General features: G+C 49.2%; 96 protein-coding genes, 4 pseudogenes and 3 riboswitches. Of the genes and pseudogenes, 11 read left to right on the top strand and 89 right to left on the bottom strand.

The window, feature by feature from the left end:
- Window positions 1-76 precede the first annotated feature (76 nt).
- Window positions 77-1,423 (top strand): MATE family efflux transporter, encoded by a 1,347-nt coding sequence (locus tag DXB18_RS00500; protein ID WP_118705363.1) that lies wholly within the window; start codon window positions 77-79, stop codon window positions 1,421-1,423.
- On the opposite strand, the gene DXB18_RS00495 is transcribed toward DXB18_RS00500, so the two are convergent.
- The 4 genes from DXB18_RS00495 to DXB18_RS00475 form a co-directional block, all read right to left on the bottom strand.
- A complete protein-coding gene (locus DXB18_RS00495) occupies window positions 1,410-2,342 on the bottom strand; it encodes a DMT family transporter (RefSeq protein WP_118705361.1) in 933 nt (310 codons plus the stop codon). The genes DXB18_RS00500 and DXB18_RS00495 overlap by 14 nt on opposite strands.
- A gap of 111 nt (window positions 2,343-2,453) precedes the next feature.
- Entirely contained in the window at window positions 2,454-3,500 is a 1,047-nt protein-coding gene (locus tag DXB18_RS00490; RefSeq protein ID WP_118544090.1) for an FAD:protein FMN transferase, read from the bottom strand.
- Window positions 3,501-3,873: 373 nt separating this feature from the next.
- Window positions 3,874-5,382, bottom strand: a complete 1,509-nt coding sequence (gene galT, locus DXB18_RS00480) for a UDP-glucose--hexose-1-phosphate uridylyltransferase (RefSeq protein ID WP_118705357.1) — start codon at window positions 5,380-5,382, stop codon at window positions 3,874-3,876.
- Between the two features lie 261 nt (window positions 5,383-5,643).
- The gene (locus tag DXB18_RS00475; protein WP_118705355.1) at window positions 5,644-6,189 is read right to left on the bottom strand and encodes a Gx transporter family protein; all 546 of its coding nucleotides are present in this window, start codon (window positions 6,187-6,189) and stop codon (window positions 5,644-5,646) included.
- Window positions 6,190-6,268: 79 nt separating this feature from the next.
- On the opposite strand from DXB18_RS00475, the gene DXB18_RS00470 reads away from it, so the two are divergent.
- Window positions 6,269-6,616, top strand: a complete 348-nt coding sequence (locus DXB18_RS00470) for a NusG domain II-containing protein (protein WP_118705353.1) — start codon at window positions 6,269-6,271, stop codon at window positions 6,614-6,616.
- 104 nt (window positions 6,617-6,720) lie between these two features.
- Here DXB18_RS00470 and metK read toward each other — a convergent pair whose 3' ends face one another.
- From metK to DXB18_RS00450, 4 genes are all read right to left on the bottom strand, one after another.
- Entirely contained in the window at window positions 6,721-7,908 is a 1,188-nt protein-coding gene (gene metK / locus DXB18_RS00465; protein ID WP_118544095.1) for a methionine adenosyltransferase, read from the bottom strand.
- Between the two features lie 87 nt (window positions 7,909-7,995).
- Window positions 7,996-8,115, bottom strand: a riboswitch (SAM riboswitch).
- Between the two features lie 216 nt (window positions 8,116-8,331).
- Complete coding sequence (locus DXB18_RS00460) at window positions 8,332-9,360, bottom strand: hypothetical protein (RefSeq protein WP_118544096.1); 1,029 nt, start codon at window positions 9,358-9,360, stop codon at window positions 8,332-8,334.
- A gap of 213 nt (window positions 9,361-9,573) precedes the next feature.
- Window positions 9,574-10,866: a UDP-N-acetylglucosamine 1-carboxyvinyltransferase gene (locus DXB18_RS00455; RefSeq protein WP_118705351.1), complete on the bottom strand. Its 1,293-nt coding sequence runs from the start codon at window positions 10,864-10,866 to the stop codon at window positions 9,574-9,576.
- Window positions 10,867-11,020: 154 nt separating this feature from the next.
- Entirely contained in the window at window positions 11,021-13,495 is a 2,475-nt protein-coding gene (locus DXB18_RS00450; protein WP_118705349.1) for a hypothetical protein, read from the bottom strand.
- 293 nt (window positions 13,496-13,788) lie between these two features.
- Here DXB18_RS00450 and DXB18_RS00445 point away from each other — a divergent pair, with 293 nt between their 5' ends.
- The gene (locus DXB18_RS00445) at window positions 13,789-14,748 is read left to right on the top strand and encodes a DUF5688 family protein (RefSeq protein ID WP_118705347.1); all 960 of its coding nucleotides are present in this window, start codon (window positions 13,789-13,791) and stop codon (window positions 14,746-14,748) included.
- Between the two features lie 68 nt (window positions 14,749-14,816).
- On the opposite strand, the gene feoB is transcribed toward DXB18_RS00445, so the two are convergent.
- The 4 genes from feoB to DXB18_RS16655 form a co-directional block, all read right to left on the bottom strand.
- Window positions 14,817-16,892, bottom strand: a complete 2,076-nt coding sequence (gene feoB / locus DXB18_RS00440; RefSeq protein ID WP_118544100.1) for a ferrous iron transport protein B — start codon at window positions 16,890-16,892, stop codon at window positions 14,817-14,819.
- The gene (locus tag DXB18_RS00435; RefSeq protein ID WP_118544101.1) at window positions 16,885-17,124 is read right to left on the bottom strand and encodes a FeoA domain-containing protein; all 240 of its coding nucleotides are present in this window, start codon (window positions 17,122-17,124) and stop codon (window positions 16,885-16,887) included. Before DXB18_RS00435 ends, feoB begins: the two co-directional genes overlap by 8 nt.
- Window positions 17,125-17,211: 87 nt before the next feature.
- Window positions 17,212-19,200, bottom strand: coding sequence for an excinuclease ABC subunit UvrB (gene uvrB / locus DXB18_RS00430; protein ID WP_118705345.1), 1,989 nt, complete (start codon window positions 19,198-19,200; stop codon window positions 17,212-17,214).
- Between the two features lie 24 nt (window positions 19,201-19,224).
- A complete protein-coding gene (locus DXB18_RS16655; RefSeq protein WP_118544103.1) occupies window positions 19,225-19,599 on the bottom strand; it encodes an AzlD domain-containing protein in 375 nt (124 codons plus the stop codon).
- A 211-nt stretch (window positions 19,600-19,810) separates the two neighbouring features.
- Here DXB18_RS16655 and DXB18_RS00420 point away from each other — a divergent pair, with 211 nt between their 5' ends.
- Entirely contained in the window at window positions 19,811-20,134 is a 324-nt protein-coding gene (locus DXB18_RS00420; protein WP_243035380.1) for a hypothetical protein, read from the top strand.
- 63 nt (window positions 20,135-20,197) lie between these two features.
- Here DXB18_RS00420 and DXB18_RS16395 read toward each other — a convergent pair.
- The 13 genes and pseudogenes from DXB18_RS16395 to DXB18_RS00355 form a co-directional block, all read right to left on the bottom strand.
- Window positions 20,198-20,317: pseudogene (locus tag DXB18_RS16395) on the bottom strand (5-methyltetrahydropteroyltriglutamate--homocysteine methyltransferase); the annotation flags it as partial.
- A gap of 153 nt (window positions 20,318-20,470) precedes the next feature.
- Window positions 20,471-21,373 (bottom strand): LysR family transcriptional regulator, encoded by a 903-nt coding sequence (locus DXB18_RS00410; RefSeq protein ID WP_118544338.1) that lies wholly within the window; start codon window positions 21,371-21,373, stop codon window positions 20,471-20,473.
- Window positions 21,374-21,412: 39 nt separating this feature from the next.
- A complete protein-coding gene (locus tag DXB18_RS00405) occupies window positions 21,413-23,107 on the bottom strand; it encodes an AAA family ATPase (RefSeq protein ID WP_118544337.1) in 1,695 nt (564 codons plus the stop codon).
- A gap of 42 nt (window positions 23,108-23,149) precedes the next feature.
- Complete coding sequence (locus DXB18_RS00400; RefSeq protein WP_118544336.1) at window positions 23,150-23,617, bottom strand: hypothetical protein; 468 nt, start codon at window positions 23,615-23,617, stop codon at window positions 23,150-23,152.
- Window positions 23,617-25,131 (bottom strand): DNA methylase, encoded by a 1,515-nt coding sequence (locus tag DXB18_RS00395; RefSeq protein WP_118705633.1) that lies wholly within the window; start codon window positions 25,129-25,131, stop codon window positions 23,617-23,619. The genes DXB18_RS00400 and DXB18_RS00395 overlap by 1 nt, the downstream gene beginning before the upstream one ends.
- A gap of 52 nt (window positions 25,132-25,183) precedes the next feature.
- Window positions 25,184-25,408, bottom strand: a complete 225-nt coding sequence (locus DXB18_RS00390) for a 4Fe-4S binding protein (protein ID WP_118705343.1) — start codon at window positions 25,406-25,408, stop codon at window positions 25,184-25,186.
- Window positions 25,409-25,617: 209 nt separating this feature from the next.
- Window positions 25,618-26,223: a Fic family protein gene (locus DXB18_RS00385; RefSeq protein ID WP_118705341.1), complete on the bottom strand. Its 606-nt coding sequence runs from the start codon at window positions 26,221-26,223 to the stop codon at window positions 25,618-25,620.
- A gap of 81 nt (window positions 26,224-26,304) precedes the next feature.
- Window positions 26,305-26,736: a GNAT family N-acetyltransferase gene (locus DXB18_RS00380; RefSeq protein ID WP_207665744.1), complete on the bottom strand. Its 432-nt coding sequence runs from the start codon at window positions 26,734-26,736 to the stop codon at window positions 26,305-26,307.
- Window positions 26,733-26,972 (bottom strand): hypothetical protein, encoded by a 240-nt coding sequence (locus DXB18_RS00375; RefSeq protein WP_147355201.1) that lies wholly within the window; start codon window positions 26,970-26,972, stop codon window positions 26,733-26,735. The genes DXB18_RS00380 and DXB18_RS00375 overlap by 4 nt, the downstream gene beginning before the upstream one ends.
- A 26-nt stretch (window positions 26,973-26,998) precedes the next feature.
- Window positions 26,999-27,892 (bottom strand): MATE family efflux transporter, encoded by an 894-nt coding sequence (locus DXB18_RS00370; RefSeq protein WP_118705337.1) that lies wholly within the window; start codon window positions 27,890-27,892, stop codon window positions 26,999-27,001.
- 114 nt (window positions 27,893-28,006) lie between these two features.
- Window positions 28,007-28,933 carry a Sir2 silent information regulator family NAD-dependent deacetylase gene (locus DXB18_RS00365; protein ID WP_118705335.1) on the bottom strand — a complete coding sequence of 309 codons (927 nt, stop codon included), beginning with the start codon at window positions 28,931-28,933 and terminating at the stop codon, window positions 28,007-28,009.
- Window positions 28,869-29,708 (bottom strand): protein-ADP-ribose hydrolase, encoded by an 840-nt coding sequence (locus DXB18_RS00360; protein ID WP_347560090.1) that lies wholly within the window; start codon window positions 29,706-29,708, stop codon window positions 28,869-28,871. The genes DXB18_RS00365 and DXB18_RS00360 overlap by 65 nt, the downstream gene beginning before the upstream one ends.
- 125 nt (window positions 29,709-29,833) lie before the next feature.
- Window positions 29,834-30,229: a pyridoxamine 5'-phosphate oxidase family protein gene (locus DXB18_RS00355; RefSeq protein ID WP_118543526.1), complete on the bottom strand. Its 396-nt coding sequence runs from the start codon at window positions 30,227-30,229 to the stop codon at window positions 29,834-29,836.
- A 324-nt stretch (window positions 30,230-30,553) separates the two neighbouring features.
- Between DXB18_RS00355 and DXB18_RS00350 the strand changes: the two genes are divergently transcribed.
- Window positions 30,554-30,829, top strand: coding sequence for a helix-turn-helix domain-containing protein (locus DXB18_RS00350; RefSeq protein ID WP_118543554.1), 276 nt, complete (start codon window positions 30,554-30,556; stop codon window positions 30,827-30,829).
- A gap of 105 nt (window positions 30,830-30,934) precedes the next feature.
- Here the strand turns inward: DXB18_RS00350 and DXB18_RS00345 are convergent, their stop codons facing one another.
- The 15 genes and pseudogenes from DXB18_RS00345 to DXB18_RS00280 form a co-directional block, all read right to left on the bottom strand.
- Window positions 30,935-31,159, bottom strand: coding sequence for a 4Fe-4S binding protein (locus tag DXB18_RS00345; protein ID WP_182430417.1), 225 nt, complete (start codon window positions 31,157-31,159; stop codon window positions 30,935-30,937).
- Window positions 31,156-32,382, bottom strand: a complete 1,227-nt coding sequence (locus DXB18_RS00340) for an AI-2E family transporter (RefSeq protein WP_182430416.1) — start codon at window positions 32,380-32,382, stop codon at window positions 31,156-31,158. Before DXB18_RS00340 ends, DXB18_RS00345 begins: the two co-directional genes overlap by 4 nt.
- Window positions 32,382-35,003, bottom strand: coding sequence for a cation-translocating P-type ATPase (locus DXB18_RS00335; RefSeq protein WP_118705331.1), 2,622 nt, complete (start codon window positions 35,001-35,003; stop codon window positions 32,382-32,384). The genes DXB18_RS00340 and DXB18_RS00335 overlap by 1 nt, the downstream gene beginning before the upstream one ends.
- Before the next feature lie 227 nt (window positions 35,004-35,230).
- Complete coding sequence (locus tag DXB18_RS00330; RefSeq protein ID WP_118705329.1) at window positions 35,231-36,136, bottom strand: prepilin-type N-terminal cleavage/methylation domain-containing protein; 906 nt, start codon at window positions 36,134-36,136, stop codon at window positions 35,231-35,233.
- A gap of 15 nt (window positions 36,137-36,151) precedes the next feature.
- On the bottom strand, window positions 36,152-36,298 hold the full coding sequence (locus DXB18_RS16795; RefSeq protein WP_347560828.1) for an agmatine deiminase family protein: 147 nt from the start codon (window positions 36,296-36,298) through the stop codon (window positions 36,152-36,154).
- A complete protein-coding gene (locus DXB18_RS00325) occupies window positions 36,247-36,396 on the bottom strand; it encodes a hypothetical protein (protein ID WP_347560092.1) in 150 nt (49 codons plus the stop codon). Before DXB18_RS00325 ends, DXB18_RS16795 begins: the two co-directional genes overlap by 52 nt.
- A gap of 72 nt (window positions 36,397-36,468) precedes the next feature.
- A pseudogene (locus tag DXB18_RS00320) lies at window positions 36,469-36,591 on the bottom strand (carboxynorspermidine decarboxylase); the annotation flags it as partial.
- A gap of 214 nt (window positions 36,592-36,805) precedes the next feature.
- Window positions 36,806-38,509: an AAA family ATPase gene (locus DXB18_RS00315; protein WP_118705327.1), complete on the bottom strand. Its 1,704-nt coding sequence runs from the start codon at window positions 38,507-38,509 to the stop codon at window positions 36,806-36,808.
- Window positions 38,510-38,663: 154 nt separating this feature from the next.
- A complete protein-coding gene (locus DXB18_RS00310) occupies window positions 38,664-41,009 on the bottom strand; it encodes an ATP-binding protein (protein ID WP_118705325.1) in 2,346 nt (781 codons plus the stop codon).
- Between the two features lie 28 nt (window positions 41,010-41,037).
- A complete protein-coding gene (locus tag DXB18_RS00305) occupies window positions 41,038-41,727 on the bottom strand; it encodes a response regulator transcription factor (RefSeq protein ID WP_118705323.1) in 690 nt (229 codons plus the stop codon).
- 129 nt (window positions 41,728-41,856) lie between these two features.
- Window positions 41,857-43,158 carry a citrate:proton symporter gene (locus tag DXB18_RS00300; protein WP_118705321.1) on the bottom strand — a complete coding sequence of 434 codons (1,302 nt, stop codon included), beginning with the start codon at window positions 43,156-43,158 and terminating at the stop codon, window positions 41,857-41,859.
- Window positions 43,159-43,285: 127 nt separating this feature from the next.
- Entirely contained in the window at window positions 43,286-47,395 is a 4,110-nt protein-coding gene (locus DXB18_RS00295) for an acyl-CoA dehydratase activase (RefSeq protein WP_118705319.1), read from the bottom strand.
- 95 nt (window positions 47,396-47,490) lie between these two features.
- The gene (locus DXB18_RS00290; protein WP_118705317.1) at window positions 47,491-48,177 is read right to left on the bottom strand and encodes an ATP-binding cassette domain-containing protein; all 687 of its coding nucleotides are present in this window, start codon (window positions 48,175-48,177) and stop codon (window positions 47,491-47,493) included.
- Window positions 48,178-48,199: 22 nt separating this feature from the next.
- On the bottom strand, window positions 48,200-49,021 hold the full coding sequence (locus tag DXB18_RS00285; RefSeq protein ID WP_118705315.1) for an ABC transporter permease subunit: 822 nt from the start codon (window positions 49,019-49,021) through the stop codon (window positions 48,200-48,202).
- Window positions 48,996-50,138, bottom strand: a complete 1,143-nt coding sequence (locus tag DXB18_RS00280) for an ABC transporter substrate-binding protein (protein WP_243103042.1) — start codon at window positions 50,136-50,138, stop codon at window positions 48,996-48,998. Before DXB18_RS00280 ends, DXB18_RS00285 begins: the two co-directional genes overlap by 26 nt.
- A gap of 120 nt (window positions 50,139-50,258) precedes the next feature.
- Between DXB18_RS00280 and DXB18_RS00275 the strand changes: the two genes are divergently transcribed.
- On the top strand, window positions 50,259-50,957 hold the full coding sequence (locus DXB18_RS00275; protein ID WP_118705313.1) for a Crp/Fnr family transcriptional regulator: 699 nt from the start codon (window positions 50,259-50,261) through the stop codon (window positions 50,955-50,957).
- 49 nt (window positions 50,958-51,006) lie between these two features.
- Here DXB18_RS00275 and DXB18_RS00270 read toward each other — a convergent pair whose 3' ends face one another.
- A complete protein-coding gene (locus DXB18_RS00270; RefSeq protein ID WP_118543513.1) occupies window positions 51,007-51,906 on the bottom strand; it encodes a LysR family transcriptional regulator in 900 nt (299 codons plus the stop codon).
- Between the two features lie 149 nt (window positions 51,907-52,055).
- On the opposite strand from DXB18_RS00270, the gene DXB18_RS00265 reads away from it, so the two are divergent.
- Window positions 52,056-52,700: a cytidylate kinase-like family protein gene (locus DXB18_RS00265; RefSeq protein WP_118705311.1), complete on the top strand. Its 645-nt coding sequence runs from the start codon at window positions 52,056-52,058 to the stop codon at window positions 52,698-52,700.
- Between the two features lie 162 nt (window positions 52,701-52,862).
- Window positions 52,863-54,188 (top strand): MATE family efflux transporter, encoded by a 1,326-nt coding sequence (locus tag DXB18_RS00260; RefSeq protein WP_118705309.1) that lies wholly within the window; start codon window positions 52,863-52,865, stop codon window positions 54,186-54,188.
- An 83-nt stretch (window positions 54,189-54,271) separates the two neighbouring features.
- On the opposite strand, the gene xdhC is transcribed toward DXB18_RS00260, so the two are convergent.
- The 7 genes from xdhC to DXB18_RS00225 all read right to left on the bottom strand — a co-directional run bounded on the left by xdhC (window position 54,272) and on the right by DXB18_RS00225 (window position 62,716).
- Window positions 54,272-54,778, bottom strand: a complete 507-nt coding sequence (gene xdhC, locus DXB18_RS00255) for a xanthine dehydrogenase subunit XdhC (protein WP_118543510.1) — start codon at window positions 54,776-54,778, stop codon at window positions 54,272-54,274.
- The gene (gene xdhB / locus DXB18_RS00250) at window positions 54,771-55,658 is read right to left on the bottom strand and encodes a xanthine dehydrogenase subunit XdhB (protein WP_118705307.1); all 888 of its coding nucleotides are present in this window, start codon (window positions 55,656-55,658) and stop codon (window positions 54,771-54,773) included. Before xdhB ends, xdhC begins: the two co-directional genes overlap by 8 nt.
- Window positions 55,659-55,673: 15 nt before the next feature.
- Window positions 55,674-57,959: a xanthine dehydrogenase subunit XdhA gene (xdhA, locus tag DXB18_RS00245; protein ID WP_118705305.1), complete on the bottom strand. Its 2,286-nt coding sequence runs from the start codon at window positions 57,957-57,959 to the stop codon at window positions 55,674-55,676.
- Window positions 57,960-58,017: 58 nt separating this feature from the next.
- Complete coding sequence (locus DXB18_RS00240; protein ID WP_118705303.1) at window positions 58,018-59,301, bottom strand: amidohydrolase family protein; 1,284 nt, start codon at window positions 59,299-59,301, stop codon at window positions 58,018-58,020.
- Window positions 59,302-59,440: 139 nt separating this feature from the next.
- Window positions 59,441-59,537: riboswitch (purine riboswitch) on the bottom strand.
- Between the two features lie 109 nt (window positions 59,538-59,646).
- Window positions 59,647-60,327, bottom strand: coding sequence for a TrkA family potassium uptake protein (locus DXB18_RS00235; RefSeq protein ID WP_118543506.1), 681 nt, complete (start codon window positions 60,325-60,327; stop codon window positions 59,647-59,649).
- Between the two features lie 130 nt (window positions 60,328-60,457).
- The gene (locus DXB18_RS00230) at window positions 60,458-61,753 is read right to left on the bottom strand and encodes a potassium transporter TrkG (protein WP_118543505.1); all 1,296 of its coding nucleotides are present in this window, start codon (window positions 61,751-61,753) and stop codon (window positions 60,458-60,460) included.
- Between the two features lie 75 nt (window positions 61,754-61,828).
- The gene (locus DXB18_RS00225) at window positions 61,829-62,716 is read right to left on the bottom strand and encodes a LysR family transcriptional regulator (protein WP_118543504.1); all 888 of its coding nucleotides are present in this window, start codon (window positions 62,714-62,716) and stop codon (window positions 61,829-61,831) included.
- 311 nt (window positions 62,717-63,027) lie between these two features.
- Here DXB18_RS00225 and DXB18_RS00220 point away from each other — a divergent pair.
- From DXB18_RS00220 to sdaAA, 3 genes and pseudogenes are all read left to right on the top strand, one after another.
- Window positions 63,028-64,038, top strand: a pseudogene (locus tag DXB18_RS00220) (cation:dicarboxylase symporter family transporter).
- A 1-nt stretch (window position 64,039) separates the two neighbouring features.
- Window positions 64,040-64,708 carry an L-serine ammonia-lyase, iron-sulfur-dependent subunit beta gene (gene sdaAB / locus DXB18_RS00215; protein WP_118705301.1) on the top strand — a complete coding sequence of 223 codons (669 nt, stop codon included), beginning with the start codon at window positions 64,040-64,042 and terminating at the stop codon, window positions 64,706-64,708.
- Window positions 64,709-64,729: 21 nt separating this feature from the next.
- Window positions 64,730-65,599: an L-serine ammonia-lyase, iron-sulfur-dependent, subunit alpha gene (sdaAA, locus tag DXB18_RS00210; RefSeq protein ID WP_118705299.1), complete on the top strand. Its 870-nt coding sequence runs from the start codon at window positions 64,730-64,732 to the stop codon at window positions 65,597-65,599.
- Window positions 65,600-65,683: 84 nt separating this feature from the next.
- On the opposite strand, the gene DXB18_RS00205 is transcribed toward sdaAA, so the two are convergent.
- From DXB18_RS00205 to holA, 41 genes and pseudogenes are all read right to left on the bottom strand, one after another.
- Entirely contained in the window at window positions 65,684-66,451 is a 768-nt protein-coding gene (locus DXB18_RS00205; RefSeq protein ID WP_118705297.1) for an acyl-CoA dehydratase activase, read from the bottom strand.
- A 48-nt stretch (window positions 66,452-66,499) separates the two neighbouring features.
- Window positions 66,500-67,717 (bottom strand): ABC transporter substrate-binding protein, encoded by a 1,218-nt coding sequence (locus DXB18_RS00200; protein WP_118543500.1) that lies wholly within the window; start codon window positions 67,715-67,717, stop codon window positions 66,500-66,502.
- A gap of 29 nt (window positions 67,718-67,746) precedes the next feature.
- Window positions 67,747-68,520: an ABC transporter ATP-binding protein gene (locus DXB18_RS00195; protein ID WP_118705295.1), complete on the bottom strand. Its 774-nt coding sequence runs from the start codon at window positions 68,518-68,520 to the stop codon at window positions 67,747-67,749.
- Entirely contained in the window at window positions 68,513-69,622 is a 1,110-nt protein-coding gene (locus DXB18_RS00190; protein WP_347560826.1) for an ABC transporter permease, read from the bottom strand. Before DXB18_RS00190 ends, DXB18_RS00195 begins: the two co-directional genes overlap by 8 nt.
- Before the next feature lie 62 nt (window positions 69,623-69,684).
- Window positions 69,685-70,517 (bottom strand): annotated as a pseudogene (locus tag DXB18_RS00185) (2-hydroxyacyl-CoA dehydratase family protein).
- Between the two features lie 199 nt (window positions 70,518-70,716).
- Complete coding sequence (locus DXB18_RS00180; protein WP_118705293.1) at window positions 70,717-71,292, bottom strand: folate family ECF transporter S component; 576 nt, start codon at window positions 71,290-71,292, stop codon at window positions 70,717-70,719.
- 136 nt (window positions 71,293-71,428) lie between these two features.
- Window positions 71,429-71,539, bottom strand: a riboswitch (THF riboswitch).
- Between the two features lie 157 nt (window positions 71,540-71,696).
- Window positions 71,697-73,037, bottom strand: a complete 1,341-nt coding sequence (locus DXB18_RS00175) for an MATE family efflux transporter (protein ID WP_118543497.1) — start codon at window positions 73,035-73,037, stop codon at window positions 71,697-71,699.
- Window positions 73,038-73,062: 25 nt separating this feature from the next.
- Window positions 73,063-74,574, bottom strand: a complete 1,512-nt coding sequence (gene yfcC / locus DXB18_RS00170; RefSeq protein WP_118543496.1) for a putative basic amino acid antiporter YfcC — start codon at window positions 74,572-74,574, stop codon at window positions 73,063-73,065.
- 79 nt (window positions 74,575-74,653) lie between these two features.
- A complete protein-coding gene (locus tag DXB18_RS00165; protein ID WP_118543495.1) occupies window positions 74,654-76,627 on the bottom strand; it encodes a diguanylate cyclase in 1,974 nt (657 codons plus the stop codon).
- Window positions 76,628-76,634: 7 nt separating this feature from the next.
- Entirely contained in the window at window positions 76,635-76,991 is a 357-nt protein-coding gene (locus tag DXB18_RS00160; protein WP_118543494.1) for an Hpt domain-containing protein, read from the bottom strand.
- 209 nt (window positions 76,992-77,200) lie between these two features.
- Window positions 77,201-79,828: a pyruvate, phosphate dikinase gene (gene ppdK, locus DXB18_RS00155; protein WP_118543493.1), complete on the bottom strand. Its 2,628-nt coding sequence runs from the start codon at window positions 79,826-79,828 to the stop codon at window positions 77,201-77,203.
- Window positions 79,829-80,182: 354 nt separating this feature from the next.
- Window positions 80,183-81,391 carry a gephyrin-like molybdotransferase Glp gene (gene glp / locus DXB18_RS00150; RefSeq protein ID WP_118705291.1) on the bottom strand — a complete coding sequence of 403 codons (1,209 nt, stop codon included), beginning with the start codon at window positions 81,389-81,391 and terminating at the stop codon, window positions 80,183-80,185.
- Window positions 81,392-81,407: 16 nt separating this feature from the next.
- Window positions 81,408-82,460, bottom strand: a complete 1,053-nt coding sequence (mobB, locus tag DXB18_RS00145; protein WP_118705289.1) for a molybdopterin-guanine dinucleotide biosynthesis protein B — start codon at window positions 82,458-82,460, stop codon at window positions 81,408-81,410.
- Window position 82,461: 1 nt separating this feature from the next.
- The gene (locus tag DXB18_RS00140; RefSeq protein WP_118543490.1) at window positions 82,462-83,850 is read right to left on the bottom strand and encodes a glycine--tRNA ligase; all 1,389 of its coding nucleotides are present in this window, start codon (window positions 83,848-83,850) and stop codon (window positions 82,462-82,464) included.
- A gap of 20 nt (window positions 83,851-83,870) precedes the next feature.
- Window positions 83,871-84,527, bottom strand: a complete 657-nt coding sequence (locus DXB18_RS00135) for a hypothetical protein (protein ID WP_118543489.1) — start codon at window positions 84,525-84,527, stop codon at window positions 83,871-83,873.
- Between the two features lie 73 nt (window positions 84,528-84,600).
- The gene (gene recO / locus DXB18_RS00130; RefSeq protein WP_118705287.1) at window positions 84,601-85,260 is read right to left on the bottom strand and encodes a DNA repair protein RecO; all 660 of its coding nucleotides are present in this window, start codon (window positions 85,258-85,260) and stop codon (window positions 84,601-84,603) included.
- 69 nt (window positions 85,261-85,329) lie between these two features.
- Window positions 85,330-86,322, bottom strand: coding sequence for a GTPase Era (era, locus tag DXB18_RS00125; protein ID WP_118543487.1), 993 nt, complete (start codon window positions 86,320-86,322; stop codon window positions 85,330-85,332).
- A gap of 111 nt (window positions 86,323-86,433) precedes the next feature.
- Window positions 86,434-89,367 carry an insulinase family protein gene (locus tag DXB18_RS00120; protein WP_182430413.1) on the bottom strand — a complete coding sequence of 978 codons (2,934 nt, stop codon included), beginning with the start codon at window positions 89,365-89,367 and terminating at the stop codon, window positions 86,434-86,436.
- Between the two features lie 54 nt (window positions 89,368-89,421).
- Window positions 89,422-90,285 carry a YdcF family protein gene (locus DXB18_RS00115; protein WP_118705285.1) on the bottom strand — a complete coding sequence of 288 codons (864 nt, stop codon included), beginning with the start codon at window positions 90,283-90,285 and terminating at the stop codon, window positions 89,422-89,424.
- Between the two features lie 26 nt (window positions 90,286-90,311).
- Window positions 90,312-90,836, bottom strand: a complete 525-nt coding sequence (locus DXB18_RS00110; protein ID WP_118543485.1) for an adenine phosphoribosyltransferase — start codon at window positions 90,834-90,836, stop codon at window positions 90,312-90,314.
- Window positions 90,837-90,873: 37 nt separating this feature from the next.
- Window positions 90,874-92,145: a family 10 glycosylhydrolase gene (locus tag DXB18_RS00105; RefSeq protein WP_182430412.1), complete on the bottom strand. Its 1,272-nt coding sequence runs from the start codon at window positions 92,143-92,145 to the stop codon at window positions 90,874-90,876.
- Window positions 92,146-92,367: 222 nt separating this feature from the next.
- Window positions 92,368-93,612 (bottom strand): radical SAM family heme chaperone HemW, encoded by a 1,245-nt coding sequence (hemW, locus tag DXB18_RS00100; protein ID WP_118705281.1) that lies wholly within the window; start codon window positions 93,610-93,612, stop codon window positions 92,368-92,370.
- On the bottom strand, window positions 93,605-95,419 hold the full coding sequence (gene lepA / locus DXB18_RS00095) for a translation elongation factor 4 (protein WP_118543482.1): 1,815 nt from the start codon (window positions 95,417-95,419) through the stop codon (window positions 93,605-93,607). The genes hemW and lepA overlap by 8 nt, the downstream gene beginning before the upstream one ends.
- A gap of 168 nt (window positions 95,420-95,587) precedes the next feature.
- Window positions 95,588-96,691 carry a stage II sporulation protein P gene (locus tag DXB18_RS00090; RefSeq protein ID WP_243035338.1) on the bottom strand — a complete coding sequence of 368 codons (1,104 nt, stop codon included), beginning with the start codon at window positions 96,689-96,691 and terminating at the stop codon, window positions 95,588-95,590.
- On the bottom strand, window positions 96,684-97,424 hold the full coding sequence (gene sigE, locus DXB18_RS00085) for an RNA polymerase sporulation sigma factor SigE (protein WP_118543481.1): 741 nt from the start codon (window positions 97,422-97,424) through the stop codon (window positions 96,684-96,686). Before sigE ends, DXB18_RS00090 begins: the two co-directional genes overlap by 8 nt.
- A 24-nt stretch (window positions 97,425-97,448) precedes the next feature.
- On the bottom strand, window positions 97,449-98,279 hold the full coding sequence (locus tag DXB18_RS00080; RefSeq protein ID WP_182430411.1) for a sigma-E processing peptidase SpoIIGA: 831 nt from the start codon (window positions 98,277-98,279) through the stop codon (window positions 97,449-97,451).
- A 241-nt stretch (window positions 98,280-98,520) separates the two neighbouring features.
- Window positions 98,521-99,768: a cell division protein FtsZ gene (gene ftsZ / locus DXB18_RS00075; protein ID WP_118543479.1), complete on the bottom strand. Its 1,248-nt coding sequence runs from the start codon at window positions 99,766-99,768 to the stop codon at window positions 98,521-98,523.
- Window positions 99,769-99,885: 117 nt separating this feature from the next.
- Window positions 99,886-100,611, bottom strand: coding sequence for a cell division protein FtsQ/DivIB (locus DXB18_RS00070; RefSeq protein ID WP_118705277.1), 726 nt, complete (start codon window positions 100,609-100,611; stop codon window positions 99,886-99,888).
- Between the two features lie 104 nt (window positions 100,612-100,715).
- Entirely contained in the window at window positions 100,716-101,990 is a 1,275-nt protein-coding gene (gene murA, locus DXB18_RS00065; protein WP_243103041.1) for a UDP-N-acetylglucosamine 1-carboxyvinyltransferase, read from the bottom strand.
- Between the two features lie 174 nt (window positions 101,991-102,164).
- A complete protein-coding gene (locus tag DXB18_RS00060) occupies window positions 102,165-103,298 on the bottom strand; it encodes an FtsW/RodA/SpoVE family cell cycle protein (RefSeq protein WP_118543476.1) in 1,134 nt (377 codons plus the stop codon).
- Between the two features lie 49 nt (window positions 103,299-103,347).
- Entirely contained in the window at window positions 103,348-104,703 is a 1,356-nt protein-coding gene (gene murD / locus DXB18_RS00055) for a UDP-N-acetylmuramoyl-L-alanine--D-glutamate ligase (protein WP_118705273.1), read from the bottom strand.
- 29 nt (window positions 104,704-104,732) lie between these two features.
- The gene (gene mraY, locus DXB18_RS00050; protein ID WP_118543474.1) at window positions 104,733-105,701 is read right to left on the bottom strand and encodes a phospho-N-acetylmuramoyl-pentapeptide-transferase; all 969 of its coding nucleotides are present in this window, start codon (window positions 105,699-105,701) and stop codon (window positions 104,733-104,735) included.
- A gap of 55 nt (window positions 105,702-105,756) precedes the next feature.
- Window positions 105,757-107,433 (bottom strand): penicillin-binding transpeptidase domain-containing protein, encoded by a 1,677-nt coding sequence (locus DXB18_RS00045; protein ID WP_118705623.1) that lies wholly within the window; start codon window positions 107,431-107,433, stop codon window positions 105,757-105,759.
- 255 nt (window positions 107,434-107,688) lie between these two features.
- Window positions 107,689-110,031 carry a penicillin-binding transpeptidase domain-containing protein gene (locus DXB18_RS00040; RefSeq protein ID WP_243103039.1) on the bottom strand — a complete coding sequence of 781 codons (2,343 nt, stop codon included), beginning with the start codon at window positions 110,029-110,031 and terminating at the stop codon, window positions 107,689-107,691.
- Window positions 110,032-110,092: 61 nt separating this feature from the next.
- Complete coding sequence (locus DXB18_RS00035) at window positions 110,093-110,566, bottom strand: septum formation initiator family protein (RefSeq protein ID WP_243035334.1); 474 nt, start codon at window positions 110,564-110,566, stop codon at window positions 110,093-110,095.
- A gap of 99 nt (window positions 110,567-110,665) precedes the next feature.
- Window positions 110,666-111,601, bottom strand: coding sequence for a 16S rRNA (cytosine(1402)-N(4))-methyltransferase RsmH (gene rsmH / locus DXB18_RS00030; protein ID WP_118705269.1), 936 nt, complete (start codon window positions 111,599-111,601; stop codon window positions 110,666-110,668).
- Window positions 111,602-112,027, bottom strand: a complete 426-nt coding sequence (mraZ, locus tag DXB18_RS00025) for a division/cell wall cluster transcriptional repressor MraZ (RefSeq protein ID WP_118543470.1) — start codon at window positions 112,025-112,027, stop codon at window positions 111,602-111,604.
- Window positions 112,028-112,370: 343 nt separating this feature from the next.
- Window positions 112,371-112,526: a Spo0E family sporulation regulatory protein-aspartic acid phosphatase gene (locus tag DXB18_RS00020; RefSeq protein WP_118543469.1), complete on the bottom strand. Its 156-nt coding sequence runs from the start codon at window positions 112,524-112,526 to the stop codon at window positions 112,371-112,373.
- Between the two features lie 165 nt (window positions 112,527-112,691).
- On the bottom strand, window positions 112,692-113,567 hold the full coding sequence (gene lgt, locus DXB18_RS00015; RefSeq protein WP_118543468.1) for a prolipoprotein diacylglyceryl transferase: 876 nt from the start codon (window positions 113,565-113,567) through the stop codon (window positions 112,692-112,694).
- 360 nt (window positions 113,568-113,927) lie between these two features.
- A complete protein-coding gene (locus DXB18_RS16275; protein ID WP_207665743.1) occupies window positions 113,928-114,095 on the bottom strand; it encodes a hypothetical protein in 168 nt (55 codons plus the stop codon).
- Between the two features lie 10 nt (window positions 114,096-114,105).
- The gene (gene holA, locus DXB18_RS00005) at window positions 114,106-115,080 is read right to left on the bottom strand and encodes a DNA polymerase III subunit delta (RefSeq protein WP_118705267.1); all 975 of its coding nucleotides are present in this window, start codon (window positions 115,078-115,080) and stop codon (window positions 114,106-114,108) included.
- Window positions 115,081-115,343: the final 263 nt, after the last annotated feature.

The raw sequence follows: 115,343 nt of genomic DNA, 5'->3' as shown, positions 1-115,343 counted from the left end.
ATAGAACCCGAAAAAAGCCGCTAAAGCGGCTTTTTTCGGGTTCTGCAACCATAAATATAAAAAGGAAGATTCTACTATGTCCAGTTCTATGACAAAAGGCAACCCCTTACGGGTGATGCTGCAGTTTGCCTTTCCGCTTCTGGTCGGCAACCTCCTGCAGCAGACCTACAACATCATCGATGCCGCCATTGTCGGTCAAAGCCTTGGCGCACAGGCACTCGCCAGCGTCGGGGCCAGCACCAGCATCCAGTTTATGGTCCTTGGTTTCTGTATGGGAAGCTGTACCGGTTTTGGAATTCCCGTAGCAAAATATTTTGGTGCGGGTGATCTTGCGCACATGAAAAAAATCATTTTCAATGGTGCCATTGTGACTGCAGCCATTGCATGTATCATCACCGCACTCTGCGCCCTGCTTTGTCCGCGGATTCTTCAGGTACTTTCTGTTAAAAGCGACATTTACGACAACGCTTACTCCTACCTGATGATCATTTTCCTTGGCCTGCCCTTTACGCTGCTTTACAACTACCTTTCCAGCATCCTGCGTGCAGTCGGAGACAGCCGGACACCGTTTTTGTTCCTCGCTTTTTCCGCCGTGCTGAACATTTTCCTGGACCTGTTTTTTATTCTTGTTGCAGGCTGGGGCTGCGCAGGTGCAGCCTTTGCCACAATCGCATCGCAGGCCGTCAGCGGAATTCTCTGCCTGATCGTGATCATCCGGAAAATGGAAGTCTTATGGCTTACCAAAGACACGCGTGTGGTAAGCAAAGATGCGATCACGGAACTGCTTTCCATGGGACTGCCTACCGGGTTCCAATTCTCCATCACGGCCATCGGCAGCATGGTCATGCAGTCTGCCAACAACAGTCTTGGAGGCGATTACGTTGCCGCATTCACTGCTGCCGTAAAACTGAAGCAATTCACCATGTGCCCCTTTGACGCCATTGCCACCTCGGTCTCCGTCTTCTGCAGTCAGAACTACGGTGCCGGAAACATTGACCGGATCCGCAAGGGACTTTGGGAAGGCATTTCGGTTGGTGTCGGATACGGAATCTTTGCCGGTATCATCCTGATCTTCGCCGGTCGCCCGCTCTCCATGCTCTTTGTAAGCCAGGATGCAACCGGTGTTCTGGATGCATCCGCAAAATATCTGCGCTGCATGGGCTACTTCTACTGGAGTCTCGGTATCCTGAATGTCACGCGCATGGTCACGCAGGGACTGGGACACTCCGGAAGAGCTTTCTTCTCCGGCGTCACCGAGATGATCGCCCGCACCATCGTGTGCCTTACCTTTGTCAAAACGTTTGGCTTCACCGCCATCTGCTTCACCGACCAGACCGCATGGATTGCGGCATGCTGTTATATTGCGCCGACATGCTTTTACTGCCTGAAGAAAATATCGAACAATATTGTTACTTCACTTTAAACAGCTTCTCGGTCGGTATCTGCACCAGCAATACCGCTGCAAACACCAGCACACATCCGAAAAGCTCTCTTCCGGAAAGCTTCTGGCCCAGAATGATCCATCCGGCCAGCACGGAGAATACGGACTCCAGACTTAAGAGCAGGGATGCGACCGTCGGGTCTACGCCATTCTGGGCTACGACCTGAAGCGTGTAACCTACACCACAGGACATAACGCCTGCATAAAGGATTGGGGCTGCTGCTGCCACGATCGCACTCCAGGACGGATGGTCGAACAGGAGCATCGGCACACTTGCAATCACACCTGCCGTGAAGAACTGGACACAGGAAATCACGACCCCGTCTGCTTTCGGGGAAAAATAATCGATTACCAGGATATGCACGGAAAAAACGACGGAACAAAGTAACACCAGCCGGTCTCCTGCTCCAATGGAGAAGGATTCGGTGATGCACAAAAAATACATGCCGACTGCCGCGATCACTGCACTTACCCAGATATTCAGCCCGATTTTTCGCTTTAAGAAAAGGCCCATAAACGGCACAATGACGATATACAGTGTTGTGATAAATCCGGCTTTTCCCACCGTTGTCTGGCCAATGCCAAACTGCTGAAGGCAGCTTGCCAGGCACAGGATCGTGCCGCAGCAGATGCCGCCGATGATTCCCATGCGGGTCTGCTTCTTTTTTTCTTCTGCTGTCAGTGTCTGCCACATGCTGTCTTTTCTTCCGTGCAAAAAGAAGATGCACGGGATCAGGACTGCCCCGCCAAGCAAAAATCTGCAGGTATTGAAGGTAAAGGTTTTTACATAATTGAGTCCTTCACTCTGCGCCACAAATGCCACACCCCAGACAAGAGCAGCAAGAAGCAACATAAAGCTGTTTCTCGCGGTTTTTCCCGATTTATGTGTTGATGGTTCCATATCTTTTTGTATCCTCCGATTTCCCTTTTTCTCATTTCCAGCGGCTTGCTTTCCCAAAACCATCTCCCACACAGTTCCTACACGGATCGTATGCATTTTCTTATGTCACAATTACTGGTCCACATATGCCGCAAATCCGCTGCTCTGCGTTTCTTTGCCATCGGGATATACCCACAAAGCTTCGACTCCGTCCAAAGATTCCACAAATTTCATACCCTCTTCCGGCTTCATATTGAAGACCGCTGTAGAAAGCGCATCTGCCTTTGCGCTATCGCTGCATAAGATGGTAACAGAGTCATAGGTATTTTCCGGCATCAGGCTATCCGGATCAATGATATGATGATACCGAACGCCATCTACCTCATAGTAACGCTGGTAGGTTCCGCTAGTAACGAGGCAGGTGTCTGCAAGCTTTAACACATGCAGATACGATTTTGCCGCGCTGGTATCCGGGTTCTGGACGCCGACCCGCCACGGCTTGCCATCTGCCTTCAGACCGATGGTTTCCACGTTGCCGCCAAGGCTCAGAAGTGCGGAAGTGACACCGGCTTCTTTCAATGTTTCTGCCAGACGTTTGGTTGCATAGCCCTTGGCAATGGCTCCCACGTCCAGACTCATTTCTTCGTCTGGAAGATACACAGTCGATGCTCCCCGGTCAATCTGGATCTGTTCGAAATCCGTATGCTGTGCTGCTTTTTCCAACTCCACAAGATCTGGCACCCGTGCACTGTCCGGATCTGCCATGCCTTCCTCCCGGTATTCGTGCCAGATAGAAAGCACGCTTCCCATCGCCACATTCACCTTTCCGCCGGTCTCCTCGTATTCCTGCCGGGAAAACTCCAGCAGATCCAGAATCTCCGGATCTACCGTTACCGGGTCGATTCCCGCATTATCATTGATGGTCTTGATGTTATTCACGCCATCGTAATTGTCATAAATATCAAACAGTTCATGATATTTTTCCAGCGTTTCCTCTGCCAGACTCTTATATTCCTGAAATTGTTCTTCACTCGCCGCGCAGATCGTGATGCTTGTGATCGTATCAAAATAATCCAGATACTGCGCATCGTAAGCCGTCAGCTTCTGCCTGTTTCCGGAGCAGCCCGCCAGTAACAGAGCGGAGGCTGCCGCCAGAAGAACGCAACTTGTTCTCTTCATGTTTCACCCGATTCTTTGCTACAGTCACATAAAATATGATACGACTGCAACATTTCTTTTTTTTATTCTTTTCTTGTTTCGTATCCGTCTGCTATCCAGACCTGCACAGACTGCATTTTCGCGTTTTTCTGCATTTCATGGCATCGCAATTTCTGCATTGCTTTACCCGCATTTGCACAGAAATTCATTTCCAGACCAGCGCACAGACCAATTCATCATAGCACAAAAAAAGAATGTTGGAAAGCCAGCATTCTTTTTTCGTCCATTTATTTATCTGTTTCTTTTCTCACACAGGATGATCTAAATTCCTGTGTTCCTTTTTTCTGAGCACAATGAATTGGGTTCATTTCAAGAATCATTGCAATTTTATTTTTTACTTTTTTTCAAATCCCACCGATGCCAGGAACCGTCCGAAAGCCTCTCTGCCTTCCGGCGTACACTTGTACACTCCTGCATCCTCCAGAACGCGTGCAAATACCTTTCCGACCTCTTCCCGCAGGATTCCATCTACATTTTCGCGGGTGATCGAAGCGTAATGCGGACGGAATTCGTCTACCCAGTCCGCATGCTTTTCAAGCACTTCATCGGAGTGGATGTCTTTGCCTTCCACGATCGCGTCAGCCAGCTTTGCCAGTTCATCCTTTAAGCGGGACGGCAGGACTGCAAGACCCATCACCTCGATCAGGCCGATATTCTCTTTTTTGATATGATGCAGTTCCTGATGTGGATGATAAACGCCCAGCGGAAACTCCTCGGTTGTGATGTTGTTGCGCAGCACCAGATCCAGTTCGTAGTATGCCCCATTTTTGCGCGCGATCGGCGTAATGGTGTTATGAGGCTCTCCATCCGTTTCTGCGTAAATAAACGCAGCTTCATCGGTGTAACCACGCCATGCCGTTAAGACCTTCTCACCCAGATCAATCAGGCGGTCCGGATTTTCTCCGCGCAGGCGCAGTACCGACATCGGCCAGTGCACAATGCCAGCCTGGACATCCTCAAAACCAGGCATCGTAAATTCCTGCTCCATACCGGCTTTTGCCATGGCAAAGGTATAATGACCACCCTGGAAATGATCATGGCTTAAGATGGAACCGCCTACGATCGGCAAATCCGCATTGGATCCCAGAAAATAATGCGGGAACTGCTTTACAAAATCAAACAGCTTCACAAATGCAGAGCGGTCGATCTTCATCGGCGTATGTTTTCCATTGAAGACGATGCAGTGCTCATTGTAATACACATACGGGGAATACTGGAAGCCCCAGCGGTTCTCGTTCACCGTAATGCGGATGATGCGGTGGTTGTTTCTCGCCGGATGGTTTAAGCGTCCGGCATAGCCCTCATTTTCCATGCAGAGCAGGCACTTCGGGTAACCGCTCTGTTTTGCCAGCTTTGCCGCTGCAATAGCCTTTGGATCCTTCTCCGGCTTGGACAGGTTGATGGTAATGTCCAGATCGCCGTATGGTGTGCTGGTCACCCACTTCTGGTCCTTGCATACGCGGTAACGGCGGATATAATCCGAATCCTGGCTCAGCTTATAGAAATAATTGGTTGCTGCCTCCGGACCTCCCTCCTGGTAACGGGTCCAGAACACCCGCTCCACTTCTGACGGGCGCGGCATCAGGCAGTTCATCAGCTTTGCATCAAACAGGTCACGATAAGCAATGCTGTTTTCGATGATGCCCTGCTCACAGGCATAGTCCAGAAGTTCTTTTAATGTTTCCTCCAGATTGATCTCACCAAAGGTTTCTTCCGGCTCCTCATATTCCTCAAGCTTCAATGCTTCTAACAGCTGGTTTGTTGCATAAATACGGTCTGTTTCTGTGATCAGCCCGGTATCCAGGCCATACTGTACCAGTTTTTTGATTGCGGTGTAAACCATACGATTGCCTCCCCATTTTTCACGCATGACAGCCCTTTGTTGCCCCTCAGCGCTGCCACACACTTACTATAAACATCTTGTTTTCTGCCTTGCAATGTTCCTTTTGTTCCAGTTGCACCAGGCAACTTATAGATTCAGTATAATCATTTTTTCTGCGGAATTCTATAGAATAATCTTTAGCATGTCTACGAATTTCTCTGCTGTATGATTTTTTCGTCCACGCTGCCTTACGGCACACAATACAACAGGAGTTACCATTTTTTACCGCTTCATTCCAGAGACCACCGGTGCAATCCGCTCCGTCACCAGACCTCCCAAAAGACCAATGACTGCTCCAGTGATCACGCCAGCCACTAAAAGAACCGGCAGATACGAAAACACACCAGCCGTCCCGGTAATCCATGCCGCCATGGAAAGCTGACCGATATTGTGACACACACCGCCCAGAATGCTGACTCCTGTTTTATCGAACCAATCCATCTTCTTTGCCAGCGCCATAGCTGCCAGGCTTAAGATTCCTCCAGACAGCGCATACAGCATACTTCCGGGATTACTAAACGTAAATCCGACCATAACGATGCGGATTAGACCTACTGCGATCGTTCCTGCTGCTCCCACCGTATAAAGCCCTACGACATTGACCAGATTGGCCAGTCCCAGCTTCATGCCCGGAACCGGCACCGGAAGCGGGATCAGGGCTTCCACGTAACTGAATATAAAAGCCAGAGCGATCAGGATGCCGTATAAAGCCACCTTCTCTGCAGGATTGTGCCCCTTGGCACGCCTTTCCTTCTTACTGTTTTCCAAATTGACTTCTCCTTATATCTGTGCTATAGTTGCGACACCATTATATCATTATCTGTACTTTTCAGAAAGAGGTGTTTCCATGACAAAAAAGAAACGGGAACTGATTCTGGTTCTTTTCATTCTTCTGGTTGCCGCTGCAGGATTTTTCATCAACCATACCCTGCATCAAAAACCAGCCGCACAGCTGCAGATCACGGTAGACGGAAATGTCACGCAGACGTTTGATCTGACCAAAAATACCGACACCATAATAGAAGGAGTAAATGGCGGCACAAATCATCTGATCATCGAAAACGGAACCGCTTACTTCAGCGAAGCCTCCTGCCCGGATAAGGTCTGTGTCCACCAGGGGCGCGTATCACAGAATGGAGAATTGATCGTATGCCTGCCGAACCGCGTGATCGCAAAGGTTGTGGCACCGGAGTAACAATATCGCGCGGTAACAAACGAGGGGCGAAAGTTTCCACAGCCGCCATGCATGGCGGCTGCGGGAACTTTCGCCCCTTTGACTTACTGTACTAAATTGTTTTTTTACAGATATGCCTTCAGCACCTCAACCTTGTCGAGTTTCTCCCACGGAAGATCGATATCGGTGCGGCCAAAGTGACCGTATGCTGCGGTCTGCTTGTAGATCGGACGACGCAGATCCAGCATCTTGATGATACCAGCCGGTCTTAAGTCGAAGTTCTCACGGATCATCTCAACCAGCTTCTCGTTGGAGAGCTTGCCGGTTCCGAAGGTATCTACCATGATGGAGGTCGGATGTGCTACACCGATCGCGTAGGAAAGCTGGATCTCGCACTTGTCAGCCAGTCCTGCTGCTACGATGTTCTTTGCAACATAACGTGCTGCGTATGCTGCGGAACGGTCTACCTTGGTGCAGTCCTTACCAGAGAATGCGCCGCCGCCGTGACGTGCGTATCCGCCGTAGGTGTCTACGATGATCTTACGTCCGGTCAGTCCGCTGTCTCCGTGCGGTCCGCCGATTACGAAACGTCCGGTCGGGTTGATGAAGAATTTGGTTTCTGCATCTACCATATCTGCCGGAAGGATCTCATCAAATACATACTTTTTGATATCTGCGTGGATCTGCTCCTGGGTTACTTCCTCGTCGTGCTGGGTAGAAAGAACCACTGCATCCAGGCGCTTCGGCTTGCCGTTTTCGTCGTACTCTACGGTAACCTGGGTCTTTCCATCCGGACGAAGGTAACGAAGAGTTCCGTCCTTACGAACCTTGGTCAGCTGACGAGCCAGCTTGTGAGCCAGTGCGATCGGGTACGGCATGTACTCCTCAGTCTCGTTGGTTGCGAAACCAAACATCATACCCTGGTCACCTGCACCAATGGCATCCAGTGCATCATCATCCATGGTGTTTTCTTTTTTCTCCAGTGCGGTATCTACGCCAAGTGCGATATCCTTGGACTGCTCGTCCAGTGCCACGATCACACCACAGGTATCGCAGTCGAAACCATATTTTGCACGGTCATAACCAATCTCGCGAACGGTCTCACGCACAATCTTCTGAATGTCCACATAAGCATTGGTGGTGATCTCACCCATAACCATAACCAGACCGGTGGTGGTGCAGGTCTCGCATGCTACACGGCTCATCGGGTCTTTTTCCATCAGCGCATCCAGGATCGCGTCAGAGATTGCATCGCACATTTTGTCCGGATGTCCCTCAGTAACGGACTCGGAAGTAAACAGTAACTTTTCCATGAAAATCCTCCTTAGAATAATAGTAAATGAAAACAAAAGAAAAGTCCGTAGCAACGCTGCGGACTTGATTTCTGATTCGATCAAATCCTCTTATTGCTCGATTTCTCGCTCAGGTTGGCACCTTCCGCACGCTCCTGCCAGTGGCATTTCGTGAGGGGTTGCCGTGACTTCACAGATCCTTTGTATCTCCATCACTCTGAATAAGGGATTACGCACTTTTCAGTTGTCAGTTAGGCGCAATTATCATCATAACTGCGTGTCATATCTTAACAGATACCTATAGGCTTGTCAAGGGGTTTCTCAGGATATTTGCATAAATGAGAAAAAATAGGGAAACTGCGCTTTCTGCAGACGCTGCATTCCCGGCAGCCAAAAAAGGACCGCGTCCATGACGCGATCCCAAAATGATTTTAAAATTTTCGCTTAGCGGGTTCTGCCCTGTACCCATGCACCAGATGCATCTACATAGTAGTTATCCGGAGTCCAGGTGTTGGTCAGCATATTACCGTTGGTCAGGTCACAGTAGTAATACTTGCCGTCGCCTGCCCGAATCCAGCCAGTGCGCATATAGCCTACGCTGTCAAAGCAATACCACTGTCCGTTGATCTGAAGCCAGCCATTGGTCGGGTAGGAACCATTTGCGTAACGGTACCACCAGCCTACGTTGTCTTTGATCCAGGAAGCCTGCTGCTGTGTGTTTCCAGGAGCATTCGCGGTGCTTCCGGAATTATTGGTTACGTTGTTAAACTCACCAGCTTTGATGCGCGCAAGCATATCTTCGTCTACATAAATGTAATCGGATTCGTACCAGTCGCCTTTTTTGTTGTTGCTGTTGACTGCACGTACCTTGAAGTAATACTCACCTTCTCTGGTGATGCTGGAAACAAAGTTATAATACTCGCTGCTGGTACTTACTGCACTTCCCACAGAGCTGCTGCCGCGGTATAAGCGCACCTGATAGCTTACTGCGCCTGAAGTGGTTTCCCAGGTTGCAACGGTGGAATTATCATTCTGCCAGGACACGTCATCAATCTCCATGGTACCTTCCAGATCGGCAAGCTTTACGGTAACGATCAATGTGGAGCTGGAATCTTCTCTTCTGGATGAAACATAGGTTGCCTTGTCGCCTTTTAATGTAACCTTTGCTTTGCTCATGGAAGCGAAATAGTAATCGCTGTCTGCCTCCATGGTAATCTCGACTCTCGGTACATCTCCGTCTACCCACTCACCGTCATCATTTACAATGTCGACATCGGTAACGTCATAATTGCTTCCGTTTGCGGTAGCGGTAACGCTTCCGCCGCTGTCACCTACTGCAATATCAGAATCGATCGTAAGGCTGACACTTGTAATTTTCGTACGGCTCTCTGCCGCAAACGCGGTTCCTGCTGCCAGTGCAGTAAGTAATGCCACACCTGCGAAAGCAGCCAGTTCTTTTTTCCATAACTTCATATTGATTCCTCCTTTTACACATTTTTCTAAATCTTCACTCTGTATTGCTACGGCTCTTCTGCAACTGTTTTTATTCTTTTCAGTCACGTCATCTGTTTGATTACTTATAGGATACAGGAAAAACGTGTACAGATTGTGTCCAGAACATGACAAATTCCATACAGGATTTAACGATTTGTTTACAATTCTTACCAAATTGCGTAAATTCTTTCATCAGCCTGTCTTTAAACGGAACTTCTGTGCTTCTTTCTCGGAATCTACCATTTCAATATCGGCTCCAAGGGCCTGGAGTTTTTCTTCGAATTTCTCGTAACCACGCTGGATATAACCGATCTCATCGACTATGGTAAAGCCGCTCGCAGACAGACCTGCAAGCACCAGGGCTGCGCCGGCACGCAGGTCCGGTGACTCCACACGGGCACCGGTGAATCCTTTTACCCCATCGATGACAGCCACATTGCCCTCCACTTTGATGTTTCCACCCATACGAGCCAGTTCGTCCACATATTTGAAGCGGTTCTCGAAAATGCTCTCTGTGATCATACTGGTGCCTTCCGCCAATGCCAGGGTAACTGCCATCTGCGGCTGCATATCGGTCGGGAAGCCCGGATACGGCAGTGTTTTGATATTGGTAGAACACTGCTTCGGTCTTCCTACCACACGCACCTCGTCATCGCCCTCGATGACTTCGCAGCCGATTTCAAGCAGCTTTGCAGAAATGGCTTCCAGGTGTTTCGGGATTACGTTCTTTACCGTTATGTCACCGCGGGTTACTGCTGCCGCACACATAAATGTTCCGGCCTCGATCTGGTCCGGAATGATGGAATAATCGGTTCCATGCAGCGTTCTGACACCGCGGATACGGATGACATCCGTTCCGGCTCCCTTGATATTTGCACCCATGCTGTTTAAGAAGTTTGCAACATCTACAACATGCGGTTCCTTTGCTGCATTTTCAATGATCGTCATGCCTTCTGCCATGGCAGCCGCCATCATGATATTGATAGTCGCACCAACAGAAACCATGTCCAGATAAATATGTGCACCTACCAGATCGATCGCATGTGCATGAACGGCTCCGCATGCAATTTCGATCTTGGCACCTAATGCACGGAAGCCTTTTAAATGCTGGTCGATCGGTCTGCTTCCGATATCGCAGCCGCCCGGAAGCGGAACCTGCGCACTCTTATACTTGCCAAGCAGCGCACCAATGAAATAATAGGACGCACGAATGCGGCGGATATACTCGTCATCCACCGAAACTTCACGAATCGTAGAACCGTTGATCTTGACCGTATGGCGGTCCATCCGGTCCACACGGGCACCAATCTCCTGGATCGCCTCCAGAAGCACGTTGATATCCCGCACATCCGGAAGATTTTCAATGATCACGTCTTCATCTGTCATAATGGAAGCTGCCAGAATGCCAAGCGCGGCATTCTTTGCTCCGCTGATCACAACATCTCCAACCAGTGGACTGCCGCCTTTCATAATATACTGATTCATTACACACCTCTATATTAAAAGTAAACCTTTACAATTCTATTAAATCTTTATGATTATACCACAGATTCCGATTTTGTAAAGTAAAACCAGGACAGGCCTGTGCTGCTGTTTTGCATGGCGCAGGCAGGAATGGATTTTGCCGGTGCCACGCAGTCTAAGGCAGATTTACTGCACAGATAAAATCATTGCCGCGGACCCGGAAAAATTCAGTACTGTCATTGAGACCTGCTTTATATAATTCTCCGGTCTGTGGATTGTACACGGTGACGTTGTACTGGTCAAACCCGCAAAGGATCAGATACTGTCCCTCTCCGGTATAAGCCGCCAACGGGATTCCCTGGTCAATGAAATACAGCATCTGCATAAGACTGCTTCCGCGGGCATCCAGAACTGCCAGCTTTTCTGTTTCATAAACCGTACTTTCCGTAAAGCTATCCAGATGACGTGCCAGCGGTGCAAACGCAGACTGTACATCCCGGATATTCCGGATATTTCCACGTTTTACGCGGTTCCACAGGATATTGCGGTTTTCATCGGTCACAAAGCCCATCTGATCATAGGCAAGCTGCAGTGCCTCGGAAAAATCCGTGGTCACTTTTAAAAGATGTCCGTTTCCATACGCATAAAATTCCATATCCGGCAGCTGATAGTTAGACTTTAAATCCAGCCGGTCAGACTGTTCATAGCTTACCCGCTTCGGGGCCTGCATCCGGATGCTTCGTCCATTCTTTATTTCATCATCCAGCTGAACAAAATAAACCCGTTCTTTTTCCGGCGATGCGAACCAGCCAATGCCATCCAGTTTGCTGTTCTCGAGTTCTGCATTGCAGACGATGGTATCTTCCGGACTCTCCGCATAACTGTGCGCTCCGGTTTTTACAACCCGTTTCAGGTGGATGCGGCTCTCGTCTACCGTAACCTCAGAAATATAGGATCCGTTCTTCTCGTAGCTGGTTTCTTCCTGCATCTGGTCGTTGATGATGCGGACATTATACATAGGGAGATTCTCTGTACGTCCATTCACCTGCCAGGTATCCTCTGCCCGGGCTGTCCCATATACCAGATCTCTTCCCACAAATCCAAGTGTCCGGACATATTCTCCGTCACCAGCCCGGATATCGCGGGTCTCACCAGTCTCCAAATCCATCAGGTAAAGCGTCTGAGATTCGTAAAGGCTGTCTTCCTGCCAGGCGATCCTCTTTTTGTCACTGCTCACTGCAAAGGTTCCTTCCACCAGAGAATCTGCCAATACCATATTTTCGCGGCTGTTCATGTCAATGCCGTAGATCGCGTGGTCTACGTAGAGGTAGAGCATTCCACTTTCCGTCTGGCTCGCCAGCTGATCAAGATCGGATTCCAGCTGTTCATAGGACCCGGAATATGGAATAAAATAGCGCTCCTCCAGGGCATTTCCTGCCGAGGTGTAATGATATCCCACAATTCCATTTTCCCCTTCATGATTTCCACGGTTCATGTAGCCATATACCAGAAAATCCACATCGCCATTGTCATTTACCGACAATATTTTTATATCATGATGGTCATAGTTACTCCGTACGTCTGTACTGTCATCATCCCGGAAAGAAAATACCTTCACCGCGCGCCGGTCTGCAGACGCGTAGCTCCACAGGTCCCGGTTCACACGATATGCCGTAACGTTTCCGCCTGCGCTCTTTACCGCTTCCACCCGGTCGTCCCCGGTGATGCCAAGCAGAATCCGTTTCCCGGAATACTCGCTCCGGTCCCCGGCAAAAATCTGATTCACAGTGCGGTCATACTGCATCAGATAAATACGCAGTTCGTTCCACTTCATGGTGAAATTTTCTTCCACCTCGTACGTTTCCTCGCCCCCTTCTCCCTGGCGTTTGGCCTGATAGGACAGCTGGACGCTGCACATCACTCCATCTAATTCCTTTAGCCGGATTTCCACATTTCCCTGTGGCTGCATGCCAAGCTTTCCCCATGTCAGCTGGGAAAAACTGGAATGGATGGAGGTATGGCCAAATGTCGTATTATCCTCCGACGGGCTGGTTTCCAGATAAGTGGTCAGACTCCTTGCCTGCTCATAGTCAAACGTTTTCGTGGAAAAATCTGCTGCCAGATTGATCATGTCGCTGGCATGTTCTGCTGCATCGGTCCAGAGAATCCGGGTATAATAATACACCGGTCCGAAATTTTCGGTATCCAGCTGGATTTTCAGCTGATATTCCCGTTCCTTTGTAAGCAGATTCTGGATGGGCAGCGCTGCAAGAATTCCGTTCTCCGTCTGCTGCCAGTCTGTCAGATCCGTCTTTTCTACCAGACGTTCCCGGTCCATGCTGCGGATTTCATAATGGATGCCGGTAACACCGCCTCCGCTAATCTGTATATTCAGTGCCCGGTCCTCCGGCAGAATGGTCAGTGTCTCTCCTGCTGCTGCCGTATTCATCTCCTGACGGTATCCGTAAAGCCGGTTCATGCTGCGTCCCGCCATCTGCATGGTAATGCCCGGGAGCGTTGCAGATTCCATATCCATATATACGGCCTGGTCCTGACCGCTGTTCCACCGGTTATTTGCGAAAAAAAAGACGCCGAGCGCCGCCGCAAATACTCCAGACAAAATTGCAATTCGTTTTATGATGTGATTCATAGATCCGTAATTTCCTTAATTTATTTCGTATATTTTTATTTCATACAGTTTTATTCTACCCTGTTTTGTGCTTCCTCACAAGAAAATGTTTTCTTAATTTTCTCTTGCTATCTGCGCGTACATCCATTATAATGAAACCATACATTCCGTCAATTCATAATAAAATCTTTATTTCAAAAATATCTTCTTGTGTCTGTTTTATGGAATTCCCATTTTTATTGTGAACCTATATTTTTACATATTTTTTTGCGTATTTTTACTTCATTTTATTTGTATTCATTTGGAGGTATTTTATGGTATATGAAACATTTCTGGAAACTGTAACCAATAAACTTCAGGAAGCCCTGGGTGATTCCTATCAGTTTACCCTTCGCCCGCTCCCCAAAAACAACGGTGTCACCCTCGACGGTCTGACGATCCAGAGTCCAGGCTGCTGCGTTGCACCAACCATCTATCTCAATCCTTATTACGAACAATTCTGCCGCGGAACCGACATTCACGAAATCGTACACGATATCCTGAGGCTTTACCGTGCAACCCCGTCCCCGGCTTTTCTGCAGTCCGATTCCCTGGAACACTTTTCCAATCTCCGTTCCCGGATCATGTTCCGTCTCATCCACACGGCATCGAACCAGATTCTCTTAAACGATCTTCCCCATCTTCCTTATCTTGATCTTTCCATTGTATTTTTTGTCTCCCTGGAACGCAACGAGGCCGGCCAGATGACCGCCCTCATCCACAATGAACATATGAACCGCTGGGATGTAACCGTACAGGATCTCTGGGAAGCGGCAAGCCGCAATACTCCGCTGGAATATCCGGCACAGATTCAGAGTATGACCGATCTGCTCCAGGAGATCGCAAAGAAAAATATGGGAGAACATTATGATCCGGAACTGATCCAGGAACTGCTGGAATCCGACGATACTGCACCGCTTTATGTGCTCAGCAACAGCAACGGACTCTATGGTGCCAGCTGTATGGTCTACCAGAACGTACTGAAGGACTTCGCAGAACACCTTCAGGCAGATCTGATTCTTCTGCCATCCAGTGTACACGAAGTCCTTCTCACTCCAAATCTGGAACACTCTTCTTTTGAGGATCTTAGTTCTATGGTTACCTCCATCAACCGCCAGGAGGTTTCTCCGGAGGAACAGCTTTCCAATCAGGTTTACCTGTTCAGCCGGAAAGATGGAAGCCTAAAGGTCGTTTCCAACGCACCAAAACTGGTTGGGACATCCGCGCTGTCCTGATTCATTTCGATTCATTTCGCCTTTCCGGATGTCTCTGTCTGACGCATCTGCTCCGTCATTGAGATATTTTAGAAGATCCGGCTTCCGACCTGGTAAATGATCACGGCAAAGCACCACGCCAGAACGATCTGGAACAATACCATCCGGATTGTAAATTTTAAGGATCTTGTCTCACGCCGGATGGTTCCCACTGCAGCCACGCACGGGGAATACAAAAGACAAAATACCAAAAGTGCATAGGCATTCGCCATACCAAACCCGGCAATTCCAAGCACCTTAGACAGCTCTGCCATTCCGGCGGCAGAGTTGATATTGCTGATTCCATACAATACGGAAAAGCTGGATACCACCACCTCTTTTGCGGAAAGTCCGGAGATCAGCGCTACCGCGATCTGCCAGGTGCCAAGTCCCGCCGGTTTTAAGATTGGAACCAACAGCCGTCCGATTGCTGCCGCAAAGCTCTGCGTTACATCGGTCTCGTAACCGTGAATGCCAAAATTCAATACAAACCAGAGCACGATGGATGCCACAAAGATCGTAGTTCCGGCTTTTGTCAGATAATCCTTTACCTTATCCCATACATAGATTGCCACAGTTCTGGCATTCGGGGTCTTGTACTCCGGAAGCTCGATCAGAAGCGTATCCTCATCCTTATTCTTCTCATGCTTATGAAGGATAAAAGCAATCGTGATCGCCACAATGAGACCGATCACATACAGGGAATACGCCGCTAACATCGCATGCTCCTTAAAAAACATCTCTGCAAACAGCACATAGATCGGAAGCCTTGCGGAGCAGGACATAAACGGGGTGATCAGGATCGTGCGGCGGCGGTCACGCTCTGTCGCCAGCGCCCTGGTCGCCATGACTGCCGGAACGGTACAGCCAAAACCAAGAAGCATCGGAAGAAATGCCTTGCCGGACAGTCCGACACGACCCATGATCTCATTCATGACATAGGCAACGCGTGCCATATATCCGCTGTCTTCCAGAAATGCCAGTGCCAGAAACAGGATGAAAATGTTCGGCAGGAAGGTCAGGATACCGCCCACACCGGCTACAATACCATCGACTACCAGAGAGATCAGCCAGTCTGAAGCATCTACATGCTGCATAGCCGCCAGAAGTGCCCCGGAAAACCATTCCAGTCCAATCTCAAAATAGCCCTTTAAGAAATCTCCCACAGTAAAGGTTAAGAAGAACACCAGCGCCATGATTCCGAGAAAGATTGGAACACCAAACACCGGATGTGTCAGCCACGAATCGATGCGGTCTGTCGATGCCGATTTTTCGTCCCGGCCCACCATACATTCTTCCATGACCTCTTCGATATAGTTATACTTCTCGTTGATGATATCTTTTTCGTAGTTTTTCCCTGCGATATGGCTGATATCCACCGGATGGTCTTTCATGACCTCCGGGTCCTGCTCCAGAAGCTTTACGGCATGCCAGCGCATGTTTTCCATATCGCCGTATTTTGCCCGCAGGATGGTTTCGATCTGCGTGATCTTTTCTTCGATTTCCTGATCGTAATGCACTACGATGCCCTGCGGTCCCTCTTCATAATGATGGACCACTGCGTGCATCAGGACATCCAGTCCGGTACGTTTTCTTGCAGAAACCGGGACAACCGGGATTCCGCCCAGCATCTCTGGAAGACGGTGCAGGTCGATCTCCATGCCGCGCTCTTCCACGATATCCATCATGTTCAGCGCCAGAATAACCGGCTTTTTCAGTTCCAGAAGCTGTAAGGTTAAGTAGAGATTTCGCTCCAGGGAAGATGCGTCCACCACGTTGATGATGACGTCGACCTCGCCTTCCTCAATACAGCGTCTGGTTACGATCTCCTCGATCGTGTAGGAGGTTAGGCTGTAAATACCCGGAAGGTCAATGACCTTGATCGGTCTTCCCTTATAATTGGTGCGGCCCTCCACACGCTCTACGGTAACACCGGGCCAGTTTGCCACTTTCAGGTTCGCACCGGTAAACGCATTAAAAAGCGTCGTTTTTCCGCAATTTGGGTTTCCTACGAAGCCAACGCGGATTTCGCGGTTGTCTGTTTTTTTGCCAGACTGGTTCGCGCTTTTCTCCTTTGTATTTTCCGGCTGTTCTGCCTTATTTTTGTTCTGCTGCATCTCAGTCATGGCTGCGCTCCTCCATTTCTGAAATCTCGATCCCGTCACTGATGCGCTTACCCACAGCCAGTCTTGTGCCGCGCACCTTAAAGATCACGGAACCACTTCCTTTCTTATTTAAAAGAGTTACCGGTGTCATGCTGTTGACTCCGAGTGCCTCCAGACGTCTGGTAATCGTCTCATTTACAGCCACACTGTTTACACGGTAGGTGTGACCGATCATTCCTTCACTCAATTTCATAGAAAACAACTCCTTATAGTTAGCTATTAGTAACCAGTACATAAAAATATACCCTTATTGATAAATTTTGTCAATAAGGGTATATTTTTAAGACTCCAGTTCCAACAGCGCTTTCTTCACTTCCAGCATCCGATCACGCAGCACAGCCGCCTCCTCGAAGTTTAATTCCGCAGCGGCCTGATGCATCTTCTTCTGGATTTCTTTTACCAGCTTGTTCAGTTCCTTGGCGCTCATGGACTCCAGATCCTTTTCATCTGCCGAAGGATCCTTTTCCGCAGCCTTGGAGATTGCGATCAGGTCCCGCACTGCTTTCTTGATGGTGGTCGGAGTTATGCCATGTTCCTCGTTGTACGCCTGCTGGATCTGGCGGCGGCGGTTCGTCTCCTCGATTGCCACCCGCATGGAATCGGTGATCGTATCCGCATACATAATGACATGTCCTTCGGCGTTTCGCGCCGCACGGCCAATCGTCTGAATGAGCGAAGTTTCCGATCGTAGGAAGCCTTCCTTATCCGCGTCGAGGATCGCCACCAGGGTGATCTCCGGAATATCCAGACCCTCTCGCAGCAGGTTGATACCGACCAGCACATCAAACACATCCAGACGCATATCGCGGATGATCTCCGCGCGCTCCAGCGTGTCGATATCGGAATGCAGGTACTTGACCCGGATTCCGATTTCTTTCATGTAATCCGTCAAGTCCTCTGCCATACGCTTGGTCAGCGTCGTGATCAGCACCTTGTGGTGTGCTGCCACCTCTTTGTTGACCTCGCCCACCAGGTCATCGATCTGCCCTTCTACCGGTCGGACAGAGATTTCCGGATCCAAAAGTCCGGTCGGACGGATGATCTGCTCTGCCCTGAGGAGCTCATGCTCTGCCTCGTAAGGACCGGGTGTTGCAGAGACAAACATCATCTGGTCGATCTTGCTCTCAAACTCTGTAAAATTCAACGGACGGTTGTCGAGCGCCGATGGCAGGCGGAACCCATAATCCACCAGCGTGGTCTTTCGCGAGCGATCCCCTGCATACATACCGCGCACCTGCGGCAGCGTGATGTGAGACTCATCCACAATGATGAGAAAATCATCCGGGAAATAATCGATCAGCGTCCACGGTGGCTCTCCCGGTTTTCCAAACGTCAGGTGCCGGGAATAGTTCTCGATGCCGGAACAAAAACCCGTTTCCCGCATCATCTCCACGTCGAAGTTCGTCCGCTCCGAAATGCGCTGTGCTTCCAGCAGCTTATCTTCGCTTTTAAAGAAAGCCACACGCTCTTTCAGTTCCTCCAGAATATTTTCCGTGGCAAGCTGCATCTTCTCTTTCGGCACAACATAATGGGATGCCGGGAAGATGGCAATGTGGTTTAACTGCAGCTTTGCCTCTCCGGTCAGCGTGTCGATCTCCACGATGCGGTCGATCTCATCTCCAAAAAACTCGACCCGGTATGCCGCACTGTCAGAATAGGCCGGAAAGATTTCCAGTACATCGCCCCGCACGCGGAACGTACCGCGGTGAAAATCCATGTCGTTTCTGGTATACTGAATATCGACCAGCTTGCGGATGACCTCATCCCGATCTTTTTCCATGCCCGGACGCAGGGAGATCACCATCTCCTGGTAATCAATCGGGGAACCAAGACCGTAGATACAGGAAACCGATGCCACAATGATGACATCCTTCCGCTCGGAAAGTGCCGCAGTCGCGGAATGCCGCAGCTTATCGATCTCGTCGTTGATGGCGGAATCCTTTTCAATGTAAGTGTCCGTGGACGGAACATAAGCCTCCGGCTGATAATAATCGTAATAAGATACAAAATATTCTACGGCATTCTCCGGGAAAAATTCCTTCATTTCCCCGTAAAGCTGCGCCGCCAGCGTCTTATTGTGGGCAATGATGAGCGTTGGCTTGTTCAATGCCTGAATGACATTCGCCATCGTAAAGGTCTTTCCAGAACCCGTCACACCCAGCAGTGTCTCGAATTGATTTCCCTCTTTGAAGCCTTCTACAAGCTCGGCAATGGCCTGCGGCTGGTCGCCGGTAGGCTGATACTCGGAGTGTAACTGAAAATGATCCATAAGTGTTTTCCCCTCTTTCAAATTTTAGAATACCATCTGCACCAGCACCATATAGCACGCCGTCCCGGCTGCAATGGATACGAGCATATTTCTCCATTTCAAATGAAGCAGTACCGTAAGTACAATCGAAATGATTTCCGGCAAGCCATAACTGTCTCCGGTAAATTTCACATTTCTTAAACAATACACCACCAGCATGCTGAAGACGGCACCCGGCAGCATATTTACCGCAAGGAATTCCAGACTCCCGCCGAAGATCGTCATGCTCATGATGAGCGGATACCAGAATCCAAACCCAGACACATGCATGTAAATGCCATATGCCATACCCAGAAACCAGAACCCGGCAAAAATCGGGATCGTGTGGGGAAAAGCTGCCAGAAATGCTTTTCGTTTCATAAGCAAAAACCTTTCCTTGTGTAGAAATATATTTTAATCAGCATAGCATAACTGGTAAATTATTGCAATCGCACAGGAAATACAATATATTTTCCACTTTTCTTAATAATTTGATAAGAACTTTTATATTTTTTTATTTTTCAAACACAATTTAGACACATTTCCCCGCTATAGTATGTTCTTGTCCTAAAGGACAGAGGAGGAAAAAATTATGATGAAAAAAGTATTTAACAAATCCATGATTGCTGTTGTAGCTGCTGCTATGGTAGCTATGGGAATCACCGCTTGCGGCGGCACCAAAGAGGAGACTACTGCTGCAGAGACTACCGTAGCAGAGACCACCGTAGAGGAGACTACTGTAGAGGAGTCCACCGAGGAAGAGGAGTCTTCCGAGGAAGAGGCTTCTGAGGAGTCTGTTGAGGCTGAAGACGCTTCCAAAGAGGATGCTTCTGTAGAGGAATCTGACGAGGCTGAGGAGTCTTCCGAGGAGGAGGCTTCTGAGGAAGCAGCTGAGGAGACCACTGCTGCGAACTAACGATATCATACAGGAAAACAAAGGGGCGAAAGTTTCCACAGCCGCCATGCATGGCGGCTGCTTTGCTTTGTCCTCCAACTTCGGGAACTTGGTCGTAATAAGTCCGAGAACCACCTTCTTGTCATCGGATACGTGGGACAAGCACTCAAAACCGCCGGAACGTGCATCGTCAAATTCCAGATACCTCCATCCGTGATCACATGGTATCCGGCTTTTTTCTGTTTCTCCACCAGATCCGTGATCGCGGTATCTTCTACCTTCTTTGATTCCTCTGCGGTTATCATACCCGTATTTTCCGTTTCTGTAAAATATCGAAAAAAGCGATTTGTCATAGTTTTAATCTATAGCAAACCGCTTTAATGCTTCAATATAATGTGCTGCAAACTTCCCGGGCACAACCTGTTTGTGGGTAATATACCCAATTTCCATATAGTCCTCCGCCTCTAGAGGAACTGCAACAATATCCTTTCCATTCAGTGTTTCATTGATCACACCGCTGCAGATGGTATAACCATTCAGCCCGATCAGCAGGTTAAATAGTGTCGCACGGTCGCACACCCGGATATCTTTTTTGCTCTCCAGCGTGCTCAAGATTTCCTCCGAAAAATAGAACGCATTGTGGTCTCCCTGCTCATACGACAACCGCGGATAATTCTCCAGATCCTGCAGTGTCACTGATTTTTGTTCCGCCAGCGGATTTTTCGCCCCGACAAAGACATGGGGCTTTGCGAGAAAGAGTCGTTCAAACTTAAGGTTATGTTCCTTAAAGGTCTTTCGCAAAACCGTTTCATTGAACTGGTTCAGATAAAGAACCCCGACCTCGCTTTTCAGCTTCGCGACATCTTCGATGATCTCGTAGGTCTGCGTTTCCCGGATACGAAAGTCGTAGCTTTCCCCGCCATACGTTTTTAACAGTTCCACAAACGCCTCCACCGCAAAGGAATAATGCTGGGTGGATACACAGAACTGGTGTCGTACCGGCGCTGCGCCCGCATAGCGCTCCTCCATGAGCCTGGTCTGGGTGATCACCTGCCTTGCATAGCCAAGAAATTCCTCCCCCTCTGTGGTCAGAAGAATGCCCTTGTTAGTCCGCTGGAAAATGGTAATGCCAAATTCGTGCTCCAGTTCCCGGATTGCCGCAGTCAGGCTCGGCTGGGAAATGTAGAGCCGCTCCGCAGCTTTGCTGATGGTCCCCGCCTCAGCGGTCTCCACGATGTATTTCAATTGTGTCAGTGTCATAGGTTTGTCCTTTTTCTGATTGCGCTTTCTTTCATCATATCAATCTGTTCCGATCAGCACCCGCTTACCCTCAAACGCGAATCCATAACAGCGAATCCGGTCTTCCGATACACCATGGGCAATCAGTTCCCGGTCATACTGCTTCTCCTGAATCTGCTTCAATGCCGCCTGAACCGTATCCCCAAGAGAAGTTTCCTCTTCCGCCTCACGAACCTTAAACTCCAGAATGATGCCATCAAATTCCGGTTTTTGTGGAATCAGCATCACATCATAACGCCCCAGTCCGCTCTCCCGGTTGGACCGGATCAGATAAGCATCCCGCAGCTCCACCAGAAGCCCAAGCACAAAGCCATGATAAAAGCGCTCCGGCTGTGTCCGCTCAGACGAATGATTTCCTGTGTCAAAGCTGCTGAAAGTAGTTAGAGCCACATCATTCATATAGGCGTTCATTTCTTTTATATTTCCCTTTAAAAGAGCCTCGATGAACGCATTATAATTGGTTCCGGAATTTTCAAACCATCCGGAAAACATATCAGAAAACATCCCCAGCGTTTCCAGATTTGTGATCATCAGATGATACCACGGTTTTCTCCAGGCTCCGCGATATTCGACCTGCTCCACCCGTAAATACCCGCTGGCCACAAGCAGACTCCAGATTGCGTTCTGCACATGATCCAGCTGGTCAAATACGATCTGCTCATCAAAGGTTACCACAATTTTTCCTCCCTGAAGCAGATCCTCCATGCCTTCCTTTATTTCCGCAGATGACGTCCGGATCAGCTTGTTGATCAGCGTATTTCCACTGGTTGCCGCCCAGTAGGCCATGAATGTTTTCTCCCGCAGGAAATTCGTGATGGACCACGGATTATAGATATCCCGCTTTGATCCAAACGTGAAGCCATCATACCAGCGCTTCACTTCTTCTTTTTGCTCTATTAGACCAAACTGTTCCAGAGATGCAAATACCTCTGCTTCCGTAAAGCCAAAACAGTCTGCATACCGCTTCGAGGTGGTTGTGATCACACTGAGGTTATTCAGATCCGAAAAGACAGATTCCTTCGAAACACGGGTAATTCCCGTCATCATTCCGCGTTCCAGATACGGGTTTGTTTTGAATGTCGCATTGAACAGACTCCGGATAAAGGAAGTAAATTCGTTCCAGTACCCATGCACATATGCCTCCTGCATGGGGGTGTCGTATTCATCCAATAATATGAGCACACGCTTTTCCCAGAAATGGTGCAGGTAATAAGACAGATTTTTCAGGGCATCCTGAGCTGTCACATCATCCATTTCACAGTTCATTACTTTTATAAACTGCTGTTTTTCTGTGTCCGCAAAGCACGCTGTATCCAGAAGATAACGGTGCTGACGATAAGTATCGCCAATAATATGCCGGATTTTCTGAACTGTGTCCGTATAACAATTCTGCTTTACATCCGCAAAACTTAAAAATATAACCGGGTAAGTTCCCTGAAGCTTCTGATATTTCTCCTCATTCCATATCTCAAGACCGCTAAAAAGATCAAAGCGGTCTGCATACCGTTTTGAAAAGAAACAATCCAGCATACTCATATTCAGCGTTTTTCCAAACCGCCTAGGGCGGGTAATCAGCGTAACCGAATCTCCTGACTCCCACCACTGCGAAATCAGTTTTGTTTTATCAATATAGAAATAATTGCCTTCCCGCAGGGACGCGAAATCCTGCTTTCCGATTCCGATCGTACATGGCATCTGCTCCACCCCGTTTCTGTTTCAAATTTATTTATTATCTTATCATATCCGGGAATCGAAATCCATATGAATATCCAGTTTCAGGATATCATCCAACAGCACACATTCTCCTTCCTGTGTCCCATTCTGCAAAATGATTCCCCGCCTGTCATGATCGATTTTTTTAACTGCGGCAGTAAACGTGCGGTAAGCACCTCCTGCTTTGTATTCATCTGGAATAAAGCAGGTGACAGTGACCCTTGGAGCTGCCTGATTTTTCCCGTTTTCTAAGTCCTGCAGCTGCGCTTCCAACCCCCGCAGCTGCTCATCCAGCGCTGCTTTCTCGTACTCGTCCAACTCCCGCCTTTGCTCGGTCTGACGTGCAGTCTCCTTCACTGCATCACCGTAGCCGGTCAACGCCGCAAACGGAGAGAACTGGGCGGCACGGTCCTTAAGATCCATCGGCGGGTGATTGCGCGACACCGGACGTTTGAGATATAGCATATCTTCATATTTTGAAAAATCTGTCATTATGCCTTGTGCCCTCCGATCTGGTCATTGCGCTCTTTTGCCGTCGCACCTTCGCATAGATTCATGCCCTTTAAGATCGCATTCTTCCCGAATTTTTTCTTAATATCCAGCATCGCATGCTGCAGGCGTTTTTCGCGCTCCAGTTCCTGCTGCTCTTTTTTGCGTTTCTGCTCCAGGGCAGCATAATCGGTAAAAAGATCAAGCTGTTCTGCCACCGGTTCCCGCTTCACTTCAGTCTCCGGCATGACATGATTTGCAGTCAGATACACCCGCCGGATCAAAAGCTTTTCATCGATAATGCGGTCATACAATGCCAAAACTGCATCCAGGATCTGCCGGGTTGAGGAAGTAAAACACCCCAGATTTTCCGTTCCGTGAGCATGCTTTGGAATGCTTCTGCCATACCGGTCCTTCATAACTTCACCACGATAGGAACCGCTGCGTTTTGGATCCGTCAGATTCTCAATATCATAACCTACTGTTAAGACCATCTGGTCTGTCACAAGTCCCTGGTCCACCAGCTGTAATGAAAGCTGGTCTGCCATTTCTTTGACCACGAGCCGCGTCATCTGTGCCGTATACGGACAATGCAGCACCTGCCCGGAACCAACACTATTGTTTTCCGGCTTATAAGCCTTGATATGCTCCATGCGGCATGGCTCATAGCCCCAGGCATGATCGATCAGAAGCTCTGCATTGATGCCAAACAAACGGTACAGCAGTTCTTCATTGTGATAATCTCCTGGCTTTCCAATGGAGCAGCGCGCGACATCGCCCATCGTCAGCATACCATGTTCCTTCAGCTTTGCCGCATAACCGCGGCCAACCCTCCAGAAATCGGTGATGGGCTGATGCGTCCAAAGTTTTTTACGGTAGCTGATCTCGTCAAGCTCTGCAATGCGGGTTCCATCTTCATCCGGCTGAATGTGCTTTGCTTCAATGTCCATGGCAATCTTTGCCAGATACAGATTGGTGCCGATCCCAGCCGTCGCGGTAATCTTTGTTTTTGCAAAAATCTCCTGCATGATCCGTTTGGCATATTCCCGCGCCGTACAGCCTGCCGCTGGCAGATACTTTGTCAGATCGATAAACACCTCATCAATCGAATAGACATGAATATCTTCCGGCGCAGCATACTTTAAGTAGATATCGTAAATTTGGGTACTCACTTTCATATAGTGGGTCATACGCGGCGGTGCGATCAGATAATCGATCTGATATTCCGGATGCTTTGCCAGTTCATCCGCCTGTGCAGAAGATCCGGTAAATCTGCCGCCTGGAGCAAGGCTTCTCCGCTTCGCATTGGCACGACGCACCTGTTCGATCACCTCAAACAGCCTGGCACGCCCTCCAATCCCGTATGTCTTCAAGGATGGGGAAACCGCCAGGCAGATGGTCTTCTCCGTGCGGGACGGATCCGCTACTACCAGGTTGGTCGTCAGCGGATTTAAACCGCGGTCCACGCACTCCACGGATGCGTAGAACGATTTCAGATCCATACACAGATACTTCATATCCACGATTGGCTTTTCCTCCTGTTCTTACTGCCATGTGAACGTTATTCCTTTACGTTTCCTGCTTACAGGCACTTTCCCGCGCCACTGCCCCAATCGGGCAGATATCATAACAGATCCCGCATCCATCGCAGAAACGCAGATCGATCCGATAATGCCCCTGGCGAGGCACCAGCGCGTGAAGCGGACACTTCTGGGCGCAGCGTCCACAGCGGGTACAGTTGTCTAAAATGTAGTATACCGTTTTTTCTTCCTGAACATTCATTTCATTTGCCATGATCTCTGATTCCTCTCTTAATTGCTGCAGTATTCCTGTTCATTGCTCCACAGTCACTTTGACTTCCATACTGATATCAGTATACCATACCCCGTTCATTCTGTCTACAAACAGGTCGAACATTTGTTCTTTCATTCTTTTCTATCAAACACAAGAGGGACGAAAGCTCCACATTTCTGCATTGCTTTCGTCCCTTCTGTTATAACATTCTATAAATTTTCTGTTTTAAATGTCGTATATCCCTCATAATAGTAACTGTGGTCGATTCCTTTCATAAAGACTTCTCCACTGTCCACCTCATCGGTCAGCGCCGCTTTCAGCAGCACTTTAATCTCTACATCCTTGATCGGACTCCGCTCCATAGCAAGAAGATAATCTTCCTTATCTACCTTACTCCAGTCGACGACCTGTCCGAGTGCCTGTTTCAGCATCTGGTCAAGCCAGATTCGCATACTGCGCCCGTTTTCTTCCCGAAACGGATGTGCGATATTCATTTCCACGTATTTTTCGATGATTTCATCATAGGTTGACCATGGCATTTTATCAATGTTCGCAAGTGCTGCTTCCAGATACATAAGCGGAGCAAAACGGAAATTTCCTTTTGCCAGATTCACGGTTCGCAGTTTCCCCGCAAACTCATAAATATCTTCAAAAAGGTATTTGTGTATCTCCTTCAATGATGCAAACGTCCCTGCGGGAAGCGTGTCCAGCTTCCCGCTTTCAAACAGCCATACAGCCTTTTTCTTGCTGATTCGTTCCTCTTCACGGGCAAGTTCTGCGGAATCGGTAATACCTAATTTATTTTCCAGAGCCATGAGTTCCTCCAAAATCTGTTTTTTTCATTATATGGGATTTCTTTTGGAAAAGCAAGGTCATGACCTGTTCGCCATTACAACCTATATATACCTGGAAACAATTTCGTTTCCACTCGTTAGAATATCTGCCCCGGCAGTTTCTTCCATACAGATCGCGCCATACCCAAGTCCGGCTGCTTTTTCCAACGAAGCATCCAACAAAATTTTTCCATAACCTTTGCGTTTCAGTTCTGGTGTAATGCAGATCGGTCCCATGGTCATGATCGGGATGCTGCGCCCGTCATCTGCTGCAATCTCTGCTTTCATAAACATGTTCTGACCGATGATTTCCCCGTCCTTTTCCATAACCAGATCCAGCTCTGGAACAAAGGCCGGATCCTTTCTTAACTGATTCAGCACGTAATGCTCCAGGCAGCCCGGGCGGTATACATTCCAGAAACTTTCCCGGACCAGATTCTCTACCTCACGATGTTCTTCCTGTTTTTCCAGACGGATTTTCATAGAATCTTTCATTCTGCTCTCTCCTTTTTCAATTCCCTGCAACACTGTTCCAGGCAGGCATCGGCAAGCGCAGTCACCTCCGCTTTCTCTGACTCTTTCGCACCGTCATACACCGCATACAAAAGAAACATCGGCGCGTAAAAAGATGCAGCTTTCTTCTGCGGATTGGCAAAGCCCATACCGGCAAATAAATCTGCCACATACCCCATGGGACCCGATGCCAGATATTGCTGGTAGAGTTCTCCCATCCGCTGACTTCGAAACTGCTCCAGAGTCAGCAGTTTCCGGGCTGAATGGCATTGCCTGGAATCACCTCCAACGATGCCAGCGTCTGCGTCACTGCATTTGCGGTGATCGCACTGGTTCCAAAGGTAGCGACAAAACCAAGAAGAACAATCTTTCCAAGCTGGAAAATTCCGTTTTCCACTCCGTTTGGAATGCCGAGTCGCAAAATATTTTTTGTAAGATTCCAGTTAAAACGGTGACGCAGGGAACGTTTCAGGCTCAATTCCCGGTTAGGATTTAAAAGCAGCCACACCACGATCCCGACTGCAAGCCAGCGGGAAACCAGCGTAGACAGCGCCGCTCCCTGCGTTCCCATTTTGCAGACGTAGATCAGAAGCGCGTTGCCTACCGCATTGACTGCATTCATGAGCAGGGAAATCTTCATGGTTGTCGCAGAATCGTTCATGGTACGGAAAATGGCAGTACCCGCTTCAAAGATACCAATCGCCGGAATCGAAAAGATTGCCACAAACAGATACCGCTTTGCATGGTAATACACATCCGCATCGATGCTTCCAAATACGTGCGTCAAGATCCATTCGGAAATTGCAAACATCAAAAGCATGATCACCAGGGAGATTACCACGTTCATCCACATCAGCTCATCGGCAGACCGCTTTGCTTCGTCCCGTTTTCCGGCTCCCAGGCGCTGTCCCGCCACAATGGCACCGCCTGCAGCAAGCGCCGCAAAAATATAAATCAGCAGCTGGAACACACTGTCGATCAGGGAAACGCCGGATACCGCTGCTTCTCCAACGCTGGACACCATAATGGAGTCCAGGAGTCCTACGACCAGTTTCAGCGCCAGTTCAATGACAAGCGGGATCACCAGATGGATCAGATCGCGGTTAGAAAAAATCGGGTTTGTTGGTTTTTGTTTCATTACTTCCTTCTCCTCAGTCGTAATCAGAATACGCAAAAAAATGCAGATATTCTTTCGAATACCTACATTTTATTGCGGTCTTATGGAAATGTCTAATAGTTCTTTCTATTCCTTTCAAATCTGTTCCAGAATTTCACCAATATCCCCGTTGATACAGATCGCCCTTTTCCGGATTTCTTCCGGTGCATACGCCTGCCCGTAATTCAGACACACATACACTGCGTTTGGATTGCGGTCGGTCATCTGCCAGAACGGATACTTTATGATACCAGGGGTGTTGTAACCGCAGCCTAATTCTAAAAATACAACCTTCATTCCTTCATGACGACGCAGGAATTCACTGTACCATTCCGCTGCCTTATGCCAGCCCTCATCCTCCACAAAAGAATCGTCGCAGCGCAGGTTCATGGTCATAGGTCTGCTGCAATGCGGACAATATGGAACCAGCTCCTCTGGAATTTTCATTTTGGGTTTCATGCCTTCCGGCAATGTCAGACTATGATCTGCTCCGATAATAAAGCCCTGTGCACTCAGCATCTGGCGAAGCAGGGATTCATTGTCACTGTTTTCCTGACAGCATGGTTTGGAGCACTGAAACAGCCCGTAATCTCCCTGCGTGTAGAACAGACGCTTTTTCTCAAACCCGGCTTTCTGGAAGCAATGGTCTACGTTGGTGGTCAGGACAAAGTAATCTTTGTCCTTTACCATCTGGAATAGTTCCTCATAAACCGGCTTTGGTGCATTCTGGTAACGGTTGATCCAGATATAGCGGCTCCAGTAAGCCCAGTGCTCCTCCAATGTCTGATATGGATAAAATCCGCCGGAGTACATATCCGTGAACCCGTATTCTTTCGCAAAATCAGAAAAATACTGCTCAAACCGTTTTCCACTGTATACAAAACCTGCCGAGGTAGAAAGGCCGGCTCCTGCGCCGATCACGATCGCATCTGCCTCTTCTAATACGTCTTTCAAACGCTCAATCTGCCCGGTCTGCGCCGAGCAGTTTTCTGTAGATTTCTTTGTCCATATCTTTGAAAACATTGAATACCACCTTCTTTATCCTGGTTTCTGTTGCTAAAAAGTTTTTAACCGTCTGCACGGCAATTTTCGCAGCCTTTTCATTTGGAAAATGAAACTCTCCGGTCGAAATGCAGCAAAATGCAATGCTCTCCACCCCGGACTCCGCCGCCAGGGTCAGGCAGGACCGGTAACAGCTTTCCAAAAGTTCACAATCCCGCTCTGTCACTGCACCGCGGATGATCGGTCCAACCGTGTGAAGCACATATTTGCATGGCAGATTAAAAGCCGGTGTGATTTTCGCCTGACCAGTTGCCTCCTCATGTCCCTGTTTGTGCATCATATCTGCGCAGTACAAGCGCAGCTGGATTCCGCTGCGGCTGTGGATGATGTTGTCGATGCAGCCATGAAGCGGATAAAAGCAGCCGCACATGCCGCTGTTCGCTGCATTGACGATCGCATCCACCTTCAGAGTAGTGATATCGCCCTGCCAAAGCACCATACGCGGATCTAAAGAAACCGGAGTGAGCCCGGACACATCGATCAGCACCCGCTTACTCTGCTCCTCCTGCAGATACGCATCCTGAATTTTCAAAAATTCCTCTGAGATTTTTTCCGGTTCACGGACATTCATCAGGGCACGGAGCAGATCATCCTGCTCCTTCTTTCCGGAAGGAATCTCCATTCTGCGATACTGCGCCCGCTCATCGCAAAGCGACCGGATCAGATATTGCCGACGCTCACTCTGGTTCATACAATACACCTCATTTCCTGCTGTTGCTTTTTCTAACAATTTCATCCTATCACAATTTCCAGTTTTCATAAAGTGTGCCTGGAACTTTGAAAGCCCCAGGCACTCCATGCATTTTCTATCTCTCTTCCTCTGGTATTCGATTCCGATTCACGCTCACTCTGGAAACGATATTAGAACTCGTAAGGCGGGTTTCCGGAGAAATCTGCGATCAGGCCGTGTGCATTTTCCAGATAGAATACCTCGAAGATCGGGTTTTCCGCAGTCTGGTACTGGCTCTTTACGATCGGATTTGCAATGCACATTTCCTTCACTGCCATGTTGTTCTCAAACACAGCCTTGCCGTGCAGACGGATCCATGCGTACTCCGGGCTGGAAACAGAGATCTCAATCTCCGGATTCTCCTGCATATCTTTGTACACTTCCTTGGTGTTGTTGGTGCAGAACCAGAGTTTTCCATCCATTTCACCGGAAAACATAAACGGGCGACATTTTGCCTTGCCATCACGTCCTACGGTTGCCAGATACTGTACCGGGTTTGCCTGTAAAAATTCTACTACTTTGTTCATGTTCTTATCCTCCATGATAAATTTGATGATTGAGTTGAGTATTTGGTTTTGAAAGGTTTTTCCTTTCGATGACTCTACTATAATGGAAGATTGGAAAATGTGAAAGTACGCACAATATTGTGGTGTAGTTACCGGAAGGAAACTACTTGAAACCCCAAAGCTGCTATATTATAATTAGTTATTATATTAAAATCTGAATTTTTGGAGGAAATCATGCCAGATTTACAGACTACTACAGAGAAAAAAAGCAGCACATGCCTCACGGAGACATCTGCTGCTTCTGCGATCAAAGAACTTCCGACCTGCCCGGTGGAGACTACCCTCATGCTCATCAGCGATAAATGGAAGGTACTCATCCTGCGGGATCTGCTTCCGGGAACCAAACGGTTTGGAGAACTGAAAAAATCAATCGGTCATGTCAGTCAGAAAGTACTGACCGCCCAGCTTCGCCAGATGGAAGAAAGCGGTCTCCTGACCCGCAAGGTCTATGCGGAAGTACCGCCAAGAGTGGAATACACGCTCACACACCTTGGCTATAGCTTAAAGCCGATCATGGATGCCATGTGGACCTGGGGCGAGAATTACCAGCGTTCCCACTAATGTTTACGGAACCCAGTACCGGATGATCTGTACGATCTGCTCCTGCCGTACAGTGATTACGGTACTGTTGCATCCAAATGACAACTCACTATTTGCACCATCTTATCATATCTGCGGATCAAAATCCATATGGATGGCCACCGCACCGATCGGGCAGATCTCATAGCAGATTCCGCAGCCATCGCAAAAACGTAAATCGATCCGGTAATGTCCCTGACGCGGCACCAGTGCATGAAGCGGGCATTTCTGAGCGCATCGCCCGCAGCGGGTACAGGTATCCAAAATATAGTATACTGCTTTTTCCTTATAGGATTCCATTTCGTTTGTCATTTCGCTGCTCCTTCCTGCAATTTCTTTTCCGCATCCATCCATTCCTGCGCGGTATATTCTTCCACCGCTGTCGTTGTCACCCGTTTTATATGTTTTTCCTTCAGTCGCAGATACACAACTTCCCTGAAAACAGTATAACAAACAGATGCAAGCGGAATAAAGATGAGCATCCCCGCAATTCCCATAAGATTTCCGCCGATGGTAACTGCAGCAAGGACCCATATGGACGGAAGTCCGACGGAACCTCCGACCACATGCGGATAGATCAGATTCCCTTCGATCTGCTGAAGCAGCAAAAATACAAGAATAAACAGCATTGCCTGTTTCGGACTTACCATAAAAATCAGGAAACAGCCCACTGCGCATCCGATAAACGCGCCAAAGATTGGGATCAATGCAGTAAAGGCGATCAGGGTTCCGATCAGCAGTGCATAGGGCATTTTCAAAATGCTTAACGTGACGGCAAACATGCTTCCGAGGATCACAGCCTCCAAGCACTGTCCTGTAAGGAAATTGGCAAATGTCCGATAAATCAGGGAACAGATTTTAAGGAGTGCATTTGCTTTCTGTTTAGAAAGAAACGCAAAACATACCTTTCTTATCTGTATGTGCAATTGTTCTTTCTGAAAAAGAATATAGCAGGCAAAGGAAAATGCAATGAAAAAGGTGGCAAGTCCGCTGACGATCGAGCTCACTGCTGACATGGTCGTGCTCATCATATTTCCTGCTCCGCTGCCAAGAATGCTGATTCCCCACTGAATGGCCTGATCTGGCTGAAACTGGATCTGATTTACATAATTCATAATACTCTGGTTATTATGTGAAAAATCCCGAATCCAGCTTTGCATCTGCGGAATAAAATCGGCAATGCTCATCATCAGTGTTCCCATAGTCCGGGTGAGCTGCGGGATCACGCCAAACATCACCAGTACCACGACACCGACAGCCAGTATCATGGTCAGAAGAAGGCTTACCGGTCTGGCAAGCTTTTTGCTTTTTTTCTTTCCGGCTTTGATCTTCCCAAAGATCATCTTTTCCAGAAAGCTCATCGGCACGTTGATGACAAAAGCAATTGCGCCTCCCAGTGCAAAGGGGAATAGGATCCCCCATATTGTTTTCAGCACATCGATCACAACTTCTGATTTCCACAGCGCAGCTGCCAGCAGTGCTGTGAAAATGATCAGTTCCCGAATTTTTTTCACAGATAGTTTACTGAAATCCATTATCTTTCTCCTCTTCTTCCTAATTTCGTACGAATCCACTTCAGCAACTGAATGATCGGAAGACTGGCAAAGGCATACAGATATACGCAGCCGAGCTGTCCCGGATTGAGAGTCTCCACCTGAAATATACGATGAAGGCCGGGAACGGTCAATACTGCGGTGATCAGTACTGCGCCGAGCACAAAGGCTCCCTGCAGCCATGGATTGTTAAAGAACCGATTTGTAAAGATAACCGGATGATCCGACTTGCAGTTAAATCCATGGAACAGGCGTGCCAGACAAAGTGTTCCGAACGCATACGTACTGCCAAGCAGCGCGCCGTCCTGGTGATATCCTGTCAGAAATGCGATCATTGTCATCGCACCGATCACAAAGCCCTCCAGACCGATTTTGCCGAGGAAATCCTTTGTCAGTATCGATTCATCCGCAGATCTTGGTTTCTCATTCATCACATCACTGTCAGAAGGCTCCACGCCAAGTGCGATGGCAGGAAGGCTATCCGTCAGAAGATTAATAAATAACAGGTGTACCGGTGCAAACGGAACCGGAAGTCCTGCAACCGATGCATACAGAACTGCTAAAATTGCTCCAAAATTTCCTGACAAAAGAAACTGGATCGCATACTGAATGTTTCGATATAAATTTCGTCCATTTTCTACTGCTTTTACAATGGTTGCAAAATTGTCATCGGTAAGCACCATGGCGGCAGCATCTTTTGCCACCTCGGTCCCGGTGATTCCCATTGCAACACCGATGTCCGCCTGCTTCAACGCCGGAGCATCATTCACACCGTCTCCGGTCATTGCAACGATCATTCCCTTTTCCTGCCATGCGCGGACGATACGGATTTTATGCTCCGGGGAAACCCTTGCATACACAGATATGTCCGGGACAAAATCCTTCAGCTCCTCATCACTCATTTTTTCGATATCCGCACCCTCGCAGGCTTCCGATAAATCATGCAGGATTCCAATTCTTTTTGCTATGGCGGCTGCCGTAATTTTATGATCTCCTGTAATCATGACCGGCCGGATTCCTGCTTTGATGCATTCTGCGACGGCGGCCTTTGATTCTTCTCTTGGCGGATCCATCATGGCAATGAGGCCGAGAAATACGAGATGAGCCTCATCCTTTGCTGTTAATACATACTCCTTTGGAATTTCGCGATAGGTAAATGCCAGTACACGCAGGCCTTCCATTGAAAAATCCCGGTTCTGCTGCTGTATGGTTTCTTTATCTGCTTCTGTAATTTCGCGGATTCCGTCTTTTGTCCAAATCCATTCCGTCAGCTCCAGCAGTCGGTCAACCGCTCCTTTTACGATCATCCGATTTTCACCGTTTATCCTGTGAAGTGTTGACATCATCTTACGGTCACTGTCAAATGGAAGCTCTCCTTCTCTCGGATAGCGGTTTCGTACGCTTGCGGCCTCGATTCCGTACCGGCTTCCCAAATTGATCAATGCAGTTTCTGTCGGATCCCCGATTTCCACTCCGTTTTCATTCGTCGAATCATTACATAAAATACTGCACTCCAGAAGATAGTTCTGTGCCGGATCTGCTATATCAATTTCTGCTGCCGGGATCCGTTTTCCTTCTACATAGTAATCCTCAACCGTCATTTTATTCTGTGTCAGTGTTCCTGTTTTATCCGAGCAGATGACGGAAACACTTCCAAGGCCTTCCACTGCCTGCAGTTTTCGGATGATCGCATGCTCCTTTGCCATCTTCTGTGTTCCGAAGGAAAGGACAATGGTCACGATCGAGCTTAACGCTTCCGGAATTGCCGCAACCGCCAGTGCTACGGCAAACATGAATGCACTGCTGATCTTTTCACCTCGAAATACGTTGATTGCAAATAACATCCCGCAGAATACCAGAATCAAAACAGATAATTTCTTTCCAAACTCTTCCAGACTCATCTGTAACGGAGTCTGCTTTTCAGAAGTTGACTTCAAAAGTCCTGCAATCTTTCCAACCTCCGTCTGCATTCCTATGTCCGTTACCACTGCCTTTCCGCGTCCATATGTCACAAAGCTGCCGGAAAAGAGCATATTGGTCCGATCTCCCAGCGGAGCCTCTGCCAAAATAGCCTCCAGGCCCTTTTCGACTGCAAGACTCTCTCCGGTAAGAGCACTCTCATCAACCTTAAGACTTGCATTTTCAATCAGCCTTGCGTCCGCCGGGATCATGTCGCCTGCTTCCACCAGGATCACGTCTCCAACCACCAGCTCTCTCGCCGGAAGCTGGATCGTGGAACCATCGCGCAGTACCTTGGTCTGCGGTCCTGCAAGCTTCTTTAAGCTCTGCAGAGACTGTTCCGCTTTTACGGTCTGCACAGTGCCCAGGATCGCATTGATCGTGATCACGATCAAGATCACAGCCGCGCTTTCCTCATCGCCAAGCATGCCGGATATGATGGCCGATGTAATTAAGATCAGTACCAGAAAATCCTTATACTGTTCCAGAAAAATCTGGGGGATACTTTTCTTTTTCCCCTCTGCAAGTTCATTCCAGCCACACCTTTCCCGGAATTTTCCGGCCTGCTCACTGGTGAGTCCTGTCTCTCTGCTTTCCACACGGTCCAGAACCTCTTTCACCGTTTGCTGATAAAATTCCTTCATCACTTCTGTCTCCTCTGTTTAAGCATTTTTCCACTGTATTTCTTATGCAATGAAGGTTTTTCAATAAAAAAGAGACCTTTATTGCACAATAATAATGCAATAAAAGTCTCACCGTTTCTTTGTGACACCGGATGCTTCCATCGTACTGACGACATCACAAACGCAGATTACCAGCGTAGGTTACTCCCCTTTATTGAGTTCATCATATACCAAAAACTGTACGAATGTCAAGATGCTTTTTCATAGGTTCCATCCGCCAGCAGCTTCTGATATGCATTGTAGGCATCTTCCAGACTGTCATATTTTTTGCCGGATGTATAAGGAGAAAAGTCTGCAATATGATCCGCAATTGCAACGTACGTCTTTCCGTCCTTCTTTCTTGCAGCTGTTGTCGTTTCAGAAATATAAAAACCATCATCTGCTTTGCTGACTATGACCGGAATTTTTTTTCCTGCCCCAACCTGATTGGTATCCATAGATGTCCAGAACAAATACCGTCCGGATGCATTTTTCGGACTTCCCATATAGGCCCATGTTCCGGTTCCCAGCAGACTGCTGCTGCCTTCCTTCCGGATTTCCTCATTCACTCTTGTCAGCATATCAGACTTTGGACACTTAGAATCTATTTCAAAATAAGTCTTATTCTGTTTTTTCAGCTCATTCAGTATATCGGTTCTGTCAAGTGCTCCATGCAGATCAGCGTTATACGGAAAAGAAATCGGTGTGTCATTGCCGCCTGCTCCGCTCCATATTACCTTCATTCCGAAATCCGGAATATATGACAGCGTACATTCTCCATGTTCAACAGGGATCCCGATCCAGTGCTCCGTGTTACCCTCGGCTCTGGAATGCGTGATCCCGGCAACCGTAACGGGATCATAGGCATTCCAGTTGTCCCGTTTCTGTTTTAATTTCACTGTCCTGGAATAATTTGCTGTATCCTCAGTCATCACAGCCGTCATCACTTCCGAGTAAGCAGAGCGCACATTGGCAAGATCAACCGTCTCACGGCTTTTCTCCAGATGTCCTGCAAAAACAGGCATGGATATCGCAACAAGAACTCCGAGGATCGCAACGACGATCAAAAGCTCCGCAATCGTAAAGCCGTTGTTCCCAGTCTTTTGTTTTTTCATGATTTTACGCTCTCCTTATGCCATTCTTTCGTACCGTTTTATTGTACTGCATTCTTTTTCGTTTGGCAATGATTGAGAATTTCTTCCCGCGCTTAAGAGACATGCTTCTGTTACCAGAAGCGTTCCCTCTCCGTCACTGTGGACGGAACCGCCCTCCAGCACAAACACCTTCCCGCATCATATACCGGATAACCAAGAGCATCACAGACAGCCTCTGCCACGGCATTATCTTTTTCCCAGTCTGCATAAAGGCCGTCCACGTCACCTCCCTGGGCATATGAAATCCATCTGATGCCGGAAGTGTTTTCAAGCGTTCCGGCAGAATGGTTTTATATGTCCATCACCTCGGTCACGAGATATCCGGCATTTAAGGCAATGGCTTCGCCCGGTTCCAGGTACACCTCCACTCCGTACGTGTCCCTGATATGTCGAACACAGCGGATCAGCAGTTCCAGTTCTTCTACGTTGTCCGCGTCCACCCCGGCGGTTGTGATCACGGTATCCGTGGATGATACTTCTTTGACGCAAAGCCGAACAGCCAGTAGCCGGACGGGCAGGTCGGAATATGTGCCTGATAACAGCTGCCGTAAAACTCCTTGGTAAAAAGCCCTTCCGTATCCTAAAAGACTCTCTTTACAGGATACAGAGAGAGTTGCATTTCTATGCGTTTCATTTCTGTGCACCGGATGAACCGATCAGTACCTTCTTTCCTTCAAACGCAAAGCCATAGCTGCGGATCTTATCTTCAGAAAATCCTGCTGCCTTTAATTTGGCATCATAGCGTTTCTCGCGAATCTGACGAAGCGCCGCCTGCACGGTATCGGCAAGCGTCTGTTCCTCCTCCGGATCATGAACCTTAAACTCGATCAGAATCGCGTCTTCCGCTTTTTGCAGTGGCGTCATCATAATATCGTAACGCCCATATCCGCTTTCTCCATTCGATTCAATCCGATACCGCCCGCGCAGTTCCACCAAAAGTCCAAGCACGAAGCCATGATAAAACCGCTCCGGCTGCATTTTTTCAGACGGATGCTTTCCAGTATCGAAAAAGCTGAATGTCATAAGCGCAATGTCGTTCATATAGGCATTCATCTCTTTGGTATTCCCAGACAAAAGTGCCTGGATAAAGCCATTATAGCTGGATAAGGACCGGCCAAACCACCCCTTGAACATGGCCGCAAACATTCCATAAGTTTCCTGATTGGTGACTTTCAAGGAATACCAGGGCTCCAGAAAATCCCCCCGGTATTCGATGCTGTCTGCCTTCAGATAACCACCTGCCAGCAAAAGGCTCCAGATTGCACGTTCATCCTGGTCCAGCTGATCATAAACAATCTGTTCATCAAAGGTCACTGAAATTTCCCTGCCACTGATCAGCTGCTCCATCTTCTGTTTTACATCGGCAGAGGATGTCTGGATCAGACGGTTTACCAGGGCATTGGAACTGGTTGCTGCCCAATACGGACGAAACTGCTTTTTGTCCAGATAATTGGTGATCGACCATGGATTATAAATGTCACGGCAATGTCCGAAAATAAAACCATCGTACCATTTCTTCACTTGCTTCTGCTGATCCGATAACCCATACGTTTCCAGTGCCTCAAACACTTCTTTTTCCGTAAAACCAAAGCAATCCGCATACTCTTCGGATGTCGTTGTCACCACGTTCAGATTGTTTAGATCTGAAAAGACCGATTCTTTTGAAATTCTGGTAATGCCGGTCATGACTGCCCGTTCCAGATATGGATTGGTCTTGAATACTGCATTGAACAGACTGCGGATGTAGGAAACAAAACCATCCCAATACCCTTTCAGCCAGGCTTCCTGCAGCGGTGTATCGTATTCATCCAGCAGGACGATCACCTTTTTTTCGTAAAAACGATTCAAATAACAGCACAGATCATTTAATGCAGAAGAAGCCCTTGCATCTTCCATTTCCATGGTGACCTGTTCATAAGCCTGTTTTTCATTTTCACTCAGGGTCGTTTTCTGAAGCAGAAAACGGTTCTCTTCATATTTTTTTGCGATCAGCGCATTAATCTGCTTTTTCGCATCGGACAGATTATCTGCCTTTACCGAAGCAAAACTCAAAAACAAGACCGGATACGTTCCCTGCAACTGCCGGTACATCTCATACTTCCAGATATCCAAGCCCTCAAACAGATCTGCACGGTCTGCATAATGATTGGAGAAAAAGCAATGTAACATGCTCATATTCAAAGTTTTTCCAAACCGGCGCGGACGTGTGATCAGCGTAATCTCATCTCCAGATTCCCACCATTCCCGGATCAGCTTTGTTTTATCCACAAAAAAGTAATCATGTTCACGCAACGATGCGAAATCCTGTTTTCCGATGCTGATTACCCTGGTCATACTTTCACCTGCTTTCTGTCTTTGCCACCAAGTTGTGCAGCTGCCTGATATACAACAATGACACAAATCTTACTTACGAGTCTAACATATTTCCTTCGGCGTGGCAACCTGACGAATTTTCTAATTTAAGAACTCCCAGTCTGTAAACGCTCAGCTACTCATGTTCCATATACCCAAACATCTCGGAAAACTCTTCCAAAAACGTTTTCTTCAGCATAAACCGGTCAATCATGCCATTGTTCAAATACCATTCAAAATCTGCCCCGTTCTGGTCTGCGATCAGGATCAGACGGGTTTCCGGATTAATGCGCCGGATGGCTTCGCACAGTTCAATTCCATTCATAACCGGAAGGCTGTATTCTGCAATGATCAGATTATAGGCTGACGGATTTTTCTGGATCCGGTCAATCACCACAGCCGGATGCCCATAGAGCTCTATCGTCTTCTGACTCCTTGCAAATGTCTTTTTCCATGTTTTCATCGATTCATCCTGGGACACAATGGCAATTCTGGATACCTGCTGCAGGCGTTTGCGGCTGTCTTTTTCTTCTGAACGGCTCTGCGGAATCTCCAGCACAAACGTCGTTCCCTCATCGGCCTTACTCTCTACCCGGATGTTTCCACCTACGGATGTCACCATATTCTGCACGACCGATAACCCAAGGCCGGTACCCTGTCTGGATCCTTTCGTCGTATAAAATGGTTCGAAAATCTTCTGCATGGCATCGTCTTTGATGCCACAGCCACTATCCGCCACCTCTAAAATAAGCATATCCGGATTTTTTGCCATCAGCCGGATCACAAGCTCCTTTTTTTCAGATTTTTCCATCGCCTGAAACGCATTTTTGCAGAGATTCATCAAAATATGCTCTGCCATTTTCTTACGTCCAAGAACATACAGCGGTTCTTTGGTAATTTCCGTTTTTAAGGTGATGGCTGACGGTGTCAGCTGCTTTACGATTGCTACTGCATCCTGTACTTCTTTGGTGAAATCAATCAGTTCCAGCCGGACTCCCGTGTCCTGTCTGGAAAAAGCCAGAAGCTCTTTGGAAAGGTTTGAGGCCTTATCCACAGCCGCTGTGATTTCATGGATCATCTCCTGGTTTTCCGCTGAAATGGAGGTGTCATTTTCTAAAAGCTCCGCATAAATGAGTACCGGTGTCAGGTAATTATTAAACTCATGTGCAATGTGGCTTGCCATCATGCCAAGCGACTGTACGCGCTGATAATGCCGTATTTCATTGTTTTTCTGTGCCAGCATCTCCATGCCCTGATTGATTTCTTTCAGATAAGTAATCTCCTTTTGCTGGTTCTGGGCAAGAAAATGGTTGCGGAGCAGCACAACCGTCGCTATAATCAGGAACAATACATACAATGCCACAATCCCAGTCAGCATCACCATCATACTGTCCAGTGGACCAGAGAGTTCCTTTACCGGAATCGTGGAATTTACAATCCAGCGCTCTCCCTGGACCAAAATAGATTGAAACGCGACAACCCTTCGGACTTTCGGTAATTCCGGGTCATCCCAGACATAAGTATCGACCACGCCGGTGCCAAAATCCTGTTTTGCCTGCAAGGAAAGCCATGCATTCATACTGCTCATATCCAGTTCCGGATACTTCTGGATCCGGTCATCAAAGGCCTCCAGTCCGATCTGGTCTTTGGCGTGATGCATGATGATATACATATTCTGGTCTTTCACACTGGAATACCCAGCTTTTCCGATCTTTACCGGTGCCACGATTTTCTGGTATAAACTTTCCAGGTTCATGGCAAACGTAAGGCGAAGCATTCCATCTGACCGCGAAATTTCTTTTTCCACATAAAGTTCATACCAGCCGGTTTCATCTGAGATTTTCTTCCCAGAGATCCAGGCCTTTTCCTCATGAAGCATTCCGGTTTTCTCTTCGGTTTTCTTCTCTTTCCTGTTTTCCGTTCCGCTTTCCTTTGACAGTTCAGAATGTTTCTGGATTTTCACTGCGTTCTTTTCCGTTTCTCCAGCTTTATAAAAAGTCACTGTTTCACCTGGTGCAGTGATTGAAATCCAGTTATAGAGCATCTGATTTTCCTGTAAAAAGTATTCAGTCTGACGTTCCAGCTGTTCTGTCTCTGCTCTGGAAATTGCTGCACTTTCTGTATTTTCTGCCGCCTCCGCATTTCCTGTTGTTTCTGGATTCGCCACCTCCACATTTTCTACATTCCCTGCTGCTTCTGCATTTGCCGTATCATCTGCACTCCACCCTTCCTGCCCTGCATAATACAGATCGATCTGATGCAGCTGCTGTTCCAGATAGGTGTTCAGATTGTTTCCGATAATTCCAGCAATCGTGAGCAGCTGACTTTCTTCTGTCTCGATGACCTGTTTCCGATACTGATGATAAAAACGAAATCCGGCCAGTATCATGACCAGCGAAAGCAGCAGAATAATGCCAAACGCAGACAGCTCTGTTTTACACTTTTGAACCGTTTTCTGAATGCCGTTCCAGATTTTTTTCATCCGCTTCGTCTCCCCCAATTTTCAGGCTTTACACGCTTAACATATACCCGATTCCGCGTACTGTCTTCAAGTACTGCGGCTGTTTTGGATCATCCTCAATCTTATTGCGGATCCGCTTTACATAAACCGTAATGGTATTGTCATCCACAACTGCCTCATTCCAGACCTGGGTATACAGCTGTTCCTTGGTAAACACCTGTCCCGGATGTTCCATCAGAAACCGGAATAAGGCCAGCTCCCGCGCCGTAAAATTGAGCGGCTCCCCGTTCTTTAAACATTCCATTTTCAGAGTGTCTACCGTAAATGGGCCTTTCCGGATGTCAAGATCCGATGTTCCCTGACTGTAAACCTTGCTTCGCCGGATCAGGGCTTTCGCTGTCTGAATCAGCACTGCTGTGTGAAATGGTTTGGTCAGATAACTGTCCGCGCCAAAGCCAAGTCCCAGAACCTGGTCCATCTCGTCCGATTTTCCAGACAGCATCATGACCGGTGTATGATCCCCGGCCGCACGCATCGCCTGCAGCACTTCATAGCCGCCTACCTGTTCCATCATGACATCCAAAATGACAAGCTGGAACTGCTGCTTTTTCAAAAGTTCCAGTGCCTCACTGCCATCCGAAGTCTCCGTCACCTGCATTCCCTCGCGGCTTAAGGCAGTCCGCACGGCAAGGCGAATCGCACGCTCATCATCCACCAGTAAAATTTTATCCGCATCCATAAAAAATGCCTCCCGTTTTCCTCTTCTGTTTTCGATTATACCATAACCTATAGCAATATTGTTAACGTAATAGGACCGTGAAAGTTGCCTTCGGCAATTTTCACGGTCCATCGTTTTTTTATGAAATTATTATACCGTCACAATCCCCAGAATAACTCCGAATGCCAGCATCAGAAGGCTTACTAGGTAATACGGCGGGATACTGAACTTCATATGGTCTTTCAGTTCCGTTCCGGTCAGGCCGATTGCCAGGTAGGTAGCCGGTACAAGCGGGCTTACCATCAAAGCCAGATTCTTACCGATCAGCATCGTCAGCGCAGTATTTAAAGAAGCAACACCGTAGGTCTCCCCTACCTGCATAACCAGCGGCATAATACCGTAGAAGTATGCGTCGGTTCCCACACACAGACCAAGCGGAAGGGCAAGGATACCAAAAATGATATGAATGTACTTGCCAAGTGCAGCCGGAATAATTGCCATGATAGCGCTTGCCATTGCCTCTAACATACCGGTTCCGTCAAATACACCAACCATGGCACCTGCTGCAAATAAGGTCGCAGAGATGATCAGTGCAGCCGGAGCGTGCTTCTTGATCAGCTTATCCTGCAGCTTCTGGTTCGGATAGTTCACAGCCAGAAGGATACACAGACCCAGCATGAAAATAACATAAGACTTACCGATACCGGTTGATAACAGTGCGATCACGCCTGCAGTCAAAAGGAAGTTGAAGATCAGATATTTGTTGGACTTTCTTAAATCCTCTGCTTCTTTCTTCTCTTTTGCATCCTCTTCAATCTCTTCTCCCTTGCCAAGTCCGGCCCCATGTTTGATTGCAAACATACCGAGCACAACAGCCAGAAGAATATTCATAACAAGTCCTACGATCTGAAGCGGGATCAACATGTGCCATAATTCGGTTGCGTCCATTTCCAGCACGGTTGCCGCTCTTGCAGTCGGACCGCCCCACGGAAGCAGGTTCATAACACCCATGCAGGCACCAGTCAGGCACAGAAGAATGCGCGGGTCAATCTTCATCTTTTTGTAAACCGGATACATCGCCGGAATGGTGATAAGAACGGTAACTGCAGTGGTTCCGTCAAGATGTGCGATGGTTGCGATCACTGCGGTTACAACGGTTACCGCAATGACGTTATTTCCGGCTTTCTTTACCAGCCAGTCTACGATCACATCAAAGAGTCCGGTGTCCGCCAGAACACCAAAATAAATAACGGAAAAGATAAATAAAATACCATTGCTGGTGGTCGTTTTAATGCCATCGGCAATGAAATCCATGATCTCTACCGGGGAAAACCGGAGAATCAGGGCTGCAATGGCCGGAACCACTGCCAGTACCACGATCGGTGACATTTTGCCCTTTAAAAGCAATGCCACGATCGCAATGATCATCAGAAAACCAATAACTGCTGCCATAGTCATGTCCCTCCCAAATTTTAACAAAGTTCTTACTGAGTTCTATTCTACCGACAGCAGTTTAATTGTTCATGACAAAAAAATGACAATTTTGTCATAATCCCACATAATTTGTTTCTATGTCTTTTTATTCTTTGCAGCATCCTTTCTCAAGCAGGTTCAGCCAGATTTCCCGCCGCTCCACCTCGTCTGCTTCCCCATTTCCTTCCGCCTGGAAATGCAGGAATGGCACCGGGGAATCGTGTTTCATCATCTCGATCACGGATCCGACGTTGGCATAGGTCGGAAGCAGCAGCATATTTCCTACCCCGCCGGGTATCACATTCGCAGCCAGACTGCACAGGTAACGGATGTTTCCGCCAACCACCTCCGGATACGCTTTCTGCAGTCCGGCAAACGCTTCTTCCAGAGTTTCCTTTTCTCCCCAGATATCCCGGTACGTTTCCCGGAACCAGGTAAGCTGTTTCGTTGCTTCCTGCGGAATTTCTTTTTGACTCTCCCGGACCCAGAACCAGAGATATTCGGAAAGCATCATCGGAACCGGCAAAAATCCATGTTTTCTCACGGCATCTGCCATATTCCGGTTGAGATCATTGCTGTTTAAGACCATGGCGGATCCAAAAAGGAATACCCGCTTCTGTTTTTTCAGAATGTTTCCATTCCATGTTTCATGCCATGCTTTAAGCAGAGACTTTGTCTTTTCCCATGTCAGAGGAAACGTGATGTTTTCGATTGCAGGTTTCTGCTCGTTTTCTTCCATACAAAGAAGTGCATCTCCCAGCATGATAAGCTGCCAGATCTGCTGCCAGTCTTCCATCTGAAATAAGTGCTCTGTAAATGGAGTATACAGACTGACCTGTGCCGGATCTGCGCCGGATTGCTTCAAAAGTGTCCGGATCACCATAGAAAACATGCCCTCTGCCTCGGCACCCTCGGTCTGCGGTACCAGATAGCAGCGCTGCTCAGGCTGGAGAACCTTCACCAGACAGCCCTCACGCCCCTCTTTCTGCGCTTTTTCTTCTTCCTGCAATGATTCTGCCTGCAAAACTCCGCCTGCAATTTCATTCCACCTCTTCTCCTGGCGCAGGATCTGTCCTGCCATAGCAGAAAAGGTTGCATATTCTTTTGAGATACTTTCTGCTTTTCCGGTCTCCATGTCTTTTCGCGTATAATCCGGGCTGACATGAACCATATATCCCCGATTCCGCAGCCACCTTGCATAAAGTTCTGTGTAGACAGAAAGCGGCGGCAGATGCAAGACCGCATTCTTTTGCAATTTATGAAGCAGAGGGATGCCGTCGTACCCAGCCGCACAGCTTTCCCGCCTGTTGCTTCCCAGTTCGCTGCGTTCCTGTCCTCTGCGTTCCTGTCTGCCGCTTTCCGGGTTGCATTTTCCCCAGGCATTGTCCTCCCTCTTGCTGCTTTCCCGGTTCTCCACATGCTTCAGACTGTTCAAAAATGCCTCAATCCGTGTCACCACACCAACTGCCGACTGGTGTTCATCTACCTCCACAGACAGATATGGCTTCTCTCCCATGATCTCACGGAACAGATGAGAAATCATCGTGTCCGGTCCGCATCCATGATTGGTCAGATACACCGCATACAGATTCGGATGATTTTTTATGATCTTGGCTCCGGTTAAGATATGCTGGCTGAATGGCCAGTATAAATTCGGGTATTCCTCTGCGAGATACATGCTGTGTCCCTGAAGATGTGCAAGGTTTAATACCTTGCAGCCCCGTTTTAGAAGTTCACCTGGAATTCCCATATTCAGTACCGGATCTGAGATTCCGTAGTTCCGGGTGATGAGCACCAGAACCTTCTCATCCGGCTTTAAAGATGCCAAAATCTCTTTTCCAAGTTCTTCCGACTTCCGGTCACACAACTGCATGGCGGCAGCGCCTTTTTTCATTGCCATCTGACAGGCTTCCTTCTCTTTTCCAAGCCCAATTCCAGTCTGGATCATCGCCTTTGCCAGCTGCGGCTGTCCCATATCCATGTCAAGAACCGGTGCGAGAATCTGAATGCCGCGTTCCTTTAGCTTCAATGTTTTCGCCACGATTTTCGGCGCGGTCTGCATGTAAACACAACCATAATTGTGCTCTACCCCGGATGTTTCATGCCGGATGGTACGGATGCAGGGAAGGAACATATAGTCTACTCCTTTTCGCGCCAGCCATTCCATATGCCCGTGAAGCAGTTTCACCGGGTAACAGGTTTCCTCCTGCGTCACATCCTGGCTGATGCGGATGATCTCCTCGCAGCTTTCTTCCGATAACAGAACGTTAAAGCCGAGCTGGGTAAAATACTGGTACGCCATCGGGAAAAATTTATACATCATTAAGGACTGCGGGATACCGATCGTTTTCCGGTCCGGCAAAAGCGTTCCATCATATCCGGCATAAAACCATGCGCGGTTTTTCTTATAGATTTCCTCATTTCTTTCCTGGTCGCAGGTGCATTTTTCCGAAGCATCCCTGGCTTCCAGCGCCGCTCCGTAAGCACCGGTCACGTCATAATAAGGTGTGATGCGAAGCCGGTCGCCCAACATTTCATAAAAAGCAGAAACAATGCCCTCATTATGAATAATGCCGCCCTGCAGACAGACCACCTGTCCCACTTTCTTATTGACTACCACACGGTTTAAATAATTGCGCACAATGGAACGGCAGAGCCCAGCGCAGAGATCTTCCTTCCCCGCGCCTGCCGCAAGCTCTGATACGATTTTTGACTCCATCAGCACCGTGCAGCGTTCGCCAAGCTCCACCGGATGTTTTGCCCCCAGCGCCATCGGTCCGATTTCAGGAAGCGGAATTCCCAGCCGCCCTGCCTGCTCCTCAATAAACGAACCGGTTCCAGCCGCGCAGACCTTGTTCATCTCAAAATCCACGACCTGACCGTGCTTCACGGAAATGTATTTCGAATCCTGACCGCCGATCTCAAAGACCGTATCCGCATCCGGGTTTAAGAACGATGCCGCCCTGGCCTGCGCCGTGATTTCATCCAGAATCTGGTCCGTTCCCAGCTTCTTTGCGATCAGATAACGGCCAGATCCCGTCACTGCGGTCTGGACAATGGCGGTTCCTGCCATATCTATGGTTGGTTTTAATACTTCCAGGCCTTCCTCGACAGCCCGGGCCGGGTTGCCTGAAGTACGGATATAGCAGTAATCCAGCACTTCCTGATTTTCTCCGATCAGCACCAGGTTGGTGCTGGTAGAACCCACATCCACCCCAAGCCACATTGCTTCTCCCGGCTTTGGTGCCCGGGTCTTGTGAAGCTTCGCCTTCTCGTAAGGAAACGCAGGAAGCCTCTTCCCCTCAGACTTTCGTTTTATTTCCCTGCTGCAGTCGCAGAAAGTCGCCATACCATCACAGGTGCCCTCACAGGAAGACACCATATCCTTACCTGCGTCCTCACATAGCCGTTCCCAGTCCACACGCACCTTCCGCTCCATGGCAATCGCCGCCAGACCAGCCGCGGAAACAACAGTTCCACCGTCGTCACAGAGCAGTTCTCCTTCTTCCAGCCCAAAAATCTCTTTCACTGCCCGGATCACGCCGCGGTTTTTTACCACACCGCCGGACAAAAGTACCGGTTTGCGCACCGGAAGTTTGCGCACTACGGAAGTTTTGAAATTCCTTACCACCGCATAAGCCAGTCCCAGAAGGATATCCTCTGCGGCTACTCCCTCCTGCTGCCGGTGGATCAAATCGGTCTTTGCAAACACACTGCAGCGTCCTGCAAGCCGCGGAACACTGACGGCACGGTCTGTATATTCAGAATAAGATTCCAAAGGTAATCCCAGACGATACATCTGATCTTCAAAAAATGCCCCTGTTCCTGCTGCGCATTCTCCGTTTACCGCATACTCCAGCACCTGACCACGTCCAAGTCCGGTCAGAAAGCAGGAAGTCTGTGCACCGATTTCCAGAATGCTCTGTGCCTTTGGATAAAGCAGTTTCTGCCCTGCCAGAAGCGCCATCACCCGGTCTGCCATCTCCACCTGTCCCACTTTAGGGAAAAGAAAAGCCGCAGCACTGTTTCCTGCGGCATAGTCGATGGTTCCCGGATTGGTACGGTTCAATTCCTGCTTCATGTCTTCCAGCATTCTGCCAAGCACAGCCTTGGCTTCTCCCTTATGTAGCGCGTAACGGCTGTAGATCAGATTTCCGTCTTCCACTACCGCCAGGGAAATACTTCCCGCTCCCGCATCAATTCCCAGTCCTCTCATTTCTTTCCTCTCTCCTTTTCCAATGCTTCCTATTACAAATTGGCAAACTTCTCAGCCGCAGCTGCACCATACAAAATTTTCTGTTCAGAAACTTCCTAACCGATCAGCCGGATCATTTCTGCTTTCGCCTCGACCAGTTTTTTTATACTGAGATCACGAAGTCCTTCCTGACGTGGAAGCCGGATTTCTTTCACCACAAACGACGGTCTCGGACCAAATATCAGGATCCGGTCTGCAATCTGCAGCGCCTCATCCATATCATGCGTAACAAACAGCACGGAGTTCTGCTCCTGCTCCCAAAGTCTCTTCAGGTGCGTGAGCATTTCCTGGCGAAGAGTGTAATCCAGTGACTTAAACGGCTCATCCATCAAAAGGAGCTCGCTTCCATAGTAGAATGCCCTTGCGATCCCGCACCGCTGCCGCATGCCGCCACTCAGCTGCTCCGGATAATAATCCTCAAATCCGGTCAGATGCACCTGATCGATAAGCTGGGTAATCCGCGCCTCATCGGTATCGTCCCGCACCACCCGGATATTGTCATATACCGTCAGCCACGGAAGAATCCGGTCTTCCTGAAACACATACCCCGTTTTCTTCGCCCGGTTTCTGATCTGCCCCTCATAATCACCGGTAATTCCCGCGATCAGGTTCAGAAGCGTTGATTTTCCACAGCCGGAAGGACCCACAATGGCCGTGATTTCTTTTGGTTCCACACGGAGATTTAAATGCTCCAGAACCGGCAGGCCACCGAATTTTTTTCCAAGATCTATCACATCCAGCATACTGCCCCGTTCCTTTCCTATGTTATTCCTTTCGCTGTATCGCATGTTTTTTACAAAGAAGCAGCTTTCCGGCAAGAACCACTGCATAGTAAATCCCCACCATGATCACAGTCCAGGCAATGACTGTCTCTGGCTCAATATTCAGCCGCGCTGTCATGATCTGTCCGCCAATCCCCGACGTCGTAGTCAGCACTTCTCCCATCACGACCGTTTTGCATGCCATACCAACTGCAATTTTCAGGCCGGATGCAAAATACGGGGTTACCGACGGGATCAGGATATAGCGAAGTTTTTTCCAGACAGAAAATCCAAACACGCTTCCCATCTCCAACAACTTCCGGTCAATCGCCGAAATGCCGTCACAAATGCAGATAAACATGGTCGGAACCACCGCCATCACTACTATGAAAATGCTTGCCCGTCCGTTGAATCCAAACCAGATAATCGCCAAGATCAGCCAGGAAATCGGCGGCACGACCTGGATAATGCCGAGTACCGGCTGAATGAGCTGGCGGACCGGTCTGAGCACACCGCCAAACAAACCTGCCAGACAGCCAATCCCAATCCCGATTCCCAGACCGCAGACAAGGCGCACCATCGTTTTCCCAATCTCACACCAGAGTTTTGCAGAGCTTAAAATTTCAGCCACCTTTGCAGCCACCGCAGGAATCGGCGGCACGACCAGGGGGGAATAAAGATTGCTCATTCCCCACCAGAGTCCAAGCACCAGAGCCGCTGCCGCGATCCGGTACCTGTTTGCTGTCATGCAAGTCTTCATCCGCTCCTTGTTTGATGTCATGCAGGTCTTCATCTGGTACTTATTTGCTGTAATACATTCCTTCATCCGGTACTTTGCCTCCGATCATGGACGGATCAAAATCGTTCAGAAGCTGATAGAAACCATCCAGGTCAGTCTTCGCGTCTGCCGCATTTTTATAAATCAGACCCATGTTCGGGATTGCTTTTTCTACCAGCGCAGCCTTAAGTCCAAGCTTTTCCTCTGCCAGTGCTGCAGCATCTGCCGGGTGTTCCAAAACCCAGTTTAAAGATTCCTCATAAGCAGCTTCAAACTCTGTCACCAGCTCCGGTTTTTCAGAAATAAATGTTTCTGTCGTTCCAAGTCCTGCATTTGGCACGATGGAATTTTCTCCTTTTACTTTCTTCCACTCATCCTCAAACGAAAAAGCCACGCGAACCTGATCATTGTTCATCTTTGCTGCCGTTACCTGCGGTTCGATGAGAGTTGCATACTCGATCTTACCCGCTGCCATCATCTGGGAAATCTCTGCGGTAGTGGAATAAACAATCTCGACATCCTCACCAGCCTTTAAACCAGCTTCATTTAAAAAGAACTGGGTTAAGGCATCTGGCGGGGAAGACTGGAGCGGAACATACACGGTCTTGCCCTTTAACTGGGACCATTCCGTCAGATTTGGATCCGTCGTGATAAAGTAGGTTACACCCCAGGTATTGACATTGGTCAGGCGCACCGGAAGTCCTTTGTTATAAAGCTTTGCCGCTACCGTAAGCGGAAATGCAAACATATCATGTTCTCCGTCCTGCACCATGGCGATCAGCTGCTCCGGCGCATCCCAGATATCCAGTTCCATCTTTACGTTATCGCCCAGCAGTCCGGCATCTGCCATATGAAGAAGCGGAAGTGTCGGCGGTGCTTTCGGTACTGCCAGTTTTAACACCACGTCTTCTCCGTTTCCAGCATCTTCTCCGGATTCAGCAGCTGTCTTTTCCCCGTTTTCATCCGCTTTCTTTTCAGATGCTCCAAGGCTGTCAGCACCACTATTTTCGGAACTGCCATTCTCAGCGCCGCCATTTTCTGAGCTTTCTGCCGCTGCGTTCGTTTCTGCTTCTGTCTCTGCAGTGCTTCCGCCTGATCCCTGACATGCAGTCAGCGCCAGCATCGCCACGGCCGCAAGTCCGATTAGTAACTTTGATTTTTTCATTGTATTTTTTCCTCCCCTTTGTTATAGTGGTTAGTAATTGCTAACATTAGTTAGTGAACGCTAACTAAAATAGCAAAGATCAAACGTCATTTCAGTTGCCGCGGCAACAAGGAGGCTTTCATGAGAAATTATTATCAACTACTGATGAAAAATCCATTATTTATGGGAATCCCGGAAGAAAAAATGGAGCCGGTACTCCAGTGTTTAAAAGCAAAAAAGAAAGTATTTACCAGCAGGACCCTGCTGTTTTCTTCTGATGAACCAATTCCCTGTCTTGGGCTGGTCTTAAACGGATATGCGGAAATTTTTCTGACTGACCCGGACGGCAACCATACCCTGATCACCCAGGCCTGCGTCGGTGAGCTGTTCGGTCATGCCCTGACCGTTGCCCATGCCTCCGCCAATATCTTTGAAATTTTCACCTCAGAGAAGGCAGAAATTTTATTCTTGTATGTGCCGGAATTTACTTCCCTGCAAAACTGCAACTGCACCTACCGTTTTAAAGTCATGGAAAACCTGATGCAGCTGATCGCCAAAAACAATATGGAACTGATGATGAAGATCCGCATCCTGACCCAGGGATCCCTGCGGAAAAAGCTGCTGCTCTATTTCTCCATCTTATCCAGACAGCAGCATTCTGCCACCATCACACTGCCGTTCGGGCGTGATAAGCTGGCAAACTACCTGTTTTGTGACCGGAGCGCTGTTTCCAGAGAGCTTGGGCGAATGGACCGGGAAGGTCTGATCCAGCTCGGGAAAACAAAAATTATGCTGACCGGATGTCTTCCTGCCCAGCACCCGGTTATACAGACAGAATAAATTTTACTGCCGGAACTGGATCGTATGGGTCTGTCTCGTTTTGCCTCTGCTATCGTCCTTTCATCACCATATCCCGGAACCGTTTGGCGGCGGTCCCGCTCTCACGGTTTGTGTCGTAGAGCATGCAGATCAGGCGTTCCGGGATACTCTCTTTTAGCGGGATTTCAACTACCCGCCCCTCTTCCAATGCCTGCGCTGCCAGTTCATACGGAAGAAATCCGATTCCAAGATTTTTTTCCACCATTGGGAGGATCAAATCTGCGGTTGCCACTTCAATATCCGGCTGCATGGTCAGGCCATGCTGCAGATAAAAATGGCTGTAAAAATCGTAGCTGCTCGTATGGCGCTCCAGCGAGATCAGAGAATATGGTTCCAGACTTTTTAACTCGTTTGTCTTCTGGGAAAGGCTTTCCAGCCGTCTTCCCGCGATCAGTACATCATAAAAGGATTTTACCAAAACCACATGGTCTGCCACTCCCTCCAATTCTTTCTGATCCGCTGCAGTAACCACCGCCAGATCAATGATTCCCTCTTTTAAGGCTTTCGCTGCGCCTGGCGTGGAATAATTGTAAATTTTCAGCCGGACTCCCGGATAGGTTTCGTGAAATGCCCGCAAAATCTCCATCAGATATAAGTGCAGTGCCGTCTCGCTGGCGCCGATCACAATGCTGCCGTCCTGCAGGGCCGCACTCTGGCGCACCTCTTCTTCCCCCAGTTCAATCTGTTCGAAGGCCACCGCCACTCTGCGGTAAAGCCGTTCGCCTTCTTCTGTCAAAGTAATTCCCCGGTTTGAGCGCCGCATCAGACTGCAGTCAAGCTCCGTTTCCAGAATCCGAATAATCCGCGTGATGTTTGGCTGGTTGCTGTACAGAAGCTCCGCGGCTTTGGTAAAGCTTCCGTAACGGGCCACGTAATAAAAAATCTTATAATGTTCGAAATTCGCTGCCATGCATGTTGCCTCTCTTCTTCTTTTCTATTTTTATCTTACTATATATTTTTTATATAGTAAATATATGAACTATATATTATCTATCTGATTTGATCACGGTTATAATAAAGCACGGTTAGAAAATCATTAGAACGAAAGAAGGAATTATTATGGCAGACTCCATGAATTTAAAACAGCCTCTGATCTGCATCGGTCGTGAATACGGCAGCGGCGGACGTGAGATCGCAGAAAAGCTTGCAGAAAAGCTAGGCGTTCCCTGTTACGATAAACTGCTCATCCGGAAAGCCGCAGAGGAAAGTGGATACACCGAACACTTTTTAAGCCAGAATGAGGAGCAGCCTTTCTCGATTGGCAGTCTGCTCACCGGAAATCCGTTTGCAGATACCGTCAGCATGGCTCATGCATTCTACCCGGAAAGCCAGATGGCATTTGACGCAGAGCGTCATGCGATCCAGGATATTGCCCAAAACGGCGGAGGTGTTTTCGTAGGACGCTGCGCCTCTTCCATTCTGGATGACCGAAACGACATGCTGTCCGTTTTCATCTACGCCAAAGAAGATGACAAGCTCAAACGTGTCATGAAACGAAACCAGATGGATGAAATGACCGCAAAAAAACGGCTCCAGAAGGTTGATCGGATGCGAAAACGCTACTTTGACTTTTATGCCGACACCCACTGGGGGGAATCCGAAAGCTATGACATGATGTTAAGCAGCAGCCAGTTCGGTATCGACGGATGCGTAGAGCTGATCCTGCAGTGCTTAAAGCTGCGTGACCAGCACACCGAAGCATAGTTTGAATCTGCACAGCCACTACACAGAAGCATGACTTGCTCTGCACAAAACAGCTTTGTTGCACGAGCCAAGGCATCATGCGAAATCCAGACCAAAAACGAATTACCATGTTTTTGATTGAAACAAACATCAGCATAAAAAGGGAAGGAAGGTACAAACCCCATGAATAAGGATTTGACCGTGGGAGAACCCCAGAAAGTATTGTGGCAGTTCTGTCTGCCCCTGTTTGGAAGCATCATCTTCCAGCAGCTTTATAACATTGCCGACAGCCTGGTCGCCGGAAAATTCGTCGGCGAAAACGCACTGGCTGCCGTCGGAAACAGCTACGAGATCACATTGATCTTCATTGCATTCGCATTCGGATGCAACATTGGATGCTCCGTCATCGTATCCCAGCTCTTCGGTGCCAAACAATACAGTGAAATGAAGACCGCCGTTTACACCACACTGATCGCAGGTGCAGTACTCTGCGCGGTACTGATGGCAGGCGGACTGGCACTCTGCCGCTCACTCCTGGAGCGGATCAACACCCCGGCAGAAATCCTCGATGACTCCATGCTCTACTTAAATATCTATATTTTAGGACTGCCGTTTTTGTTTTTTTATAATATTGCAACCGGAATCTTCTCCGCACTGGGCGACTCCAAAACTCCGTTCATTTTCCTGGCAGCATCCTCAACCTCCAACATCGCAGTGGACATCCTGTTTGTCACTGCTTTCAAGATGGGCGTAGCCGGTGTTGCATGGGCAACCTTCCTGTGCCAGGGTGTCAGCTGCATCCTCGCAATCCTGGTTGTTTTACGCAGACTGGCTGGTGTCAAGACCGAACGCCGTGCCGCCATCTTCTCCTGGCGGCTGCTCGGCAAGATCTCTGTCATCGCCATTCCGAGTATCCTGCAGCAGAGCTTCATTTCAGTCGGAAACATCATCATCCAGAGTGTCATCAACAGCTTTGGTGCCAGCGTCATTGCCGGTTACTCCGCATCGGTAAAGTTAAACAATCTGGTCATCACATCCTTTACGACACTTGGAAACGGTATCTCAAACTACACCGCACAGAACATCGGTGCACAGAAAATGGAGCGTGTCAAAGAAGGCTTCCGCGCCGGTTTAAAGCTGGTATGGATTCTCTGTCTGCCGCTGTTCCTCGCTTACTTCTTCGCCGGACGTTACCTGGTATTCCTCTTCATGGATAACTCCACCGGCCCGGCCATCGACACCGGAATCCAGTTCTTGCGGATCCTCTCTCCGTTCTACTTTGTAGTCTCCGCAAAGCTGGTAGCCGATGGAATCTTAAGAGGTGCCGGACTCATGAGAAACTTCATGATTGCTACCTTCACCGACCTGATCCTGCGTGTGGCACTTGCCATTGGACTTGCAAAAGTCTTTGGATCTATCGGAATCTGGTGTGCATGGCCAATCGGATGGATCGTTGCCATGTGCATGTCCGTATGGTTCTATAAACGCGGACCGTGGAATCGGAAGTAACAATTTAACACAGTAAATCAAAGGGGCGAAAGTTCCCACAGCCGCCATGCCTGGCAGCTGCGGGAACTTTCGCCCCTCGTTCGCTACACTGCATCTGCTTCCGCATTCTTTCCTAATCTTCGCAGCATCGTCTTCTTCACGGCCCGGAAGATATTCTCATATCCCGTGCACCGGCAAAGGTGTCCGGACATAAGCTTTCGGATTTCATCATCGGAATACTCTTTTCCAGACTGCAAAATCTCCGTTGCACTCATAATAAATCCCGGCGTACAAAAACCACACTGGATCGCTGATTCATCGATAAAAGCCTGCTGGATGTCAGACAGTTCCCCATTCGGGCCTGCCAGACCTTCTAACGTCAGGATTTCTTTTCCCTCTGCCCACACAGCCAGGTAAATGCAGGAATTAAAACACTCTCCATCGATCAGGACATTGCAGGCTCCGCACTCGCCCACCTCACAGCCTTTTTTGACGCTGGTCAGACGAAAATCATTTCTGAGCACATCGGTTAAGGATGCACGGACATCGATCATCTGCTCTACTTTCTTTCCATTGATCGTGCAGGAAAGAAGCTTATACTGTTTACTCATTTCCCTCACCTCCAGCCAGACGGATAGACTCGCACAGAGCACGCTGTGCAAGTACCGCTGCAATGTGTTCACGAAAATCCTTTGCTGCACGCCAGCTGTCGCGCGGATTGATGTCCAGAAGAACCGCCTGGGCAAATTCCTTGATGACCGCTTTGCTGATCTGTTTTACGCGGATCAGTGCCTCTGCAGAAGGTGCACGCATCGGCACAGGTCCCGCCACGCCATAGGCGATCCGGGCATCCAGAATCGTTTTCTTATCTTCAGAAAGCTTTACATTGACCGAACATCCTGTGGTTGCGATATCCATGGCATTGCGCATGGCATATTTGATGTAATGTCCGAAATATCCCTCATAGGCTTCCTTCGGAATGATGATCGCGGTCTGCAGCTCGCCCGGTCTTAAATCTACCACTCCAGCTCTGATGTAAAAATCGTGGATTGGGATCCGGCGTACCCCATCCGGTCCGGTGATCTCCACAATGGCATCCCATGCATGAAGCGTTGAGGCAGAATCTGCCGAGGTCACGCCGTTGCAGGTATTTCCTCCGATGGTACCGATGTTGCGGATCTGCGGTCCGCCCACCATGTCTACGGCCTCGCCGAGTACATTGATATATTTCTGAATGATTGGATCCTTCGTAATATGGGAAAAGCTGGTAAGGGAACCAATGCGGATGGCACCATCCTCCTCAAAGGATACGCCACGCATGGCATCGATTCTGTAAATGCTGACCAGTTCCTTTCCTGCGCGTTTTCCTTCACGCATCTGCACCAGCACATCACTGCCTCCGGCAATGATCTGCGCTTCCGGATGTTCCATCAGGAGCGCTACTGCGTGCTCTACACTCTCCGCTTCGTAAAGCGCCTTTAAATCATACATACTGTAACCTCCCCGTTAAAACAATCCTTCTTCTTTAAAACGTTTGAATAAAATATGTGGGTTAACCGGTGCGTCATTGACGGCCACTCCGGTTGCCTGATATACCGCATTGCGGATGGCCGGAGCAACCGGGCAGGTCGGCGGCTCACCCAAAGACTTGGTTCCGAATGCACTGGTCGGCTCCGGATTCTCCACAAAATAAGCACGAAGTCTTGGATGATCCATAAACGTAGACAGCTTATAGTCTAACAGGTTGTTGTTTAACGCCCGGCCGGTCTTCGGGTCAAATATCAGTTTTTCCGACATACCAAAGCCAATGCCCATGCTCATGCCGCCATGCACCTGTGCCTCTGCAAGAGCCGGGTTGATCAGCGTTCCCACATCATGGACGTTTACAATGTCAAGCAGTTTTACCTTGCACATCGGGATGTCCACCTCAACCTCTGCAAAGCAGCAGCCAAAGGAATAGGCATTGGACTTGATCTGCGCGGTACTCTCTGCTGTGATATGCTGGCTATGTGTCACGCTGTAGAGTGCCTCGGTTGCCAGCTCCCCTACGCTCATCAGCACACGTCCATCCGTCACACGGATGATATTGCCCTCCACGATGTCTAAATTATACGGAGGCATGCGGGTCAGTTCCTGGGCATAGTTCAGAATCCGTTCTTTCAGCAAAAGCCCGGTCTGACGGATGGAGAACCCGGCTGTGTAAGTCTGACGGGACGCGTAAGCGCCGGTGCCAAACGGGGTCACATCGGTATCCTGACAGGAAACTACATGCACCTGGTCCAGACGGACGCCAACCACATCGGCTGCCATCTGGGTATAGGCGGTATCCGCGCCCTGACCGATCTCAGTCTCTCCCACCTGAACCTGTAAGGAACCATCCTGGTTCAATACCATACGGCAGGAAGAGGTCTCTAAGGAGATCGGCCATACTGCCGTGTTATACCAGAATACCGACATTCCGATCCCACGGCGGATATCGCCGGTCTGGTTCTGGTATTCTTTGTATTTGCGCTCGTAATCCATTTCCTTCATGCCCTTATCCATGCACTGGTTAAAGGTATCGGTATACAGCTCATTTTTGGAAAATTCATCTTTGAATCCAACCGGCATCAGGTTCTTTCTGCGGAACGCGACCGGATTCATGCCAACTTTTTTTGCCACCTCATCGGTATGGCACTCAACTGCCCACATCGCCTGTGGAATGCCGTATCCACGCATGGCTCCGGCCGCCGGTTTGTTGGTAAATACCGTGTAGCCGTCTGCTTCAATATTGTCGCACGGATAAAGCTGCGGGAATGCCCCCACACCCTTTGCGCAGATGCTGTGTCCGTGGGACGCATAGGCACCCTGGTCGGAAAATGCCTCCAGCTTTCTCGCCTCAAATGTGCCGTCCGGGCGTACCCAGGACACGATGTGGCTGCGGATGGCATGGCGCACACGGTTGGAAACAAAGGTTTCTTCCCGTGGGACATCCAGCTTTACCAGATGACCGCCGATCTGCATGCAGACCCAGGCACAAAGCGGTTCATACAGAACATCCTGCTTGTTTCCGAAGCCTCCGCCGATGTACGGTTTGATGATCTGGATACGCCCCCAGTCGATTCCGAGTGCCTGCCCTACCACACGGCGTACAATATGCGGGATTTGGGTAGAGCTGACCATCTTAATACGGTCACCTTCCATCTCGGCTGTACAGATAAAGTTCTCAATATGGCAGTGCTGCACGGTCGGAGTACTGTACCAGCCCTCCACCTTGATCAGCCCCGGCTCTTTGATCGCCTCCTCGTAGTTTCCCTTGCGGATGGATGTGTGCTTTAAGACATTGCCCGGGAAATTTTCGTGAATCTGCGGAGCCCCCTCTTTCATGGCATCCTGCACATCCAGAACAAACGGATACTCCTCATATGTTACCCGGATGGCACGCAGCGCCTGGGCTGCTGCCACTTCATCCTCTGCCACCACAACGCCAATATCATCCCCGTAGAAACGGACACGCTCGGTCATAACCAGCCGGTCTGCCACGTCCTGATGGGACGGGTCGGTAGACCACGGATGCCCCGCTGTTGGAAAATAATGCTTTTCCTTTCCATCGAAACAGGTAAAGATCCTTACTACTCCCGGAATCTTTTTTGCTTCAGAAGTATCGATCGAAACAACCCGTCCATTCGCGATCGTGGAATGTAAGATCCGGATGACGTATGCGCTCTTATCGCACAGATCATCGGTATAACGGGTTCTGCCCATTGCCTTGTCGCGGGCATCGACACGAGTTACCTTCTTACCAACATACATTTCTTCTCTCCTCCAATACTGATACATCCAATTCCCTTACAGGTATTGATTGCGTTTTTTACAAAATCCGCTGACCGGCAGCGTATTTGGATAAAACCTCCCGTTCATCCCCCAGATAAACGATCCGTTCCAGACGCTGCCGGATACTGAGCGGCTGCGGATGTTCAAGTCTTGCATCGTCCAGCACTACCGCATCCAATTCATACCCCGGTTCAAAGCTTCCCACCTGACCAAAGAAGGAACCGCCTCCCTTCGTCGCCAGATAAAATACTTCCTCCAGCGTCAGTGGCTTTAACGTCTGGTCGGTCAGGCGCCAGCGCAGCTTACTCTCCTGAATCGCATGGCGCATGGCCACAAACATATTTTCCGTACTGCCTCCCGCCACATCGCTGCCAAGTCCCACCGGAATCTGCTCCTCCAGATAGCGGCGTACCGGCGCGATCCCGGAAGAAAGGTTGGTATTCGACTCCGGACAATGTGCAATAAACACACCATTTGCCTTCATCCGCTGAATTTCTTCTTCACCAGAGTAAACACAATGCGCCATGATCGTGCGGCACGCTCCGCCAAACATGCCAAAATGTTCGTAGGCATCCCCATAAAACTTTGACCATGGGCAAAGTCTCTGTACCCAGGCAATTTCTTCCTGGTTCTCAGACAAATGAGACTGCACCGGAAGTCCGCTCTCTTTCTGGATGCCATGTAAAAGTTCCATCAGTTCATCACTGCAGCTTGGAATAAAACGGGGAGTCAGAATCGGCTGCACATGGCGGTAATGCCGCTCTGCCACCGCCCGAAGCCACGCCTTTGTCGCCTCAGCCGCTTCCTTTGCAGATGCTTCACGCAGGTAATCCGGACTATTGCGGTCCATATTCACCTTGCCCACCATAGCTGCAATCCCGGCCTCCTCGAGCTGATCCATCAGAAGCAGGGTTGCCTCGTTGTGGATCGTGGCAAATGCGCAGACTCTTGTAGTGGCACTGCGCCTTATATGGTCTGTAAAAATGCGGTAGGATTTCTCTGCATATTCCAGATCCTGGTACTTGCTCTCCTCCGGGAAGGTGTTCGTCTCCAGCCATTCCAAAAGTTCCAGATCCATGCTCATTCCCCGAAAGGAGTACTGGGGTGCATGGACATGCAGATCGGTAAGACCGGGGATGATCAGCCTTTCACCAAAGTCCTCTACTGGTATTTCCCGGAATTTTTCCGGGAGAGCTGCGTAGATTCCCTCAACCTTTCCGTCTTCGCAGACCAGATAATGCTGCATGGCAATCTCCATCGTGCCGATCTCTTTTGTGTAAATGAGATTTCCTTTCAGGGCGAATATTCGTTTTCCATTCATAGCATTCTTCCTCCCTCTTGCCGCTTCGCCGAGTGCACATCTCCACGGAGCAGTTTTTTAAACACAAAAAGAGCTCCGCTCACGCGGAACTCTCATCGATCTTCAAAAGCAATACACAGCCGCATGGACGCACCGGCTTCGCCGGTTCATGTAACTATGTAGTCAACTCTTTACGGTAGTTGGTAGAGACTCTGGACCCATCTCCAGGATATACAATCACGTTACCCGTTTATGAAATTGTTATGATCTGTTTTGTATGTATTACAGTACAACCTTAACATATCCTGTATATAAAGTCAATCTGCTATCAGCCCCACCATTTAATTACTGTTCACGCCAACTCATTTACGCCTTTCCATTCCAGTCGCTCAGCTTATTCAGTCCATCCTTGCTTCCGGAAATGTATGCGATATCGCCCTTCTTGAATGCATAATCCGGCGTGATGGTCTCGATCAGCCTGCCTTCGCTTTCCACCGCAATAATGTTGACCCCAAAGCGTCCGCGCAGATTCGCCTCCAGAACGGTTTTTCCTACGATCCGCTCCGGCATGATCATCTTGGAGATGTTTAATTTTTCACTTAACTGGATGAAGTCCAGCATGCGGACTGCCTCCAGCCGGTGCGCCAGACGCACTGCCATATCGCGCTCCGGATACACCACCTGAGCTCCAATCTTCTCCAGGATCTCACCGTGCTCCGCACTGGCTGCCTTGGAAATGACGGTCGGCACGCCAAGACTGACCAGATTCAGCGTAGTCAGAATGGAAATATCCAGCTGCTCACCGATACACACTACTGCCACATCGCAGTTCTGGATCCCGGTTTCCGAAAGTGTCTTTTTGTCCAGCGCATGAACGACATACGCATTCTCTGTATGCTCCCGCAGCTCCCGCACCTTTTCTTCTTCGCGGTCCAGCACGACCAGGTCTGCCCCGGCTGCTGCCAGCTCCAGCGCCAGCGCATGTCCAAACCGGCCAAGACCAATGATGCCATAGGTGTTTTTCCCATTACTCTTCTTTTTAAACATAGCTTCTTGCACCCTTTCTTCTGACAGGCGCACCGTTTCGTGCCACCTGTCCTTCCATATTTCCATTCCACAACATCAGGACAGCAGAATCAATAACCCGTTTGCCCAACATCGCCAAATTCCGCTCTGGTTATCCGATCGCAATATTTCCTTCCGGATAGCTGACCCGCTCGCCCTTCGTAAAATACCATAACGATGCGATTGTCAGCGGTCCCAGCCTTCCGATAAACATAATCAGGATCGTTAAGATTTTTGCCGCGTCACAAAGTCCCGGCGAGATTCCGGTAGAAAGTCCTGCCGTTCCAAACGCACTGCTGATCTCAAACAGCGCATCCATAAACGGGACTCCCGGCTCCAGAATTACCAGGATATACGTTCCGGTCAGCACAATGCCAAGTGCCAGCAGCGTAATCACTGCTGCCTTGCGGAACGCATCGGCCGGAACCGCATAGCGGAACGCCTTCTCTGATGTGTTGGTTGCTGAGGATTTTATGCCCTGAAACAGCACAAACGCTGTGGTTGTCTTGATTCCGCCTCCCGTGGATCCCGGAGATGCACCGATCACCATCAGCACAATCACCGTCAGCAGTCCGGCATTCGAAAATGAGCCCAGCGGAAACGTTGAAAAGCCGGCCGTTCTTGCAGAAACACTCGTGAAGAACGCGCCCATCCAGGTGATGTCCTCAGTCAGCTTCAAAAGCACCGTTCCTGCTACAGTCAAAAACAGGCTCATACTTAAGACCACCTTGGTATGCATGGAAAACTTTTTCCAGCGGAACCGCTTGTCGATCACCTCGCGGATCACCAAAAAGCCGATTCCGCCAAATATGATCAGCGCACAGGTCACCAGGTTTAAAAATACGTCATCCTGATATGGGATCAGGTTCTGCATGTTTCCCAGAATGTCAAAGCCGGAGTTGTTAAACGCCGCCACCGAATGAAACAGGCTGATCCCTGCTGCATGAAGCGGGGAATAGCTTCTGGAAAACACCAGAAAGCTTAGAGCCGCCCCAATCAGCTCAAAGGTCACTGTCGTAAACAGCACCATCCGCACAAACCGGACCACACCTTTTCCGGAATCCAGGTTCGAAGCCTCCCGGATCAGGTTTCTGGCCTTTAAATTGATTTTCTTTCCCATCGCCAGGATCACACCGGTTCCCACAGCGGTAACCCCCAGTCCGCCGATCTGGATCAAAAGTCCAAGAAAGAACTGTCCCAATGGCGTAAATGTATCTCCCGCATCCACGGTCAGAAGTCCGGTCACACAAACCGCACTCGTTGACATATAAAGTGCGTCAATGTAACGCACCGTAACCCCATCCTGAATGCTGCAGGGCAGACTTAACAGGATAGAGCCGATCAGGATCACCAGGGCAAAGCCCATGGAGATGATCCGCACCGGGGACTGCTTTTTTAGAAAATTCATGATTTTACTCACCTCACTTTCGCGCGTTTTCTTAGGCATTATATCATACTCTATCGAAACCGTGGGCAAAATTTATCACAGTTCTTCCGATGCAAACGCAATAAACGCCTCCATTTCCCGGGTTTTAAATTTATTTTTGTGATAAAAGATCTGCCGGTACATGGAAATTTCTACCTGCTCTACCTCAATCACGGCCAGCTTTCCGTCCCGGATCTGCTGCTGCACGGCAAACAGCGGAAGAAACGAAAGTCCGTGTCCCTGTTCCAGCATCTGAATGATAAATGCCGTGTCACTGATCTCTAAAACCGGGGACAGTGCGCGGTGGCAGCCCGCTAAGTGCTGATCCAGCGCCTGGCGGTAGTTGGCATTTTTCTCGGTCAGGAAAAACGGTTCCTGCAAAACATCATCCAGATTTTTTCTTCCCAAAAGTCCATGACTCTCTAAAAATCCCGGCGATGCCACAAACACAACCGGCTCTGCCTGCTCCATGGCCTTCACCCAGTTTTCATTCCACCTGGGTGCGTCCAGAATGTAGATCATATCCAGAAGATCCTGCTCCATCATGCGGATCAGTTCCTCCGGAGTCCCAACGGTGATCTGGAATCGCACCTGCGGATGCAGTTTCCGGAACTGACTGACGATTGCCGGAAATTTAGCCGTGCAGATGGACTCGATCGTCCCGATATGCAGTGGATTCTTTAATTCTTCATCTTCATGCATGGAAAGCCGGGTACGGCTCACCTCGTACAACACCCGGTTCGCATGCTCCAGAAATTTTCTTCCCTGTGCAGTCAGGATCACCTGCTTTCCCATCCGGTCAAAGAGCCTGGTCCCCAGCTCCTTCTCCAGCAGGCGGATCTGGACCGTCACTGCCGACTGAGAATAGCCAAGCTGCTGCGCAGCCCTGGAAAAGCTCTGCAGCTGCGCCGCCTGCACAAAGGTCTGAAACTGACGCAATTCCATACTTCACACCTCTTTTCTTTTGTTTTATCAAAAATTTCACGAACTCTCTGCATTTTTGCAGTATAATCGTTGCGAAAAGCACATTATTTTGCAGCTTCTTTCACAATCTATAATTGAAAAATTTTCAATATCATTATGAAAACTATGAATTTGATTCATTCATATTACCATGATATAATGCCCCTGCGAAGACGTCAATCGCCATTTTTCTGAAATCTGCACCAAGCACAGTTGTCTGCCCAGCACGCAGACAGCCACAAACAGCAGATTTCCAAACGATTCACATTTTTGTTTTTGGAGGGAATTTACAAATGGAAAAAAAGAAATTTAAAATGGGGCTGGTACCGAAGCTGATCCTGGCAATCATCATCGGTATCTTATTCGGACAGTTTCTGCCGCCTGGTCGTAACACTGTCTGGCTTTTTCAGTAACTTCTTAAAATTTATCATCCCGCTCATGATCCTGGCTTATGTAACCATGGGTATCGCAGACCTGTCACAGGGCGCCGGAAAACTGCTTCTGATCACCGTTGCCCTTGCATACAGCTCTACCCTGATCGCAGGCTCCGCATCCTTCCTGGTTGCAGAAAACCTGTTCCCGAGCTTTATGAGCGCAGATGCATTAGACCAGATCGCTGCTACCGCAGAAGTATCCCTGTCTCCGTACTTTACCATCACCATCCAGCCAGTCATGGACACTCTGTCCGCAGTTGTGCTTGCCTTTGTTTTAGGACTCTGCCTGTCTTCCATGCGCGGCAAGGAGATCGGAGATACTCTTTACAATGCGATCAAGGATTCAGCAAGAAGAACCCGCTGACCCTGATTAAAAACCAGTTTCCGGGTTATGCAACTGCACTGGGAACCCAGTCTTCCGCAGCGACCATTCCGGTTAACTTACAGTGCGCAGCCAACGATGGCGTCTGCGAGCAGATCCGTAACTTTGTCGTTCCGCTTTGCGCAAACATCCATATGGCCGGTTCCATGATCACCATCACAGCCTGCGCTACCGCAGTCTGCCTGATGAACCAGCTGCCGATCAGCCTTGCTACCGTTGTTCCGTTCATCATGACCCTGGGCGTTGCCATGGTTGCTTCCCCGGGTGCACCGGGCGGCTCCATCATGACCGCACTGCCGTTCCTCTACATGGTATTCGGCACCACAGCCGGAGACCCGAACGGCCCGATCTGCGCGATCATGGTTGCGCTTTACATCACACAGGATTCCTTCGGAACTGCCTGCAATGTTTCCGGTGACAATGCCATCGGCGTAATTGTAGATACAATTTATCGCAAATTTATCATAAAAGAAACTCAGGAGGCTTAACATGTCATTTATCAGTGTTTTCGATGTACTTGGACCGAACATGATCGGTCCCTCCAGTTCTCACACGGCAGGCGCTGCCCGCATCGGTTTCCTCGCCCAGAAAATGATCGGTGGAAACGTCATCCGGGCTGATTTCACCCTGTACGGCTCCTTCGCCAAGACCTATCATGGACATGGAACCGACCGTGCGCTCCTCGGCGGCATCATGGGCTTTTCCACCGATGATATGCGCATCCGCAATTCGTTTGAGATTGCGCAGGAAAGTGGTCTGGCCTACACCTTCACCCCGAATGAGACGGAAACCGAGATTCATCCGAACACTGTGGACATCTCCATGACAAACAAAAACGGACAGACCATGACAATCCGCGGAGAGTCTCTTGGCGGCGGCAAGGTGCGCATTGTCCGCATCAACGGTGTTTCGATAGACTTTACCGGAGAATACAGCGCTGTCATTGTTGTCCAGCAGGATAAACCAGGAGTAGTTGCCCACATCACCAAAGTCTTAAGCGACCGCGGTGTCAACATTGCTTTCATGCGCCTGTTCCGTGAAGCAAAGGGGCACACTGCCTACACCATCGTAGAATCCGACGGAACACTTCCGGAAGATGTAGCAGAAAGCTTAAAAGAAAATGCAAACGTACACGATGTGATGATCGTACAGATTTAAGGAAGGGAGAGTGACAAGATCATGGATTTTAAAAACGCAAAAGAACTTTTAGAATTATGTCAGAAACAGAACCTTCCGATTTCCAGGATCATGCTGAACCGGGAAATAACCGAAGGCGAGATGCCAGAAGAAGAGGCGCTTAGCCGTATGGCCCGCGCCCTGGAAATCATGAAAGAATCTGCCCGCACCCCGATCAAGACACCGGTGCGCTCCATGGGCGGCCTTATCGGCGGCGAAGCAGGAAAGCTTGCCGCACACCAGGCTGCAAGCCGCAACATCCTGGGGGAAGTGCTGGAAAAAGCCATCACCTGCGCGGTAGCTGTTCTGGAAACCAATGCTTCCATGGGTCTGATCGTAGCTGCCCCAACCGCAGGTTCTGCCGGAGTAGTTCCGGGCATGCTGTTATCACTTCAGGAATGTCATCACTTTTCCGATGAAGACCTGGTCAAAGCACTGTTCAATGCCGGTGCGATCGGTTATCTGGCGATGCGTAACGCAACCGTAGCCGGAGCAGTCGGCGGCTGTCAGGCCGAGGTCGGCATTGCATCCGCCATGGCTGCTTCCGCTGCCGTAGAGCTGTTCGGCGGTAGTCCGAAGCAGTGCCTCGATGCTGCTACCATCGTTCTGATGAATATGCTGGGACTTGTCTGTGACCCGGTCGGCGGTCTGGTCGAATACCCGTGCCAGAACCGCAACGCAGCCGGTGTGGCAAACGCCCTGATCGCAGCCGAGATGTCCCTGGCCGGACTCTCCCAGCTCATCCCGTTCGATGAAATGTTAGAAACCATGTACACCGTAGGCAAACGCCTTCCGGCAGAACTGCGCGAAACCGCCATGGGCGGATGCGCGACGGCACCGTCCGCATGCGCGGCATGCCATATGTGCAGCTAAAAATAAACAATATCGTTAACGTAATAGGACCGTGAAAGTTGCCGAAGGCAACTTTCACGGTCCATCGTTTTTTCAATGAAATTGTTATATAGCCGCAGCCTTCAGCGCTGCCCCGACCGCTCCGGCATAACGCCCGTCTTCCTGGGTGCGTACCTCTGCTCCAAGCGTTTTGGAAAGTGCCTGCGTCAGATACGGGATTCCGCACAGTCCTCCTGTCAGACAGACTGTGCCCGTTCCGATTGAAAGCTTTCCTGCCTGTGCCGCTACTTTGTTTACGATGGAATCCACCACGGCGTAGGCAATGTTCTCCCGCGGCTCTCCCTTTCCGATCAGACTGATAACTTCCGACTCCGCAAAAACAGTACACATGGAGCTGATGGAGGTCCCGCTTCCTTTTTCAGCCAGCGCACAAAGCTCGTCCGGCCGCATGGAAAGTGTGTTGGCCATCACCTCCAGAAAACGCCCGGTTCCCGCGGAACATTTATCATTCATTACAAAGTCCGTCACAACCCCATCTTCCGTCTGGATCAGCTTGGTATCCTGCCCGCCAATATCAATGACCGTCAGGCTGCTTTCCCCATACAGAAAGCAGGCGCCAAGCCCATGACAGGTAATCTCTGTTATACATTTATCTGCAAATGGAACCGACACTCTCCCGTAGCCGGTGGCTACGATCTTCATGCTTTCCCGTTTTATGCCTTCCGCTTCCAGCTTCCGTAAGATTTCACCGGCTGTATCAACGCAGCTCCAGCCCGTAGGCTGGAGCATGCGTAAGCAGATATTCTGTTTGTCATCCATGACGATCGTTTTGGCAGAAGTAGAACCGATATCGATGCCTGTAAAATATGTCATATGCAAATTCCTATCCTGTTTCAATCCTTCTTGTTTTCCCGAATAAACCTACAGAACCGGGGTCCATGCCAGTCCGTAGATTTCCTCCACATCATCGGTGGAAGTGATCAGGCCAAGACGGACATACTTCTCAATGATTTTCTTCAAAGATGCACCGGTGCACTCATCCGAAAGACCAAACTGCAGGGCATTGTTGATCATAACGTTCATGTCAAAATCGCCGCCGTTCCAGCCACGGTCAAGAAGCAGTTTGGTTGCCTCGTCCGGATTTTCACGCATCCAGGAATGTGCTTTCTGGACTGCCTGGGTGATTTTCTTTGCGATGGTCGGATTCTCCTGTACAAACGTGCGGTTCATAGCAATCACACAGCAGGCGTCTCCTGCGAAATCCTCATCCTGCAGGGAACGGATGCATTTTAACTTGCCCTCTTTCATCATGGCATACGCAAATGTATCACTTAACAGGGCTGCAGAAATCTCACCGCGCTCCATAGCTGCCACGCAGGCATCGGAAGAAACCTGGGTCAGGGTCACATCGCTCAGCGGATCCATGCCATCTGCATCCAACAGGATCGAAGTGATGTTATAGTCAGAAGCACCGATTCCGTTCGGTACGGAAATCTGGGTTCCCTTTAAATCTTCGGTTGTATTGTACGGGCTGTCTGCCAGTGCGTAAAGCGATTTGCAGCCGATATGTGCGCCGCCAACGAAGGTAAGATCCACATTGTTGGTGATCGGAACGATCATGGTAGCGATATGGCCGACTGCTACGGTTGCCTGGCGGGTTCCCAGTGCCTCAATGTAGGAATTGCCTTTGAAGCCTTCTGCGGTCAGTCCTGCCTCTGCATAGTAACCGAGGTCATCCGCCACGGTCGGGCCGGAGGTACATCCGTCAGACATGTAATACAGGACCGGCTCACCATATGCCGGTTCGCTCTCCATGGCTTTTTTCTCTTCCTCAGTCGGAGTCAGGTCAAAGTCTGCCATGTCGATCGCGCGGTCTTCCATATCTACCGGGGTAAACAGAGCTTCCCATTTTCCGGCTGCAAATGCATCTGCCGCATTCATATGAACATCCGACACATTGACCTCAACCGCAACACCGTCCTGGCCCATCTCGATCTGTCCGTCGTTGTTCAAATCTCCGGCAAGCTGCTCTTTCTCCGTTGCCTTCGTCTCCTCAGCCTGCTTTGCCCCTCCGCATGCAGTCAGAGACAGTCCCATGGAAAGGGACAAAAATAATGCAAGTGATCTGTTTGTTTTCATAATACCTTCTCCTTTAGTAAAAAAATGATCTATTTCTCACCGGCAAAATGAAGCCGGTTTAAAATCATGTTCCGGTACGCAATAAAGCCTTGCGAAGAACGGTTTCGCGGGAAATCTTCTTCGATCCTGATATCCGCGATGATCCGTCCCGGGTTTGCATCCATGACAATGACACGGGTTCCCATGTAAATCGCCTCATCCACATCGTGGGTTACCATCAATGCAAGCTGCCTCTTTTCCCGCCACATAGACAAAATCTCATCCTGCATGTTCATGCGGGTGAACGCATCCAGCGCGCCCAATGGTTCATCCAGAAGCAAAATCTGCGGCTGGCTGATGAGCGTCCGCACCAGCGCCACGCGCTGCGCCATGCCTCCGGAAAGCTGTCCCGGGTAATCATTGCGGAAATGCCGCAGGCCGATCACATCCAGCATGTGTTCCACCTGATCCTCATTTTCTTTCAATTTCCCCTGTGCTTTCAATGGGAACGCAATGTTTTTCTCTACGGTGAGCCACGGAAACAGCGTCGGCTTCTGAAACACCATGCCCCGCTGCGGGGATGGTCCGTCTACCTCGTTTCCATTCACGGTTACGGTTCCGAGCGTCGGCCGGATCAGTCCCGCCACCAGACGCAGCACCGTTGATTTTCCGCACCCGGATGGTCCTACCAGACTGATAAACTCCCCGCTTTCCATCTCCAAATCTACATGATCCAGCGCATGGGTTACTTCATCCTGTTCTACCTTTGCGAAGCTTTTGGATACTCCATTCAGCTTCAGCACAACGTTGCTGCGATCATCCATAATTCTTTTCCGCTCCATTCTGCCATCTGAGCACATGGCGTTTGATCCGGTCTAATACCTTGGTGACTACGGTAAAGATGAAGCAGATCACAAACAACGCTGCAAACATCTTATCGTAGCTGGCCCAGGACTTGCTCCAGTTCATATACCAGCCAAGTCCTGACTTTACGCCCAGCATTTCAGCGATCATGATCGCGGTGCAGGAGCTGCTCATAGCCTGGGTACAGCCCGAAAGAATCGATGGCATGGCATGCGGGATCGCCACGCCAAAGATCAGCCTGCGCTCGCTTGCCCCAAGCGTCCTCGCCGCGCCAAAATAATCGCGGTCTACATTGGCTATGCCGTTCATGGTCGCAACCGTTACCGCAAACCACGATCCCAGCGCGATGATGAACACCGCCCCGCCAAACAACGAGGAGGCAATGACCATCATGATCGGGATCCACGTTGAGGTTGGGATCGGTCCCAAAAATTTAATCACCGGATCGATCCAGTAGCGGGCTTTCCGGGAATACCCGCAGACAATTCCGGTTACAAGCCCAAGCGCTACACCGGAAAAATATCCCAGGAACAAAAGTCCCAGGGTATGCACCGTGCAGTCCAGGATCGTGGCCCGGTCGATCCACGCAGCATTCAGGATAAAGTTGATACAGGGAACAAACGGCTGAGTCAGGATCCCGGTTTTCAACGTCAGATAATCATATCCGGTAAATAAAAGAAATAAAGCCGACCAGAGCGGTGCCCGGTACCGGAACCGCTCAGACATTTTTTTATCGCCTGATCTGCGCTTCCATGCTGCAGCGATTCCACAGATATCGTAAACCAGGATCAGCAGCACCAGAAATCCAAGATAGGTGTTCGGATTCCGGTTGGTGCTGTTGTCCGGGATCAGCAGATATTCCAGGATTGCAAGCAGTCCGCAAACATTGGGCAGACACTGGATCAGGATATCAAACGCCTTTTCCAGCTCTGTTTTTTCTTTCGCTTCCAGATCTTTTAGTTCCTGACGGGTCAAGGCTGCCATTTTCCTCTGTTCCTGTCTGGAAAAATTATCTTCTTCCGTTCTGCAGCCTGACAAAATTACATTCTTTTTCTTCTCCATGTTTTTCCACCCTGCAACTTTTGTAACACGACTGTTCATGCATGCGCACACAGTCCTCCTCACTATAATAGTTCCAGAAACGCCTCAATACGCGTTGCCAGCTGGCCGCTGTCATTCTGGGAATAATCTGTTTCAATCGCCAGATACGGCACATGCTTTTCCTTTGCGAGCTGCCGGATCGTATAAGCTTCCACCGTGTACGGCGTGCAGGCCTGCAGATCAATCTCCACGATCCCGTCGATCTGGTATTCCCGGATCAGCCGTTCGATCAGCCCGATCCGTTTTGTGTTCGGAGTCATCACCGAACAGCCGATTTCTAAATACCGGGCAGCGATGGCCTCCACGATATCTTCCGCTTCCGTATCTACCATCTGAAATGCCGCCTTGATGCCGCTGCAATTTTCAAAGCAGACCACTCATAGGCGGCGGAGTCTGCTTCTGAAGTTCCATCAGCTTCAGCCGCTCCCGACGTTCTTCATTTCTCACACGTGCAGCTTCCCGCAGCGCTTCTTCCGTAATGGTGATCCCGAAGTTTTCCTCCAGATATGCAAGAAAGCGGTGCAGTTCTTTTGTCCAGGCTGTCAGCAGATCTCCGTCATGGCCCTGTGGAAGATGAAGCACGTAAGTCGGGCGCTTCTCATTTAACAACTCATACATCTTCTTTTTTCCATCGCAGGTCGTCTCTCCTACGATCAGGTCTGAAAAATAGGTGTACGGGCATTTATCAGACAACGCGAACCCGTAACTGGACTTGATCAGCGGACATAAGTTTTTCGGAAGCCTTGTTTCCGCAACCGGAATGGTTTCCGCTCTCTTTTAATTCTTTTACCCGCAGAAATCCGGCTCGTCTGGCCTCCCCAAACTCCTGAAACTGCTCTGGAAGATGATACCCCATACCTTTTTACCCCTGTTTTCTCATTTATTCTCAATAAAATGTAATATAAATTTCCCGGAATGAGAAATTGTATCTATCAATATATTGGTATTACTTATTTAAATTTTAAATAAATCAGATAAAAAAATAGCGAAAGTCCCGCGCCGCCATTCATGCAGACGCAGGAGCTTTCGCCCTTGTCCGTTACGATATTCGGTTATTACAGTACCGCTTTGCTTCTGCCTGCATTCCTTAACAGGCGGAATACTCCCGACGCCTCCAGTGTCTTCCCAATGGTGTAAAACAGCATGGAATTGACTGGCCACATGATCAGGTTTTTGAATGCCCGCATTGGAAGAAGTGCCATAAATGCTTTTCCATACAACATGCTGAGCCACAGCGTTCCAAGCAGCATATTGCAGATGATCGATACCGTCAGCTCCGCAGCAAGCACACGCACGAACCGGATCGGATGCTTATACAGAAAACATCCGTAAAGCACGCCGCCCACCATGGCACTGAAGGTAAAGCCCGGGAAATACGCACCGGTTGGACGGATGATGTATTTCAAGATGTCGAGCGCTCCTCCGAACGCTGCGCCCACCACAGGACCGAACAGATAATACACAAACTGGTTTGCGATCGTGGAGAATCCGATTTTTAAGTAATCACCCAGAACCAGGGTGAAATAACCGAGCACCACGGAAATCGCAGCAAACATCGCCATAATGGTGACCGTGTTGACATACTTGAGTTCTTCCATGGAATCTTTGAATAATGCCGTAAACTTTTTCATAAAAAATTACCTCCTTTGCAGAATCCTGTTCCCGTTCACACAGACATGGCAGGAATGGAATACTCCATTCCAAAAACCTGTCCATAAACAGGAACGATTTCTCGACTACAAAGGAGATAACCGTATCTATCCTCTTCGCAGCGGGATGCGGGCTGCGTACCGCGGAAGACGTTCGAAAGCCGTTTCCTTCGTCCTGCCGGCAACTCCCTGTCCGGCTGGCACTTGACGCACACAGACCTACTCTGCTTTTCTTTGATTTTGATTGGATTGCATATCAGAGACGCCAGTGGCATGTCCTCTGATTTTGTGTGCTACTATAGCACAGTTTTGGATTCCTGTAAAGCAAATTTTTATTTAGAAAAAATCCCGCTGCCGGACACATGCATGAACGGCAGCGGGATTTTTTACGCCTGAAGCGCAGTAAATTTTTTCATTTTATAAATATAATATGGAATCAGCGGAATCAGCGCGGAAATCCATGCGGCCGGATCTGACAGGCAGGTGCTTACAAATCCGCCTCCCAGATGGAGCACCAGCATCACAACGCCGCCTCTGGCCATCAATTCAAAGACACCGCCCAGCATAGGCACAAGACCATATCCCATTCCCTGAAGTGCATTCCGGTACAGGAAAATACTTCCAAGGAACGGATAACACCAGGATACTGTTTGAAAGTACTGGTTTGCAGCATCGATCACCACAGTCTGTGAGCTGTCTACAAAGATCAGCGTCAGCTTTCCAGCCAGGAAATGGATGATCAGAAAGGAAACAAGCGCTGCGATCAGAATCATGATCTGGGTGTCTTTCACACCCTGGCGCACACGGTCCATCCGTCCTGCACCCCGGTTCTGTCCTACATAGGTCGCAATCGTTGCCCCAAACGCAATGAAGATGGTATTGACCATGTTCTGCAGCTTTCCTGCTGCCGCGTAACCAGCGATATAATCTGCACCAAAGACATTGATCGCGCTCTGCACAATGATGGTTCCGATCGCGGTAATGGAAAACTGCAGTCCCATTGGCACACCGATCGAGAGCAGTCTTTTGATCATTGGCAGATCGAACGCAAAATCCTCTTTTTGAAGTTTCAGAATATCAAACTTCAGGATGATGTAGATCAGGCACAGTAACGCGGAAATTCCCTGCGCAATGACCGTTGCGTAGGCACAGCCCTCTACACCCATGTGAAACTTCACGATAAAGAGGACATCCAGCACTGCGTTGATCACTGCAGAAATGATCAGAAAATACAGCGGAGATCGACCATCTCCCAACGCACGGAGCACCGCCGCAAACGCATTGTAGGCAGCGGTTACACAAAGTCCTGCGTAAATGATCCCCATGTAAGCAGCCGTCTGACCGATGATCTCATCCGGGGTATTCATCAGCCGCAGGATCGGTACATTTAAAAATACCAGACCTGCAGTCATGGCGACCACGAAAGCTGCACAGAGATACACAGACATTGCGACATAATGACGCATCTGTCTGTAATCCCTCGCACCAAAGGTCTGCGCCACCATGATGGCAAAACCACTGGTGATTCCCTGAAGCCACCCGGTCACCAGAAAGATCAGCGACGTGGTGCTGCCAATGGCTGCCAGGGCATGGACGCCGATATAGCGGCCGGCGATCACCGAATCCACCAGGTTATAAAACTGCTGGAAAATGTTTCCGAGATAAGTCGGAATCATGAATGCCAGAATCAGGCGAACGGGGTTTCCCCGCGTCATATCATTTGTCATGACAAATTACTCCTGCCTTTTCCAGTTATGACAATCCGATTACAATTGCGATGATCACTGCAATGGATGCGCATACAAACAAGAATGCCTGGAACTTGATCTGGAACTTCGCCCACTGTCCCCACTCCAATTTTGCTGCAGCCAGTGCACCGAGAAGGCATCCGCTGGTCGGAACAATGAAGTTGGTAAATGCATCACCCAGCTGGTAAGCAAGCACTGCAACCTGACGCTCAACTCCTACCAGATCAGCAAGCGGTGCCATAATCGGCATGGTCAGGGCTGCCTGTCCGGAACCGGATACAACGAAGAAGTTGAATACGGACTGGAATACGTACATCAGCCAGGCAGAGATAACTGGCGGGAAATTCTTCATGCCGTTGCTGATGGTATAAAGAATGGTATTCAGAACGGTTCCATCGGTTGCGCTGGTACCGCCCAGGATGATGATGATACCCTGTGCCATACCTACACACATGGCAGCGCCCAGAAGGTCAGCCGCACCACGGTCAAATGCACGCGGGATATCGTTTAAGTGCATATCATTTAAGTGGAAGATCAGTCCGATGATACCGGAAACAAGACCCATTACAAAGAACTGGGATGCGATCTCCGGAATGTAGTAGCCCTGGGTTACTACGCCCCAGATGGTCCATACCATGCAGGCTGCGATGGTTAAGAGCACCAGCTTATGGCCCAGCGTAAACGGCAGGTCTGCTTTACCATTCTTTGCGAAGTCCTCACGGTACTCTTCGTCAGACTCGTAAGCAACAGAAAGCTTCGGGTTCTTTTTGATCTTTGCTGCGTAACGAAGGGTAAACACACAGGTCAGACCGGTAAAGATGATCCATAACGGGATACGGAACCATGCACCGGACATAACCGGGATGCCTGCGATACCCTGTGCCACAGCCAGGCCGAACGGGTTCTGCCACGAGGTACCGAAACCAATCTGGGTTGCCACGTAGCTGCACATGATGCCGACTACTGCATCGTAACCCATCGCGATGAACATCGGCACCAGGATCATAACGAACGGGATGGCTTCCTCACCCATGCCGAACACGGCACCGCCCAGGGAAAACAGGACGATCAGGATCGGTACCAAAAGGATTTCCTTACCGTTTGTCATGCTGATGACCCGCATGATACCGCTCTCCACGGCACCGGTTCGTAACACGATACCAAAGGAACCGCCCACCACCAGGATAAAGGCGATGATTCCGACTGCAGTACCGTTTTTGTTACCGGTTGTAAGACCCTCAAATACATAGTTTAAAATACCCTGGCCACCGAAATCCTCCGTACCGAAAAGCGGGGCAACCTTCGTTACCTTGTTTCCGTTTTCATCCAGGACATACTCAAAGCTGTCCGGATCCAGAACGGTTCTGGTCTTTTCTTCGCCGTTCATGGTGTAGGTGATTTCTTTTGTTTCATATTTACCCAGTGGGATAAACATGGTCAGGATTGCTGCAAACAGAATTACACCAAAGATAATGATGTACGTATGCGGCATCTGAAACTTCTTTTTCTTTTCCATTTGTAGTTCCTCTTCATTCTCAAAAATAAATTGACGTGTCGCAACGAAAAATTATACCATACAGACCTATAAAAGTAAACTAATGATTCTGCGGCTCATGATCATATGCCTGGATCCGGTCCTGGATCTCGATCAGGCATTCCAGAAGGAGCGGATTAAACGTACCGCACTCCCCATTCATGATCATGCTCATGGCCTGCTCATGCGGGAACGCTTTCTTGTATACACGCGGACTCACCAGGGCATCGTAAACATCTACAATGGAAACCACCTGGGCTGCGATCGGGATTTCTTCTCCCTTTAAGCCGTCCGGATATCCCTTTCCATCGTAGCGCTCATGGTGCCACCTGCAGATCTGGTAAGCGATCTTTACGATCGGCTCGTTCTGGTAGGCAGTCAGATGTTTCAGCATCGAAGCACCGATCACGGTATGGGTCTTCATGATCTCAAACTCTGCCTTGGTCAGTCTGCCCGGTTTATTCAGAATTTGTTCATCGATCCCGATCTTCCCGATATCATGAAGGGCAGATGCGGTTGCAATCAGTTCCCGGTCTGGTCTGGAAAGATGGTACTGGTTTGTCTTTTGCGTCAGCCGCTCCAGCAAAAGGTCTGTCAGACGATTGATATGGAACACATGGCGACCGCTCTCTCCATTTCGGAATTCCATGATCTGGCTTAAAATCCCGACCATGATCCGGTTGTTCTTTTCTTTTTCGTAGATCTGGCTTGTCACCAGTTTGATCAGGCGGTGCTGCTTCGCATACAGCTTAATGGTATTGAATACGCGCTGAAATACCACCTTGGCATCAAATGGACGGCTGATATAATCAGAAACGCCAAGCTCGTAGGCCTTGCGGATGTATGGCTCTGAATTTTCACTGGAGATCATAATGACAGGGACCTCCTCGATCCAGTGGTTTCTGGTCATGTATTCCAGCACCTCAAAGCCATTCATGACCGGCATGACAATATCTAACAGGACCAGGGCGATTCCGGTTCCGTACTGCTCTAACTGGGCAATGCACTCTTTTCCGTTTTCTGCCTCCAGAATGCGGAAATCTGAGTGAAGCATTTCAGAAAGGATCTCGCGGTTCAGCCCGGAATCATCTACAATGAGGATCTGCTGCTTGATATTCTCCTGATCCTCAGTATTGTCCCCTGAATGCTGTACCTCCTGCTTTGTTCCTTCCGTCACAACCGTATTTTTCCGGTTTTTAGCCTGATACATAAGCTTATCGGCACAGATCGCAGCATCCTCCACCGTTTTGCTCCCATCACTCAGTACTCCGCCAATGCTCACAGAAAGGCGCAGGTTCGTATAGCCTGGCACATCGGCATCGCAGACCTTTTCCTTGACCCTGCGCAGGCTTTCCTCAAACTGTGCCTGGCTGATATCCGGCATCAGAAGAAGGAATTCATCGCCTCCGTAACGGATGATGGAATCTTCATCCCGCACACAGTTCCGAAGCATCTGGACCAGGGTTCTCAGCACGGCATCGCCTGCGTCATGTCCCCAGGTATCGTTGTAGAGCTTAAAGTCATCCAGGTCGATCATGGCTACGCCGCCCTTCTGGGCTGAGGTTTTGATCTTATCCTCGTAGTAACGCCGGTTGTAGGCACCGGTCAGGGCATCAATGTAAAGCTCATCGTGATAGCTTGTCAGCTTGATGAGAAGCTTTTCCCTGCCCTCAGCATCGATCAGGCAGGTGCCGTCCATCGCACGCACCAGCTCCATGATATAAGGAGTCCCGTCTACCTCCACATAACGGGCAGTTACCTCAAAGAGATCATTTCCTCTGTACTCCAGCTTCGTCCTCTGAATCCCATCCTGATAAACCTTCCTGGAAATGCAGTTTTCACAGGGCTGGCTTTTCTTCCAGTAATCATAACAGTAGCAATGGTTCAACCCACCCGTCTGGTCTTCTTTTGTTTTTTTCGCTCCAGTCAGACGAAGATCAGCAGCATCCAGAAGGCGCACGGCTGTAAACACCTGCCGGTAGAGTTCCATCTGTTCCTCTGCCTGCTGTCTCGTCAGTTTATCGTATGAATTCATATATGGGTTAAGCCTCCGCTTCCAGCTCCCGAATTGCTTCTGTTAACTGCTCGTAACGCTCGGTCAGTTCCGGAAATAACCGGTCACCGCCGTTGATGTCTCTTCCTCTCAGGTCTTCTGTCAGAGCTGCGCTGGTCTCGTAGAGACGGTCAAATCCAAGATTTAAGCAAACGCCCTTTAAGGTATGTGCTGCACGGAATGCACGCTCTGCGTCACGCGCCTCCAGGGCTTCTTTTAAATCTGCATAGCTCGGATCCTTTAAAAACTTCAAGGCAAAGCGCTTTACCAGCGCCTCGTTGCCGAATCTGCTCAGCACACTGTCGTAATTAGATCCAATTTTTTCATAACATTCTTTCGTTGTCATTTGTTTTTCCCCTAATTCTTTCATTTCTGTTTTCTATCCATCGTAATGGTTTTGCCGCTGCTGTTTACGCAAAGCACAAGCAGTAACGAATATATGCTTAGTCTAGCATAAATTTCTTTGTATTTCTACCCATAAAGCTCAACATAGCCACAAAAAGACCGCGTACCAAACGGTACGCGGTCTAAAAATATCATCGATTCTGTTTTCGATTATTTCTGAGCGATAGCTGCCTGGGCTGCTGCCAGTCTTGCGATCGGAACACGGAACGGTGAGCAGGATACATAATCCAGACCGATCTTATTGCAGAACTCTACAGAAGACGGGTCTCCGCCATGCTCGCCGCAGATACCGATATGCAGATCCGGGTTGGAAGCCTTGCCAAGTTTGATAGCCATCTCCATCAGCTTGCCTACGCCAGTCTGATCCAGTTTTGCGAACGGATCGTTCTCGTAGATCTTCGCATCGTAGTAAGCACCTAAGAACTTACCAGCATCATCACGGGAGAAACCGAAAGTCATCTGGGTCAGGTCGTTGGTACCGAAGCAGAAGAAGTCAGCCTCTTTTGCGATCTCGTCTGCAGTCAGAGCTGCTCTTGGGATCTCGATCATGGTACCCACATGGTAGGTCAGGTCAGAACCAGCTGCTGCGATCTCTGCATCTGCAGTCTCAACAACGGTCTTCTTGCAGTATTTTAACTCTTTTACATCGCCGATAAGCGGGATCATGATCTCCGGAACGATGGTCCAGTCCGGATGAGCTTTCTTTACATTGATTGCTGCACGGATAACAGCCTTGGTCTGCATAACAGCGATCTCCGGGTAGGTAACAGCCAGACGGCATCCACGATGACCCATCATCGGGTTGAACTCATGCAGGGACTCGCAGATTGCTTTGATCTCTGCAACGGTCTTGCCTTTTGCCTTAGCCAGTTTCTCGATGTCCTCTTCCTCCGTCGGAACGAACTCATGTAACGGCGGATCCAGGAAACGGATGGTTACAGGGTTGCCCTCCATAGCCTCGTAGAGCTGTTCGAAATCGCCCTGCTGTAACGGAAGGATCTTCTCCAGAGCCTCTTCTCTCTCTTCTACGGTATCGGAGCAGATCATCTCACGGAATGCATCGATACGGTCGCCTTCGAAGAACATATGCTCGGTACGGCAAAGACCAATGCCCTCTGCGCCAAGCTCACGAGCCTTCTTCGCATCGTGCGGGGTATCTGCGTTGGTGCGTACTGCCATGGTTCTGTACTCATCAGCCCATGCCATGATACGTCCGAACTCACCTGCGATGGTTGCCTCTACAGTCGGGATTGCTCCGTCATATACACAGCCGGTGGAGCCGTCGAAGGAGATCACATCGCCCTCGTGGTACTCTTTGCCAGCCAGAGTGAATTTCTTGTTTGCCTCGTCCATAATGATGTCGCCGCAGCCGGATACACAGCAGGCACCCATACCACGTGCAACTACTGCTGCGTGAGAGGTCATACCACCACGAACAGTCAGGATACCCTGGGAAGCCTTCATACCGGTAATGTCTTCCGGAGAGGTCTCAAGACGAACCAGAACAACTTTCTCGCCTCTCTCAGCCCACTCTACAGCATCGTCTGCAGTGAAGACGATCTTACCACATGCAGCACCAGGAGCTGCACCTAAAGCCTTAGCGATCGGGGTAGCAGCCTTTAATGCCTTCTGGTCGAAGGTCGGATGCAGTAAGGAATCCAGGTTACGCGGATCGATCATTGCAACGGCTTCTTCCGGAGTTCTCATACCCTCGTCTACTAAGTCGCAAGCGATCTTTAATGCAGCCTGTGCAGTTCTCTTACCATTACGGGTCTGCAGCATGTACAGCTTGCCGTGCTCAACGGTGAACTCCATATCCTGCATATCTCTGTAGTGATCCTCCAGAGTCTTACATACCTTCTCGAAATCTGCGTATGCCTGCGGGAACTTCTCTGCCATCTCCTGGATGTGCATCGGGGTGCGGACACCAGCTACTACGTCCTCGCCCTGTGCGTTGGTTAAGAACTCACCGAACAGGCCCTTTGCGCCGGTTGCCGGGTCACGGGTAAATGCAACACCGGTACCACAGTCATCGCCCATATTACCAAATGCCATGGACTGTACGTTTACAGCAGTACCCCAGGAATACGGGATATCGTTGTCACGGCGGTAAACGTTTGCACGCGGGTTGTCCCAGGAACGGAATACAGCTTTGATTGCGCCCATTAACTGCTCCTTCGGATCATCCGGGAAGTCTGCGCCAATCTTGTCTTTGTACTCAGCCTTGAACTGGTTAGCCAGCTCTTTTAAGTCGTCAGCGTCTAACTCAACGTCAAGCTTAACGCCTTTCTTTTCTTTCATCTCATCGATGAGAGCCTCAAAATATTTCTTACCGACTTCCATTACAACGTCGGAATACATCTGAATGAATCTTCTGTAGCAGTCCCAAGCCCAACGCGGATTGCCAGACTTCTCAGCGATTACGTTAACAACCTGCTCGTTTAAGCCCAGGTTTAAGATGGTGTCCATCATACCAGGCATGGAAGCACGTGCGCCGGAACGTACGGAAACCAGAAGCGGGTTCTCGAGATCTCCGAATTTCTTTCCGGTAATCTCTTCCATTTTCTCAATGTACTCGTTGATCTGCCCCTGGATCTCTTCGTTGATCTCGCGGCCATCCTCGTAGTACTGTGTGCAGGCCTCAGTTGTAATTGTAAAGCCCTGCGGAACCGGAAGACCGATATTGGTCATCTCAGCCAGGTTTGCGCCTTTACCACCGAGAAGATTTCTCATGGTAGCGTCACCTTCTGTAAATAAGTACACCCACTTTTTAGCCATTGGTTTTTTCCTCCTCAACTTGTGTAGACGATGCTGCCTACGGTTTTCAACTCCGTCGGTATAGTTTTTGCACAAAAAAATCACCATCGACGGTCTGGTATAAGTATACCATATTTTTTGCGATAGTAAAGGTTTTTCTTGGTGTTTTTTGTATAAATTTTAGCAAAAACTCGTAAAATTTTGTTTCGTTCCCGTCATTTTCACATATACGATGTGAGTTCGTATATACGAATGTGTATTTTGCATATTTTGACGAATTTTGTACCCAAACGAATCTGACACTGCGCTTTGCAGTCAGGCAGGCTCTTTTTATTGCATGTCATTTTATTGCGAAAAAAACAGGGGTACCGTGCATCACGATATCCCTGTCAAAATAATCTCGACCGGAGTCCCGGCATATACCGGTCCGCTGCCTGCCGGAACATCCACCAGGCAGTTACATCCGATCCCGCCGGTCAGCTGGCCATTTTGCTGTTTTTTCGAAAGTGCGACCGCAGTTCCATCGTAATATCCCCGCAGCAGTCTTCTTCCTCTGCTTTCCTTTAAAAAATCCGATGAGGCGGTTGTGTGGATCCGGATATAATCATACCCGTCCGCTCCCAGAAGACCTGCCGTAAGCGGTCTGATCAACAGTTCAAATACAGAAAAAGCCGAGTACGGATTCCCGGATAAGGAAAGCACCGGAGTCTTTCCAAGTACGGAGCACATCGTCGGCATTCCGGGTTTCACTGCAATTCCACGAAACAGGATCCGTGCCCCCAGTGCATCCATCACATGGGGGAGCTGGTCTTTCTGTCCGACCGATACCCCTCCTGTCGTAATGACAAAATCGGCTTTGTCTGCGGCTTCCTGCACTGCCCTGGCAATGGACTCCCGGTCATCTCCGGTCATTTTGCAATACACGACATCGCAGCCCTCCTGCATCAGTCTCACCCGCAGATACGCCTGATTGGAATTGTAGATCTGCCCCGGCTGCAAAACGCTTCCGGTCTCGCACAGTTCTTCCCCTGTCGTAACAAGCGCCGCCCGCAGTCTCCGCCGTACACTGAGTTCTTTTTTCCCGGAAGCGACCGCAGCGGCAACGGTGTAAGCATCCACCGTTTCGCCTGCTTTTGCCAGAACTTCCCCTGCTTGAAAATCTTCCCCTGCCTGACAGCAGTTTTGCTGCAAAACTGCAGCTGTATAAATCTGAACGGTTTCTTCCCCGTAATCGGTATCTTCCTGCCGAATCACGCAGTCTGCGCCTTCCGGGATCATGGCACCAGTCATAATGCGCACACACTCCCCTGGCTGAATGTTTCTTCCCGGTCGGTCTCCGGCACAGGTTTTATAGACAACCTGCAGGATAGCCGGATGCTCCCGGTCTGCTTTCCGGACATCTTCCTGCCGCAACGCATAGCCATCCATAGCCGAGCGCGCAAACGGAGGCTGCATCATCCCGGATACCAGGTTTTCTGCCAGGACACTGCCGGCGCACTCTGTGACCGGACGCCGCATGGCTTCTACGGCATGTTCCTGCTGAAAGATAAGTTTTTGTGCTTCCTCTAGTGTGATACGAACCATGTTTCTCTCTATACTCCTATATTTGTTTTTTTAACGTTTCCAGTTCATCTGCCAGTTTTTCCGCTGAAATCAGAGGCTCTTGCGGATAATTACAGACGTATTTCGGATAACTGCTGTTTTTCAGTCCTTCGATCAGAATGATATCTGCCTCCGGAAATGCCGCAAATAGATCCTCCTCCGTAATCCCCTGACATTCTTTCGTGATCAGAAAACGGTTTTTGGAAAATACCGCAGTCCCATAAGCCCCCGCTTTCTGATGACGGTAGCTGTCCGTTCCCGGTACGTCGCTCTCAAAATCATGACCGTCATGCTTGATGACCGCTACTTTGTAGCCACGCTTCGTCAGTTCCGGCACGAGACGCGTGATCATAGTCGTCTTTCCTGTATTTTTATAGCCGCTGACCGCAAATACGAAAGGACTCTTCTTTTGGGGAGAAATTACCATTTGAGGGTTCGGCGCCGCAGCATTCTGCATTGCAGAACCTGTCAATCCCCGGTAAGCCTCTTTCGTATTCACATTTTCCATCGCGTGACTCTCCGTCTCCAGTTCCATGATCCGGTATCCGGCGCGCTTAAGCAGATGCATCATGCGGTAATCACCTGCCTGAATCTGTTCTGTCATGCAGGGCAATATTCTTTTGGGATAAATTCCAAAAAGCGGGTGAATGCGTCCGCTCTGTGCCGTCACAAGAATGGAGGATGGTTCTTTCCGGTAGCACTCCAGGATTTTTCCTACCAGTCCGGCATCGATCATGGGCATATCGCAGGCTATCACGAGAAGCGCCTCTTCTTTGCAGTCCCAAAGTCCGCTTGCAATTCCCCCGATCGGTCCGATTTCCTTCCACCGGTCCTCTACCATGGGCAGACCGGCTTCTTTGTACGGTTCTTTTTGATCTACAGACAAATAAACCGCAGGCAGACAGTCACAGGCTTTTACAATTCTCTGGCAGAACGTTTCACCGCCGTAGCGGAGGAACAGTTTTTTCTGTCCCTCCATACGCGTGTTTTTTCCTCCTGCGAGAATGTAGCCGGCGACTGCGCCTACGGTTTTTAATTGGTTATCGTTCATATTAGAAACGGAACTTGTCCTCGAAATACTGTTTTAACTCAGCGATCGGCACACGAACCTGCTCCATGGTATCGCGGTCGCGGACGGTCACTGCGTGGTCCTCCTCAGACTCAAAGTCATAGGTAATGCAGAACGGAGTACCAATCTCGTCCTGTCTTCTGTATCTCTTACCGATGTTTCCTCTGTCATCGAACTCACAGTTGTAGTACTTTGCAAGCTCTGCGTATACCTTCTCTGCGCCCTCGTTTAACTTCTTGGACAGCGGAAGGATACCGATCTTAACCGGTGCGATGGCCGGATGGAAATGAAGGACGGTACGGACATCGCCCTCACCGATCTCCTCTTCGTCGTATGCTGCGCACAGGAATGCCAGGGTAACACGGTCTGCACCCAGGGACGGCTCAATGACGTACGGGATGTATTTCTCCTTTGCCTCGTCATCGAAGTAGGTCATATCCTCACCGGAAGTGTTCTGATGCTGGGTTAAATCGTAGTCAGTTCTGTCTGCGATACCCCACAGCTCGCCCCAGCCGAATGGGAACTTGAACTCGATATCGGTGGTACCCTTACTGTAGAAGCAAAGCTCCTCCGGAGAATGGTCGCGCAGACGGATCTCGTCTTCCTTTAAGCCAAGTGCCAGCAGCCAGTCGCGGCAGAAGCCTCTCCAGTACTGGAACCACTCCAGATCTGTGCCCGGTTTGCAGAAAAACTCCAGCTCCATCTGCTCGAACTCACGGGTACGGAAGGTGAAGTTGCCCGGGGTAATCTCGTTACGGAAGGATTTACCGATCTGTCCGATACCAAACGGAACTTTCTTTCTGGAAGTACGCTGTACGTTCTTGAAGTTTACGAAAATACCCTGAGCGGTCTCCGGTCTTAAGTAAACGGTGTTCTTTGCATCCTCGGTTACACCCTGGAAGGTCTTGAACATCAGGTTAAACTGACGGATATCGGTAAAATCATGCTTACCGCAGCTTGGGCAGCAGATGTTATTATCATCGATGTATTTTTTCATTTCTTCCTGGGACCATGCGTCTACGCTGCCCTCAATGGTAATGCCGTTCTCAGCCATGTAATCTTCGATCAGCTTGTCGGCGCGGAAACGCTCCTTACATGCCTTACAGTCCATCAGCGGATCAGAGAAGCCACCAAGATGTCCGGAAGCAACCCAGGTCTGGGAGTTCATGAGGATTGCACAGTCAACGCCTACGTTGTACGGGCTTTCCTGAATGAATTTCTGCCACCATGCTTTCTTTACATTGTTTTTCAGCTCAACACCAAGGTTGCCGTAATCCCAGGTGTTTGCGAGACCGCCATAGATCTCGGAACCCGGATAAACAAATCCTCTGGTCTTTGCCAGTGCTACGATTTTCTCCATTGTTTTTTCCATCGTCAGATAACCTCTCTTTTTTACTTGAATATAATACAGCCGGTTCCCTCTGGGGTCACTGCTGAATGATCACTTGTTATTTCCACGCCTTCGGTCACATAAAGGATCTTTCCTTCCGTGTAAACAGAAGCACTGCCTTCGGTCAGGACCATATGGCTGCCTTTTTTTGCCCCGGCTTTTGAAAGTTCCATGCTCTTTCCGGAAGCTGTTTTGTAGGTCAGATCCGGCAATTTCGATGCATCCGTATCCAACACCTGCAGCGATGTTACAGAATGCGTATCGTCGCCGTTTTCCTCGGAAAATTTCACAAAATCATCCGGGGAAGCATAGGAAAATACCAGCGTACCGGTCGTCCCTTCCAGGCTGCTTTTTTCCAGCGCCACCGGGAGTTTTTCTTTCCCTTCTGTATGTTCTGCCTCGGCGGCCGCTCCCTGTTCTTCATTATAAGAACAAATCTGCTCTTTTGCAAATTCAGCTAAGCCCTCGGCGCTGTACCGGTCGTTTTCCTTTTGTGATGTGTAGACCATGGCGCTCTGCACACTTAAGTCATCCGCCACATAAATGCTGTTCTCAGAAGCGTCCCAGGCTTTTTTCTTCGCCCCTGTTTCCGAACAGCCTGCAGTCCAGACTGCACAAAGCAGCACGGCTGCAGTCAAAACTGCTGTCTTCTTTTTCATAAATCTCCTCTTTGCCCTTTTTGCGGGTTCTTTAGGATTATACCTGTTCATAAACGGTTTTTCAACACTTTATTTAAATTGTTACGGTCTCCATCATTTTCAGGATTTCCAGGGAATGAAATTCCCGGTCAATAAAGCTCCGTTTGTTCAGCTCCACACAGTGCTTCAGTTCCTCTAAAACTTCCGGTGCCAGCGTAAAGGTATACAGGGATTCAAGCGGTGATGCCACGATATATTCCCAGGCATAATTGGCAGAATCGCTGACCGGACGGGGCGGATGTTCCGTATAATCCCCGTTGATCGCCATGCTGCGCAGCTCAAACACTGCCTGTACCAGCGAGTTTGGAAGGGCCGGCTTTAACAAGGCCCGCAGCGACTGGTAGAGCAAAAGGAGCTGCTCGGTCGCCTCTAAATTTTCCCGGCTGTAATAATCCGCAAATTCCAGAAAATAAGAGCCGTAGCAGGTTGCCTCCATATCCATCGTGATCTCGGAAAAATAGTTGAGCACGTCAGCTGCCTGCAGATTATAGGCATCTCTTCCTTCGTACAGCTTAAAGGTACCAAACACAAAGGGTCTGGTCACGCCCAAAAGCGGGCTGCCCGGCCGTTTGGCACCGCGGGCAAAGGCCGTGATCTTGCCGCGCTCCCTGGTTAAGATCACCAGTCTCCGGTCATTTTCCCCGACCGGCGTTGCTTTTAAGACCATTCCGGTCAGATTCACCGATTCTCTCACTGTTCCCGTTTGCCTTTCTGCTCCCACAGCACTTCTATTTGCCTTTCCATCCCTGCGGCGCTTTTTCTGTTATTCCTTCGGATTATAACCATAATTCTTCATTAACAATTCGCTGTCGCGCCATTCTTTCCGAACTTTGACCCAGATCTGCAGGTTGACCTTCGTCTCCAGCATTGCCTCCAGCTCTCTTCTGGCAGCGGAACCGATGCGTTTTAACATGGCGCCGCCCTTGCCGATGATGATGCCCTTGTGGGAATCGCGCTCACAGATGATGGTTGCCTCCACATCCATGATGCCATTCGGGCGCTCACTCATCTTCTCAATGGTGACTGCGATTCCGTGCGGAATCTCTTCCTCTAACAGGCGGAGTGCCTTTTCGCGGATCAGCTCTGCGGCGATCTGGCGCATCGGCTGGTCTGTCACGGTATCCTCATCGTAGAACTGCGGACCGTAAGGCAGATATTTGAACAGCTGTTCCAACAGGGTGTCCGTATTCTTATCACGGAGCGCTGATACTGGAACGATCTCCGCAAAATTGCAGATATCCTTGTAAGCATTGATAAAGGTCAGGATATCTTCCTGGTTCTTTACCGTATCGGTCTTGTTGATGACCAGAATGACCGGGGTTTTGACTCCCTGAAGCTGCTCGGCGATATGGCGTTCCCCGGCACCGATGAAGGTGCTCGGCTCTACCAGCCACAAGATCAGGTCCACCTCTTTTAAGGTATGCTCTGCCACATTGACCATATACTCACCCAGCTTATTTTTTGCTTTGTGGATGCCCGGCGTATCGAGGAAAATAATCTGTCCCCGCTCATCGGTATAGACGGTCTGAATGCGGTTTCTTGTGGTCTGCGGTTTGTCTGAAGTAATGGCGATCTTCTGGCCGATGAGATGGTTCATCAGCGTGGATTTCCCTACGTTTGGCCGTCCGATCAGCGTTACAAAGCCGGATTTTTTCTGAACCGGGGCAGCTGCTTCGCTGCCCGCACCGCCCTTTTTCGCTCCATTCAGTTCTTCCAGTAATTGATCAAAATTCGTACCTTCCGGTTTCTTTGCCATAGTTTATCCTTTCCCATACATAACTGTTTTGGTAACTGTTCAGTACCTTCCCAGTTATCCTTTCCCAACAACGTTTCCTACAGGCTTCGTGCCGCACACTGCACACACCTGTTATCCTCTCGTAAGGCTGGAAACCTCGCCAAACATTGCGCGGTTTGCCTCGATCTTTTCCTCATTTCCTACCACGCAGAAGCTTCCGGTCTGCAGTACGGCACGGACATGGGCCGCCAGCGCGCGGATATCCTCCTTGGTCGCCTGTAAGACCTGGTCACGCTCGGTCTGCATCATCTCTTCCGTCACACCGGACAGATATGCAGAAAGTCCCCTGCTGCCCTTCACGGACGGCGTCAGCGGAGCATCCAGATTGCTGATGGTTCCGATCACATATTTCGTCATATCGCGCTCATCCGGGTCAAACTGCTCTAAGTAAGCCGGAATACCCTCGTAGATCTCGTTTGTCTCTTTTAAGTTCGGGTCGCGGTACGATACCAGATAGCCCTCGCCGGAACGTCCAAATCCGCTCATGCAGCCATACGCACCGCCTTTCACGCGGATGTTCAGCCACAGGTAGTCGTAGCTTAAGATCACCTGAAGGATCTTTAATGCACCGGTATACGCAAGACCTGCATCGCGGAAATTGCCGCAACGCGCCACATAGTCGACCTGCGCAGAGGTCTTTAATCCCTCGTTCACATTCTTGACCGGATGGGTAAATGCATACGTTTCGCGGCTTCCCTCCGGGAGTTTTGCGGAGAGCAGCTTTAAGGTCTCCGGAAGCTTTTCATAACCCTTTTCATCTGCCGTGTAGTTTACCAGCATATTGGAACGGGTGAAAAGCTTTCTACTTACTTCCTGAAGCTTTGCAATGATCTCCTGTTTCTTTGCCGGATAATCCTTTTCCAACTGCTCCAGGAAATGATAATACGCCGTGCCGCCCGTCAGCTCATTGTAGTATGCAGTCGCAGAGAAGTAAGAGGTTGCGCGGGATACTGCCGTGCTGTGTCCTGCATTCTCCAGTTTCATTCTCGCACGGGAGCGGGTCTCCTGGATCACCTCGCCCAGACGCTTTTCATCCGTAAATACGGAGTGGTTTAAAATTTCTTCCAGCATGGTAAATCCAAAATCCAGCTTGTCGTACAGCACACGGATGCTTGCCACAAACGCTCCGGTAAACTGCTCGGCATCCTGCAGGTTTGCGTAGGAAGTCACGGAGAAATCCATGCCGCCGCTGTTTAAATGGATCTCACTGGTCAGATCCGAATAGCTGTAATGCTCTGTGCTGATGGAACCCAGCACGGATTTTAACAGACCTGCATACGGCAGATCTTCCTGCGGCAGTACGCTGGTATTGAATAATATCTTTAAATAGCCGATTCCAGAGGTAAAGAAATTGTGGTGCAGCACTTTAATGCCGTCCTCCTCTTTCTCGGTCCAGAAGAAGATCTCTGCTTTTTTATCAATGTCTTCGCGGGTTAAGAGCGGGATCTTTGCCAAAATCTCCGGAGTGGACGGGGTATCCTGGTACTCCTTTAACTCTCTGGTTGCACAAACCAGCTTCTCCAGTTCCTCCTCTGAAAGAGATGCCTTATAATCGGCCAGCTTCTTAGCCAGCTTTTCATCTTCTTTTGCGGTCAGGTTCTTTTCCGGCGCTACCACGATCACAGCCTCAAACGGGTTATCCAGGAGGTAATCTTTGATCAGCTGCTCAAAATAGCCGTTCTCCACTTCTTTTTTCAGGAAGTCGAAAGTTTCCTGGTAGCAGAGGTGCGTCATCGGATCTCCGTCGTACAGCCAGCTGTCCAGGCACTGCAAACCATACATCAGGCCCTTCGGTGCAGAACCATAATCCGCCTCACGGTATTTAAACTCAAAATAATTCATGCCGGCAAGCAGACTCTTGCGGTTGATGCCCTGATCAGCAAGCTTTCTCAGCGTGCCCTTTACGATCGCTAAAAACTCGCCCTTCTGCTCCTTGTTGGCATCCTTTGCGATGACGGAGAAGAATGGCTGTAAAATGCCGCTCTCGTATCCGCCCAGGATGTCCTTACCGATTCCGGCATCGATCAGCGCCTGTTTTAACGGTGCTCCCGGTGCATCAAGCAGGGTATACTCCAGAATCTGGAATGCCACGTAAAGCTTCGGATCCAGATCATCACCCACGACGGTATTCACGGAAAGATAGGTTGCATCCTCCTCGGATTCTCCATCGGTGATGGAATAGGAGAACTCACACTCTACTGGTTTTTCAAATGCCTTCTGCTCCCGGATGCGGGAATCGACCGGACGCTCCTCGTAGTGGCTTAAATATTCCTCATCCAGCCATGCCAGCTTCTCAGCCATATCCATATCGCCGTAGAGATAGATATAGCTGTTGGAGGGATGATAGTACGTTCTATGGAAATCCAGGAATTTTTCATAGCTCAGCTCTGGAATGTGAACCGGGTCACCGCCGGAATCCTTGCCATAGCAGGTATCCGGGAACAGGGTCTTCTGGGTCACACTGTCTAAGAGACTCTCCGGAGAAGAGTAAGCGCCCTTCATCTCATTGTATACAACGCCATTGTAAATGAGCGGGGCATCCTTGCTCTCCAGCTCGTAATGCCAGCCCTCCTGGCGGAAAATCTTCTCTTCTTTGTAAATGTTCGGATGCAGGACTGCGTCCATGTAAACATCCATCAGGTTCTGGAAATCCTTATCGTTGCAGCTTGCAACCGGATACACAGTCTTATCCGGGTAGGTCATGGCATTTAAAAAGGTATTCAAAGATCCCTTTACCAGCTCTACAAACGGATCCTTTAACGGGAACTTGTCGGAACCGCACAGCACGCTGTGCTCCAGAATATGCGGCAGTCCGCAGTCATTGTCCGGCGGAGTCCGAAAACCGATACAGAATACCTTGTTCTCGTCATCATTTGATACCAGGAACAGTCTGGCTTTTGTCTTTTTGTGTTCCAGGACAATGCCTTCTGACTGCATTTCTTCAATGGTTTTATGCTCTACCACACGGTAGGCATCCAGTTTTTCTATTGCTTCCAGCTGATTCATCCGTTGTCTTCCTTTCCTGTCTTTTTACGATCTTATTTTTTGTCTTGCTTTCCATTATAGGTTGCCCATCAGGCGGTCTTTTAATATGGCTATGCCATCACGCAGGGAAAAATGGACCAGCAGAACTTTGTCGGATTCTGACGCAATGCCGTAAACCGTACCATAATCCTGATGCTTTGCGATCATGCCGGCACGACACAAATGAAAATTACTGGTTAAAATACCGATCCGCAGGTGCCGTTCGGACAGCCCGGAAGTCTTTTTCCCGCTTTGTCCCGGTTCTTCCGGCGCACGAAGAAGCATTTCTGCCTCTTCCTTTTGCTTTTGTTCCTGCAAGATCTGCTGTTCCCTGTTTTCGATCAGGATCTTGCTGTAAGCCAGATTTTCTACCGTACTGAAGGATTGTTCTTCCCGCATCAGCCGTTCTTTCTCTGCCCCCTGTTCCAGGAGATAGCGTTCCATGGCTTCCGCCTCCGAACATGGCTCTCCGTCGCCCTTGGCTCCGGAAAGGATCAAAACCGTTTCCGGATTTTCTTTTGTATATTCCAGTGCCTTATCCAGACGCAGTTTCAGCGTTTTACTCAGCGATCCGTCCGGTTTTACTTTCGTGCCAAGCACGATCACATAATCCAGGGATGGCTCCGCTGTTGCCGGAATTCTTCCAAAGATTAAAATCTGCGTAACCAGAAGGATCAAAAGCCCGGAAGCACACAAGGTCACAAAAGAGACCGGGATCCAGAGCGGCATCCGTTCCGGATACTTCTGATAAATATGAATACCGGCTGCCGTCGCTCCGAAAAATCCACCGATCAGAAGCCATAACACTGCAAACGATGTACCAAATCCCGCATACAATACGATGATCCCGTAATATACCAGGCAAAGCAGTGCTGCCGCAGTGAAGACCCATATTAACATCGTTTCACCTCACATCAGTTTCTTGTTTATTTTCCTTCGTAGATGATTGCAGACTCCACATCGTATCCGGCAAGACGGTCACGTCCTTTTAATCCTGCCAGTTCCATAACGAAGCAAAGTTTTACCACTTTTCCGCCCAGCTGTTCAATGAGGCTGATAATTGCTTCGGTCGTACCGCCGGTTGCGATCAGGTCATCGACTACAACTACTTTCTGTCCCGGTTTGATGGCATCTTTATGGATCTCAATCTCAGCAGAGCCATACTCCAGATCATATTTTGCAGTGATCGTCTCACGCGGCAGTTTTCCTTTCTTGCGGATCGGCACAAAACTCTTATGCTCCGCATAAGCAACCGGCACACCGAAAATAAAGCCGCGGGACTCCGGACCTACCACAACGTCGTAGTCCAGATCTTTTAACATTTCCCGGATACTGTCAATAGCAAGTGCAAGACCGTCTGCATCCTGAAGGATCGAGGTAACATCGCGGAAAATAATGCCTGGCTCCGGAAAATCCGGAATACTTACTACGTAATCTTCTAACTTTTTCATGTTCAATCTTCTCCTTACCTTTTTTCGTCATTCTATTTTAACGGAACACGTTCAACAGATTTTTGACTTCTTTCTGGCATACTTCTTCCTGGAAGGAGCCATATTCATAAAAACTGAACCCGGCGACCGCACCGGTGACGCGCCCGGCTTCTACCTGACGGCTGATGATATCGTCATAACGCTTCCATTCCGGGATTCCGGTATTATCCCGTGCACTGCTTCCTGCCTTGTACATGGCAAGACTGATGTAAAGCTTTGCATGACCTTTCTTTACCAGAGCGATCCAGGTTTTCAGATTATTTTCATACGCAAAGGGTGCCGGACTGCCATTTGCAAGCTGGTGTTCAAATCCCCAGTAGATCTGCGGCATGATGTAGTCGACATAGCCGTCATGGGACAGCCAGGTATCAATATCTGTAAACAGGCGGTTGTCGCTGCGCAGATGATTGACATAGCCCTCCGGGCTGATGCCAAACTGGGCGGACGGCCTTGTCTCCTTGATCGCCTGGTATACGCTGCGGATCAGTTCGTTGACATTTTCCCGTCTCCACTGCGCGATGCCAAGCGTGCTGCCTGACGCATCGTACTCTGGTTTGTCAAACCAGCGGCTTGCATTGGAATTGTCCACTTCCGGATAGAAATAATCATCGAAAATGATGCCGTCCACCGTATACTTCTGCGCAATCTCCCGTACTCCGTTTGTGATCAGTTCCCGCACCTGCGGGATAGCCGGGTTGAAATAATAGGCACCATTCTGTTTTAATACCCAGCGGTCGTTCGACGGATCCGCATCGGTCAGCCATTTTTTCGCCGGATTCTGGTCAGAAACCTGATCCCAGTTGTTGTGGTAGCCTGTCACACGGTACGGATTGACCCACGCATGAAACTGCAGACCTTTCGCATGTGCTGCCTTTACAAAAATCGCCAGCGGGTCGTACCCCGGGTTCTGCCCCTGGTTTCCTGTCACAAAACGGGACCAGGGAAAATAGGAAGACGGATACATGGCATCTGCATCCGGACGCACATGCACAAAAACGGTATTCATTTTTAATTCCAGGCAGCGGTCCAGCATTTTGTCGACTTCCCGCTTATAAGATTCCTGGTCTGCCGGAAGCCGTTCCCAGTCCAGATAAGAAATCCACACGCCGCGCAGTTCATCGGAGCGGATGACCGATGCCGCTGGTGCGGCAAACGCAGGGAACAGACCTGCCTGTAAGACCATGAGCCCCGTAAGCAGCAGACAGACTGCCTTACAGAAAGCCAGGGTCCATGTTCCGGCATATATCTTAAGTTTCTTTTGTATCAGCATTCCAGTTCCTCCCAGATGTCCTTTCATGCGGTACCGTTTTCTCATTCCCGCACTCACTTCCAATCAGCTGCAGGATGCGTTTTCCCGCAGTTACCATATTTTTCATAAACAGTATAGCAAAGGATCCGGGAAAGAACAACCAAACAAATCATGAAGCTATCCTTAAGAAATTCGTTTTATTACGGTTCACGTGCTGCGCAAACAGCGTTGATTTCGCAAGGATCAGTTCCGGTCCAGGAGGAATTCGCTTAACACCACATTGCTGACATCGATTCCGAATTCTGTCAGCCGGACCATCGGTGCTTCTACTTCGATCAGCCCCTGTTTTTCCAGTTTTTTCAGGACATCTCCATAGACATTCCACATATTCAGTCCAAAACGCTCCAGAAATTCACTGCCGGACACGCCCTTCATCATGCGCAGACCGGTAAACATGAACTCTTCCATTTTGTCTTCCAGGGAAAGTTCTTCAATGTCCCGGGTCGCCGCTCCCCCTTCATAGAGATTCAACGAGAGGTACTCCTGTAAATTTTCGGTATTGTGATAGCGGTATCCGTAGGTGTAGGATGAGGCACCAAGTCCCAGTCCCAGATATTCCACACCTGTCCAGTAACCAATATTGTGACGGCATTCATAACCTTTTCTGGCATAATTGGATATCTCATAACGTTCGTAGCCCTGCGCCGCCATCATCTCTCTCGTCAGATGGTACATCTCGCGGTCGGTATCCTCGTCCGGGAGATCCGGCAATGTCATCACAGCTGCGCGGGCAGCCACCTCTGCCGCTGTTTTTGCAGGCGCACCGGCTCCGTTTGGAACCGCTGCCGCCGTGCCGCACGATTTCTCCCCAAAACGTTCAAAAAACGGGGTTCCTTCTTCAATGATCAGGCTGTATGCCGAAATATGCTCCGGTTTTAACATCATGACCTTTTTCAGCGTCGTTTTCCAGGAATGGACGTCCTGACCCGGAAGCGCTGACATCAGGTCCACATTGATGTTCTTAAACCCGGCCTGTCTGGCACGCTGATAGCTCTTTAAAAAGGAATCGTAGGAATGGATCCGCCCAAGGTATTTTAATTCTTTCTCATCGGCCGACTGCAGACCAATGCTTAAGCGGTTCACACCGCTCTGGCGGTATACTTCCAGCTTTTCCATCGTCAGGGTGCCCGGATTGGCCTCCATGGTCACTTCCGCATCCGGGGAAATATCAAAATTTTCCGAAAGCGTCGCAAACAGCTCCATGATCAGATCTGGCGGCAGAATCGACGGAGTACCGCCGCCCACAAAGATCGTGGACACACGGTACCCCTGAAAATTCGGACCCTGACCGCAGATTTCCTCGATCAGTTTGTCCATATATTCCCGGTATGTCCGCTCCGGTGCTGCGAACGATAAAAAATCGCAGTAGGAGCACTTGCGGGCACAAAAGGGAATATGAATATAAAGTTCCAGTTCTCGTTTATTCATCGTCTAATTTCAGAACACTCATAAATGCCTTCTGCGGGATTTCTACATTGCCCACCTGACGCATTCGTTTCTTTCCTTCTTTCTGTTTTTCCAGAAGCTTCTTCTTACGGGAGATATCACCACCGTAGCACTTCGCAAGGACATCCTTACGCATCGCCTTTACGGTCTCACGGGCAATGATCTTGCCGCCTACCGCTGCCTGGATCGGAATCTCGAACAGATGGCGCGGAATCTCCTCTTTTAACTTCTCACACATCTTTCTGCCGCGCTCGTAGGCAGAATCTGCATGTACGATAAAGGACAGGGCATCCACCTCTTCTTTATTGATGAGGATATCCAGCTTCACAAGCTCCGAAGTTTCATATCCCTTCATGTCATAGTCGAAGGAAGCGTAACCTCTGGAACGGGATTTTAACGCATCAAAGAAATCGTAAATGATCTCGTTTAACGGAAGATCGTACTTTAAGAGTGCCCTTGTTTCTTCAATGTATTCCATGCCATGGTAGATGCCGCGGCGCTCCTGGCACAGTGTCATGATCGCACCCACAAACTCGGTGGTTACCATGATCTCCGCACTGACGATTGGCTCTTCCATATACTCGATCTCGGTCGGGTCCGGAAGGTTGGACGGGTTGGTCAGTTCGATCATCTCGCCGTTTTTCTTATGCACGCGGTAGACAACGCCCGGAGCCGTAGTAACCAGGTCGAGGTTGTATTCGCGTTCCAGACGCTCCTGAATGATCTCCAGATGCAAAAGTCCTAAAAATCCGCAGCGGAAACCAAAGCCAAGGGCGATGGAAGTCTCCGGCTCGAAGAACAGGGACGCATCGTTTAACTGAAGTTTTTCCAGCGCATCGCGCAGGTCATTGTACTTTGCACCGTCTGCCGGGTAAAGTCCGCAGTATACCATAGAAGTTACTTTTTTATATCCAGGAAGCGGCTCTGCACACGGACGCAGCGCATCGGTGATGGTATCGCCCACACGGGTATCTTTTACATTCTTGATGCTGGCCGTGATGTAGCCAACCATACCGGCGCTCAGCTCGTCACACGGGATGAACTGACCTGCACCGAAATAGCCGACCTCAACCACTTCTTCCTCCGCTCCGGTTGCCATCATGCGCACACGGGTGCCTTTCTTTACGGTTCCCTCTTTGATCCGGCAAAATACGATAACGCCCTTATACGGGTCATACAAAGAGTCAAAGATCAGTGCCTGAAGCGGTGCCTCCGGGTCTCCCACCGGCGCCGGAACCTTGTGGACAATGGCCTCCAGCACATCTTCCACATTCAGACCGGTCTTTGCGGAGATACGCGGCGCATCGTGTGCCTCAATGCCGATCACATCCTCAATTTCGTCTGCCACCCAGTCCGGTCTGGCACTCGGAAGATCGATCTTGTTGATGACCGGAAATACATCCAGGTCATGATCCAGGGCCAGGTAAACGTTTGCCAGCGTCTGGGCTTCAATGCCCTGTGCCGCATCTACGACAAGGATCGCACCGTCGCAGGCAGCCAGGCTTCTGGATACCTCATAGTTAAAGTCGACGTGTCCAGGGGTATCGATCAGGTTAAAAATATATTCTTCTCCGTCTTTTGCACGGTAAACGGTGCGGACTGCCTGGGATTTGATGGTAATTCCACGCTCCCGCTCCAGGTCCATATTATCGAGTACCTGCGCCTGCATTTCACGGCTGGTCAGAAGACCGGTCATCTCGATGATGCGGTCTGCCAGCGTAGATTTGCCGTGGTCAATATGGGCGATGATACAGAAATTACGGATCTTGCTTTGGTCCATTGATGCCATGTATTGATTTCCTCCAAAATAAAACGTATAAGATCAGTTTTTTGTTTCCGTTTCCGTTTTCTGCGTCTTGCAGAAAGGAAACAATTCGTCAATTTATAATAATAACATTTTTTCAGATCCCTTGCAACACGATATCATGCCTGTTTTCCGGTTGTTTTTCAGTCTGTTTCAATTCACAGCATCCCCGCCAGCAGGCTGGAGCACCGTATCTACCGCTTGTGCAAGCAGTTCCATGGCGTTTCTGGCTTCCTCCATGGTGTTGGTCTGCGCTCCGGCTTCGATCAGGGAAGACCTGCCACGCAAATGCAGGTTGTAACGCAGACCTTTCAGGTAAATTTTCCTTGTAAATCCGGGATACCGGCTCAAAGCCAGCTGCATCTGAAACGAGAATGCCAGATTTTCCTGCAGATAGGGATTTGGCAGATAGGCAATCTCGCCCTCCGGTGTCCGGCTCATCCCCTGAAAAAACATGATCTGGGCAGTCGGTTTTCCCTGAATTTCCTGCACCAGACGCACCGACTCTGCTACTCCGTCCCGGTGCAGATCCAGGATCACTTCTATGGTCGGATGTTCCTGTAAGATGCGCTGGATTCCTTCCAGCGCATACGTATACGCCCGGCTTCGCTCCAGTTTTCCCTCTTTCTGATCATAAGCGGTTGTGTCATGGATCACATTCCATCCTTTCGCCCGTAAAAGTTCCGTCAGATAAGTTCCGGCTCCCACCACCGTGGCATCTGGCTGTCCGGGTCCGTAATCGGCATATGTTTCGCTGGCATGGGTGTGATAAATCAGGATCTGGGGAACTTCCGGATTCTTCTCCAGCGTTACATCGGTGCCAAGCAGCTGATCTGCCTTCATCAGTCCTCGGTCGGCTGTCGTGGACGCATGGACGCTGAAATAATGCTTCATCAGATAATCATAGTCCTGAAGCCGGGAAAACAAGGTGGAGTTTCTCTCGTTTCCTGCATCCCTTTCCAGACTGTACGTTTCCTTCACGTTTCCGCTTCCTCCGTTTTCTTTTTCGTTCTCGCCGTTCCCTGCTTCCTTTTCCCAGCCTGTCGTTTCATTCGCTGTCTTGCCATCCTCCTGCGTCTCTTCTGCATACGAAAACAGGTATCCGTACTGTCTGTACGCATACCTGTATGTTTCGTATATCTCATAAGAGGGATCGCTCCTTACGGGTTCTTCCTTCTGGAACCGCACCGTTGGATAGCGCAGCTGCAGACACACCGCCAGCATCCATTTCAGCGCCCAAATCAGTATATTATTCAAAACGAACGATTTCCTTCTTCAGGCGTTTCATAATTTTCTTTTCCAGACGCGATATGTAGGACTGGGAAATTCCCAGGCGGTCTGCCACTTCCTTCTGGGTCATTTCTTCTCCTTCCACATTCTTTAATCCGTAACGCAGCTCCACAATGGTCTTTTCCCGCGGACTCAGACGATCGATCGCCGAATTTAAAAGCTGCCGTTCCGTTTCATCTTCCAGTCCCCGGTAGATCATGTCATCATCCGTACCAAGAATATCGGAAAGGAGCAGCTCATTTCCATCCCAGTCAACATTCAGCGGCTCGTCAATGGATACCTCTGCCTTCGTCTTGCTGTTGCGGCGCAGATACATAAGAATTTCATTTTCAATGCAGCGGGATGCATAGGTAGCCAGCTTGATATTTTTCTCCGGGTTGAAGGTATTGATTGCTTTGATCAGACCAATGGTTCCTATGGAAATCAGATCTTCCACGCCTACCGCCGTATTATCAAACTTCTTTGCTATGTATACAACCAGACGCAGATTGTGTTCGATCAGAAGAGACTTTGCCTCTTTTTCTCTGTCAGTCCCAAGCATGGAAAGCATTTCTGCTTCTTTCCTGCTTTCCAGTGGCGGCGGAAGAATGTCTGCACCCCCAATATAATGGACTTCTCCCTTCCTCTGCCACAACATTGTAGTAAAAGAAGAAACTGCCTTAAACTGAAAACGATTTGGTACTGAAACTTTTACGATCACTTTTCCATCCTCCAGGTCTTTGTATTATAGTTCTCCATGCAGAAGCATTTCGTATTGATGCCGGGGCGACAGCGGCGTTTCACTGATCGCGATCCAGGGCCGTTCCAATGTCCGGATCTGTTTCTCGTTCTTCCAGATTTCCATCCGTTCCATCCGCACTGCCGGCAAAAGTCCCGCTTCGGTTCCCACGCTGCTAAACGGAATGTAAATGACTCCGGATGCTGTTTCACAAAATTCCAGGCAGACTCGCTTTTCCAGAATGTGTACCGGCTGGTGGCCATATGGTTCATACAGCTGATTCCCGGTATCCCGCAGGGCCCGGACTGTTTTTTGTTTTCCATGATCATGCAGCGTTACCTCATACAGATTGTCGCAAAACACGGCTCTCCGTTCAAGGAAGACCACTGCCGCATACAAACACAGCCCCGCAATGCCCAAAACCGGAAAAAACCTTCCGGCAGACCAGGACGTCATCTTCCAAAAACCAGAAGACACCGAAGCAGACATTCCGTCTGCAGATTCCAGCACACTGCAGATTCCCCCCATAAAAAGTGCAAGCATCCACAGTATACAAACCTGCCGGAGCCATGTCCGTATCCCATGGTTTCCAAATGCGATCCGCGTCATAAGTACAGCTGGCAGGATCAGTTCCAGAACTTTCCACAAAAAAACCGATCGCACCGGGACAAAAACCAGACTGCATCCCAGCACTGCTCCGCTGAATGAGCCAAAAAAGAGTCTGCTTTTTCGTTTCCTTACGGGTTCTTTCAAGATCAGACCCGTAAGAAACAACAGATACAGATCCGCTGACAGATTCACCAGAAAAAGCAGATCCAGATACAGCGTTTCTGCCATGCTACATTGTCCCCCTGACATCATGAGCCTTTCCAGGGCTTCGTAACTGCCTGATATTCTCACAGTTACAAGGATTCTCATTGCTCATGTCCTCATTATAATTCGCAGAAAGAGAAAATTTTGTCAAAGCGACGGACGAAACTTCCATTTTTGAACGACAAAAAAAGACAGAAAACCCAAACTGGTCTTCTGTCTTTGTCGTCTTTTGTCGTAGAAATAATATGTAGCCTCAGAATGATTCTTAGCGCTTATTCTTTAAGAAATCCGGAATGTTGATCTGGGTCTGGTTTAACGGACGGTAAGAACCCTGGCTTGCCGGAGCACTCTGAGCCGGAGCTGCAGCCTGCGTGGTCTGTGCCGGAACCGGTTTTACGCTCTGGGCCTGAGTGTGAAGCTGCGGTGCAGCCTTTGCAGCCGTTGCGCTTGCCTCAGCAGCAGCGGTGCGGCCAACACTCTGGGTGTTTAAGTTTAATCCGGACGGCATTTTCGGTTTGAAGTTTCCAAACTCAGCCATAGCCTTGTTAACCGGAGTATTTGCATGTGCATCCAGACCGGTTGCGATTACGGTAATGGTGGCCTCATCCTGTGCGTTCTCGTCGTACATTGCACCGAAGATGATGTTTGCATCATCGCCAGCCAGCTCCTGAACATAGCTTGCTGCTTCGTTTGCCTCGATCAGGCTGATGTCGCCGGAGATGTTGATGATCACGTGGGTAGCGCCCTCGATGGTGGTCTCTAACAGCGGGCTTGCTACTGCCTGCTTAACAGCCTCAACAGCCTTGTCGTCGCCCTTGGCATGTCCGATACCGATATGGGCGATGCCCTTGTCGGTCATAACCGTCTGTACATCTGCAAAGTCAAGGTTGATCAGACCCGGAACGTTGATCAGGTCGGTAATACCCTGAACAGCCTGCTGCAGCACTTCGTCTGCTTTCTTTAATGCATCCGGCATCGTGGTTCTGCGGTCAACGATTTCAAGAAGTTTATCATTCGGAATTACGATCAGGGTATCAACACTTGCCTTTAAGTTTTCGATTCCGGCAAGCGCGTTGCTCATACGTGCCTTTGCCTCAAAACGGAATGGCTTTGTTACAACACCAACGGTCAGAATGCCCATGTCTTTTGCGATCTTTGCAATGACCGGAGCTGCACCGGTACCGGTACCGCCGCCCATACCGCAGGTAACAAATACCATGTCAGCGCCCTTAATGGCCTGAGCAATCTCCTCGGAACTCTCCTCTGCTGCTTTCTGTCCAACCTCTGGCTTTGCACCAGCGCCTAAGCCCTTGGTCAGCTTCTCGCCGATCTGCATGGCGGTCGGAGCCTTACAGAACTGCAATGCCTGTTTATCGGTATTGATGCCGATGAACTCGACACCTGCAATATTTTCGTCTACCATGCGGTTTACTGCATTGTTGCCGGCACCGCCAACACCGATCACAATGATCTTCGCGGAGTTTTCCGCTTCATTTATCTTAATCTCTAACAAGACTGATTCCTCCTTAACTTCTTTCATTGGCCTTTTGTAACAGTTTTGTAACATTATATCAAAAACTAGTCTAAATAATACTATAGGTGATTTCCTTGAAAATATCAACCGTTTTTTTTAGTTTTTGGGTTTGAATGTATACATCGGATTTGTTTTGGTTTCATCGTAATTATCCAGATACAAGGTGCCGCTCCTGCCTTCCAGCTGTGGGAGCATGTCGCCAAGCTCTGCTATTTTTCCGTTCAGACCGTCATTGCTTCCCAGGATCACCTCGATGTCTCCCATATACAGGGTAGCCTCACCCAGGGTATTGTACTGGATCTTGTCCACACTCAGTTCGTAAATCGAGAGGATCTGTGTCAGATTCAGGATTTCCTGGAAAATCCACTCACTTTCCACCGGCAATTTCTGATAAAGGACGATATGACCGAACTTCAGTCCGTTGATCCAGGGAACGCCGGGAAGCTTCTGGCTGGAGCTTTCCACGATAATACCGTCCTTATCAAAATACATATAACTGCTCATGTAAGAGACATATCCCACCACACTTTTCTCGTAAACAATAAGTTCTGCCCTGGTCAGCCCTTTTAATACCAGTTTGTAATCTTCCACGAACGGGATCTTTTCATGTTTTCCGAAATGCTCCCGCAGATAGCAAAATATCGTGCTGCGGCTTACGTTATCCGGAAAAACCAGATCTACCAGCTGTTCCTCTGTGTATTTTTCATTTCCTGTTACTGTGATATCCCGAATTTTTATGGAGCACACAGCTGCCATACATGCAAGCAGCAAAAGCAGTGCCGCAAGCAGGATCACCTTTTTCTTTCCTGATCCATTTTCCATCTGTTTTTTCTCCTATTATCCGACCACGGCACCGGCAAAGCACCTGTGCTTAAACATGCGGACGCGTACGTGTCCGGCAGCAAACCTTTGCCGGTGTTTCCCATTCAGCAAAGGCGGATCCGGGCTCCCACTCCGGCGAGATCCCGGCTGATATCCTCGTACCCGCGGCTGATATGCTGATAGCCGTCAATAAAACTTTCTCCCTCTGCCGCCAGACCAGCCGCTACCAGGGCAGCACCCCCGCGCAGGTCTTCTGCCTCCACACTGGCACCTTTTAACGTGGCAGCACCGGTTACGGTTGCAAGTTTGTCTTCTATTATAATATGTGCACCAAATTTCCGCAATTCCTTTGCCGCGCAAAACCGGTTTTCAAAAACATTCTCCCGGATCCAGGATGTTCCGTCCGCAAGAGAAGCTGCTGCCAGAATCACCGACTGCATATCGGTTGGAAATTCCGGGTAAGGTCCTGTCTCCAGATGAATGGGCTTTGTTCTTTCTTTCCTGGAAATCCAGATTCCATCTTCCTCCGGTTCCAGCTTCGCTCCCATCTGTTTTGCGGTCCACAAAGTTTTTCCCATGTGACGGACTGGCGCCTTTTCCAGAAAGACCCGGCCGCCTGCACACAGCACGGCTCCCACATAAGTTCCTGCCACGATCCGGTCTCCGGGAAGAGCAAATCGCACATTCTGAAGTTCACGCCTCCCCTGTAAACGAATGACAGAACTTCCTGCCCCTTCCACGCTTATCCCAAGCGCTCTTAAAAAATCACATAATATCTCAATCTCCGGCTCCCTGGCTGCGCCAGTCAAAACCGTCTCTCCCTGCGCCCCGGCAGCTGCCATCAGAATATTTTCCGTTGCCCCCACACTGGGGTATGGAAGCGAAACCGTTGTTCCAGACAGGCCACCTTCCGGCACAAACGCATGGATCCGGTCTTCTTCCATGTTCACGACAGCACCAAGTGCCTCCAGTCCCCGGATATGCAGATCTACCGGTCGTTTTCCAATGCGGCATCCACCCGGAAGCCAGGTTTCCACCTTTCCCATCCGCACAAGCAGAGGTCCAAGCAGCATCACCGAAGAGCGCATCTGCCCGGCCAATACTTCCGGTATACGCGAAGCGCTCAGGGAAGCGGCTGAAATGACCAGACGGTCTTCTTCCATCCGGCAATCTGCCCCCAAAGCGTTCAAAATCCCCAACATACAGAAAACATCCTGTATTTTGGGGACATGCTCCAGTATCGTGGTTCCGTTATGAAGAAGAGATGCTGCCATGACCGGCAGCACCCCGTTCTTGGAACCCTGTATTTTTATCGTTCCTTCCAGCCTGTGTAATCCTTCTATCCGCAGCACAGACAATCCCAGATCCCTCCTGTACATAATCTTCCAGACACAAGCAACACGAAACTGCCGCCATTTGATCTCTGGTCCGGCAGCTTTTCATATTCTATTTCTATGCTTTATCTTATGTACCTTTCGGATGTTGCGTTCCTGTTATTCCCGTTGGTTTGCCAGATTACGCATCCATGCCCGCCAGCGAAACCTTAGAACATCTTACCGTTCCAGCCGGATCTGGTTTGAAACACCAAGTACCATTCCCATTTCCATCATAAGGAACAAGACGGAGGTACCTCCGTAACTGATGAACGGCAGCGTGATTCCGGTGTTCGGGATGGTATTGGTTACTACCGCGATATTTAAAATAACCTGGATCGCAATATGCGCCATTACCCCGACTACGATCAAAGCGCCCAGAAGATCCGGTGCGTTGTTCGCGATCAGCATAAACCGGTAGATCATAAACAAAAAGATGAGAATGACCGATACCGCCCCGAAAAGTCCCAGTTCTTCGCAGATAATGGAGAAGATCATATCATTCTGTGCCTCCGGCACAAATCCCATCTTCTGGATACTCTCTCCAAGTCCCTTGCCGAACAATCCGCCGGAACCAATGGCGTAAAGTCCCTGCAGCACCTGATATCCGCCATCCATAGGGTATGCTTCCGGGGACAGCCATACATGGATACGGCTCAACTGATATGGCTTCAGCAGCTTGATCTTTTCCAGAAAGATTGCAAGCGGACCAGCCGTAGCTACCGCCAGAAGTGCCATAGCACCGCAGGCATAAAAAGGCCACTGCTTTTTGCATGCCACAAACAGCATCACAAAGGCGATTCCCATGATAATGATACCGGAACTTAAGTTGTTCGCTGCAACAATTCCGGCGATCGGGAGTGCAAGTCCCATCACCTTCGCCATATTTTTCCAGGTATTGACGCTGGATCCCATACGGGTGATGAGAACCGCCAAAAAAACGATCAGGGCAATTTTTACAAACTCCGTCGGCTGGAAACTCAGCGAGCCAACACCAAGCCAACGCTTTTTACCGTTTACTTCCCGCCCAAACAGGGTTACCGCAACCATCAGCACATAGGATAACAGATACGCAAACATGGAAAATTTTGCATACCAATGGTAATCCAGTTTGGAAATCAACAGTGCCAGGACCAGACCGCCTGCTGCGACCTTAAGCTGACGCATCATAAAGAAACCGGCATTGTTATATTTGAGCTGTGCTGTGTAAGAACTGGCGCTGTAAATCATGACCAGTCCAAACACCGTCAAAAATATGATACAGAACAACAGGCTGTAATCATAAAACCGTTTCGGCCGGTTCTTCTTTGCCATATCACTCCTCCTACAGGTTTTCTTGTAACTGTTTTAAGACCTTCCTAAATTAGAGGTTTCTTACACATTCCTTGAAAATCTCACCGCGCTGCTCGTAGTTGTCAAACATACCCCAGCTTGCGCACGCCGGAGATAAGAGGACATTGTCCCCTGCATTGGCATAAGCGGCACAGACGCGTACAGCCTCTGCCATATCCTCTGCATACATAATATCAGTAAAGCCATGGCTTCTGGCACACTCTGCGATCTTGTCGCGGGTCTGACCGATCAGAACCAGATATTTTACCTTATCGCCAAATTCCTCGATCCACTCGTCATACTCGCTGTGCTTGTCATAACCACCAGCGATCAGAACAGTCGGACCCGGCATCGCGCGGATTGCCTGAATGGCAGCATCCGGGTTGGTTCCCTTGGAATCGTTATAATAACGGACCCCGGAACGCTCCAGGACAAACTCAATCCGGTGCTCCACTGCCTGAAACTCCTTTACGGCTTTGCGGATGCAGTCCATCGGCACGCCCATGCGGATGCTCATGGCTACTGCTGCCATAACATTCTCATAATTATGCTTTCCTAACAGCTGCATATCGGTTTTTACATTCAGGATTTCCTCAGTCTTGCCGTCATGCGCATAGATCATGGTATCTCCGTCCAGATACATACCGTCTTTTAAGGTCTGTGTGCTGGAGAAAAAGATAACCTTCGGCTTTAAGTCCTTCTTCTCGCCAAACTCGCGCAGTACTTTATCGTCGTAGTTTAAAACGATGCAGTCGTCTTCGGTCTGGTTCACTGCAACACGCTCTTTTACTTCAATGTAATTTTCCATGGTTCCGTGACGGTTTAAATGATCCGGCGTAATGTTTAAGATTGCGCTCACATTCGGATGGAAATCCATGATGGTCTCAAGCTGGAAGCTGGAAACCTCTGCAACCGTAACCGATTTCTCGGTCGTATCCAAAGCAACTTCCGTGTACGGGATACCGATATTTCCGACCACAAACACCTCATCGAAGAACGTTTTCATAATGGCGCCGGTCAGCGCTGTGGTCGTGGTTTTTCCATTGGTTCCGGTAATGGCGATCAGTTTGCCCTTTGCCACATGGTATGCCAGCTGGATCTCACTCCAGATCGGAATTTTCGCCTCATCCAGTACCGGTACAAACGGCGCATCCAACGGGATTCCCGGGCTGATAATAGAAAGCTCCACGCCTAAAAGATCCGGTCTGGTCAGTTCTCCCAGCACGATCGTGATCTTTGCATCTTCCTCAAAATTTTCCTTAATCTTCTCCGGATCCAGCTTGTCGTTGCCATCGTAAAGTACAACCTCGCCGCCCATGGCAAGAAGAAGTTTTGCTGCTGCAATACCGCTCTTTCCGGTACCTGCCACCAATACTTTCTGACTCATCTCATATACCTCCTGTCCTTTCAAAGATGTTATATTCCCAAGTATGCCACCAGGCAGAGCAGTGCAGTCACAATCGAAAATACTGCAACCACCCTGGTCTCAGACCAGCCGCCCAGTTCAAAATGATGATGGATCGGCGCCATGCGGAAAATACGTTTTCCATGGGTAGCCTTAAAGTAAGATACCTGCATGATAACCGATAATACTTCAACCAGATAGATCAGACCGATGATCGGAATGAATAACGGCATCTGCATCATAAATGCGCTGGATGCCACAAATCCGCCTAAAGCCAGGGAACCGGTGTCGCCCATGAAGACCTTGGCCGGATATACGTTAAACAGCAGAAAGCCAAGAAGACTTCCTACTACGGCTCCGGTGATCGGGCTGATGCCGCTGTTTTCCCCAATGGAAATGATGGTCAGAAATGTTGCAACCAGAATGGTCACACTGGTGCACAGGCCATCCAGACCATCGGTAAAGTTTACGCCGTTGTCCGTTCCAAGCACAACAAAGAAGACAAACGGAATAAATAAAAAGCCTAAATTTAAATAAATGCCATGTTCGAAGCCGCCGGTAAACGGCACCAGCATGGATGTCTCCACTTCGCCGGAACACATCAGATAATACACAAAAATTCCGGTGATGATAAACTGGCCGATCAGCTTCTGGACCGGATTTAAGCCCTCGGAACGCTTCATGACGATCTTGATGTAGTCATCCAGAAAACCGATGACACCAAACCCCACAGTCATAAATAAGACCGGAATGATGCGCGGGTAGTCACGGATGTACAGCAAAGAGGTGATCACCACCGCGGTTAAAAATACCAGTCCGCCCATCGTCGGGGTGCCCTGCTTCTTTAAATGTGCCTGTGGACCGTCATCGCGGACCTGCTGTCCGAATTTTAACTTATGCAGAAACGGGATTACGATCGGACAGAGGATCGCGCTGACTGCAAATGCGATAATGATCGCAAGAATGGTTTCGTTAATCATGATACTCTCCTAAGTTTTCTATGTATTTTGACATATCTATTAGTATACGTCTTTTCTATTTCCTTTGCAAGGCTGTTTCCTGCACAATTCCCAGATACGGCAGGATATTCTGGAACAGATCCGCAATGACCGGTGCCGCAATCGTTCCTCCATAATAGATTCCCTGCGGTTCATCGATCGTGATCAGCGCAATGACCTGCGGATCGTCCGCGGGGGCAAAACCGACAAACGAAGAAATATATTTTTTCAGGCTCCGCGGCAGTTTTTCCGAAGTTGCTGTCTTACCGCCAATGCGAAAGCCCGCCACCGCTGCCTTCTTTCCGCTGCCCTCTGCTACCACCTGTTCCAGCACATAGCGCATGGTTTTGCTGGTCTCTTCCGACAGGATCCGGCGTCCCTCCGGCCAGGAAAAACGGTGAACAAAGCTCTCATCCGCTGCCACCGCCTTCACGCCAAAATGCGGTGTCACCCGCCTGCCTCCATTGATGGTGGAAGCAGCTGTAGTGATCAGCTGGATGGGCGTGATCTGAAAGGACTGCCCGAACGAAACCGTGGCCAGCTCCACCAGTCCCATATGTTCTTTTTTATGCATGATCGTGGATGCTTCACCCGGAAGATCAATGCCCGTTTTTTCGCGCAGACCAAACTGTTCAAAATACTGGCAGTAACGGTCAATCCCAAGGCGCTGCCCCACATCGATAAAAACCGGGTTGCAGGAATTCATGGCACCCTGCAAAAACGTTTCGCCTCCGTGTCCGCCCACCTTATGACAGCGGATTTTCCGGTCTTCCACAATTCGAAATCCCGGGCAGGAAAACTGGTCTGTCAGCGACACCACACCGGCCTCCAGCCCAGCAGCCGCCGTAATGATCTTAAACGTAGAACCAGGTTCATAGGTATCGTTGATCGCCGGATTTCTCCACATCTGATTTAAAAGTTCCTGCTTTTCTTTCGCCGAAATGCCCGGTGGTTCTTCTGTATTCAGTGTGAACGGATCGTTGAGATCAAATTCCGGAACATTGACCATTGCCAGAATTTCCCCATTCTGCGGATTCATCACGATCACCGATACTTTTTTTGCGCCTTTTCGCTCCATAGTCTGACGTGCCGCCTGCTGGGCATACTGCTGGATATTCACATCCAGACTTACGTACAGATCTGCTCCCGCCACCGGCTCGTTCCGCTCTTCAAACGCATTTTCCAGTTCCACCCCCGCTGCATCGGCCATCGTAAGGATCGTACCGTTCGTTCCTTTTAAAACTGACTCATAAAAGACCTCAAGACCGATGATTCCCTGGTTGTCTCCTCCGGTAAATCCCAGAACTTTGGATGCCAGGCTGGAAAACGGATAATAGCGTTTGTAATCCTCATCCACCTTTACTCCATCCAGATGAAGTTCCCGGATCGCATCGCCTGTTTCTTTGTCAACATTGGTCCGGATAATCTCACGGGAACTGCGTTTTTCCACCTTTTTCCGGACCGTCGCCTCCTCCATCCCCAGTTTTTCGCATAAACTCCGAATAACCAGCTCTGCATCTTTCACCTGATTATGGATCACGGAAATGGTACACACCGTCCGGTTTGCCGCAATGACCGTTCCATTGGTATCCAGGATCCTGCCTCTGGCTGCCTTAATGGTCCGCTCTCTCTGATGCAGATCCTCTGCCATCTCACTGTAGTGGTCTGCCCGGTATATCATAAGAAACACAAGCCGCCCTGTCAGTCCCGCCATGCAAAGACACAGCAGGAAAAACAGGACGGCTATCCTTCTCCGGTGATGAGTCAGAAACGCATTTCTGTTTTCATGCTGCGTAAACAAGATTGGATACGCGCCCATGCCGGCTCCTTAAACAGTCATTATTCTATTCCTATGAAGATTTTAAAGGTTCTATGCGTAAATCAGCCGGCATTCCATGCAAAACACCGCATGATTTTATGCCTGCTATTATCATGTTTTCCTGTACATGCATACGTGCCAGGTAAAACATTACGTCCCGGCAGCAGAAGTGGCACTCATGGTTTCCCGCTCCTGCCCGGCAGAGGACTCTGCCGTTCCTGCCGCACTGCTTTGTGTGCTCTCTGAACTGCCTGCCTGTTCCTGCCCGGATTCCGTATTTCCAGAATTTTCTGCTGCGCTGCTCTCCGAACTGCTCTTGGCACTGCTACTCTCTGTACTTTCTTCCGAAGCAGAAGACTCTGGAACATTCTGAACCGGCGTCACGTAACCGCTGCCGTCACGCTCTCCGCTTCCAGCATCCGCGCTGCTCTCCGGCACATCTTCCGGAAGGTCGGAGTCTGCTCCAGGTTCTACATATTCCTCTGTCTCATACACCTTCGGCTCTGCCTCGGTCTCCGGAACTACCCCCGTATTGTCGGTAATGCCCTCTGCCTCCGGCAGCTGCGTCGATGCCTCGCTCTGCTGTGCCTCAAAATCTACAGACGGGAATACATTCAAATAAGGAAGAATGTCACCCATGATCTTGGAAAATACGCCGCTGGCGTAAGAACTGTGCGCCTGATCTTCTACATGCGGGGTATCGATCGTGACATATACCAGCACCTGCGGATCATGCGTCGGTGCAAATCCACAGAAAGAAAGCAGATAGTTCTTTGCGGAACGCGGGATTTTCTCTGCGGTACCGGTCTTTCCAGCGATCTCATAGCCTTCTACAGCCGCTGCTTTACCGGTTCCCTCAGAAACCGTGCGGAATAATGCATCTTTGATAAAGCTGCTGGTCGACTCGGAAACCGTCTCACGCACCAGCTTCGGTTTTACTTCCTTCACAACCGATCCCTGGTCATTTAAGATCTGTTTGACGACATGCGGCTCATAGTAAGAACCGCCATTGATCACGGAACAGTAGGCTGCAGCCATCTGGATCATGGAACAGTTATAGTTCTGTCCAAAAGAGTTGGTTGCCAGGTCTGCAGAGTTCATCTGATCCGCACTTCGCACCAGACCCTTTGCATCGGCCTCACCCGGCAGGTCAATCCCGGTTTTTTCGCCGAATCCAAACGAGCTCATATAACGCGCGAAAGTCTGCGCCCCTGTCTTGGCTGCAATCTGCATCATGGCATCGTTACAGGAAACCATCAAAGCCTCTGCAACTGTCAGCATGCCGTGACCGCCCTTTTTGTAAGCGGTACACTTGATCTGGTGTCCCGCCACTTCCTGGTAACCATCGCAGTAAAAAGTATCGTTCGGAGAAATAATTCCCTCCTCAAGCGCCGCTGCCACGGTAAAGATCTTCGACGGAGAACCTGGCTCATAGGTATCACTGACATCGTAGTTACGCCATTTCTGGTTCCACGCTACCTGAAGTCCGTAGGAACGGATCTCATCCGACGAGAAATGCTCCGGCACCTGTTCGATCGTGATGGTGCTTCCATCGGTCTTCTTGTGCTGACGGTTATAGGTCTGCATTGCCTCCTTTAAGCCAAGTTCCCGAAGCGAATCTTCGCTGAAACTGTCTGCCGCACTTCTCGGATTATTTAAGTCAAACATGCTGTCATTCGCCATGGCAAGCACTTCACCGTTATTCGGATTCATGACCACAACGCCCACATGCTCGGATCCTGTCTCTGCCATCCATTCATTGATCCGCTTTTCTACTGCATTCTGAATGTTCACATCGATACTGGAAACCACTGTGTTTCCATTCTGCGCAGGCTTAATGACTCGTTCCAGGTTGGAATCGTCATTCAAATAACCGTATTCCCGGCCATTCGTGCCAATCAGGGAATCGTTGTAGGACTGCTCAATGCCGCCGTTTCCCGAACCTCCGTCGCTGGTAGCAAAACCAACTACGTTGCAGGCCAGGGAATTGTACGGATAGATTCGTTTAAACTCATCCTCAAACCAGATGCCCTTCACACGGGCCTTGGAATCTGCCTTGGCATTGACCTTGTTTGTATCGGACTGGTACTGTTCAAATGCCTCTTTCTGGTCATAAGAAAGCTGTCTGGCATAACGCAGGTACGCCTTGGCGGAATTGTCCCGGATCAGATTGCGCATCTCGGTCTCATCATAGCCAAATACCGTTGCAAGCGCTGTCACGGTCGCATCCAGATAGTCCTCTTCCGCAGACATGATCTGTTTTGCGTCGATGATCAGATTGTACACCTTTTCTGTCGTTGCCAGATAGGTACCGTTGCGGTCCACGATATCGCCCCGCCGGTACGGAAGCACACGGCTGTCGTACTGCTGCTGGGACAGCACAATCTGGTTGTAGCTGTCCTGTTTTGTCGTCATGATGTGATACAACACATAGATTAACGCAAACAAAGCCAGCGTAATCACAATGACCGTGACCGCCAGCTTTTCCTGCATATATGTTGTGAAGATCCGGCGCACACCGGATCTTCGTTTTTCCCCCGTCTGTGAATGCTGATTAGTGTTTTGGGATGTCCTCATATTGTCTTACATACTCACTTTCCGTTTTATCATATAATAGCACCTGATTACGGTTGGCATATACCATGCCGAGTTCCTCTGTAGCAACTTTGTAAATATGGTCCAGATCCATATCGGTATTGATACGGGTCTGAAGGGCATCGTTCTCGGAGCGGAGCTGTTCCAGTTCCTGTTCCAGTCCCTCAATGTTGTGGATCTTGGCGGTCATGGAGGACTGCACATGCAGATACCCTACGCAGATATACAGCGTACAGATTGCTGCCAGTGTCAGCATGATCACGTAAGGCAGATCCATCTGAAGTGCCTTTTCCTGATTTCTTCTGACAGTATGGCTCATATTCTGGCGGTACTGCACAACTCTCCGTTCTCTTGTCCGTTCCCTCTCTGCTGCCACATTTCTGGCGGCAGTTCCATACACATAGCCCTCTCTTGCTGCTCTGTGCGAAGCCATACTCATTCCTCCTTTTTCCTCTTACGTAACATTCCCTTTTTATATTTCTGATTCTGTATCTTACATTTTCACGGTGCCGCTGCTTTTTCAGCACCAGTCTTATGCCCGTTCAAATACACGGAGTTTTGAACTCTTCGAACGCTTATTGTACTCCAGTTCCTCTTCTCCCGGCACGATCGGCTTTCGGGTGATCACCTTTCCTTTGCTCTTTCTGCCACACATGCATACCGGAAATTCCGGCGGGCAGATGCACGGGTTTTCATTATCCCGGAAGCGTTTTTTCACGATCCGGTCTTCCAGTGAATGGAACGTAATGATGCTTAAACGGCCTCCCGGATTCAAAAGATCAATCATCGTATCAATCGAGCGGTTTAATACGTCCAACTCATGGTTTAATTCAATCCGGATTGCCTGGAACGTCCGTTTTGCCGGATGTCCGCCCGTAGCCCGGATCTTGGCCGGAATCGCTGCTTTGATGGTCTCGATCAGCTCTCCGGTCGTCTCGTAAGGTTTTTCCTCACGCTGCCGCACAATATGTTTGGCAATATTCTTCGCGAAGCGGTCCTCGCCGTAATCACGGATAATACGGTAAAGTTCCATTTCGCTGTAGGTATTTACAATATCTGCTGCAGTCTGGGTATTCCGCTGATCCATACGCATGTCAAGCGGAGCGTCCTCCCGGTAGGTAAAGCCTCTGGATGCTGTATCAAGCTGATAGGAAGAAACCCCAAGATCCAGATAAATGCCGTCCACTTTTTCAATTTCTAAATCATGAAGCACGGAAGCAATGTTTTCGTAATTGCTTCGAACAATCGTGACCTTATCCTGAAATTCAGAAAGACGCTCGGATGCAGCCGCGATTGCATCCGCATCCTGATCGATGCCGATGAGACGTCCATGCTCTCCCAGACGGCTGCAGACCTCATGGGCATGTCCGCCTCCGCCAAGTGTTCCGTCCACATAGATGCCGTCCGGTTTGATGTTCAGACTGTCGACCGTTTCATATAATAATACTGATTTGTGTTCAAATGCCATTTAAATTCCAAGACCCTCCATATTCTCTGCAATTTCTTCCATATCGTCGTAGGTATTCGACTGATTCCAGTTATCTCTGCTCCAGATCTCAATCCGGCTTCCTACACCGACTAACACTGCGTCCTTTTCGATCTTGGCAAATTCCCTTAACACGGCCGGAAGTAAGATCCGTCCCTGTTTGTCTACTTCACAGGTGGTAGCGCCCGCAAGGAAAAAGCGGGAAAACTTTCGTGCGTTTGCATTGGTGAGCGGCAGAGCATGTAATTTTTCTTCCAGAGCTTTCCACTCTGTATTTTCATAGACGAATAAACAGCCATCGAGCCCTTTCGTTACCACGAATTCGTCTCCAAGCTGTTCCCTGAATTTGGAAGGGACAATTAACCGGCCCTTCGCGTCCACTGTATGATTGTATTCACCCATGAACATACTCAATCACCTGCTTCGTTCCTGCACTGCACATTCTCCAAATGGTTCCTGTTCACGCATGTGTGCCCAGGAAGCAAAACGTACCCTTGTCCTACACTTTTGTACCATTCCGAACCACTTTGTGCCACTTTCCACCACTTGTAACATAAGTTTAGTACATGCGTAAGAAAATAGCAAGGTTTTTTCACAAAAAAGCAATGGAAAATCAAGGAAATCCACAAGCGGAAGTCATGCCATTGGCATATTTCCAATATGCAATGCAAAAAAGAGGAGATATCCACCCGTCTTTTGTGAATATCTCCCCTGTAAAGTTTGTGAAACAAATGTTCAGGAATTTTATTTTTCAGTATTCCATGGCTATGTAGATCTCGATCAGCCGGTCAAGCTCTACACTCTTTTCATAAATATAGCGATAATCTTCTCCATTTTCAATACTGCCGTCCAGTTTTTTTCTGGCCTGTTCAATGCATACCACCAGTTCCTCCTTGGAAATTTCCATGCCTTTTCCCTCCAGGTATCCGGCAACACAGCTGTCTGGTCAAAAAGCCTCTTTTCCCGCTGTATCCGGTTCAATGTGTGACATGTTTTACGGCATTTGTGATTTTCATTCTGATTCTGCAATGTTCTTTCTGCCATGTTCCAGATGACTGGCCGCAGAATTTTGTTACTGTTTGTGCAAATGTGACGAGGAATCGTTTCTGCCGTGCCAGATCAGGTTGCCTGCTGCTACTAGAATCAGCACCAGGGACAATGCCTGGGAAACCGGAAAACCGGTTCCAAATAAGATCAGCTGATCCGTCCGCAGACTCTCAATCCAGAAACGTCCCAGTCCATAACCGCACAGATAGATCCAGAGCATCTGTCCATCGTACTGTTTCTTTTTCCGGAACCAGAGCATAAACAGAAGCAGGCACAGATTCCAACAGGATTCATAAAGAAACGTCGGATGTACCTGAATGAACTCCACTCCATTTTCCACGATCTTGTGACTTAAAACATCTGCATTGAGCATATTTTCGTTCACCAGCGAAAGTTTGATCCGCATAGCCAGCAGACTGTCTGTATAGCCACCAAAGGCCTCACAGTTAAAGAAATTTCCCCACCGACCAATGATCTGTCCCGTGACCAGTCCCAGTACCCCGGTATCTGCCATGGAAAAAAACGACATTTTTTTCACGCGTGTATACACGATCATGGTGATGGTTCCGGCGATCACACCACCATAAATTGCAAGACCTCCCGCACGCAAGTTAAAAATCTGAAGTAAATTTTCTTTGTAATAATCCCACTCAAAAACCACGTAGTAAATTCTCGCACCGATAATGGAACATATAATTGCATACAGAGCAAAGTCCAGATATAATTCGGGATCCTGCCCCCTCCTTTTCGCATCTGACTGGGCGATCCATATGCCCGCCAGCATTCCGATTCCGATGATGATGCCATAAAACGCAATCCGGAATCCGAATACTGAAATACTGTTTTTCAGATGCTCGATCGTAATTCCGAGATGTACAAAACGGATGTCTGCTCCGTTCATTTTCCGCTCTCCTTTCAACGCTGTCTCTATTTTAATGCCTATAAAGGGCAAAGGCAAATAAATTCGTACGACTTATTTCGCCCTTGTTCGACAGCTTGTTTTTTAATATATGATATGGTGTTGAAGTCAAAAAGTCTTTCTTCATCTGTCATACCAGATTGCCGCACAGATATAATGGTATAAGGAAAGAGAGAAAAAAGCAAGGAAATTTGGCTAATTTATTTTTTATTACGACTGTTTTATAGAATTCCTCTGTAACTTTTTGAAACCCAGTCGATATGACCTCGATTTTCAGATACGTATCCAAATAGATTTTGCCTGTCTGGCAAAACAGCTCATAAAATATGAGCCGAAATATTGTCATGCCTCTTCCCGGATTTCATCCGCATGTTCCCGGACATATTCTTCCATGTACAGATTATACATCATATAGCGTTCCCCCATTTTTCGACTGTTTTTTATTCGGCGAACGGAATTCTGAAGCTGTTCCACAAATGGATCCGCGTAGTCAGCTTCGCTTCCGAACAAATCAATAATTTTATTTATATTCTTTCGTAATCAGCAATTCCACCGCGAGCCTATCCTGCAGCCGTCCGCTCTTCACTGCTTCTTCTGTCTCCACACAGGATTCCACGTATGAAAGGATCTGCTCCCGACTGAACTGTCTGGCCTGCGGCATGACCTTTCCTACCACAAATGGCTGCATTTTGAGCTTCGATGCGATGGTTCCCTTGTCCATGCCCTTTGCCATCAGCTCTTTGACCTGCAACAGCTGGTTAAACTGTCTCGCGATCAGAAAAAGAATACGCATCGGCGGTTCTTTTAAGGTCAGGAGATCTTCGTAGAGGTCCATGGCTTTCCGGGTCTGGCGGTTTACGATAGCTGCCACCATGTCGAAAATGCGGTTTGTGACCTGCACCGTGCAGACCGCCATGACATCTTCATCGGTGATGACATCGCGCCCCAGCGTATAGCTGATGACCTTTTCCAGTTCCATACGGATGTTTTCCATGTCATCCCCGGTCATGCTTAAAAATAAATCCATCGTGCGGTTGGTGATCTTTTTCTGCTCCCTCGCCAGAATTCCGCCTGCCCATCTGGCTAACTGAGCACTGTCCTGGCGGTTTAGTTCTGCGGCGTAACCCATGTCCTTAACTTTCTTGTAAAGACGGTTGCGCTTATCCACCTCAGTCTCCACAAACAGCAAGATGGTGGTGTCCGGCATGGACGGAAGATACTGCACCAGGGCATCGGATGCACTTTTGAAAAATCCGCTGTCTTCGATGAGAATAAGACGGCGCTCCGCAAAAAATGGCATGGTATCTGCCAGACGGATCAGCTCGTCTACATCGAGACCTTTGCCTTCGAACCGCGCAAAATTCATGGTGTCGTCGCCGATGATGGCTTCTTTTAAGCGGTTTTTGTAGCTGTTTTTTAAGAAAACTTCTTCTCCATATAAAAGATAGATCTGTTTAAACTGTCCTGTTTTGATATCCTGATTCAATACCTGCATGAAACGTTCTCCATTTCTTTTCTCTCGTTCGCGCCAAGGTGCAATTCCTTTGTATCATAACACAGCGTAAAAACGGATACAAGGCTGCAATTCACAGACAATCTGCGTGAACTACATCGGCAATTGAATTACCGAGCATCTGATTACGAAGTATAGCTCCGTAGTTTCAGGGGTGCGTCCATGACACCCTTACTGCTACCCTGATGGGTTACACAGCTACTTTTATTGTTTTTGTACTGCTCAGCCCGGTTACGGGCATATCA

Source organism: Clostridium sp. OM02-18AC, assembly GCF_003481825.1.
Lineage (GTDB): Bacteria > Bacillota > Clostridia > Lachnospirales > Lachnospiraceae > Brotaphodocola.
This window is presented reverse-complemented; position numbering and strand designations above follow the sequence as displayed.

Coding starts and splice junctions, on each gene's coding strand:
- DXB18_RS00500 (WP_118705363.1), top strand. CDS start 77: ATGTCCAGTTCTATGACAAAAGGCAACCCCTTACGGGTGATGCTGCAG.
- DXB18_RS00495 (WP_118705361.1), bottom strand. CDS start 2,342: ATGGAACCATCAACACATAAATCGGGAAAAACCGCGAGAAACAGCTTT.
- DXB18_RS00490 (WP_118544090.1), bottom strand. CDS start 3,500: ATGAAGAGAACAAGTTGCGTTCTTCTGGCGGCAGCCTCCGCTCTGTTA.
- galT (WP_118705357.1), bottom strand. CDS start 5,382: ATGGTTTACACCGCAATCAAAAAACTGGTACAGTATGGCCTGGATACC.
- DXB18_RS00470 (WP_118705353.1), top strand. CDS start 6,269: ATGACAAAAAAGAAACGGGAACTGATTCTGGTTCTTTTCATTCTTCTG.
- metK (WP_118544095.1), bottom strand. CDS start 7,908: ATGGAAAAGTTACTGTTTACTTCCGAGTCCGTTACTGAGGGACATCCG.
- DXB18_RS00460 (WP_118544096.1), bottom strand. CDS start 9,360: ATGAAGTTATGGAAAAAAGAACTGGCTGCTTTCGCAGGTGTGGCATTA.
- DXB18_RS00455 (WP_118705351.1), bottom strand. CDS start 10,866: ATGAATCAGTATATTATGAAAGGCGGCAGTCCACTGGTTGGAGATGTT.
- DXB18_RS00450 (WP_118705349.1), bottom strand. CDS start 13,495: ATGAATCACATCATAAAACGAATTGCAATTTTGTCTGGAGTATTTGCG.
- DXB18_RS00445 (WP_118705347.1), top strand. CDS start 13,789: ATGGTATATGAAACATTTCTGGAAACTGTAACCAATAAACTTCAGGAA.
- feoB (WP_118544100.1), bottom strand. CDS start 16,892: ATGACTGAGATGCAGCAGAACAAAAATAAGGCAGAACAGCCGGAAAAT.
- DXB18_RS00435 (WP_118544101.1), bottom strand. CDS start 17,124: ATGAAATTGAGTGAAGGAATGATCGGTCACACCTACCGTGTAAACAGT.
- uvrB (WP_118705345.1), bottom strand. CDS start 19,200: ATGGATCATTTTCAGTTACACTCCGAGTATCAGCCTACCGGCGACCAG.
- DXB18_RS16655 (WP_118544103.1), bottom strand. CDS start 19,599: ATGAAACGAAAAGCATTTCTGGCAGCTTTTCCCCACACGATCCCGATT.
- DXB18_RS00420 (WP_243035380.1), top strand. CDS start 19,811: ATGATGAAAAAAGTATTTAACAAATCCATGATTGCTGTTGTAGCTGCT.
- DXB18_RS00410 (WP_118544338.1), bottom strand. CDS start 21,373: ATGACACTGACACAATTGAAATACATCGTGGAGACCGCTGAGGCGGGG.
- DXB18_RS00405 (WP_118544337.1), bottom strand. CDS start 23,107: ATGCCATGTACGATCGGAATCGGAAAGCAGGATTTCGCGTCCCTGCGG.
- DXB18_RS00400 (WP_118544336.1), bottom strand. CDS start 23,617: ATGACAGATTTTTCAAAATATGAAGATATGCTATATCTCAAACGTCCG.
- DXB18_RS00395 (WP_118705633.1), bottom strand. CDS start 25,131: ATGAAGTATCTGTGTATGGATCTGAAATCGTTCTACGCATCCGTGGAG.
- DXB18_RS00390 (WP_118705343.1), bottom strand. CDS start 25,408: ATGGCAAATGAAATGAATGTTCAGGAAGAAAAAACGGTATACTACATT.
- DXB18_RS00385 (WP_118705341.1), bottom strand. CDS start 26,223: ATGGCTCTGGAAAATAAATTAGGTATTACCGATTCCGCAGAACTTGCC.
- DXB18_RS00380 (WP_207665744.1), bottom strand. CDS start 26,736: ATGAAAGATTCTATGAAAATCCGTCTGGAAAAACAGGAAGAACATCGT.
- DXB18_RS00375 (WP_147355201.1), bottom strand. CDS start 26,972: ATGGGAGAACTCTACCAGCAATATCTGGCATCGGGTCCCATGGGGTAT.
- DXB18_RS00370 (WP_118705337.1), bottom strand. CDS start 27,892: ATGAAACAAAAACCAACAAACCCGATTTTTTCTAACCGCGATCTGATC.
- DXB18_RS00365 (WP_118705335.1), bottom strand. CDS start 28,933: ATGTTTTCAAAGATATGGACAAAGAAATCTACAGAAAACTGCTCGGCG.
- DXB18_RS00360 (WP_347560090.1), bottom strand. CDS start 29,708: ATGAAATTGTTAGAAAAAGCAACAGCAGGAAATGAGGTGTATTGTATG.
- DXB18_RS00355 (WP_118543526.1), bottom strand. CDS start 30,229: ATGAACAAAGTAGTAGAATTTTTACAGGCAAACCCGGTACAGTATCTG.
- DXB18_RS00350 (WP_118543554.1), top strand. CDS start 30,554: ATGCTCATCAGCGATAAATGGAAGGTACTCATCCTGCGGGATCTGCTT.
- DXB18_RS00345 (WP_182430417.1), bottom strand. CDS start 31,159: ATGACAAACGAAATGGAATCCTATAAGGAAAAAGCAGTATACTATATT.
- DXB18_RS00340 (WP_182430416.1), bottom strand. CDS start 32,382: ATGGATTTCAGTAAACTATCTGTGAAAAAAATTCGGGAACTGATCATT.
- DXB18_RS00335 (WP_118705331.1), bottom strand. CDS start 35,003: ATGAAGGAATTTTATCAGCAAACGGTGAAAGAGGTTCTGGACCGTGTG.
- DXB18_RS00330 (WP_118705329.1), bottom strand. CDS start 36,136: ATGAAAAAACAAAAGACTGGGAACAACGGCTTTACGATTGCGGAGCTT.
- DXB18_RS00315 (WP_118705327.1), bottom strand. CDS start 38,509: ATGACCAGGGTAATCAGCATCGGAAAACAGGATTTCGCATCGTTGCGT.
- DXB18_RS00310 (WP_118705325.1), bottom strand. CDS start 41,009: ATGAAAAAAATCTGGAACGGCATTCAGAAAACGGTTCAAAAGTGTAAA.
- DXB18_RS00305 (WP_118705323.1), bottom strand. CDS start 41,727: ATGGATGCGGATAAAATTTTACTGGTGGATGATGAGCGTGCGATTCGC.
- DXB18_RS00300 (WP_118705321.1), bottom strand. CDS start 43,158: ATGGCAGCAGTTATTGGTTTTCTGATGATCATTGCGATCGTGGCATTG.
- DXB18_RS00295 (WP_118705319.1), bottom strand. CDS start 47,395: ATGAGAGGACTGGGAATTGATGCGGGAGCGGGAAGTATTTCCCTGGCG.
- DXB18_RS00290 (WP_118705317.1), bottom strand. CDS start 48,177: ATGCTGGATGTGATAGATCTTGGAAAAAAATTCGGTGGCCTGCCGGTT.
- DXB18_RS00285 (WP_118705315.1), bottom strand. CDS start 49,021: ATGAAGGAATGTATTACAGCAAATAAGTACCAGATGAAGACCTGCATG.
- DXB18_RS00280 (WP_243103042.1), bottom strand. CDS start 50,138: ATGAAAAAATCAAAGTTACTAATCGGACTTGCGGCCGTGGCGATGCTG.
- DXB18_RS00275 (WP_118705313.1), top strand. CDS start 50,259: ATGAGAAATTATTATCAACTACTGATGAAAAATCCATTATTTATGGGA.
- DXB18_RS00270 (WP_118543513.1), bottom strand. CDS start 51,906: ATGGCAGCGAATTTCGAACATTATAAGATTTTTTATTACGTGGCCCGT.
- DXB18_RS00265 (WP_118705311.1), top strand. CDS start 52,056: ATGGCAGACTCCATGAATTTAAAACAGCCTCTGATCTGCATCGGTCGT.
- DXB18_RS00260 (WP_118705309.1), top strand. CDS start 52,863: ATGAATAAGGATTTGACCGTGGGAGAACCCCAGAAAGTATTGTGGCAG.
- xdhC (WP_118543510.1), bottom strand. CDS start 54,778: ATGAGTAAACAGTATAAGCTTCTTTCCTGCACGATCAATGGAAAGAAA.
- xdhB (WP_118705307.1), bottom strand. CDS start 55,658: ATGTATGATTTAAAGGCGCTTTACGAAGCGGAGAGTGTAGAGCACGCA.
- xdhA (WP_118705305.1), bottom strand. CDS start 57,959: ATGTATGTTGGTAAGAAGGTAACTCGTGTCGATGCCCGCGACAAGGCA.
- DXB18_RS00240 (WP_118705303.1), bottom strand. CDS start 59,301: ATGAATGGAAAACGAATATTCGCCCTGAAAGGAAATCTCATTTACACA.
- DXB18_RS00235 (WP_118543506.1), bottom strand. CDS start 60,327: ATGTTTAAAAAGAAGAGTAATGGGAAAAACACCTATGGCATCATTGGT.
- DXB18_RS00230 (WP_118543505.1), bottom strand. CDS start 61,753: ATGAATTTTCTAAAAAAGCAGTCCCCGGTGCGGATCATCTCCATGGGC.
- DXB18_RS00225 (WP_118543504.1), bottom strand. CDS start 62,716: ATGGAATTGCGTCAGTTTCAGACCTTTGTGCAGGCGGCGCAGCTGCAG.
- sdaAB (WP_118705301.1), top strand. CDS start 64,040: ATGTCATTTATCAGTGTTTTCGATGTACTTGGACCGAACATGATCGGT.
- sdaAA (WP_118705299.1), top strand. CDS start 64,730: ATGGATTTTAAAAACGCAAAAGAACTTTTAGAATTATGTCAGAAACAG.
- DXB18_RS00205 (WP_118705297.1), bottom strand. CDS start 66,451: ATGACATATTTTACAGGCATCGATATCGGTTCTACTTCTGCCAAAACG.
- DXB18_RS00200 (WP_118543500.1), bottom strand. CDS start 67,717: ATGAAAACAAACAGATCACTTGCATTATTTTTGTCCCTTTCCATGGGA.
- DXB18_RS00195 (WP_118705295.1), bottom strand. CDS start 68,520: ATGGATGATCGCAGCAACGTTGTGCTGAAGCTGAATGGAGTATCCAAA.
- DXB18_RS00190 (WP_347560826.1), bottom strand. CDS start 69,622: ATGGAGAAGAAAAAGAATGTAATTTTGTCAGGCTGCAGAACGGAAGAA.
- DXB18_RS00180 (WP_118705293.1), bottom strand. CDS start 71,292: ATGAAAAAGTTTACGGCATTATTCAAAGATTCCATGGAAGAACTCAAG.
- DXB18_RS00175 (WP_118543497.1), bottom strand. CDS start 73,037: ATGACAAATGATATGACGCGGGGAAACCCCGTTCGCCTGATTCTGGCA.
- yfcC (WP_118543496.1), bottom strand. CDS start 74,574: ATGGAAAAGAAAAAGAAGTTTCAGATGCCGCATACGTACATCATTATC.
- DXB18_RS00165 (WP_118543495.1), bottom strand. CDS start 76,627: ATGAATTCATACGATAAACTGACGAGACAGCAGGCAGAGGAACAGATG.
- DXB18_RS00160 (WP_118543494.1), bottom strand. CDS start 76,991: ATGACAACGAAAGAATGTTATGAAAAAATTGGATCTAATTACGACAGT.
- ppdK (WP_118543493.1), bottom strand. CDS start 79,828: ATGGCTAAAAAGTGGGTGTACTTATTTACAGAAGGTGACGCTACCATG.
- glp (WP_118705291.1), bottom strand. CDS start 81,391: ATGGTTCGTATCACACTAGAGGAAGCACAAAAACTTATCTTTCAGCAG.
- mobB (WP_118705289.1), bottom strand. CDS start 82,460: ATGAACGATAACCAATTAAAAACCGTAGGCGCAGTCGCCGGCTACATT.
- DXB18_RS00140 (WP_118543490.1), bottom strand. CDS start 83,850: ATGGAAAAAACAATGGAGAAAATCGTAGCACTGGCAAAGACCAGAGGA.
- DXB18_RS00135 (WP_118543489.1), bottom strand. CDS start 84,527: ATGAAAAAGAAGACAGCAGTTTTGACTGCAGCCGTGCTGCTTTGTGCA.
- era (WP_118543487.1), bottom strand. CDS start 86,322: ATGGCAAAGAAACCGGAAGGTACGAATTTTGATCAATTACTGGAAGAA.
- DXB18_RS00120 (WP_182430413.1), bottom strand. CDS start 89,367: ATGAATCAGCTGGAAGCAATAGAAAAACTGGATGCCTACCGTGTGGTA.
- DXB18_RS00115 (WP_118705285.1), bottom strand. CDS start 90,285: ATGTTAATATGGGTCTTCACTGCGGCAGCACTGCTTTGCCTGGTATAT.
- DXB18_RS00110 (WP_118543485.1), bottom strand. CDS start 90,836: ATGAAAAAGTTAGAAGATTACGTAGTAAGTATTCCGGATTTTCCGGAG.
- DXB18_RS00105 (WP_182430412.1), bottom strand. CDS start 92,145: ATGCTGATACAAAAGAAACTTAAGATATATGCCGGAACATGGACCCTG.
- hemW (WP_118705281.1), bottom strand. CDS start 93,612: ATGAATAAACGAGAACTGGAACTTTATATTCATATTCCCTTTTGTGCC.
- lepA (WP_118543482.1), bottom strand. CDS start 95,419: ATGGCATCAATGGACCAAAGCAAGATCCGTAATTTCTGTATCATCGCC.
- DXB18_RS00080 (WP_182430411.1), bottom strand. CDS start 98,279: ATGGCAGAAACGCTGTATCTGGATCTGCTTTTTCTGGTGAATCTGTCA.
- DXB18_RS00070 (WP_118705277.1), bottom strand. CDS start 100,611: ATGGAAAATGGATCAGGAAAGAAAAAGGTGATCCTGCTTGCGGCACTG.
- murA (WP_243103041.1), bottom strand. CDS start 101,990: ATGTACAGGAGGGATCTGGGATTGTCTGTGCTGCGGATAGAAGGATTA.
- DXB18_RS00060 (WP_118543476.1), bottom strand. CDS start 103,298: ATGGCAAAGAAGAACCGGCCGAAACGGTTTTATGATTACAGCCTGTTG.
- murD (WP_118705273.1), bottom strand. CDS start 104,703: ATGAGTCAGAAAGTATTGGTGGCAGGTACCGGAAAGAGCGGTATTGCA.
- mraY (WP_118543474.1), bottom strand. CDS start 105,701: ATGATTAACGAAACCATTCTTGCGATCATTATCGCATTTGCAGTCAGC.
- DXB18_RS00045 (WP_118705623.1), bottom strand. CDS start 107,433: ATGGCGGGACTGACAGGGCGGCTTGTGTTTCTTATGATATACCGGGCA.
- DXB18_RS00040 (WP_243103039.1), bottom strand. CDS start 110,031: ATGCAGGAAAAGCTGGCGGTCACGGTCATTGTGATTACGCTGGCTTTG.
- DXB18_RS00035 (WP_243035334.1), bottom strand. CDS start 110,566: ATGGCTTCGCACAGAGCAGCAAGAGAGGGCTATGTGTATGGAACTGCC.
- rsmH (WP_118705269.1), bottom strand. CDS start 111,601: ATGGCATTTGAACACAAATCAGTATTATTATATGAAACGGTCGACAGT.
- mraZ (WP_118543470.1), bottom strand. CDS start 112,027: ATGTTCATGGGTGAATACAATCATACAGTGGACGCGAAGGGCCGGTTA.
- DXB18_RS00020 (WP_118543469.1), bottom strand. CDS start 112,526: ATGGAAATTTCCAAGGAGGAACTGGTGGTATGCATTGAACAGGCCAGA.
- lgt (WP_118543468.1), bottom strand. CDS start 113,567: ATGAACGGAGCAGACATCCGTTTTGTACATCTCGGAATTACGATCGAG.
- holA (WP_118705267.1), bottom strand. CDS start 115,080: ATGCAGGTATTGAATCAGGATATCAAAACAGGACAGTTTAAACAGATC.